Genomic DNA, 109,955 nt, shown 5'->3' with positions numbered 1-109,955 from the left:
TCCCCCTGACCAGGTGATATGTCAGGGGGATGTGGTGGCCAAGGCCGGGATCGAACCGGCGACCTTCCGCTTTTCAGGCGGACGCTCGTACCAACTGAGCTACCTGGCCGGGGCACCCGAACCGAATGCCGTACAACAAAGCGACCCTGACGGGACTCGAACCCGCGACCTCCGCCGTGACAGGGCGGCGCGCTAACCAACTGCGCCACAGGGCCTTGCATGCTCTCAACGGTGTTGCCACCGTACCCCCTACGGGATTCGAACCCGCGCTACCGCCTTGAAAGGGCGGCGTCCTAGGCCGCTAGACGAAGGGGGCCCGCCGGATCTCTCCGGTCCGTACCTCAACGGCTTCCGTTGGGAGCTCGCATAGCTTATGACAGGCTTTGCGCTATTCCCAAATCGGCTGGTCAGAGGCCCAGATTCAGATCTTCCAGGCGTGCCGAGGCCTTCCAGCCGTGCCGGCGGAACTCCTCGAGCCAATCCTGAGTCGCCATCGCCTCGATGATCACCTCCAGCGCCTCGGTGAACCGGGTGCGCAGATCGACCCCGCCGCCGAGCAGATCGATGATGTAGCGCTGTCCGGCCAGCGCGGCCGCCAGGGTGCGGGTGAACCGGTCCGGGTCGGTGTCCAGGCGCAGCTGCTTGCGGTCGACGGCACGCACCGCAAGCAGTCGCGCCGACCGGCTGACGATCCGGCTGCCGCCCGACCGCGCGTCCTGATAGAACTCGGGTTCGATCACGAGCCGGAACTCCGCCTGGGCGATGATGTCGTTCTCCAGGCGCAGCGCGACCTCGTCGATCATCCCGTGCATGATGTCCAGCGGCTCGAGATCCGTTCTGGCCAGCCACCTTTCGGTGGTCGCCCGATATCGTTCGACGGCAGCGTCCAGCACCGCCCGGGCCAGATCCTCCTTGGAATCGAAATGGAAGTACATCGCGCCCTTGGTCGCGCGCGATCCCTCCAATATGCGATTCAGCGATGCCGCGGCGTAGCCGCTCTTCCCGAATTCAACGGCGGCGGACCTGATGATCGCCGCCCGTGTCCGGCGGGCCCGCTCTTGCTGCCGTGCCATGCTCGAAACGCCTCCGAAGCTGCTTGCCGCCGGAGGAACCGATAGGGGACGGTCCTCGACGAGAAGTTATTAGATTTTCAAATACTTAATTCCGGGCTACCGCCCGGCTTTCAGACTTTTGGTACGAAAATTCGCAGGGATACCTGAAACACACCAGCTGGTATAGTTTCGACGTCCGGGTGCGCCGCAGGGGGTGCGCACCCGGGCGTTTTGTTCGTCTCGGATCCGCCTCCTGCGACGTCGTCTCCTCCGACCTCGCGACCGGCCCGGCCGATCGCGACATGTGCCGGCACAACAACCTTCGGCCGAATCCCAACCGCCGGAAGATCTCCCGGTTTCGCCGGAATTCACCAAGCGATCACCGTACCCCGAATCCCGAGACGACGCGCCACGTACCGAGGAGTCACTTCACCGGAAACCGGGACCGCTCGTGGCAAATGCCCGGTTAGCGCCCGCGTATGCGAATTCCGGCGCGCCCCAGCAATGTTCACCACCACGGCCGGCACCGTCGATACCCGGGACTCATCCCGGCCGCTGCGGTCGGCCACCGGGCGGATCCACCGACACGATCACCTCCCGTACCAAATATGTTGTCACGCACTACGTTTGGACAATGTTTCCACACTTCCGCGCTGAAACAAATTGCTGAGCAAGGAGATTGCCCGAGAATCGGCCGGGTATACGGGAACGCCCCGGCGCTGCCGGGCCGGCCGATCCGGGCACAGGTCCACCGGGCCGGGTCGGGCGGACGTCGCCCGGCGTTCAGGAGGCGCCCCGGGTCCCGCCGGCGGCGATCCCGCTCCCGGCAGCCGCCACTTCGCCCCGGAGGGCCGCGCCACCAGGGCAGATGCCCACCGCCACACCGTCACACGGATACCGGTTACCACTTCCGCGCGCGAAACATTAGACTTGCGGACCGCGCCCCTATAGCTCAGTTGGTAGAGCTACGGACTTTTAATCCGCAGGTCCCAGGTTCGAGCCCTGGTGGGGGCACACCGATGGGCCGGAGCGAGAGTTCCGGCCCATCGTCGTCTCGGGCTCTGTTTCGTGCCGCGACCAGCGGCGCGGGCACCCGGGACCCAGAAATCCGATGCTCGGCTAACGTTCACGACTCCCAGGCGATACACCGTTGGCGCACAGGTCTCCCACCTACACTCGCACCGGTTGGGGCATGTGCCGAACACCCTTATGAGTTCCGTCACCGATGCTGTGAACTCATACAGGTGCGCTTCGCATCACACCTACGGTGCCGTAAGGTATGGGCGGCGGCGGCACGGCCAGCAGGGGGGCGACCAGCAATATCGCAGGACAACACCGAAGGGCGTATGTATGGCAAGGGATCTGACTCAACTCGAGCTGCTGACGGAGTTGGAGCCGGTTGCCGAAGAAAACGTCAACCGGCACCTTTCGATGGCCAAGGAATGGCACCCGCACGACTACGTGCCGTGGGACGAGGGGCGCAACTTCGCCGCGCTGGGCGGCGTCGACTGGGATCCGGAGCAGTCGAAGCTCAGTGAAGTGGCGAAGGCCGCGATGATCACCAACCTCCTCACCGAGGACAATCTGCCCTCCTACCACCGCGAAATCGCCGAGAACTTCTCCCAGGACGGCGCCTGGGGAACCTGGGTCGGTCGCTGGACCGCCGAGGAGAACCGCCACGGCATCGTGATGCGCGACTACCTCGTGGTCACCCGCGGCGTGGACCCGGTGGCGCTGGAACAGGCCCGCATGGTCCACATGACCAACGGCTTCGCCTCCCCTGCCGAGGCCGACGCCGGCTTCCTGCACTCGGTCGCCTATGTGACCTTCCAGGAGCTGGCCACCCGCGTCAGCCACCGCAACACCGGCAAGGTGTGCGACGACGCGATCGCCGACCGCATGCTGCAGCGCGTCGCCGCCGACGAGAACCTGCACATGATCTTCTACCGCAACATGTGCGGTGCGGCGCTGGATCTGGCGCCCGACCAGGCCCTCGACGCGATCACCCTGATCCTCGAGAACTTCCAGATGCCCGGCGCCGGAATGCCGAACTTCCGCCGCAACGGTGTGCTGATGGCCAAGCACGGCATCTACGACCTGCGCCAGCACCTCGAAGAGGTCGTCCAGCCGGTGCTGAAGAAGTGGCGCATCTTCGAGCGCGACGACTTCACCGCGCGCGGCGAGGCGACCCGCGAGCGGCTCGGCCTGTTCCTCGACCAGCTGGGCAAGGACGTCCTGAAGTTCGAGGAGCAGCGCGACCGCATGCTGGCCCGCGAGGCCGCCAAGCGCGAACGCGACCTCACCGCGGCGAGCTGAGCTCACCGCACGACTACGACCGGGACCGGTGCCGCACGGCACCGGTCCCGTCGCACGCACAGGGCACCCCTGTGATCTCTCGCACTGTCATTCGGATGGGACACTGGAACTCGTGACCGCGGCACTCGACACCAGAACCGGATTGCGAATCGGCCCCTACCCCGTCGATCCGCCGGTGGTGCTCGCCCCGATGGCCGGGATCACCAATGTCGCGTTCCGCAAGCTGTGCCGCGAATTCGGCAGCCGCACCTCGATCTACGTCTGCGAGATGATCACCGCCCGCGCGGTGGTCGAGCGGCACGAGAAGACGCTGCACATGATGGCCTTCGACGAGGACGAACATCCCCGCTCGATGCAGCTCTACGGCGTGGACCCGAAGACGCTCGGCGAGGCGGTGCGCATCATCGTCGGCGAGGGGTGGGCCGACCACATCGATATGAACCTCGGCTGTCCCGTGAAGAAGGTCACCCGGCTCGGCGGGGGTGCGGCGCTGCCCTACAAGCGGCGGCTGTTCGCCGAGATCGTGCGGGAGATGGTCGCGGCGGCCGAACCCGCCGGTGTCCCGGTGACATTCAAATTCCGCATCGGCATCGACGACGACCATCAGACCTATCTCGACACCGGACGCATCGCCGAGGCCGAGGGCGCCGCCGCGGTGTCGCTGCACGCCCGTACCGCCGCGCAGCTGTATTCCGGCACGGCCGACTGGTCGGCCATCGCGCGGCTCAAGGAAGCCGTCACCACGATCCCGGTACTCGGCAACGGCGATATCTTCAGCGCCGCAGACGCACTCGCGATGATCGCCGAAACCGGTTGTGACGGTGTGGTCGTCGGACGCGGCTGCTTGGGCAGACCGTGGCTGTTCGCCGAGCTGAGCGCCGCGCTGCGCGGGGAGCCGATTCCGGAGGGACCGCGACTGGGCCGGGTCGGCGAGATCCTGTACCGGCACGCGACGCTGCTCGTCGACCACGACGGCGAGGACAAGGCCATGCGCGATATCCGCAAACATATGGCCTGGTACTTCATGGGCTTCCCGCTCGGTTCGCAGCTGCGCCGCAGCTTCGCGACCGTGGGCAGCCTGACCCAGTTGCGCGAGCTGATCGACCAGCTGCCGCCGGATGTGCCGTTCCCCACGGATGCGCAGGGACCGCGCGGGCGACAGGGCTCACCCGCGGCGAAGGTGGTGCTGCCGGAGGGCTGGCTCGACGATCCCGAGGATCCCACCGTGCCCGCGGCCGCCGATGTGATGCACAGCGGAGGCTGACGCGCAGATACTCTCCGACCTGCGCCGACAGTGATGGCTGGTTTAGAAGTGGCCAACTGTGGCGTAATCGTTATCATGGCTGGGGCCGATTCGGCCGGATGTGACTGCGCGTGCCGCCACCGGAGTGATGGAATCGACAGCTCCGGTCGCGACGAAGAGTGAAGTGAGGTTCGTTGGTGGGTGACGACGATCGGCGCGGGCGTTCGTCCCGGCCCGGAGGTCGCGCCCCGTGGGAGCGATACCCTGCGCCGGATTCCGACGACGCCCCTCGCAACCGGCGTGCGGACGAACCGCAGACCTCCAAGCCGATCACCGTCCACGACCTCGTTCAGCGGGTCGACAGTGAACGTATCGAGCGTCGCCGCAAGGACGAGGCCGCGGACAAGCGCCGCAAAGCGGGCGAGAGCGGCTCCGGCCGCGGTCGTAACCCGCAGCCGGAGGACGCCGGCCGTCAGGCCGGAAACCGCGGGCGCACAACGGATAACACCGCCCGGCCCGCCACCGGTGCGAACCGGACGGCCGGTCGCGGCAACCCGCGAGCCGCCCAGCCTCCGAACCCGCCCGGCCGGGGCGGCAGCGAACGCCGGGTCGATCCCCGCGACCTCGCCCCCGGCGCCGCGCCACGTCCCGCAGCACCCGGACCCGCAGCACCCGGGCCCACGGCCCGCGGGCAGGCGCCGACCGGCGCATCGGGCGCCATCCCGAACGCACGCGGGCGGACACCGGCCGATGGCAACGCCCCGGGCGGCAAACCCGGCCCCGACCCGCGCACCCGACGGCCGCGCCCCGAGCAGTCGGCCACGCCTGCGGCACCGGGTCGGCGAGGTCCCGATCCGAAGGCCGCGCCGCCGCAGCCCGGACCGGCCGCCGCGCTGCGTGAACCCGCGGCGGGCCCGCGCCCGTCGGCCGCGGCCGCTCCGGTCGTGCCGGGTACCGCCGCCGACCCGCGTCGCGTCGGCGGCGCATCCGACCTGCGCGCGGCACCCAAACCGGGATCGCGACCGGAAGCCGCCGCAACGCGAAGTGGCGCACCGGTTTCCGCCGATGTCCAGGCCACCACGGTCCACCGCGCCCCAGCCGCCGACAGTCCGGTCGATCGGCCGGTCGCCGGTAAGGCGCCCGTCGCCGAGCAGGTGACCGACCAGCTGCCCATGCCCGACGACGAATCCGGCACGGAGGCACAGGCTTCCGCCGCACCGGAGGCGGTGGGCAAGCCGCCGTTGTCGCGACTGGCGGCGAGCAGGCAGCGCCGGCGGCGGCGCGCTCGGCTCGCTGCCCGGGTGACCACCTCGATGTGTGCGGTACTGGCCCTCGTCATGACCGGTGTCGGCTGGAACTATCTGCGCGCCACCGACAACGGTTTCACCCAGGTGTCGGCGTTGGACGAGAATTCCACCGACATCGTCGACCCCGGCGGCCAGACCGGTGACGAGAACTTCCTCATCGTCGGCACCGACACCCGCGCCGGCGTGGACAGCCAGCTCGGCGCCGGCACCACCGAGGATGCCGAGGGTTCACGGTCGGACACGGTGATGCTGGTACACATTCCGGCGGACCGCTCCCGCGTGGTCGCCGTCTCATTCCCGCGCGACCTCGACGTCAGTCGCCCGGAATGCGAGGGCTGGGACAACGACAAGGCCAAATACACCGACGCGAAATTCCCCTCCGCGATCGGCGACAAGCTCAACGCCACCTATGCCCTGGGTGGTCCGAAATGCCTGACCAAGGTGATCCAGAAGCTGTCCGGTCTGAAGATCAGCCACTTCGTCGGCATCGACTTCAGCGGTTTCCAGTCGATGGTCGACACCATCGGCGGTGTCGAGGTGTGCACCAACCGGCCTCTGGTCGACGAGGAGCTCGGCACGGTGCTGCCGAATCCGGGTCGCCAGATCCTCAACGGCCCGACCGCGCTGGACTACGTCCGCGCTCGCCACGTGCAGGGCGAGGAACGCAGCGACTACGACCGCATCCACCGCCAGCAGCTGTTCCTGTCCTCGCTGCTGCGCAGTGCCCTGTCGTCGAAGGTGCTCTTCGACATCGGCAAACTCAACGGCTTCATCGGCGCGTTCAGCAGCCATGCCTTCATGGACAACGTCAACACCAAGGATCTGCTGATGCTGGGCCGCTCACTGCAGAAGGTGAGCGCGGGCGCGATCACGTTCCTGACGGTGCCGACCGCGGGCACCACCTCCTACGGCAACGAGATCCCCCGCGAATCGGATATCAAGGCGATCTTCCAGGCGATCATCGACGACCAGCCGCTGCCGGGTGAAAAGAAGGCGCCGGAGCCGTCCAAACCCGCTCAGGCCCCGGCCCCGCCGCAGCTGACCGCCGTGGATCCGAGCACGGTGTCGGTGCAGGTCTCCAACGGTTCCGGAGTGACCGGCGTGGCGAATACGGCGGCGACGAAATTCGCGGCCGACGGCTTCCAGATCTACAACGTCGGCAACTATTCCGGCGGCACGATCGACACCACCACCGTCCGCTATTCGGCCGGTCACGAGGCCGAGGCAGCGACGGTCGCCTCGGCGTTGCCCGGCGCGAAGCTGGCCGTGGCCTCGGGTCTGGGCAGCATCGTGGAGGTGGCGCTCGGCGCGGACTTCGCCGGCACCGTCGGCACACCGACCGCGTTCGGATCGCCGGTTCCCGCCCCGGCCGGAGCCACCGATGCCGCCGCGACGCCGGTCACACTCCCCTCCGACCTCGAACACGTCAACGCGGGTGACGACCTCTGCAAGTGAGCCGCGCTCACCTGCGGCGACATCGCCGATCGCACCGGCACCGACGATTCACCCACCGTTCGTGACTTGGTCAGAGCCGGGAACTAGTCTTTGGTTTCATGCGTGTCATCTACAACGAACAAATGGCCGAACTCGCCGATCTTCTGGGCGAGATGGCCGGACTGGCCGGCTCGGCCATGGAGCGGGCGACCCAGTCGCTGCTGCAGGCCGACATCGTGTTGGCCGAACAGGTGATCACCGAGTACGACCGGATCGCCGAGATGATCGCGCAGGCCGAGGAGAAGGCGTTCGCACTGCTGGCGCTGCAGGCGCCGGTGGCCGGTGACCTGCGGCAGGTGGTGAGCGCCATCCAGATCGTCTCCGATGTGAATCGGATGGGTGTGCTGGCGCTGCACGTGGCCAAGGTGGCCCGGCGCCGGCACCCGAACCACGCGCTCCCGGAATCGGTGAACGGCTACTTCGCCGAGATGGGCCGCATCGCGGTGAATATGGGCGCCGCCGCCAAGGAGGTCCTGGAGACGCGCGATCCGGAGCGGGCCGCGCAGCTCAACGAGGACGACGAGGCGATGGACGATCTGCATCGCCACCTGTTCTCCCTGCTGATGGACAGGGAATGGAAGTACGGCGTGGCCGCCGCCGTCGATGTCACGCTGCTGGGCCGCTACTACGAGCGCTTCGCCGACCACGCGGTCGAGATCGGCCGCCGGGTCGTCTTCCTAGTGACAGGTGTGCTGCCGCCCGACCCGGACTCCGAAACCGAGAAGATCTGAACCGGTTCCGCGGAGGTTGCTGCCCGTCCGGAGCACGGACGGGCAGCGAGTTTTCATGTCCGACTGATGGCATCGGCTTTCGCCGGCTCCTCCTCCGAGGTTCGGCCCAGCAGTAGCGACGCGCCGCGCTCGGGCTTCCACGGCAACAGCACCGCGACGAGCACCGCGCAGACCAGCAGGGCCCCGACCGCCGCCCAGGATGCGGCCGTCGAGCCGGCCAGCGCGGCCACCTTCATGGCATGCACCAGATCGGCTTTCGCACCGGCGAAGAACGGGCTGATCGGCGCCTTGACGATTTCCAGCACGCTGATGGGGGTGTCGCGGGCCAGGCTCTTCTGCGTGGGATTCATGATCGCGTCCGGGATCGCGTCGATGCGGGCGCCGACTCGACCGGTGTAGACCGAGGTCATGATCGAGCCGAGGACGGCGACGCCGAGGGTGCCGCCCACCTCGCGGGTGGTGTCGTTGACCGCCGATCCGGCGCCCGCCTCCTCGATCGGCACCGCGCCCATGATGGATTCGGTGGCCGGTCCCTGCACAACGCCGAAGCCGACACCCATCAGGACCATCGAGACCAGAACCGTTCCCAGATAGGGCGTTTCGACGGTCACCCGGCCCGCGAAGAACATGCCGACGGCCAGCAGGAGCAGGCCGCACACGACGGTGGCGGTGGTGCCGATGCGCTGCGCGGCCAGCGTCGCCACAGGCGCGCCGAAGCCGACCGCGGCCGCGAAAGGCAATGAGTGGATGCCGAATTCGAGCGCGCTCAATTCCTTCACACCCTGGAAGTACTGGGTGATCAGGAACAGGAATCCGAAGGCACAGAAGTAGGAGACGGTGATCGCCAAGGCCGGGATCGAGAAGCGCCGGATCCGGAACAGCCGCATGTTCAGCACCGGTGATTCCACCCGCAACTCCCAGATCACATACAGCGCAAGCAGAATCAGCCAAACTGCGTAGCCGCCGACGCTGCGTCCGGACAGCCAGCCGTGCTTCGGCGCCTCGATGATCGTCCACACCAGCGTCGTGACCGCCACCAGCGAGAGGCCGATACCGAGCACGTCGAGCCGCCCGCTGTGATCGGCCCGCGATTCCGGGACGACGACGAGCACTGCCGCGATCGTGATCGCGGCGATCGGCACATTGATCCAGAACACGGCGTGCCAGCTGAAGTATTCGAGCAGCCAGCCGCCGGTGACCGGCCCGATCGCCACCGCGATACCGGCCATGGCGGTCCACAGCGCGATGGCCGCGGCCCGGGCGCGTGTCTCCGGGAACAGGTTGATGATCAGGGCCAGCGTCGCCGGGAACACCGCGGCGGCGAAGACGCCCATGCCGGCCCGCGCGGCGATCACCTGGCCGAGGCCCGAGGACATCGCACCGGCGGCCGACATGACGGCCACACCCGCCAGGCCGATGATCATCAGCCTGCGGCGGCCGTAGCGGTCACCGAGATGGCCGAGCGGCAACAGCAGCCCGGCGAAGGCCAAGGTGAACGCGTCCACGATCCACTGCAGCCCGCTCATCCGGGCCTGCAACTGCACCGCCATCGACGGCAGGGCCACATTGACCAGCGTGTTGTCCAGTACGACCAGCAGTTCGGCCAGACAGATCGCGACCAACGCGAAAACCCGCATACGCGTCGCGATCGGAATCCCCTGCTGGGCTACAGGTCTCGCCGTTGACACCGACATCCCGCTCCTGACTATAACGATCGGTTTAGTTCAGGAGGAAGGTAACTGTTACCACGAGTGTCAGACAACCGACTACGGTATGAGATGAGCGAGCACACAACTCGGACGACGATGTGATACTCGACACACGCACCTCTGTGCGCATGAGAAAACCCCGTCCACCAGGGACGGGGTTTCGAAACGCGGAGGGACTCAGCCCGCGATCAGAAGGTTCGGAGAACTTTATCCGAAGCGGCCGGAGATGTAGTCCTCGGTCGCCTTCTGGGTGGGGTTGGAGAAGATCCGCTCGGTCTCGTCGATTTCGATGAGCTTGCCGGGCTTGCCCTGGGCTTCCAGGTTGAAGAACGCCGTCTGATCACTCACGCGCGCGGCCTGCTGCATGTTGTGGGTGACGATGACGATCGTGTACTCCTTCTTCAGCTCGGAGATCAGGTCCTCGATCGCGAGTGTGGAGATGGGGTCCAGCGCCGAACACGGCTCGTCCATCAGCAGCACGTCGGGCGAGACCGCGATCGCGCGGGCGATGCACAGACGCTGCTGCTGACCGCCGGACAGGCCACCACCGGGCTTGTCGAGGCGATCCTTCACCTCGTTCCACAGGTTGGCCCCACGCAGCGAGCGCTCGGCGACCTCTTCGAGCTCCTTGCGGTTGCGCACCCCCTGCAGCTTCAGCCCGGCCACCACATTGTCGCGAATCGACATGGTGGGGAACGGGTTCGGCCGCTGGAACACCATGCCGATGGTGCGCCGCACGCCGACCGGGTCGACCGCGGAGCCGTAGATGTCCTCACCGTCGAGCAGCACCGCGCCCTCGACGCGGGCGTTCGGAGTCACCTCGTGCATGCGGTTGAGCGAACGCAGCACCGTCGACTTACCGCAACCGGACGGGCCGATGAAAGCGGTGACGCTGCGCGGCAACACGGTCAGCGACACATCGGATACGGCGTGGAATTTGCCGTAGAAGATGTTGAGATCTTTGACGTCGATCCGCTTGGCCATTGTCGTATTCCGTTCGCTTCTATCGATTCCGCGTGAGCAGTTTGTTGACCACGGCCGCGCCGATGTACAGCAGGGCGATGATCAGGATCAGCGTCAGCGACGCGCCCCACACTCGCATCCGGCCGGCCGCTTCCGGGTTGGCCAGTTCCTGGTAGATCATCAGCGGCAGCGACGCCATATTTCCGTTGAAGATGTTGGAGTTGATCGACTTCGAGTAGCCGACGAGGACCAGCACCGGCGCGGTCTCACCCATGACGCGGGCGACCGCCAGCAACATACCGCTGATCATGCCGGGCAGAGCGGTCGGCACGACGATCCGCAGGATCGTCTTCCATTTCGGGATGCCCAGCGCGTAGGAGGCCTCGCGCAATTCGTCGGGCACGAGTTTGAGCATTTCCTCGGTACTGCGCACCACCACCGGCAACATCAGCAGCACCAGTGCCAGCGACACCGCGAAGGCCGACTGCGGGAAACCGAAGGTGGCGATCCACAGCGCGAAGACGAAGAGCGCGGCCACGATCGAGGGCACACCGGCGAGGATGTCGACCATGAAGGTGGTCGTCTTCGCCAGCCAGCCGCGGCCGTATTCGACCAGATACACGGCGGCCATGATGCCCAGCGGCACCGCGATCACCGCGGCCACCGCCGATTGCACGATCGTCCCGTAGATCGCGTGGTACACACCGCCCGCGAACTGGTCGGGCAGCACGCCCTTCTGCGACTTGGACCACCAGCCACTGCTGACGATCGCGTGGAAACCCTTGCTCAGCACCAGGATCAGCACCCAGCCCAGCGGGACCAGCGCGATGCCGAAGCACAGCCACATGACCGAGGTGGCGAGGTTGTTGCGGACCTTGCGGCCCATGCTCACGTGGCGGAACGTGGGCGCCTTGATCGGCTTGTCCAATGTGGTGGTCATCACCCGTTCACCTTCCCGCCGGCGGCGATCCGAGCCAGGGCATTGACGACGAAGGTCAACGCGAACAGTACGAAGCCCGCCGCGATATAGGCGCCGGTCGGCAACGCCTGGCTGAATTCCGAAGCGGCCGAGGCGATCTTGGAGGCGAAGGTGTAGCCACCGTCGAACAGCGACCAGTGGCCGGCCGAGGCGGCGGTGCGCAGCACGATCAGCACCGCGATGGTTTCACCCAGCGCGCGGCCGAGCCCCAGCATGGAACCGGCGATCACACCGCTGCGGCCGTACGGCAGCACGGTCATCCGCACGACCTCCCACTTGGTGGCGCCCAGGGCCTGTGCGGCCTCGATGTGCGCGCGGGGAGTCAGGTGGAAGACCTCGCGGCTGACCGAGGTGATGATCGGCAGGATCATCACCGCGAGCACGACACCGGCGGTGAAGATCGTGCCACCGCCGCTGATGGAGACGTTGCCTTCCTTGAACAGGAAGAACCAGCCCAATTTGTCGTTGAGGAATTGTTCGAAGGGCGCCAGCTTCTCGGCCAGCACCAGGAAACCCCACAGACCGAACACGATCGAAGGCACCGCCGCGAGCAGATCGACCAGCATCGCGAACGGACGCGAGAGGACCTTCGGCGCGTACTGCGTCAGGAACAACGCGATACCGACGCCGAGCGGCACGGCGATCAGCAATGCCAGCAGCGAACTCAGCACCGTGACCATGAACAGGTCGCGGATGCCGAAGTGCATGTTGTCGGCATTGGTGACGTTGAACTCGGCACTGGTGAAGAAGTTCGCCTTGTTCGCCGCTACCGACGGCACCGCGCGAATCAGCAGAAACAGCGCGATGAGCGCGATCGCCGCGACGATCGTCGCCCCGGCGGCCGTGGCCAGGGAACGGAAAACGGTCTCCCCCCGGCGGCTGTGGCCGCCGGCGATGCGACCGGCCGGCTTGTTGCTCGACTCACTCGGCATGGAGGAAGTATCTCCCGGCGGGACTTCGTTGCCCGTCCGCGGGCCGGTCGAATCCGACTGGCCCGCGGCGGTGACTTCGTCGTGGACGGTCATCAGGGTTTCGCAATCAGGAGATGGCGTTGATCGCGGTGGTCAGCTTGGTCTTGAACGCATCCGGGATCGGCACGTAGCCGGAGTCCTCGAGTCCGTTCTGACCGTTGGTGATCGCCGAGGTCAGGAACGCCTTGACGGCTTTGCCGGTGTCGGCGTCGGCGTACTTCGAGCACACGATCTCGTAGGTGGCCAGCATGATCGGGTAGGCGCCCGGATCGGTCGGCTTGTAGAACGAGTTGGTGTCGATGATCAGGTCGTTGCCCTGACCGACGATCTTCGCGGCGGCGATGGCCTTACCGGCCGACTCGGTGTTGAGCGCCACCGGCTTCACGGCGGCATCGGTGATGATCTGCGCGGTGGACAGGTTCTGCGACCGCGCGAAGGACCACTCGTTGTACGTGATGGAGCCCTTGGTGCTCTTGATGGCGGCCGAGGTGCCCTCGTTGCCCTTCGCGCCCTCGCCGACACCGCCGGCGAACGCCTTGCCCGCGCCCTTGCCCCACGCGCCGTTGGAGGCGGCGTCCAGGTAGCGCTGGAAGTTGTCGGTGGTGCCCGACTCGTCACTGCGGAAGATCACGTGGATCTCGTCCGACGGCAGGTTCACGCCCTGGTTCAGGCCCTTGATCGCCGGGTCGTCCCACTTGGTGATGGTGCCGTTGAAGATCTTCGCCGCCGTCGGGCCGTCGAGGGTCAGGTTGGTGACACCGTCGAGGTTGTAGGTGATGGCGATCGGACCGAAGACCGTCGGCAGGTTCCAAGCCGGTGCGCCACAACGGTCGGCGGCCTTCTTCGGCTCGTCCTTCTTCGGGTCCAGAGCGGAGTCCGAACCACCGAAATCGGTCTGGCCGCCGACGAACTCGTTCACGCCGGCGCCGGAGCCGCTGGAGGTGTAGTCCAGCTTGGCGCCGTCGCAGTTCTGCTCGTAGGCGGCGATGAAGCGGTCCATCGCGTTCTTCTGAGCGGAGGATCCGCTGGCCTTGAGAGCCTTCTTGCCACCGCAGGCCACATCGACCTTGGTGGTGTTACCGGTCGCGGCCGAGTTGTCGTCGCTACCACAGGCAGTCAGTGTCAGAGTGCCGGCAGCCGCCAGCACACCGAGGAGAGCGCCGCTGCGCTTGAAATTCACCTGTTCCTCCGGGAAACGCTTCGTACACGCCCGATCCCTCAACGACCGGACGGGTCCTGTGGGTGGCCGTTCGCAGAGAACTTGCGCACCGAGCAGCGAATGCCGCCCACGATCAAAGTAGATTCGTCCGGTTGACAGTGGGACCTGGGCAAGTGAACGCAGGGTGAACAACCCGGCGCGATTGCGGTTCGGACCTGTGAGATTTGCCGCAGTGTTACTGCGAGGGTATCAACGCGCGGTGTAGGCGACGTCGATATGGGCCGTCTCGAACCCGAGACGAGTATAGGTGTGCACGGCCGCGGTGTTGTCGGCCTCGGTGTAGAGGATCACCGCGCCGAGTCCCCGATCGCGCAGGTAGTGCAGGCCCGCGAGGGTCAGCACGCGTCCCAGTCCGCGGCCCTGCGCGGCCGGGTCGATGGCCACCACGTAGACCTCGCCGACCGCGTCCGAGGTCTCGTCCGGCTCGTGCACCTTGGTCCAGTGAAAGCCCAGGATATGGCTGGGATCCGCGGGATCGGCGGCGATGAACAGGCCCTTCGGGTCGAACCAGGGCGCCGCCCGCCGGACCGCGATCTCGGCCTCGGTCCAGCCGCCCTGTTCGGGATGCCAGTGGAAGGCGGCGCTGTTGACCCGCAGGATCTCCGCGTCGTCGGCGGGCCCGGCATAGGTCCGCAGCACGATGTCGGCAGGCACCTCCAGCTCGGGTAGCTCGACGGTTGCCTGATCGCCCTCCGGAGCCTGTGTCAGGGGCCGCCGCATCTGCCACAACTCGCGTGCGATCGTCAGCCCGAGCCGGCCGGCGACCGCCCGCGCCGGCGCCAGATTGCCGTGCGCCCAGATCCGCGCACCCGGACCACCCGCTTGCAGGGCCGCCGCGACGAGCGTCGCGCCGATACCGCGCCCGCGCGCCCGCGGATCCACCACGGCCTCGGCCATCGCCGGGTGATCACCGTGTGCCGGAACGAGATTCGCGTACGCGACGAGTTCGCCGTCACGCTCGACGACCAGATGCCGCGTCCGGCCGGTCGGCGCATCGGCGTCGGCATCGTCGTGCGCGGGCGACGCGGATGCGGTCACCGAGAGCACTGCTTGTTCGGAGATCGGCGCGACCGCGTCGGCGGCACCCGCGCGTTCCACCAGCTCCACGATCTGCGCCGCGGTCGCTGGGGCCAATTCGGTGGTCCAGTCCGGCACCTGCACGCTCACACCCATCCCTCGCTCATTCGTTCACGTCCGCCGGCAACCGGCACATGCGGCAATCGGCCCCTCCCAGAACGTGCTCGGCTACCGCCCTGATTCCCGCCCGCGGCGGCCGGCTACCCCAGCGGCCGGTTTCGTTTCGGCGCAACCGTTTTCGCGGGCCGATCGTCCGTGCCGCGGCCAACCGCAGCGGCATCCCGCTCGTCCATCGCACCCCGGCCCGCTCAGGCCCGTCACCGATCTCAGGACGAGCTGCCGTTGACCTGCGTCAACTGCGAGTCGTCGGCGCCGTCGTCGCCCTCGTCCGGGAGGCCGGCCGGCTGCTCGCTGCCCTTGTTGTTGGCCGAGCGCGCCGGGCGAACCGCCTTGTAACCGACGTTGCGGACGGTGCCGATCAGGGATTCGTACTCACTGCCGAGTTTGGCTCGCAGCCGCCGCACGTGCACGTCGACCGTGCGGGTGCCGCCGAAGAAGTCGTAACCCCAGACCTCCTGCAGCAACTGGGCGCGGGTGAAGACCCGGCCGGCGTGCTGGGCGAGATATTTCAGCAGCTCGAATTCCTTGTAGGTCAGATCGAGTGGGCGGCCGCGCAACCGCGCGGTGTAGGTGCCCTCGTCGATGACCAGTTCGCCGAGTGTGATCTTGCCGGTGTTCTCCGGGCTGGCCGCGCCGCCGTTGCGGGCGACCAGCAGGCGCAGCCGGGCATCGAGTTCGGCCGGACCGGTTCCCGGCAGCAGGATGTCGTCCAGTCCCCAATCGGCATTGACCGCGACCAGACCGCCCTCGGTCAGCACCGCCACCACCGGCACCGAGGAGCCGGTGCTGCCGAGCAGTCTGCACAGTCCGCGCGCGGCGGCCAGATCGGTGCGGGCATCGACCAGAGCCACATCCGCGGTACCCGCCTCGAGCAGTGATGCCACCTCGGTGGGCGCGGGCCGCACATTGTGCGGGAGCAGCGCCAGGGACGGCAGCACGGCTTCCGGGTTCGGATCGGAGGTCAGCAGGAGCAGCTCCACCGGCTCTCCTCCCAATCTGGCATGTCCGCGGGCAACCTCGACGTCAATCGCGAATCCATGCGCGTCGGCACAGGTAATTCGTGCCTACATTAGCGCGTGCGCGGCGCCGATCATGTATTGCGCACTCCGCCGCACCCGCGCGGAGACCAGCGGTGATGGCCGCCGCCGCGCCCACGCCCGCGCGCCCGCGTGGTCCGGGCAGATATCTTCGTACCGGGTAGCCTCTCCTCGAGACGCCCACGCCTCGTACCCCTCCGCGCGCGACCGCAGTGTTCCGCGCGCACGGACGGCCTGAACTCGGAGCATGTGGATGAGAAAACTGATCGTCGGACTGCTGCTGGTGGTCGCGATCGCCGTAGTGGTCGATTTCACTGCGGCGGCCTACTCGGAGTACCGGGTATCGCGGTCGCTGCGGGCCGGCGGTGAACTCAGCGCCGATCCCGAAGTGACCATTCACGGCTTCCCGTTCCTGGCCCAGACCGCGCGCGGCGACTACCGCAACCTCGAGATCCGGGCGCGCGCCAACCGTCCCGACATTCCCGGCGAGATCCTCGTCGAAGCCACCCTGAACGGTGTCCACCTGTCGATGCACGATCTGGTGGACAACGACATGCGCTCGGTGATGGTCGACCAGGTGGCAGGCCGGATGCGGATCGAACCGGTCGAGCTGGGGCGCCTGTTCAACATTCCGGACCTCGAGGTGGTCACCCGCCCGGCCGACAAATCCGACGGCACCGGGGGTTCCGGCGGGTCGGGCATGACCACCCAGGGCGCCCTGGTCCTCACCGGCACCATCCAGCTCGGCCCGGAGACCCGCAGTACCGACCGGGTGAGCGTGAAGGCCGATCTGTTCCTCGACGGAGATCAGATCAAACTGGTCGCCACCGACCTTTATCACGGCGGCGTCGATACCACCGCGCCCACCACCACCGCCGCGGAACTGGGTCCCGACCTGGACAAGGCCGCGGTACTGGCCCGCTTCACCCGCACCATCGACACCAAGGATCTGCCGTTCGGGGTGCCCCCGAAGAAGGTGCAGGCCATCGGCGGCAATATCGTGGTAGAGGGGGAAGGGGAGAATATTCGCATTGATATGGACAGGTTTGCCCGACCATGATTGAACTCACGATTCTGGCCGTCGTCCTGCTGGCCGGGGTGGCCGCGGGTATTGCCCTGCGCTACCGCGAGGGCCGCGTCCGGACGGCCAAGACCACCGAGATCGCGGGTTCGCGTACCGAACTGCTCAGCGCCGTCGGTGTCACCGAGGCGGTGCCGACCGTCCTGCACTTCTCCGCCGAATGGTGCGGTCCGTGCGCAGCGGTCCGGCGGGTGGTGGCCGGGGTCGTCGCCGATCTGGCCGATACCGTGCAGCCGCCCCGCGACGTCGAGGTCGATATCGACGCCGAGGCGGACCTGGCGCGCGAGCTCAATGTCCTGTCGCTGCCCACCACGTTCGTCTTCGACGCCCACGGGCGCGAGCGGTTCCGGATCTCGGGTGTGCCCAAGGCCACCGACCTGCGTAGCGCACTGGCTCCGCTGACGGTTCCCGAGGCGGCCTGAACTTCCTGCTCACAAGGGCTTTTCGGCCGTTGCTCGAACTGTCCCCCACGCCGTCTACGCGCCCGGCGCCCGCCCGTGTTTCGTACCCCGGGTCCAATTCCCTCCCGAAACCGGGTAAACTGCTTGGCGTGCAAACCCGCCGAGAGCTGATGCTCACCCGACGCCGCACAGTTGATCTGTGCCGCCTCGGCGGTTGTTGCTGCCTGTGCATGTAGCCGGTCGGCCTTTCGTATCCCCTGCCGCCGACCGGTTTCTCCACCGCGTGTGAGATCTCGTCGATCCCCCGGTGATCCGACCTATCTGACGGATAACCCGCAACCGGATAAGCCAGATAAGCCTTCTTCAGCGCAGGAGTTCCCGTGCCCCAGAACACCAACTCACCCACCGGTCAGGTGGACGTCCGCGGACCGCGGTTCGCGGCGTGGATCACCACCGGTGTCCTCGTGCTGGTCCTGATCGTCTCCGCCTTCTCGACCGCCGCCGCCGCGGTGCTGATCGCCCTGCAAGCGATCGTGTTCGCCCTCGGCGCGCTGTACGGTCCGCGGCGCAGCCCCTACGGCTGGGTCTTCGCCACCTTCGCCGCGCCGCGCATCGGCCCGGCGACCGAAACCGAGCCGGTGCCGCCGCTGCGGTTCGCACAGCTGGTCGGTTTCGTCTTCGCGATCGTCGGTTTCATCGGCTTCGCGGCCGGGGCCGGCGTGGTGGGCGCGATCTTCACCGCCTTCGCACTGTTCGCGGCGTTCCTCAACGCGGCGTTCGGAATCTGCTTGGGCTGCAAGATCTATCCGCTCACCCAGCGGCTCGGCGCGCGCACCCCGGTCACGACGAGCAACTCGGCGAACTGACCGCCCCCACGAACCACAACTCATCTCTCCACATACCCCGGCAAGTCACATCGAAAGGAACAACATGGCTCGCTCCGATGTCCTGGTCTCCGCAGACTGGGTCGAAGAGAACCTCAACACCCCCGGCGTCGTGATCGTCGAGGTCGACGAGGACACCTCCGCCTACGACACGGGCCACATCGAGGGTGCCGTCAAGATCGACTGGAAGAAGGATCTGCAGGATCCGGTTCGGCGTGACTTCGTCAACCGGGAGCAGTTCTCGGATCTGCTGTCGGCCCGCGGTATCGGCAACGACGACACCGTCGTTCTCTACGGTGGCAACAACAATTGGTTCGCGGCCTACGCGTACTGGTACTTCAAGCTCTACGGCCACCAGAACGTGAAGCTGCTCGACGGCGGCCGCAAGAAGTGGGAGCTCGACGCCCGCCCGCTGTCGACCGATGCGGTGACCCGTCCGGCGACGACCTACAAGGCCTCCGAGCAGGACCTGTCGATCCGCGCCTTCCGCGACGACGCCATCCAGGCGATCGGCGTCAAGAACCTCGTCGACGTGCGTTCGCCCGACGAGTTCTCCGGCAAGATTCTCGCTCCCGCGCACCTGCCGCAGGAGCAGAGCCAGCGTCCCGGCCACATCCCCGGCGCCATCAACGTGCCGTGGAGCAAGGCCGCGAACGAGGACGGCACCTTCAAGTCCGACGAGGAACTGGCTTCCATCTACAAGGAAGCGGGCCTCGACGGCGAGAAGGAGACCATCGCCTACTGCCGCATCGGTGAGCGCTCGTCGCACACCTGGTTCGTGCTGCAGGAGCTGCTGGGCCACAAGAACGTCAAGAACTACGACGGGAGCTGGACCGAATACGGCTCCCTCGTCGGTGCACCGATCGAGTTGGGAGCGTAAATAGATATGTGTGCAGCACCTACCCAGGGTCAGGCCCTTCCGGCCAACGTCGACACCGAGAAGGAGACCGTCCTCACCGGACGCGTCCTCGATGCGGACGGTAACCCGGTAGGCGGCGCCTTCGTCCGCCTGCTGGACTCGAGCGACGAGTTCACCGCCGAGGTCGTGGCCTCCGGCACCGGTGATTTCCGCTTCTTCGCCGCGCCCGGCACCTGGACCATCCGGGCCCTGTCGTCGGCCGGCAACGGATCGGCCAAGGTCAGCCCCGAAGGGGCGGGCGTCCACAACATCGACGTGAGCGTCGCCAAGTAACACCGACGCCGAGCGTCGACGGCACGCGCCGAAAACTGCGCTCATCGCACGCGAACGGCCCCGGGATTCGTTTTCCCGGGGCCGTTTTCGTCTTCGCCGAGCGGGTCGTTAAACTCCGATATGTGGTCTTAACCTTCGAGATTCTGCTGGTCATCTGCTCCGTGCTGATCGCCTGGTTCGGGCTGTACGTCCTCTACCGGCTCTTCACCGAGTCGTGACCGATTCGGCGAGCGAGAACGTCGAAAACGCAGCGACCAACGGACACGCCTCACAGGCGCATGCCGAGGGGCGCGAGAGCGATGACGCGGCTCGCCGCAGTGACAATGACGCGGCTCGCCGCAGTGGCGACGAGGCGGTAGCCGAGGCTGCCGAGCGCGCCAAATCCACCGGCGGCCGCAACATTCCGCAGCTGCCGGGTCTGCCGCTGCCCGAGGACACCGCGAATCTGCGACTGGGTCCCGATCTGAGTGCCTCCATGCTCGCGCTGCTGCCCCTGGTGGGCGTCTGGCGCGGTGAGGGCGAGGGCAACGATCCCGAGCGCGGCGGCGACTACCACTTCGGCCAGCAGATCATCGTCTCCCACGACGGTGGCGACTATCTGTCCTGGGATTCTCGTTCCTGGACCATCGACGCCGAAGGCAACTACTCCGGCCCCGATCTGCGCGAGAGCGGCTTCTGGCGGGTCGGCATCGACGGCGACGACGAGGTCATCGAACTCCTGCTGACCCACAGCTCCGGCATCGTCGAACTCTTCTACGGCCAGGCCCTCACCCAGTCGTCCTGGGAACTGGCCACCGACGTCGTGATCCGCAGCCAGTCCGGCGCGGTGGTCGGCGGCGCCAAACGCCTCTACGGCATCGTCGAAGGCGGCGACCTCGGCTACGTCGAGGAACGAGTGGAAGCCGACGGCGCCCTTAAACCCCGCCTCTCCGCTCGCCTCCAGCGCTACATCGGCTGAGCCGAGCCCGGGCAACGTCGGCCCTGATCTCAGGCGGAAAGAGCACGGCCCCCGAGCCGTACCGCGGAGATCTGATCTCTCGCGGTCCCGGTCGGACAAACCGGGGGCTCGGGGGCCGGGTGACTGCCTTGGATTAGTTCAGCGCTCGCGCGGGGACCGAATCCACTGCAGCGGGCCGCGGTACGGGGACCGCGGCTGTGGCGCTCAACCGGCAGCCACCTCACGCGTCCTCTGAATATCCATTCTTCGAACCACCTCCTTTCCCGTGTACAGACGAAACTACCGGCCGCGGCCGAGGAGCTGCAACGGATTTTTCGCAGAGCCGAATTCCGGTGCCGACCTGGGTTTTCGCCGGGTCAGGCGGCGACGCGGCGAGTGATCGATATCTCGCCGCCGGGTGCGACCGCGACCACGGTGTCGGCGCGGTGATCGGGGGGCAGCTGGTGGGTCACGACGACCACCGTGCGATCCGGGTCGACGAGACCGCTGGTTTCGTCGAGCAGTGCGCGCAGCAGGTCGGCGCCCGCCGCCGCCTCCATATGTTCGGTGGGTTCGTCCAGGAGCAGGGTGTCGGCGGGGGCGACGAGAGCGCGCGCCAGCAGCAGACGCCGGCGCTGCCCGCCCGAGAGTGCGGCCGCGCCTCCGACCAGATCCGTTTCCAGTCCCTCCGGCAGAGTATCGAGCCACGGCCCGGAACCGACCGCGCGCAGGGCGCTTTCGGCCACCGCGTCGGTCACGTCGCCGCGGGCCACCCGGAGGTTCTCCACGACCGAGGTGCCGAATACGTGGGCGTCCTCGGCGAAGAAGGTGCGCCCGGGGCGCGGGGTGTCGAACAGTCCGGCCCAGCTCATCAGCATCGTGGTCTTGCCCGCCCCGCTCGGGCCCACCACGGCGATCCGGCGGCCCGGCGGAAGGTCGGGCAAGGCGTGGATCAGGCGGGCACGCAGGTCGCCGCTGTCGGCCGGCACGACACGGTCGCCCGGATCGCCGGCCCCCGACGGCGGCTCGACCGGGTCGAGGGCACGGATGCGGCGCAGGGCGGCGCGGCCCTTGGTGAGGGCCTGCGCCGCGGCGGGCAGCCCCCCCACGGCCTCGAATGCCGACAACGGCAGCAGCACCAGGATCGCGAAGGCCATCGGGCTGATCCCACCGGCCGGCGCGGGCTGCAACGGCTCGGCCGGCGCGCCGAAGCCGTTGCCGTACAACACGATTCCGATCAGCAGGGCGCCCAGAACGCTGGCGCCGATCGACAGCGGAGTCGCCGCGGCCGCCCACGCGCTGCGCGAGGCCGCCCGGTCCTCGGCACGCACCGCGCGCTCGGCGGCCGTCGCGGCGGCCGTCATCGCCGTGTCGAGCCGACCGGCGACCCGCAGTTCGGGAGCGTGATCGAGCACCGTCACGGCCGCGGCCCGGAATTCGGCACGATCGGATTGCACCGCCAGTTCGGCGTCGCGCGCCGCGCGCGCGGACAGCCAGGGCGCGAACCCGCCGGAGACCAGCAGAGCCACGGCCAGAATCACCCCGGCAGGCACGGAAATGGTGGCGAGCAGGGCTACCGCGGCGAGCGAGAGCAGGATCGCGACCGCGATGGGGACGACCGCGCGCACGATCACGGCGCCCAGGTCATCGATATCCGCGCCGATCCGGGTGAGCAGATCACCCCGGCGCAGCAGCGCGGTCTCCCGCCCGGCGCCGCGTTCCGTCGAACCGGTGACGTCGCCCTCGGACCGGCCGTAGCGTCGCAGAGACCGGATGTCGGTGCGCGCCAACGCCGTATACACCGCCGTGCGGGCCGTCGTCATGGCGCGCAGCGCGACGTCGTGAGTCGCCAACCGCTCGATATAGCGGAACAGTCCGCGCGAGATGCCCAGTGCCCGGACGGCGACTACCGCGACGCTCAGGTCCAGCACCGGCGGCATCTGCCATGCCCGTGCGATCAACCACGCCGCCAGCGCCGCCAACCCCAGCCCACTGCCGAGAGCGACGGTTCCCCAGCAGATCGATACGACCACGCGCCACGGCGAGATCTCCGAAACCCGCCGCAGCTCCCGCAGTTCGGCCCACAGGGATTTCACGGCGTCCACCCCCTGGTCATCGCCCGGCCGACTCCGATCGGCGCCACGGACGTGCCCGCTGCCCGCGCATCGCCACGCCGCACCTCGTTCGCACCCTCCACCTCCGCAGGAGCGGCGTGCTCCGACCCATCCGATTCGGGGCCGGCCGACTCTCGTTGCGCGGCATGATCTTCCGCCGGGTCCGAGTCCGCCCGCGCGTGTACCTCGATGATGTGATCCGCGATGGCGAGCACGGTGGGGCGGTGCGCCACCACGACGACCGTCGCGCCCGCGCGGGCCCGTTCGGTCAGGGCGGCGAGGACCGTCGCCTCACTGTGTTCGTCGAGATGGGCGGTGGGTTCGTCGAAGAGCAGAATCGGGCGGTCGGCGGCCAGCACGCGAACCAATGCCAGGCGTTGGCGCTGGCCGAGGGACAGACCGACGCCGCCGGGACCCACCACGGTGTCCCAACCGTCCGGAAGTTCGTCGAGTACGGTGTCGAAACCCGTTGCCGCACAAGCATTGTCGACGGCCTCGACGCGGCCGGTCGTACCGCGACGCCCGCCGTCACCAGCTTGCGCGCCGAAGAGTTCGAGGTTCTCTCGCAAGGTGCCGGGCAGCAGCACCGGGCGCTGCGGCAGCCAAGCGATATGCGACCACCACCCGTCCGGATCGAGCTCGCCGACCGGGCGCCCACCCGCCAGAACCGTACCCCGCTCCGGCGCCATCAGACCCAATATCACTTGCAGCGCAGTCGATTTCCCGCTTCCATTGGGACCGATGAGGGCGGTCACCGCTCCCGGTCGCAGCACACCCGACAATCCGGCGGGTGCGCACCCGTCCCGCGCGCGCACCCACACGTCACGCAGCTCGATGTCTCCGGTCCCCGGTTCGACCGTCACCGGGACTCGCGCCGCGCGCGGCTCGCCGGATCGCCGGACGCTGCGGGCATCTGCTCGCCGAGGTTCGGTGGGCGCGTCGGCCTCCACCGAGACTTCCCGCGCACCGGTGACGCCCGCGGACAGGTCCCGCTCGGTCCGGTCCGGCTCCAGTATCGCGAAAGCCCGTTCGGCAGCGGCCATTCCGTCCTGCGCCGCGTGGAATCTCTCCCCCACCGCACGCAGCGGCAGATAGACCTCGGGGGCGAGGATCAGGCCCAGCAGACCGGCGTACAGGCCCATATGCCCGAAGACCAGCCGCATGCCGATCGACACGGCGACCAGTGCCACGCACAGGGTCGCCAGCATCTCCAGCACCATCGACGACAGGAACGCCATCCGCAGCGTCGCCATGGTCCGCTTGTGCAGCGCCTCGCCGAGCTCGCGCACCCGATGCCGCATGGTCGGCGCACCGTCCTCGGCCGCACCGGTTTCCCGGCCGAGCGCCCGCAGCGTCGGCATGCCGGCGAACAGGTCGAGCATCTGATCCGACAGCCGGGTGGTGGCGGCCAGGGCGTCGGCGGCACGGCCCTGGGTCATCAGCCCGATCAGGATCATGAAGATCGGGATCAGCGGCAGCGTCACCAGGATGATGATCGCCGCGGTGAGATCGTGCACCGCGATCACGGCCAGCACGACGGGCGGCACCAGGACCGCGAGCAGCAACGCGGGCAGATATCCGGTGAGATAGGCGCGCAATCCGCCCAGCCCGTCGCCGACCACCACCGCCAGTTCGGTTCGCCGCCGATCCAGCTCCCGCGGCGGCAGTGCGGCTCCGGCGGCCAGGACGGAATTCTCCAACTCCGCGACGACCTGTGCGCCGGCTCGATGCGCCAGCCGCGACTGCCACCAGCTCGCCACCGTCCGCACCGCGATCGCCGCCGCCAGAATCGCCAGCTCGGTGGTCCACGCGCCGATCGTGCGCTGCCCGGGATCGGTGATCACGCCCGCCGCGATCCGGGCCAGCATCAGCGCCGCGACCACGATGCCCGCCGTGATCACCAGCGACAGTCCCACGCTGATGATCAGATATCGGCGGGCCGAGCGGGCATGGCGCCACAGCCGGGGATCGACGGGACGGGCCATCGTGGACCTACCGCGCGCCGCTGCGCATCGACAGGCCGATCGGCGCCGGGATCTGCTCGACGGTGATGCGCTTGCGGAAGACCCAGTACGTCCAGCCCTGGTAGATCAGCACGACCGGAGTCAGCACCACCGCGACCCAGCTCATCACCACCAGCGTGTAATGCGTGGAGGAGGCGCTGACGGTGGGATGCCCGTCGACCATCCGGCCGTCGACGGTCAGCCCGTAGGCGGCGTCGATGGTGGACGGCAGCACGTACGGGAACAGCGCACCGAACAGCAGCACGATCGCGGCGACCACGGTGACGGCGGTGCCGGTGAACGCCCAGCCGTCGCGATGCCGCAGCACCGCACCACCGGCGAGCAGGAGGCCGAATACCGCCACGCCCAACGGGATCCAGGTCCAGCCCTGGCCGTGCGCGAGCTGGGTCCACAGCGCGAACGCGGCGGCGACCACGGTGGCCGGCAACCAGATCACCCGGGCGGTCCGCTCGGCGCTGTCGCGAATATCGCCGCCGGTCTTCAAGGCGATGAACACCGCACCGTGCAGGATGAACAACAGCAGCAGCGTCAGGGCGCCGAGCAGCCCGTAGGGGTTGATCAGGCCGAGCAGACCGCCCTCGATCCGCCGCTGCGCGTTGAGCTGCGTTCCGTGCACGATATTCGCGAAGGCCAGTCCCCAGGCCAGCGCGGGCACCCAGGAACCGAAGACGATCGCGGCGTCGCACCATTTGTACCAGCGCGGATCGTGGATCTTGCCGCGCCATTCGATCGCCACCGCGCGCACGATCAACGCCACCAGGATCAGCAGCAGTGCCACGTAGAACCCGGAGAACAGGCTGGCATACCACTCCGGGAAGGCCGCGAACATCGCGCCGCCCGCGGTGATCAGCCACACTTCGTTGCCGTCCCAGACCGGTCCGATCGTGTTGAGTACGGCGCGCTTTCGCGTTTCGTCGCCGCGGCCGATGATCGGCATCAGTATCCCGACGCCGAAATCGAAGCCCTCGAGCACGAAGTAGCCGGTGAACAGGACACCGATCAGCAAGAACCAGAATTCGGGCAGACTCATCCTCGGCTCCTCAGTACGCGAACGAAAGCTTCTCGACCGCAGACGTTTCCGTCTCCGCGGGTGGCTGTTCGGGCCCCTCGATCACATAGCGCCGCATGAGGAAGAACCACACGACGGCAAGTGCGCCGTACACGAGCGTGAAGACGATCAGCGAGGCCAGCACGGTGCCTGCGGTATGCCCGGAGACAGCTTGCTGCACGGTCATCCGGATGGCCGGGTTCCCGGTCGGATTCGGTGCGACCACCCAGGGCTGGCGGCCCATCTCGGTGAAGACCCAGCCCGCGCTGTTGGCCAGGAACGGCGTCGGAATGCAGATCAGGCTCAGCCATTTGAACCACGGCTGATCCGGGATCCGTCCGCGCCGGGTCATCCAGAAGCCCAGCAGCGCGATGGCCGCCGAACCCACTGCCCAGCCGATCATGGCGCGGAAGGTCCAGTAGGTGACGAACAGATTCGGCCGATAGTCACCCGGGCCGAATTTTTCGTTGTAGCTCGCCTGCAGGTCCTTGACGCCCTGCAGCGTCACGCCGCTGAACCTGCCTTCGGCGAGGTAAGGCAGCACGCCGGGCACCTCGAGGACGCGGGTGATGCTGTCACAGTTGTTGTGGGTGCCGACGGTGAGTATCGAGAAGTCGGGATCGGTTTCGGTGTGGCACAACGATTCCGCCGAGGCCATCTTCATCGGCTGCTGTTTGAACATCAGCTTGCCCTGGATGTCACCGGTGAATACCAGTGCGATGCCGGCGATCACGATCACCCACATCCCGGCGCGGGCGGCGGGCCGCCACATACCGCGCGCCTCTTCCAGCAGCTCCGGATGGCCCGAGCGGGCGTTGCGAACCATCCACCAGCCGCCGATACCGGCTACGAAGGTGCCGGCGGTGAGGAACGCACCCGCCACGACGTGCGGGAAGGCCGCCAGCGCGGTGTTGTTGGTCAGCAGTGCGCCGATGCTCTGCAGTTCGGCGCGGCCGGATTCGGGGTTGTAGCGGGCGCCGACCGGATGCTGCATGAACGAGTTGGCGGCGATGATGAAGAAGGCCGAGGCGTTCACGCCGATCGCGACCAGCCAGATGGTGGCCAGGTGCACCAGTTTGGGCAGCCGCGACCAGCCGAAGATCCACAGACCCAGGAAGGTCGATTCCAGGAAGAACGCGGCCAGGCCCTCCATGGCCAGCGGGGCGCCGAATACGTCGCCGACGAAGCGGGAGTATTCGCTCCAGTTCATGCCGAACTGGAACTCCTGCACGATGCCGGTGGCGACACCGAGCGCGAAGTTGATCATGAACAATTTGCCGAAAAACTTCGTCAGCCGGTACCAGTGATCCTTACCCGTGATCACCCATGCGGTCTGCATCCCGGCGACCATGGGCGCGAGGCCGATGGTGAGCGGTACGAAGATGAAGTGATAGACGGTCGTGATCCCGAACTGCCAACGTGAGACGTCGACGACATCCATCCGGCGGCCTCCTGTGTCATGCGGGACATCCACACGTACTACGACATGTCGTAGTAGAGCCTACGCCGGTACAGCCGTGGATCAACGAGTCCTACGTCACGACATTCCAACAATTATTGCTGCGCGGTAACGGGTTCCGCTTTCGACGCTCCGACACCGCGGTCGAATCAGGTCCAGTCGGCGATATTCCAGGCTCGTTCGATCCCGCGATTCACCAGATCCGTGATTTCTTCGGCACAGTCCGGTGCCGACATCCGCAGCCCGTCCAGTGTCGCCACCCGCGCGGCCAGCGTGATGCTCGACAGTAGCCAAACACTGTCGGCGGTAACGAGATCCGCCGTGAACAGCGACTTGTAGCTGCAGTCCCAGCCGGCCTTGCCCGCCTCGGCGAACAAGGCGCGCTCGGTGATGCCGGGCAGCACGCCGTCGCGCGCGGGCGGGGTGAGCAACTGCTTGTCGCGCTGGATCACGACCGTCGAGCGCGGCCCCTCCAGCACGCGGTGCTCGGTGCTGGTGAAGATCACGTCGTCGGCGTCCTGGCGGGCCGCGAACCGCAGCGCCGCCATATTCGTCGCATAGGAGAGCGTCTTGGCACCCAGCAGGAGCCACGGGGCGGTGGTCGCGAGTTCGGTGGAGATGCCCCGAGTGAGAGTGATCACCGAGATGCCTTCGGCGCGAGCCTTACTCACCCGCTCGGCGACCGGGCTCACGAGCACGTAGCCGGTGAGATCCGGTGCCGGGCCGGACAGTTCGCCCGAACCGACGCGCTGGGACTCGGCGCCGTCGCGGCCCCGCGTCACGATCATGCGCAGCACGCCCTCGCGGTCGGATCCCCATTCCTTGACCGCCGACTCCACGGCGCTGCGCCACTGGGCGACATCCGGGTCGGGCAGGTCGAGTGCCTGGGCCGAACGGCGTAGCCGAGCCAGATGTAATTCCAGTGCACTCGCTTTACCGTCTCGCACCAGCACCGTCTCGAAGACGCCGTCGCCGCGCAACGTGCCGATATCGTCCGCGTAGAGCAACGGCTCGTCCGGATTCCGGACGGTACCGTCGAGTGTCACCAGAACTCGATCCACCATGCGTGGCAGCCTAGGCGAATCGAGCGCTCCAGGCGTGGGTACGCAATCGTCGGGCAACGCCCGGGCGAGCCCCGCGCCCACAGGCATATCCACGGCACACTCACCGCATACCTGCGGCAACCTGTGGCGCGGCGCGGGTCGGCGCGACCGCCTATTGTGGAAAACGTGTCCGTGGTTGCCGCCCCCAGTCCACTGCTCGGTCTCCCAGGGGCCGTGCCCGGCCCGCCCGAAAGTCCCGATGCCGCGGTCGCCTGGCATTACGGCGATCCCTTCGGGGAACAGCGTGCCGCGGCCCAGCGCGTGGCCCTCGTGGACCGTTCCCACCGTTTCGTGGCGAGGATCACCGGCGCCGAACGGCTGAGCTGGCTGCACACGATTTCCAGCCAGCACATCGCCGAGTTGAGCGACGGCCGGTCCGCCGAGAACCTGGATCTGGACCTCAACGGCCGCGTCCAGCACCACTTCGTGCTGACCGAACTCGACGGCACGGTGTGGATCGACACCGAAGGCGATCGTGGCCCCGCACTGCTCGACTTCCTGCAGAAGATGGTCTTCTGGGCCGCCGCGAAACCCGAGGCCGCACCGGACCACGCGGTCCTGAGCCTGCTCGGGCCGCGGGTGCGCGAGCTGACCGAGACGCTGGGCGTCGCCGCGCTGCCGGAGGTGTACGGCGCGGTCGCCCTGCCCGGCGGCGGATTCCTGCGTCGCATGCCGTGGCCCACCGAGGATTCCTACGACCTGGTCGTGCCGCGCGACCGGCTGAGCGAACTGTGGTCGGCGCTGACCGCGGCCGGCGCCGAACCGGCCGGGCTGTGGGCCTTCGAGGCGCTGCGGGTGGCGGCGTTGCGGCCGCGCATCGGCCTCGACACCGACGATCGGACCATTCCGCACGAGGCCCACTGGATCGGCGGCCCGGACGAATTCGGCGCGGTCCATCTGAACAAGGGTTGCTACCGCGGACAGGAAACCGTCGCCCGCGTCCACAATCTCGGTAAACCGCCGCGGCATCTGGTGCTGTTGCATCTGGACGGCTCCGCCGATGCCCGGCCCGCGGCCGGCGACGCGGTGACCGCCGGGGGCCGCGCGGTCGGCCGCCTCGGCACGGTGATCGACCATTACGAACTCGGGCCGATCGCACTCGCGCTGGTCAAACGCGCCATCCCCGCCGACACCCGGCTGGAGGCCGGTCCGATGGCCGCCGCCATCGATCCGGATTCGATCCCGTCCGATGACGAGCCGCAGGCCGGCCGGCTCGCCGTGGACAAGTTGCGCGGCCGGTGAGCGCGCCCGCAGCGCCCCGGGAAATCGGCGCGATCGGCCACGTACTCGCGGTCTGTGTGCTCCATGCCGAACTCGCGGTGCCCGCGAAGGTGAGCCGGGTCGGCCGGACCGCGATCGACAAACGCCCGGTCGCCGACAGGGTGGCGGTCCGGGCGCTGGGACTGGCCGGTGACCGCGTCTGCGATACGAAACATCACGGCGGCGTCCACCAGGCCGTCTACGCCTACGCCGACGAGGACGCGCGGCAGTGGGGCGAGCAGCTGGGCCGCACGCTTGCGCCCGGCTGGTTCGGCGAGAATCTGCGGGTGTCCGGGCTGCCCGTCAGCGATGCCGTGATCGGTGAACGCTGGCGCGTCGGCGACACGCTGCTCGAGGTCAGCGCACCGCGCGTGCCCTGCGCGACCTTCGGGCACTGGTCGGGCGAGAAGCAGTGGGTCAAGCGCTTCACGCTGCAGGCCGATACCGGCGCCTATCTGCGAGTGCTGACCGAGGGCACGATCGGCGCGGGCGACCGGGTGCACGTGGACCACATCCCCGAGCACGGCATCACGGTGCGCGACCTGTTCACCGGACACGATCCGGCACGGCTGGAACATCTGCTGGCCGCCGAACCGACGATCTCCGAAGACGTGCGCATGCAGATCGCCCGGCATGCGCGGCGGGCCGCCAACCGGACGCGCAACACCGAACTCCACGAGGAGATTCGCGCCGCGGCAGTGCCGGACAGGGCGGCGGGCGCGGAAGCATCCACCGTTGCATCGAACGGGGCGCTGCCGGACCCCGCGCCGGCCGGCGGGGCGCAGCCGATACCGGCCGCGACGGCGTGCGGAACCGCCGGACGAGGAGATCGGCCGTGAGCGTAGAGCTGGTGGAAGTGGTCCGCTCCGGATTCCGCGAATGCGTGCACCGCGGGTCGGTGGTGATCATCGAACCCGACGGGGAACCGTCGCTGGCCCGGGGCGAGGTGCATCTGCCGATCTTCCCGCGGTCGACCAATAAGCCCATGCAAGCGATCACCTTGCTGCGCAACGGTTTCGAGCCGGTGGACGAGGCCGAACTCGCCATCGCCACCGCCTCGCATTTCGGCGAACCCGACCATCTGGCGCTGGTGCGGCGGCTGCTGGACCGCTTCGGTTTCGACGAGAACGGTCTGGAATGCCCGCCGGATCTGCCGATGGGCGAACAGGCCCGCGCCGAGGCACTGGCGCGCGACCGGCACTCGGCCCCTCGCAAGATCTACATGAACTGCTCGGGCAAACATGCCGCGATGCTGGCGACCTGTGTGATCAACGGCTGGCCGACCATCGGATATCTCGACCCCTCCCATCCGCTGCAGCAGGCGGTCACGGCGACGATCGCCGAGATCACCGGCGAACCCGAGACCGACCTCGGCATCGACGGCTGCGGCCTGCCGATCGTCCCGGTCTCGCTGATCAATCTCGCCCGTGCCTACGCCGGCCTCGCCACCGCGGCCCCCGGATCGCCGGAACGCCGGGTCGCGGATGCGATTCGCCACCACCCGCGAGTGATTTCGGGCACGGGCGCCCCCGATCTCGAGACCATGCGGGCGACCCCCGGACTGGTCTGCAAGATCGGAGCGGACGGTGTGCACGCGGGCGCGCTGCCGGACGGCCGCGCCTTCGCCTATAAGATCGATGACGGCCACGACCGGGCCCGGATGCCGCTGACGCAGGCGATTCTCCAGCGTATGGGGGTCGAGTGGACCGAGGCCCACGCCGCGCTCGCCGGGCCGCCGGTCCTGGGCGGCGGGGCCCGGGTCGGCATCATCCGGGCAATCCCGGGGGCGGTGTAGAAGCTCACCATTTCGGCGAACCCCCGCTCGACGGCCCCGCGAACGGTGGATGTTCCGGAGTCTTCACCGACTCCTGGAAGCGCGACCGCCTGACACACGCTAAAGTGTCTGTCAGGAAGATTATTAATTCGAACGGGGCCGCCAACCACCCCAGGCCGCCCCGCAGTGACGCGAGGGGGTCAGCCATGGGCCGTGGCCGGGCTAAGGCAAAGCAGACCAAGGTTGCACGCGAGCTGAAGTACAGCTCGCCGTCGACCGACTTCGCGAGCCTTCAGCGCGAGCTGTCGGGGCACTCCCCCCGGCGGAGCGGTGTGCTGTCCGAAGAGCACGATTCGGACGAATCGCTCAAGCGCTGGGAGGAAGATGAGGACTACGACGACTGGCGCCGCTGACTCGGATCGACGTATGCAGGGGGAGGCCTGAGGGGCCTCCCCCTTCGCACGTCGGCAGCGTTTCGGCCGATAGATCGACCGATCCCCACCTCGATGAGGGCTCGTAGTACGGGTTGCCGCCGCAGGTATCACCGATACCCAGGGCGGCATTACCCAAGTTCGGATTGCTCCGATTTCCACCGTCGCGCACGGTAGACGCTTCGCCGTCCGAGCGCCCCGGAGTGGTGCCGTGGGCAACCCGTGAGCGCGTCGTTAGCGACCCCCGACACGACGCCTCCCGAGACGACAACGCCTCCCCGCCCGAACCGTGCGAGGAGGCGTCGATGTGTCCGCTCAGAACCTCGGATGTTCCCCGACCAGCGCCACGCGCGCGGCATCGGCATCCTTGGCCTTCTTGACCGATCCCAAGGTCCAGCATTCGATATGCCGCGCGGTCAGCACCGCGAGCGCACGATCGGCATCCTCGGGGGCGACGACGGCGACCATGCCGACGCCCATGTTGAAGGTCTTCTCCATCTCCGCCCGCTCGACCCGGCCGCGCTGCGCGATCAGTTTGAAGATCGGCGCGGGATTCCAGGTGCCACGGTCGATTTCGGCGACCAGCCCGGCCGGCAGCACGCGGGCCAGATTGTTCGCCAGCCCGCCGCCGGTGACGTGGGCGAAGGTGCGCACATCGGTCTCCGCGATCAGCGCCAGACAATCCTTGGCATAGATCTTGGTAGGTTCCAGCAACTCTTCGCCCAGGGTGCGGCCGAATTCCTCGACGTGCCCGGTGAGCGCCATCCGATCGATGTCGAGCAGCACCCGGCGCGCCAGGCTGTAGCCGTTGGAATGCAGGCCCGAGGAGCCCATCGCGATGACGACGTCGCCGGGCCGGACCCGATCCGGGCCCAGCACCTCGTCCGCTTCCACGACGCCGACGCCGGTCGCGGAGATGTCGTAGTCGTCGGCGCCCATCATGCCCGGATGCTCGGCCGTCTCGCCGCCCAGCAGCGCACATCCGGCCTGGATGCAGCCCTCGGCGATACCGGAGACGATCTGCGCGACCCGCTCCGGGACCACCTTGCCGACCGCGATGTAGTCCTGCAGGAACAGCGGTTCCGCGCCACAGACGACCAGATCGTCGACGACCATGGCGACCAGGTCCAGGCCGACCGTGTCGTGCTTGTCCAGCGCCTGCGCGACCGCGATCTTGGTGCCCACACCGTCGGTGGAGGCGGCCAGCAGCGGTTCCCGGTAGCCGCCCTTGAGCGCGAACAATCCGGCGAAACCGCCCAGACCGCCCTGCACCTCGGGCCGGCTGGCCTTCTTGGCCAGCGGCGCGAACAACTCGACTGCGCGGTCGCCGGCCTCGATGTCGACACCGGCGGCGGCATAGGACGCGCCTCCGGATTGGGCCTCGTCGGCGCCGGTGTCGTTCACACCGGCACCACTCGGGGTCTGCTCAGTCATTGTTCGGGAAAGCTCCAAACCGAATCGGCGGACAGATGCCTGATCACGCTACCGGAGCCGGATAACGAGACTGCACCGGTATTGGGCTGCACGTACGGATTCGAGGCTACCGTCACATCCACCATTGACATACATACGGTATGTAGGTAACTCTGGAACACATCACACCCACTCCGGAAGGCATGTCATGGGAATCAGCACCAGCCTCGGCCCGATTCGACACGTCGCCGTGCCGGGCGGCCGCATCCGCTATCACGACACCGGTTCCGGCTCGCCGGTCGTCTTCGTCCACGGCCTGCTCGTCAACGCCGATCTGTGGCGCAAGGTGGTACCGGACGTCGCCGCCGCCGGGCATCGCTGCCTCACCCCGGACTGGCCGTTCGGCTCGCACTCGGAGCCGATGCCGGCCGCCGACCTCACCCCGACCGGCGCGGCCGATCTGATCGCCGCGTTCCTGCGGGAACTCGACCTCACCGACGTCACCCTGGTGGCCAACGACACCGGCGGGGCGATCACGCAGATCATGCTCTCGCGCGATCGCAGCCGGGTCGGGCGCGTGGTGTTCACCAACTGCGACGCCTACGAGAAGTTCTTCCCGCAACCGTTCACTCCGCTGCCGCGGCTCTCGCGCGTACCCGGCCTGCTCACCGCGATTCTGCAGAGCCTGCGCTTCCGGCCGGCGCAGCGGCTGCCCCTCGCCTACGGGTTGGTCACCAAAGAGCCGCTGCCGCACGAGATCGCGGATTCCTACCTGCTGCCGAGCCGCAATTCCGCAGCCATCCGCGCCGATCTGCGCCGGTTCCTGCGCGATATCCACAAGCGCCATACCCTCGCGGCCGCACGCACTTTCGGCGAGTGGGATCTGCCGGTGCTGCTGGCCTGGGCCCCCGAGGACAAGGTGTTCCGGCTCGATTTCGCGCAGCGGCTGGCACACGATCTGCCTGATGCCACGTTGCACACGATCGAGGATTCACTCACCTTCATCTCGGAGGACCAGCCCGAGTTGCTCAGCCAGTTGATCGTGGAGTTCACTCGGCTGCATGCCACGCCGTAGCCAGGAGGACAGATCACGCGCGACGCGGGCGAGTCTCGAGTCGGTCGGGCGGCGGCTGTTCGCCGAACGCGGATATTCCGCGGTGTCGGCGGAGGAGATCGTCGCCGCGGCCGGTGTCACCCGCGGCGCGCTGCATCATCACTACGGCGACAAGCGCGGCCTGTTCATCGCGGTACTGGAACAGCTCGAGGCGGACAACACCGAGGAGGTCCGGCATGCGATCGACACCCTGCCCGACCCGACCGATCTGCTGGCCGCGATGGCGACCGGCCTGCACACCTTCCTCATGATCAGCCGCCGCCCGGAAACGGTCCGGATCGCCATGTCCGACGGCCCTGCGGTACTCGGCTGGCAGGGCTGGCGTGAGATGGAAGCGCGCCACGGCCTCGGGCTGATCACCAATCAGCTGGAATTGGCCGTCGAGTCCGGCCTCGCGCCCGCGGTCCCGGTCCGGACCCTGGCCCAATTGATTCTGGCCGCGATCACCGAGGCGGGCATGATCGTCGCGCACGCCGACGATCCGGATGCGGCCGGCGCCGAGGCCGAGCAGTGCATTCTGATGATGCTCGGCGGATTGCTCACACCGCCCAGCACGTCACCGAGCCTGTAGGTTCTCGAACCTGTTCGGCACCGAATGTGCGTGCGCCCCAAGTCGACTCGATCTTCGATGACACATGCCGGACCGCCACGACGAGCGGCCCGGCCACGACGTCACGCGTGACGCTCAGGGGCGGCTCAGCGCGCTCGCGTTGGCATTCTCGCCCAGGAGTTCAGATTCCGGCTTACCGGAGAGAATTCCTTCGAGGACGTTCTTGCCGACGGCAGCTTCATCGGGCAGCGGGATCGGGTACTTGCCGTCGAAGCAGGCACAGCACAGGCGGGTGCGCGGCTGCTCGGTGGCCGCGATCATGCCCTCGAGCGAGATATAGCCGAGGCTGTCGGCGCCGATGGAACGTCGCACGCTTTCGACCATCGCCGCTTCCGAATCCTGTGACCCCTCGGCCATTTCCGGCCCCGCGCCGTTGGCGATCAACTCGGCCGGCGAGGCGAAGTCGATGCCGTAGAAGCACGGCCACTTCACCGGCGGGGAGGCGATGCGCACGTGGATCTCCAGCGCCCCGGCCTCGCGCAGCATCCGGATCAGCGCGCGCTGGGTGTTGCCGCGCACGATCGAGTCGTCGACCACGATCAACCGCTTCCCGCGAATCACCTCGCGCAGTGGGTTGAGCTTGAGCCGGATACCGAGCTGGCGGATGGTCTGGCTGGGCTGGATGAAGGTGCGGCCCACGTAGGCGTTCTTCATCAGGCCCTGGCCGTACGGCACGCCGGAGCCCTGGGCGTAACCGACCGCGGCCGGCGTTCCGGACTCCGGGACCGGAATCACCAGATCGGCCTCGACGGGATGTTCGGCGGCCAGCCGGCGGCCGATGTCGACCCGGGTGGCGTGCACCGAGCGACCGGCGATCGTCGAATCCGGCCGAGCCAGATAGACGTATTCGAAGACACAACCCTTGGGTTCGGGGTTGGCGAACCGCAGCGAACGAACTCCGTCGGCGTCGATCGCCAGCAGTTCGCCGGGCTCGATCTCCCGGACGAACGAGGCGCCCACGATGTCGAGCGCGGCGGTCTCGCTGGCAACCACCCAGCCGCGGTCGAGGCGGCCCAGGCACAGCGGCCGCACACCCTGCGGATCCCGCGCCGCGTAGAGGGTGTGCTCGTCCATGAAGGTCAGGCAGAAGGCGCCGCGCAGCGTGGGCAGCAACTCCATGGCCGCCTGCTCGATGCTCTTGTCGGCCGCGGCATGGGCCAGCAGCGCGGTCATCACATCCGAATCCGACGTGGCGGTGATCGCACTGCCCGGCAGGCGGCCGTTGATCAGGCCCAATTCCCGGGCCCGCGTCGCCAGCTCGGCGGTGTTGACCAGATTTCCGTTGTGTCCCAACGCAAGTCCGGTGCCGACGGCCGTGGTGCGGAAGATCGGCTGAGCGTTCTCCCAGATGGTGGAACCGGTGGTGGAGTACCGGCAGTGCCCGATGGCGATATGCCCCGGCATCGCCGCCAGCGTCTGTTCGTCGAAGACCTGCGAGACGAGGCCCAGATCCTTGAACACCAGTACCTGCGAGCCGTCCGCGACCGCGATACCGGCGGCCTCCTGGCCGCGGTGCTGCAGTGCGTACAAGCCGTAGTACGTGAGCTTGGCCACATCCTCGCCCGGAGCCCAGACGCCGAAGACGCCACACTCCTCGCGGGGTTCGTTCTCAGGCTCGTCGACTGCGGAGGAGTTTAGGCCTGCGGCGGTCTTCGGGATCGACAGATCGGCGTGGGTCACCGTTTGCTCCCTGTTAGTCGGGCGGGGGGCACTCATCATTCTACGGGTCATCCGCGCGAAACCCACGTCCGGATCCTCCGGGTGGCGAGCTGTTTGCTGCTACGGTTCGTCCGTGGCGAGTATCGACACCGCAGTACAAAGTCGAAATCTACGGCGGCTTATTCCGTTTCGATGGATGTTCCCTGTGGCGGTCGTCTCAGTGGTGGCGGCGTTGTTGGGCCTGCTGTATCTCGACTATGTCGTCGACCCCCAGCGGAATCTGCACGACTTCCCGATCGCCCTGGTCAACCAGGATGTGGGTGAGACGCTCGGCGCGCCCGGCCAGCAGAAACACGTGAACTTCGGCGATCAGGTCGCCGACGGGCTGCGTGCGGCTGTGCCCGCCGACCAGATCGATCTGCGCGTACTGGGGCTGCCGGAGGCCCAGCAGCAGATGCAGAACGGCCAGGTCTACGGCACCGTCGTCATCCCCAGCGATTTCAGTAAGCGACTCGGGATCCTGGGTGTGGGCAGTGTCATACCGGGCGATATCGAGCGGCCGATCATCACCTTGCTGACCAATCCGCGGTCGGGCACCTACGCCACGCAGATCGTGGTGCGTTTCGGGGATCAGGCGCTGCCCCAGATCAACGAGAAGGTGGGACAGCAGCTCACCGAGCAGGTGCGGACTCAGCTCACCCCGGCGCCGGGCGGCCCACCGGCCCCCGAATTGTCCGGTGCGACCCGCCTCACCCTCGCGCAACCGCTGCAGATCCTGGTGCAGGAGTTCCATCCCCTGCCCGGCGGTTCCGGCCAGGGGCTGACGGCGTTCTTCTACGCACTGCTGTTGCTGATGGCGGGCATGCTCGGCGCGATGATCGTGCACACCATGATCGACTCGGCCCTCGGCTTCATACCGACCGAATACGGGCCGTGGTACGTGCACTATCCCGCCACACCCGTCTCGAGACTTCGCACGCTCCTGATCAAATGGGCGGTCATGGCGGTGGCCGCGGTCGTGGTCTCCGCGATCCTGCTCGGCATCGGCGCGGCATTGGGAATGCCGCTGGACAATCCGCTGGGGCTGTACCTCTACGGGGTGCTCGCGATCATCGCGGTCGGCTTCACCGGTATCTCCATCCTCGCCGCGATCGGTTCGGCCGGACTGCTGGTGAACATGATCCTGTTCATCGTGCTGGGCCTGCCGTCCTCGGGCGGCACGGTTCCGATCGAGGCGACACCGAAGTACCTCGGCTGGCTGGCCACCTTCGAACCCATGCACCAGGTGTTCCTGGCGGTGCGTTCGCTGCTGTATTTCGACGGCAACGGCGCGGCCGGTTTCACCCGCGGCTTCTGGATGACCGTGCTCGGCCTCACGATCGGTGTGGTGCTCGGCGTGGTCGTAACGCGCTTCTACGACCGAAAAGGGTTGGAGCGCAAGCCGATCAATCGTACCGAGCCCGCCCCGGCCTAGGTCACAGCGCGACCAGCGGCAGCCAGCGGGCCAACTCCCCCGCCCGGATTCCGGAGGCGCTCAACGCCCCCGAATCCACCGCGGCGCCGAAATCCAGCAGTCCGGTCGCGAGCAGCAACCACGTCCGCGGGTCGGTCTCCACCACATTCGGCGGCGTCCCCCGGGTGTGCCGCGGCCCCTCGATACATTGCACCGCCACGAAGGGCGGCACCCGCACCTCCACCGAGGCGCCCGGCGCCGCGGCGGCCAGACTCCGCGCGGTCCCGCGCACGGCCGCCGCGAGCTCGGACCGTGCCGGCTGGGCCGCCGACTCGTCGCGCAGCCACGCGCCGAGCGCCGCCACCGAATCACGCACCTGAGCGGGGTCCACAGCCGAACGTCGCGCCATTCCACCGAGCGTAGCGAGCCGAACGGACTCAGCGGTGCGATACACCCCGGCCGATGCGCCGGTCACGCAGCGCCACCGCCACTCGCGGCGCCAGCGCGCCACCGGCATTCAGGCCGAGGTGAACGAGCGCCGGTGCCGTCGCACTGCCCGTGCGGCGACGCAGCCAGGAGAAGAGCAGCCCGCCCGCGGCGGTGAAGGCGACAGTGGCTGGGATGCTGTCACCCGCGGACCGTGCCGGATGAATGTGCCACAGGCCGAAAACCACTGCGCCGCCATACGTCCGCAAGTACCCCGCGTCGTCGAAGAGCCGGTCCAGCGTCCCCCGGAAGATCAGCTCCTCGCTGTAGACGGTGCCCACCGGAATGTGGATGCCGACCCATTCGGCCGTACTCACCTCCGGCTCGCGCTCGGCGAACTCCGCCATTCGATCCCGGATCCCCGGTACGGCGAGCCCGACACCGTAAGCAGTACCGATCGCACCGAATGCCGCTGCGCCCCAAGCCCAACCGCGTCGAGAAAGCCACTCCGGCCGGCCGTCGAATACCGCGGCATACCCGGTCGCGAACGCGGCGTCGGCGACCGTGCGACCCCGTATGCCCGACCCCAGCCTCGGCAGCACGCGATTGCTCCACATCAGGGCGATGCACGACGCCGATAGGGTGCGCGCCACGCTTCGGATGTTCACCGACCCGCACCTCGCGAGTGCGCGTTCCGGCCGTAGCGCGAGGTTTTCGTCACTGTGCTCATTTCACCGCGCGTTCGAACGCTTCCGACAGTTCCAGCTGCGTCCGGATGTTCTCCTGCAGTTGCGGATTCCAGTCCGGAGGCGGCAGTACCGCGGCCCAGCCGTCGAGGACGAGGGTGCCGTAGTTGTGGCCGTGCCCGTCGCTGACCCCTTGGGCATTGGTCAGATCGGCGGCGACCTGCCAGAAGGTGACCAGCGGCCACCAGCGCATCTGCGTGGACACGTCGGAGCCACGCGGCTCGGAGAGCCAATCCGGTTGGGAGAAGATCAGATCCGGTGACCACCAGACGATGGGGTCGGAGGGATGCTGCAGGTAGGCGATGCGCGGACGCCGCCATTCCGGTGACGGTTTCGTCAGATCCGCTGCGGTGGAAGCGAATCGGACCACGAGACCGTCGGCGTAGATCGGTTCCACCTCGCGGGTGCCGGGGTCGCGACGCTCGACGAACTGTTTCCACAGCCGATTGGAATTCGGCGGGCCCACCCAGAGCGCGCCGTCGACCTCGGCGCGCAGATCGGCCAGGCCGTCGAACGCCGCCTCCGAGCCCTGCGAACCCAGGCTTTCCCCGTACACCAGCAGCTTCGGCCTCGACTGCGCCGGTCGCGCCGACCAGGCGGCGTAGACCGCGTCGAACATCTTCTTCCCCGCCACCGCGACCTTCTGCCGGTCCGCGAGGAACGACAGCACACTCGGCAGATACGAGTACTGCGAGGCGAGGATCGCGGTGTCACCGCCGTACATGTATTCGAGCGCGCCCGCGGTCGTGGAATTCACCCATCCGGTTCCGGTGGTGGTGACGATCACCAGCACCTTGCGGTCGAAGGCGTGCGTGCGTTCGAGTTCGGCGACCGCGAGCTGTTCCTGGGTCTGTCCCTCGGCCGCCGATCCGAGACCGACGTAGACCCGAACCGGTTCGCGCGCGGGCTTTCCCGTCACCGCGGCGATGCGGAAGGCATCGGGTCCGTGCGAGACGAACCACCGGCCCTCCGACCCGAGCGTGTCCCATTTGGCCAGGGACGCGGGGCTGCCGGAGCGCTCGGGTTCGGTCGGCTGCACGGCGTACGGCGTCATCTTGTCGTTGCGCACGCTGAACGCCGAGTTGGCGACGGTGAAGAAGGCCTCCGACAACACACCGTTGAACAGCAGCACCGCCACCACGGCCAGCACGATCGCGCCGACGCTCGGGGCCAGTTGCGGCGGCACCCGCACCCAGCGGCTGAGCAGACGGGCGAAGAACCGCACGATCCATCGCACCGTCCGGTAGATCGCCACCACCAGCGCGGCCACCGCGACGCTGAGCCCACCGGTGCGCAGATAGGCGGCGCGCGTGGTGCCTTCCATATCCATCAGGCCGTAGATCTGCCGTTGCCAGTCGGCGGAGAGGACGAGCATGTAGATCGCGGTCAGCAGGCAGATCGTCAGGATCGTCACCTTCACCGCATAGCGAATCCGCAGCGACGGTGCGCGAAAACGCAAACGCGGCCGGATCAGTCTGCGAAAGCCCCACTCCAGCAGACAGCCCACGCCGTAACCGATGGCGGCATTCAGACCACTGATCAGACCTTGGAACAACCAGTCGCGCGGCAGCAGTGACGGCGTCACCGACCAGGCGAAAAACACTGTCGCGGTGACCAGGCCGACGTAGTTGAGGGCGATGATGTCGTCCTCGAGCCGGCGCAGCAGCCGCAGGCCCCGCCGATAGACCACAACGCCGCGCGTACGCAGCGTTGTGAGAGTCTCGGCGGTATCGAGCACCCGTCAAGTATGGCGGTCGGCGTGCCGAAATCGGGGACCTCGCCACGTGAGGCAAACAACGCCTACAGCGGGAATTACCCGGGGTACTCGAGTAGTTCTACGCACGTTCCCCGCGGCCCGGGACCGCAGACTCGACGATATGAGCACTCCCACCCAGCCGAAGAGCAGCCCCGCCTTCCTGGCCCAGGCCGCGATCGCCTTCGGCGTCAGTTTCGTCGCCGCCACCGTGGGCATCGTCTATCTGCCGCTGGATATCTGGCAGCGCGGATTCCTGTTGCTGACAACGCTGTTCATGGTCTCGAGCGCCTTCACCCTTGCCAAGGTGATCCGCGACCAGTTCGAGTCCGCGCGCGTCCATCAGCGCATCGACGAGGCCCGCGTGGAAAAGCTGATGGCCGAACACGATCCGTTCCGGGTGTGAGCGGACCGCGGCGCTCCGGGTGCGGCCGCGGTCCGCCTCGGCTCACTCCGCGGTGGCGCCGAACAGCGCGGGCAGCGTGCCCTCGTGGGCGGTGCGCAGTTCGTCCATCGTGATCGAGAACTGGCCCTGCACCTCGACCGAGTCCGAGCCCTGATCCACCACGCCGATGCGCACCCACGGCAGTTCGCGCGCGGTGCACATCTTGGTGAAACGCGTTTCCTCCGACCGCGGGACCGCGACCAGGACGCGCCCGGCCGATTCCGAGAACAGCGTGACGAACGGATCGTCCCCCTCGGGCAGCAGGATGCGCACACCGGTTTCACCGGCCAGCGCTCCTTCGACCACCGCCTGGGCCAGGCCGCCCTCGCTGAGATCGTGTGCGGCGCTGATCATTCCGTCGCGCGAGCCGGCGGTCAGCACCTCGGCGAGCAACTGCTCGCGGGCGAAGTCCACCCGCGGCGGCACACCGCCCAGGTGATCGTGCTCGACCTGCGACCAGATGGATCCGTCGAATTCGTCACGGGTCTCGCCGAGCAGGATCAGCGTCTCTCCGGGCTCGGTACCGAATCCGGTCGGGATGCGCCGGTGCACATCGTCGATGACGCCGAGCACGCCGACCACCGGGGTCGGCAGGATCGCGGTCTGCCCGGTCTGGTTGTAGAAGCTGACGTTACCGCCGGTGACCGGAATGCCCAGGGCCACACAGCCGTCCGCGAGGCCGCGCACGGCCTGCTGGAACTGCCACATCACGCCCGGATCCTCGGGGGAACCGAAGTTGAGGCAGTTGGTGACGGCCTTGGGCGTCGCGCCGGTGCTGGCGACGTTGCGGTAGGCCTCGGCCAGCGCCAGCTGCGCGCCGGTGTAGGGGTCGAGTTTGGTGTAGCGGCCCGAGGCGTCGGTGGCCAGGGCGATGCCGCGGCCGGACTCCTCGTCGATGCGGATCACGCCCGCGTCGGCATGTTCGGCCAGCACCGTGTTGCCGCGCACGTAGCGGTCGTACTGCTCGACGATCCACTTGCGGCTGCACAGCTGTGGGCTGGAGATCATCTTCAGCAGCGTGGCCCGCAGCTCGTCACCGGACTTCGGCCGGGCCAGCCCGGCGGCGGTGTCGGCGACCAGCGCGTCCTGCTCCTCGGGACGCCGCACGGGCCGCTCGTAGACGGGGCCTTCGTGCGCGACGGTGCGCGGCGGCACGTCCACCACGGTTTCGCCGTGCCACTTCACCACCAGGCGGTCGCCGTCGGTGACCTCGCCGATCACGGTGGCCAGCACATCCCACTTGTGGCAGACGGCCATGAACGCCTCGACGTTGTCGGGCGTCACCACCGCGCACATGCGTTCCTGCGATTCGCTCGAAAGCACTTCCGCCGGTGTCATATTCGCCGCGCGCAGCGGCACCTTGTCCAGGTCGATGCGCATTCCGCCGTCGCCGGCCGCCGCCAATTCCGATGTCGCACAGGACAGTCCGGCACCGCCGAGGTCCTGGATGCCGACCACCAGTCCGGCGTGGTACAGCTCGAGACAGCACTCGATGAGCACCTTCTCGGCGAACGGGTCGCCCACCTGCACGCTGGGCAGTTTCTTACGGCCGGAACCGGATTCGTCACCCGAGAAGGTGTCCGAGGCCAGCACCGACACGCCGCCGATACCGTCCAGCCCGGTCCGCGCGCCGAACAGCACGATCTTGTTGCCGGTTCCGGAGGCGAAGGCCAGGTGCAGGTCCTCCACCCGCATCACGCCCGCGCACAGCGCGTTAACCAGCGGATTGCCCTGATAGGAGGCGTCGAAGACGGTTTCGCCGCCGACGTTGGGCAGGCCGAGGGAGTTGCCGTAGCCGCCGACACCGCGCACCACGCCGTCGACCACTCGCCGGGTGTCGGGATGGTCGGCCGCGCCGAAGCGCAACTGGTCCATCACCGCGATCGGCCGCGCGCCCATCGCCATGATGTCGCGCACGATGCCGCCGACGCCGGTGGCCGCGCCCTGGTACGGCTCGACGTAGGAGGGATGGTTGTGGCTTTCCACCTTGAAGGTGACCGCCCAGCCGTCGCCGATGTCCACCACGCCCGCGTTCTCGCCGATACCGGCCAGCATGGATGCGCGCATCTCGTCGGTGGTGGTCTGGCCGAAGTAGCGCAGGTGCACCTTCGAGGATTTGTAGGAGCAGTGTTCGCTCCACATCACCGAGTACATCGCCAGCTCGGCATCGGTGGGGCGGCGGCCCAGAATGTCGCGGATGCGCGCGTATTCGTCGTCCTTGAGACCCAGCTCCTTGTACGGCTGCGGGGTATCCGGGGTGGCTGCGGCGGCGCTGACGGTGTCGACGTGGACAGTCACGGTGGGCTACCTAGGTCCTTTCGGCCGGGCAAACGTGCAGCTACGAGCTCCGACGCTGGAGTGAGAGACGGAATGCACGCGGATGGGGAATCCAGGCCAGTCTAATGGAGGGCAAACCCAGCCCGACCAGGCAGCACCTGTTCACCGGTACGCTGAGCCGGTGAACGATCGATCCAGGGTCGCAGATCCGGACGAACTGCCCGCGACCACGTCGTCCGCGCGGTCCACCGGGGGGCTGACGACTCGGCAGCGACGGCTACTCCTGATCGCGATCGCCCTGTTCGTCGTCTCGGCGATCGTCTCCTGGGCCGCCCACATCTGGACCGGCTACATCGATCTCCAGGTCTACCGCAACGGCGCCCGCACGTGGCTCGACGGCGGCGACCTGTACGGGCCGATGCCCAAGGTCTACGGCATCGGGCTGCCGTTCACCTATCCGCCGCTGGCCGCACTGTTCTTCGCGCCGCTCGCGCTGATGCCGCTCGCCGTCGCCCAATGGCTGGTGCTGCTCACCTCGATGGCGAGTCTCGCGGTCACGTTGTGGCTGGTGCTGGTCCGGATCCGGCCGGAGATGGACCGGTCCACCCGGGTGATCCTGCTGATCGGGGCGCTGGCCGTGCTCGGCCTGTCCGAGCCGGTGCGCCAGACCTACAACTTCGGCCAGATCAATCTGATCCTGATGGCGGCCGTCGCGCTGGACGCACTGGTCCGCAAGCCGTTCTGGCCCCGCGGCATGCTGATCGGAATCACGGTGGCGGTGAAGCTGATTCCGGCCGGCTACCTGCTCTACTTCCTGCTGCGCCGGGACTGGCGCGCGTGCCTCACCCTCATCGGCTCGGCGATCGGCGCGATCGCGCTGGCATACCTGCTGTTCCCGCACGATTCCACCGAATACTGGTTCCACACGCTGATCGATACCGGTCGCATCGGGCCGCCGCAGTACGCGGGCAACCAGTCGCTCAAGGGGTTCGCATTCCGCCTGGGCGTCTCCGACGGCGCCGCGACGGCTGTCTGGATCGGGCTGTCGCTCATCGCGATCGGACTCGCCGCCCTGTGGATGAAACGGCTGCTCGACGCCGGTCACCAGGTGTCGGCGCTGCTGGTGAACTCGGCGGCGGTCCTGCTGGTCTCGCCGGTCTCGTGGTCGCACCACTGGGTGTGGGTCGCCCCCGCCCTGCTGGTCGCGGGCGACCTGATCGCCCGGATGCCGGCCGCGGACGCCCCGGATACGCCGGGACGCGCGGCTCGGCGGCGGCGGATGTGGATCGCGATCACCGCCGCGATCACCGTGCTGTTCATGGTCGGGCCGCAGTGGGTGCTGCCACACAACGCCGACCGCGAACTCCGCTGGGCGTGGTGGCAGCAGATCATCGGCAGCAGCTATGTGCTGGTGACCTTCGCCGCTCTGGTGATCGCGGCGATCGCCTACCGCCCGAGCGGTGTGAGGAACGCCGCGAGCGCCGCCGAATAGGAGGCCACGTCCGCGGCGCCCATCAGTTCGCGCGCCGAATGCATCGCCAGCTGTGGTGCGCCCACGTCGACGGTCGGCATGCCGGTGCGCGCCGCGGTCATCGGGCCGATGGTGGAACCGCACGGCAGATCCGCGCGATGCACGTACCGCTGCAGTGGCACCCCGGCCTGCGAACATGCCAAGGCGAAGGCTCCGGCACCGACCGCATCGGTGGCGTAGCGCAGATTCTGATTCACCTTCAGCACCGGGCCGCCGCCGACCTCGATGCGATGCGAGGGCTCGTGCCGGTCCGGATAGTTGGGGTGGGTGGCATGGGCCATATCACCGGAGGCACAGATCGAACCTGCCAGTGCTGCAAGGTAATCCGCGCGGCCACCGCCGCGGGCGAGCACGATTCGCTCCAGGATCGCGGGCAGCAGATCCGATTGGGCGCCGCGGTCGGATTGGCTGCCGACCTCCTCGTGATCGAACATCGCCAGCACCGGGGTGATGCCGCCGGCCCGGTCCGCGGCGGTCAGGAACGCCTGCAATCCGGCATAGCAGGTGGCCTGGTTGTCCAGCCGCGGCGCACTCACCAGATCCTGGTCGCGGCCGACCACCCGGCTCGGTTCCAGGTCGTGGGTCATCAGTTCCCACCCGAGCACGTCGTCGGCGCGGACGCCGGCCTGCGCGGCGACGTAGGCGATGAACGAGCGCGGCCGCTCCCCCAATCCCCAGATGCCGTTGACGTGGCGTTGCGGATCCAGCGTCACCCCGCGCCGATCCTCGGACAGGTGGATGGCCAGTTGCGGCACCCGGACCAGCGGATCGTCGATGCGGACCAGCCGCTGGCCCAGTGCGTCGCCCTCGCGCACGGTGAGCCGGCCCGAGATGCCGAGATCACGGTCCAGCCAGGAATTGAGCCAGGCGCCGCCGTAGGGTTCCAGGCCGATCAACTGCCAGCCCGCGACGGCCAGATCGGGATGCTGTTTGACACGCAGATTCGGGCTGTCGGTGTGCGCGCCGACCACCCGGAACGCACCCGCCGGATCGGTGGTCGTCGCGGCCCAGGCGACCAGCGATCCGCCGCGGATCACGAAGTAGCGGCCCACGCCCCCGTTCGTCTCCGCCGCCTCGGCCCACGGCCGGGCCTCGGGCAGTTCGGTGAATCCGTGGGCCGTCAATTCGGCTGCCACCGTGCGGCATACGTGAAACGGGGACGGCGAGGCATCGACGAAGGCGCACAGCCCGGAGGCCGTCGCGGTGGTGGAGACCGACATACCGGCGATCCTATCGGCTGCCGGAATTGCCGGATTATCGCCGAGTCGGCGGCCGCGTTCCGAACCGGATCAATCCGACTGGGTCTCGACCATCAACTCGAGCAGCCGCAGCAATTCCGCGTGATTTCGCGCGCCGAGTCGTTTACGCAATTCCTCTTCGGCGAGCGACTCCTGCTCGCGCACCGAATCCACGAGATCCTTGCCGCGATGGGTCAAACCGATGAGAATGCGGCGGCGGTCGTCCTCGGCCGCAATTCGAAAGATCAGGCCACGTTCGGCCAGGGCGTCGGCGTGGCGGGTGGCCGACGAGGGCGGTAGCTGGGCACGAACCGCCAGCTCGCTCATGGTGATGCCGGAGCGGTCGGACAGATTCGACAGCATGGCCCACTGGTCGGCGGTCAGCTGCCTGGCACACAGTGCCGCGTCGAGGTGGCGGAGCCAACCGCGTTCCGCAGCTCGCAGCGCCCCGTGCAGCGTGGCGACGCCACTTACAATGGTCGACATATTTTCCGCCCCATCATTTCGCTCGGATACGAAGAAGGGTACCGAATGTTCTCCTTCGGCGAGAGCCCGGACGAAGTGGTCGAGGTCCTGAATATCGTCCCCCTGCAGGGCCCCGTCGGAATTGTCGCGCCGTCCTGTGAAGCGGCGATTTCCTTGGCTGCGAAAGAAATCAACAGCGGCACAGGAATTCTGGGCCGGCAGGTACGGGTGACGACCATCGACGGCGGCCGCAGTCCGGCCGAAGTGGCCGACGAGGTCTCGGCGCTGCTGGCCACCGGAATGGTCGACGCCATCACCGGCTGGCACATCTCGGCGGTCCGCCAGGCGGTTGCCCGGGTCACGGGCGGGCGGGTTCCGTACCTGTTCGCCAACGTCTACGAGGAGCTGCCGAACGAACCGGCCGAGGTGGTGATGATCGGCGAGGCGCCCAGCGGCCACATCCTGCCGGCCATGCGGTGGTTGTCCCGGGAATTCGGCACCCGCCGCTGGGCGATCATCGGCAACGACTACATCTGGCCGGTGGCCACCGGCCGCGACGTCCGTGCCGCGTACCGCGACGCCGTCCACTACGAGCGCTATGTGCCGCTGGGGACCCGGGACTTCGGCTCGATCCTCACCGATCCGTGCCTGGACCGGGTCGACGGCATCGTGATGTTGCTGGTCGGGATGGACGCGGTCCGGTTCAACCAGCAGTTCACCGCGATAGGCCGGGCCGGGAGGCAACTGCGGGTCAGCCCGGTCGTCGACGAACAACTCCTGCTCGCCGCCGGCCCCGGCGCCAACACCGATCTCTATGTCGCCTCCAGTCTGTTCCCCGATGTGAACGCCGATCCCGACCGGCAGGCGCGCTATCACCGCATGCACGGCCGCTTCGCGCCGAAGCTCACCTATTTCGGCAACACTGCCTACGAGGCGCTGCATACGCTGCGGGCGATGGCCCATGCGGTCGGCTCCCTCGAGGTGCCGCGGATGCGGGCCGCGCTCGAGGACGGCGTGGTGCTGGAGACGCCGTCGGGAGCGCGGATGTACCGCGACAATCACGTGGTCCGCCCGCCCAGCCTGATCGCCCGGGCAGAGGGCGTGGACCTGCGGATACTGGACACCTTGTACTGACGCCGCGGTACCGGCACCTCGCGCGGCTCAGTCTAGCCCGAGCCCCTTGTGCGTGACTTCGGCCGAATCATTCGGTGGCGCAACGGTTTCCGGTCCCGGCGCGGCGAGCAACGGTCGCTCCGGACCGAGCCCCTTGTCGACGGCGGCGGCCCGGACCGCGTTCACGACGAACAGCAGCGCCGCCCGGCGTGCCGTATTGGTGCGATAAGCCAGCGAGACGGTCCGGGTGAGCCCCTCGCCGAGCCCGACGATATCCACGCCCGGCGGCCGCAGCGCCAGCCCCAGATCCGAGACCAGCGTGACACCCAGTCCGGCCGCGACCAGCGCCATCGCGGTCGACTGCTCCTCCACTTCGTGGTCGATGCGTGGTTCGACCCCGCCGGACTGGAAGGCCAGCCGGACCGCGTGACCGAAATGGGAGCGAGCGGGCGCGAGGATCCACGGATGTTCCGTCAGATCGGCCAGCGTCACCGTCGGCGCCGGCACCGCTCCGGCCGGCACCGCCGCGTAGAGCCGTTCGACCGCGATCACGGCACGTTCCAGACCGCGGTCCCAGGTCATCGGGTAATTCGAGTAGTCGAGGACGAACGACAGGTCGAGGGTCCCGTCGCGAACCGCGGCAGCCGTCGCCTCCGGTGCGAGTTCCCTGGTCCGCACCAGAATGCCCGGATGGGCGCGGGCGAGCGCGGTGAGCGCGTCGGGCAGCAGCCCCGAGGCGACCGAGGCCCACACTCCGGCGGTGAGCGTCGCCGACACCGACTCACCGGACTCCTCGAGCGCCTGGGTCGCCCGCTCCACCGAGGCGAGGATCTCCTCGGCGTGCTCGGCGAGCAGAACTCCGCGATCGGTGAGTTGCAGCCGGCGCCCGCGCCGCTCGAACAGCCGCAGCCCCACGTCGCGCTCCAACTGAGCCAGCTGTTGCGACACCGCCGAGGCGGTGTAGTGCAGCGCACCCGCGGCCGCGGTGATCGTGCCGCGCCGATGCAGCTCGCGCAGCATGCGCAGGCGAGGCAGCGACAGGTCCATGGCATCGAGCGTAAGCGCTGCGCGGAAACCGTACGCGCGGCCGGCAACGCTGTGCGGACCGCTGTGCAGAAACACTGAACACAGCCGTGAACGAACCGTAAATAGACGTGTGACCGGGCAGGACGCAGGCTGGTGACAGCGAATCACCAGCCGGGACGACGAGGTCCGGACGCCGATCGTCGTGCGACTCGTCGTTCCCCCGCGGATGGTGGTCGGCCATCCGAACGCGAAGGAGAGTTCGCCGTGACGACGATCCACAACCCGGCCGAAGACACCGCACCGACCGTCCCGCCGGTGCCCGCGACCGTTCCGGTCACCCCCGCGATCCGCCGCCCCGAGCCGTATATGCGGCTGCAGTGGACCGATTCGGATACCGGCGCCGTCGGCTATCTCGTCGTCCACACGCTGCGCGGCGGCCTGGCCACCGGCGGCACCCGCATGCGGGCCGGCTGCACGCTGAGCGAGGTGGAGGATCTGGCGCGCGGAATGGCCGCCAAGACCGCCACCTTCGACCTGCCGATCGGCGGCGCGAAGGGCGGCATCGACTTCGATCCGAAGGATCCGCGTGCCATCGAGGTGCTGGAGCGATTCTGCGAGGCCATGCGCCCGTGGATCGACGCGCACTGGGTGACCGCGGAGGACCTGGGGGTCCCGCAGCATCTGATCGACGAGGTCTTCGAGAAGCTGGGCCTGGGGCAGAGTTATCACGCCGCGATCCGCCGCGCCGCGGATCCGGCCGCCACCCTGGAACGGGTCCGCGACGGACTGAACGCGGCGGTCGAGGGCGGTTTCCTGCTGGGCGATGTGATCGGCGGTTACGGCGTCGCGCACGCGTGCCTCGCCACGGCCGTCTCGTGGGGCCGGATGCCGGCCGAGACCACGGTCGCGATTCAGGGAGTCGGCACGATGGGCGGCGCGGCGGCCTACTACCTGCACGAGGCGGGCATGCGCGTAACCATGGTGGCCGATGCCGCCGGCGCCCTGTACCGGGCGGGCGGACTCGATATCCCGGCTTTGCTGGAATTGCGCGACGACTACGGCGAGATCGACCGCTCCCGGTTGCCGGCGGATGTCGAGCAGCTGCCGCGCACCGCGGTGCTGTCCGCCGATGTCGACATCCTGGTACCGGCGGCCATTTCGTACGCGATCACGCCGGACAATTCCTTCGACGTGCGCGCCCGCGTCGTCGTCGAGGCGGCCAACGCCGCCACCACACCGGAGGCGGAGGCCATGCTCGCCGCCCGCGGTGTTCCGGTGCTGCCTGACTTCGTCGCCAATGCCGGTGCGGTCGCCTGGGCGTGGTGGCTGCTGCTCGGGGAGGTCGACGACGTGCCGGACAACTCCTTCGATCGCCTGCGCACCACCATGCACACCAAGGTCGCGCAGTTGCTGTCCGCCTGGACCGACCACGGCATCACACCGCGTGACACCGGCCGACGCTGGGCCGATGCCCCGGCGCCGATCATCGCCGCGGTCGTGATCCCCTGAGCGACAGGCCGATCAGGCCGTGATGACGGCCGATCAGGCGGTGGTGACGAGGCTGTCGAGTACCGACAGGAAGATCCCCAGCCCGTCGTCACTCGGACCGGTCAGCGGTTCGGTGGCGTGTTCGGGGTGCGGCATGAGACCGACGACGCGGCCGTTCGGGGAGGCGATGCCGGCGATATCGCGCTGCGAACCGTTGGGATTGCCGCCCACGTAGCGGAAGACCACCCGGCCCTCACCCTCGAGTTCGTCGAGCACAGCCTGTGAGGCCTGGTAGCGGCCCTCGGCGTTCTTCACCGGGACCAGGATCTGCGCACCCGCTTCGTAGCGCGAGGACCACGCGGTCGCGGTGGACTCCACCCGCAGCCACTGATCGCGGCAGACGAAGTGCAGGCCCTCGTTGCGGGTCAGCGCACCCGGCAGCAGTCCGGCCTCGCACAGCACCTGGAAGCCGTTGCAGATGCCAAGCACCGGCATACCCTTACCGGCGGCCTCGACGACCTTGCCCATCACGGGCGCGAACCGGGCGATGGCACCGGCGCGCAGATAGTCGCCGTAGGAGAATCCACCCGGCACCACCACCGCGTCGACACCCTTGAGGTCCGCGTCGGCGTGCCACAGGCTCACCGCTTCGGCGCCGGCCAACCGGACCGCGCGCGCCGCGTCGACGTCGTCGAGCGTGCCGGGGAAGGTGATGACACCGATTCGCGCAGAGCTGGTCACGGCAGCCGCACCACTTTCCAGTCCTCGATCACCGTGTTGGCGAGCAGGGCCTCGGCGATCTTCTCGAGCTCCGCATCGCTGACGCTGTCGTCGATGTCGAGTTCGAACCGCTTGCCCTGCCGCACATCCGACACACCCGGGAAACCCAGGCGTCCGAGCGCGCCGGCGATGGCCTGACCCTGCGGATCCAGGATCTCGGCCTTCGGCATCACCTCGACCACAACTCGTGCCACGCGTTGCTCCTCAAGCTGGTGGGGGATTACCACAACAGCTTAATCGGGGCTGCTCGCGGGCGCCCCGCCGGGCCGCGGCACCTGCGAGAGACGTCACAGCGCCTGTCGGCCGGCCTCCGCGTGGCCCTCCGTGGTTACGCAGGCTGCCGCGTCCGGGTCCCCGCTGCGGCCGGAGGCGATAGCGTGATCTCATGCGCATCGCCCACTTCGGTCATTCCTGCGTCCTCGTCGAATTGAACGGCGCGAAGATCCTGTTCGATCCGGGCACTTTCTCGCACGGATTCGAAGGCATCACGGGACTCGACGCGATCGCGATCACCCATCAGCACCCCGACCACATCGATCCGAACCGGATCGAGGCCCTGGTCGACTCGAATCCGAGCGCCCGCCTGCTCAGCGATCCGCAGACCGCACAGCAGCGCGGTGAACCGTGGCAGGCCGTGCACGCGGGCAATATCGTCACCATCGGCGATCTGCAGATCACCGGTGGCGGCGGCAAGCACGCGGTGATCCATCCGGAGCTGCCGGTCGTCGACAACACCGTCTTCCAGCTCGGCAGCGCCGACGATCCGGCGCAGTTCGTCCACCCGGGCGATTCGCTGTGGGTGCCGCCGGTATCGGTCGGGGTGCTGGCGGTGCCCGCGGTCGCGCCGTGGATGAAGATCAGCGAAGCGGTGGACTATCTGCGCGCCGTGGCGCCGCGCACCGCCGTCCCGATCCACTACGGCATCATCGCGCCGGAGGCGCAGGGCATCTACTTCGGCCGCCTGTCCGAAATGCGCCCGGCCGATACCGAATTCGCGCTCATCGAGCCGGAGGACAACAAGACCTTCTAGCGGGCGCGCACCGCGAAGCCACGCCCTCACCGAGGAGCGCGCCCCTCACCGCGAATACGAGGACAGGAACAACGCCTCCGCCAGCGCCACGTGCTCGATCTCGCTGGGGTCGACACTTTCGTTCGGGGCGTGGATCAGGCATTTCGGCTCCTCGACGCCGAGCAGCATGATCTCGGCGTCGGGATAGGCCTCGGCGAAGACATTGCACAGCGGAATCGAGCCGCCCTGTCCCTGCATGGTGGCGGTGCGTCCGTACGCGGCGGCGAAGGCGTCCTCCATCGCCAACCGCGCCGGGCCGCCGGTGCCGGATCGGAACGGCGCCCCGGTGCCCTCCGTCTCGACCCGGACGCGCGCACCCCACGGCGTATGCGATTCGATATGTGCGGTAAGGGCTTTCAGGGCCGGAGCCGGATCGACCCCGGGCGGGATCCGCAGATTCAACCGGGCCCGCGCGCTGGGCTGGACGGCCGCCGCCGACCCCACCACCGGCGGGACATCGATACCCAGCACGGTCAACGCCGGCCGAGCCCAGAGCATGTCCGAGATGGTGCCGCTGCCCAGCACCTGCACGCCGTCGAGGATGCCGGCATCGACCCGGAACTGCTCGACCGGATATTGCGCGCCGTCCCAGACCTGATCGGCCGGCAACCCGGCGACCGTCGTGTTCCCGTGTTCGTCCCGCAGCGTCGCGAGCAGCCGGATCAGCGCGGCGACGGCATCCGGGGCCGCCCCGCCGAACATGCCGGAATGCAATGGGCCGGACAGGGTTTCGACCGTGACGAGCACATTCACGTTTCCGCGCAGGGTCTGGGTGAAGGTCGGCAGGCCCGCCGCGAAGTTGCCGCAGTCACCGATCAGCAGCGCGTCGGCGCGCAGCAGGTCCGCGTGCTGCGGAACGAACTCCTCCAGACCGCCGGTGCCCTGTTCCTCCGAGCCCTCGCAGACCAGCGTGATGCCGACCGGATAACCCTTGTCTCCCAGCGTGTTCCGCAGTGCCCGCAGAGCGGTCAGGTGGACGACGATATTGCCCTTGCAGTCGGCCGCGCCGCGCCCGTACCACCGGCCGTCGCGTTCGGTGAGCTCCCACACCGGAGTCTCCCAGGTCGCCTCGTCCACCGGCGGCTGCACGTCGTAATGGCTGTACAGCAGCACCGTGGGGGCTCCGGCCGGAGCCGGGTACCGGGCCACGACCGCCTCGCTGCCGTCGGGCGTCTCGTGCAGGCCGACTTCGGTGAGACCGAGGTCGGCGAAGGCGTCGGCGACCCATCGCGCCGCCCGATGACATTCTTCCGGCGGAAACTGCCGCGCATCGGCCACGGACCGATACGAAACCAACTGGGCCAGATCGGCTTTCGCCTGCGGCATCAGCGCCCGCACCTGTTCGCGCAGGGCCGCCGTCCGAGAATCGTCGGTCATTCACCCAACCTAACCCTCTTTCCGGGACCGGCCGCATCGGCGTCGGGCGCGGCGCGGGACGGAATTCGCCCGATTTCTCCCTGCGGTTCATGGCCGACCCGCCACCGCAGCGGGCATGATGAAGGAGAGCTCGACCGCGATCCGACCACCGGAGAGGACGAGATGTCTGCATCATCGGAATCCGACGACCTGTTCGCGATGCCCGATCTGGATCGCGGCGCACCCAAGACCCACTTCCCACATCGCGAGATGCCGGCCCCGGAGGCCTATCAGATCGTGCACGACGAGCTGATGCTCGACGGTGTGTCGCGGATGAATCTGGCCACCTTCTGCACCACCTGGATCGACGATCACGCTCGCCGGCTGATGGCGCAGAGCCTGGCCAAGAACATCGTCGACAAGGACGAGTATCCGCAGACCGCCGAGCTCGAGCGCCGGTGCGTACGCATGGTCGCGGACCTGTGGCACTGTCCCGATCCCGGCTCGACGCGCGGCACCTCCACCATCGGGTCCAGTGAGGCGGCGATGCTCGGCGGGCTGGCCGCGAAGACGCGCTGGCGCAAGAACGGCGGGCAGGGCGTCCCCAATTTCGTCTGCGGTCCGGTGCAGGTGTGCTGGGAGAAGTTCGCGCGCTATTTCGACGTCGAGATCCGGCAGGTGCCGCTGCGGGGGGACCGCTATACGCTCGAGCCGGACGATATTGCCGCACACTGCGATTCGAATACGATCATGGTCGTCGCGACGATGGGTCAGACCTTCACCGGACTGTTCGAGGACGTCGCCGCGATGAGCGCGGCCCTCGACGACCTGCAGGCCGGCACCGGCCTGGACATCCCCCTGCACGTCGACGCCGCCAGCGGCGGATTCCTCGCCCCGTTCACGGCGCCGGACCTGGTCTGGGACTTCCGGCTCGAGCGGGTGAAGTCGATCAACGCCTCCGGGCACAAAACCGGCCTGGCTCCGCTCGGCGCCGGCTGGGCGCTCTGGCGCACGGCCGCCGACCTCCCGGACGAGCTGGTGTTCAACGTCGACTACCTCGGCGGCAGTATGGCCACCTTCAACCTGAATTTCTCCCGCCCCGGCGGCCAGGCCATCACCCAGTACTACGACTTCATCCGGCTCGGCCGCACCGGCTATACCCGGCTGCAATCGGCCATCTACCGGGTCGCCGAACATCTGGCCCACGGCCTCACCGAGACCGGATTGTTCGAGATGATCCACGACGGCACGCCCACGCGGGGAATCAGCGCGGTGTCGTGGCGGCTGCGCGAAGATCCCGGCTTCAATCTGTACGACCTGTCCGAACGCCTGCGCTCGCGCGGCTGGCTGATCGCCGCCTATCCGCTACCGGCCGACCGGCAGGACGAGACGATCATGCGGGCGGTCGTCCGGCACGGCTTCACCCACGATATGGCCGATCTGCTGCTGGCCGATATCGACCGCTGCGTCGATCAGCTGAAGAAGCATCCGCTGTCCACCTCGCTGACCCGCAAGGAGGCGGGCGGCTTCACCCACGACGCCACGGCCGCGGTATCGGACCGGACTATCGTCACCGAGGTGCGGGACATGCTGCGCGCGGCCGGAGAGGACCCGGCGCAGATTCGCTGATGTCGAGCGCGCTCATGCCGCATGCGGCATGGCGTACGGTTCCCACCGGTAGACGTCCGGAACCGCCTCGTGGAACAGCGCCAGATCGACCGCGTCGAGCATGGCCTGATGGGGACCGGGCCGGGACAGTTGCGCCGCCGAGACGGCCAGTCGCAGCGTTCCCCCGCGTCGCGCGATGCGGGCCGCGCTCATGATCAGTGCGTGGCACCACCACGGTTCGGCCCGGAAACCCTCACCGACGCCGTGCACCCAGCAGCGCTGTGCCGTGTCCCGTTCCAGGTCGTGGATGGCGGTCAATCCCAGCGCCAGGCGGAAGCCGACCTCGGGCAGGGCGGCGACGGCGCCCTCGGAGGCCGTCCAGCGCGGGGCGGCGAACAGCCGGGTGCGCAGGCCGATCTGCTCCATCACCCGGTCGGCGGCGGTGAGGCGCAGGCGCGCCTCGTGCTTGGGCAGCGCGGCGAATTCTGCGCGGCGGCGTTTGGTCGCGGCCTGGTCGTAGCCGTGCAGCACGATCGCGTCACCCGCGGCGCGGCGGTCCCGCAGCCACTGCTGGGTGCGCCGATCCTCGGTGAGCCGGTATTTCCCCTTCAACCGCGGCGCCACCAGCAGCGACAGCCGTACCCCGCGGCCGTCCATCTCCGCGGCGAAGGCGCGCGCCTGTTCCAGTGTGGTGTCGCGAATACCCGACACCGAGACGATCAGCTGCCCGAACCCCCGGTCGTTGCCGCTCATGCCTCCACTGTGCGCGCGGCAGGTGTCGGCCCCGTGCAGCCGAAGTGACGCCCCGACGAATTCCCGGAGCGACCACCCGGCCGCACGATCCGGCAACCGGCAACCGTCAGCCGACCTCGCCGAGCCCGACCCGATCGAGCACCCAGGCGTATTCGAAGGCGACTTCCTTCCACTTCTCGTAGCGGCCGCTGACGCCACCGTGCCCGGCGCTCATCTCGGTCTTCAGCAGGAGCTGGGAATCACCGGTCTTCGTGGCCCGCAGCGCGGCGACCCACTTCGCGGGCTCGACGTAGAGCACGCGGGTGTCGTTGAGGCTGGTGATCGCCAGGATCGCCGGATAGTCCACGGCCGCCACGTTCTCGTACGGCGAATAGGACTTCATATAGGCGTAGACCTCCGGATCCTCCAGCGGATTACCCCACTCGTCCCATTCGATGACCGTCAGCGGCAGCGACGGGTCCAGAATCGAGGTGAGCGGATCCACGAACGGCACATTGGCGAGGATGCCCGCGAACAGGTCGGGCGCCAGATTGGCCACCGCACCCATCAGCAGCCCGCCCGCACTGCCACCGTCGGCCACCAGCACCTGCGGCGTGGTGACGCCGGTATCGACGAGATGCCGTGCGCAGGAGACGAAGTCGGTGAAGGTGTTCTGCTTGGTGAGCGTCTTGCCGTTCTCGTACCACAGCCGCCCCATCTCGCCACCGCCGCGCACATGCGCGACCGCGAACGCCATGCCGCGGTCGAGCAACGACAGCCGCGACACCGAGAAACCCGGATCGATACTGGCCTCGTAGGAGCCGTACCCGTAGAGCAGCAACGGCTTCGGGTCCGCACCCTCGCTGTCGCGGCGGCGCACCACCGAGATCGGAATCCGGGTGCCGTCGGCCGCGGTCGCCCAATCCCGGTGCTGCACATAGTCGTCCGGGTCATAGCCGCCGAGCACCTGCTGCTGTTTGCGCAGCATCAGTTCCCCGGTGACGGGCACGTAGTCGAAGACCTGCATCGGGGTGATGAACGAGGTCACGCCCAGCCGCAGCGTCGGCTGCGCCCATTCCGGGTTGGAGCCCACGCCGGCGGAGAACAGTTCCAGGCCGAATTCCAATTCGCGCAGCTCGCCGTAGCCGTCGGAAGTCAACGGCCACACCGCGACTCGCGGCAGGGCCTCGCGCCGATACGAGAGGACGAGATGGTCGCGGAAGCAGTCGACGTCCTCGAGCCGCACATCGTCGCGATGACCGATCAGCATGGTCATCGCGGCCGGATCGTCCACCGGCGCCTCGGTGAGCACGAAATTCTCGGCCTTCACACCGTCGACCACGTCGTTGTGCAGGATCAGCAGCCGGTCCTGCCCGCCGATCACCGCATGTTCGGCCGAATACTCCACACCCTCGCGGCGCGGCAGCAGCACCCGGAATTCGCCCTCGGGATCGTCGGATTCGAGGATCCAGCCCTCGGTGGTGATCTTCGACCCGACCCAGATCATCAGGTACTTCTCGGAGCGGGTGGCGCCGATGCTGACCCAGTAGCGCTCGTCGGGCTCGTGGAACACCTTGACGTCGTCGGACTGCGCGGTGCCGAGGCGGTGGCGCCATACGGTGTCGGGCCGCCACGATTCGTCGACGGTCTGATAGAACACGTGGGTTCCGTCCAGCGACCAGGTCGCCCCCGGCGCGGTGCCCGGAATTTCGTCGCCGAGCAGCTCGCCGCTGCGTAAATCCTTGAACCGCAGCACATATCGCTCGTCACCGACGGTATCGGTGGAGTACGCCAGCAGCGTGCCGTCGTGACTGATCGAATAGGCGCCGAGGGCGAAGAAATCGTGCCCCTCGGCCAGCACGTTGCTGTCGAGCAGAATCTCCTCACCGGGAATCTCGATATCGACGTCGAGTTGCGGCGGGGTCCAGTCGTCGACATCGGTGATCGGGCAGCGGCAGTGCACGCCGTACTGCTTGCCTTCGAAACTGCGCGAGTAGTACCAGTACTCGCCCAGCCGCGCCGGGACCGACATATCGGTCTCCTGGGTGCGCGATTTGATCTCGTCGAAGATGCGCGCGCGCAGCGGGGCCAAGTGCGCGGTCTGGGCGTCGGTATAGGCGTTCTCGGCCTCGAGATGGGCTATGACCTCGGGATCGTCCTTGTCCCGCAGCCATTCGTAGGGATCGACGAAGGTGTCACCGTGATGGACGCGTTCGGCCGGGACCTGTTTGGCCACCGGCGGGGTCACCGCCACCGCGGCGTCGCCGGCGTTCTGGATGGTTCCGGTACCACTGTCGAGAGCCATGGTGACCACCGTAATCGCGGCAGGCCGTTCCGGGCGCGCACCCCCACACCCGCCGACAGAATGCATCGGCGAGGACGGGAGTGCGAGCTCGGCCCGCGTTACCCCAGGCCGGTGGTCCGCGGTGCGGACCGGCGCAGGTCACGCCCGTTGCCGCGGGCCGAACGACGAGATTCCATCAGGAAGAACAGTGCGGCTTTGCGGCGCGGGCATTGGTCGGTGGGACAGCTGCTGTGACTGTGCAGGATGTTGTGCGCCTGCTCGACGGTGAGGTGCCGGGGCACCACCGCGCAACTGTCGAAGACGGGTGCCATGCGGTGCTCCATCCTTGTCGTCCGTTCAGTGCGGCAGGGCACGCCCTCTCGGTCTCTTGACCAGTCGACGCCCTCCAACTGCCACAGTGAATGGGGTTTCCGATCAGGTTGCGGCGTAAACCAGCGGTGTTGCCGAGACGAGTAGACGAATGCCACATTTCGCAGGTCGGCATATCGGTGTGATCCCGGCCATGCCGGTATGCGCGGATTCGGAAACGACGCCGGTGCGGCGGCTTCCGACCGCCTACTCTCGGGGACGGCAGCGCCCGCACGGATCCAACGGGCGATCACTTCGATGCAGGAGCACAGGTTGGAAGCGAAGAATCGCGAGATCGAACCCGGGGCGGTCTGGCAGCGCAGCGGCGACGGGGAGGGCGGTGTCGAGGTGGCCTTCCTGGCCAGCGGCAATATCGGGCTGCGTGACGCCAAGAATCCGGACGGGCCGGCGCTGATCTTCACTCCCGGCGAATGGCGGGCGTTCGTCGCCGGCGCGAAGGACGGCGAATTCAACCGGCCGGGCGCGCAACCGCACTGAACGCAGCGCACCTGATCTCCGGGGCCTCGCCCGGTCGCGCGGGGTGTCCCGCGCCGATCGGACGTCGGGCCCCGGCGATCAGGCCCCGATCGCCGCGCCGATTGTCGGCCAGGACGCGTGCAGATAGTCCTGCCAATACGACCAGGAATGCGTCCCCACCGGACTGTGATCGACCCGGGCCGGGATTCGCATGCCACGCAGCCGCTGCTCGAAGGCGGTGACGCAGACGTCCACGCCTGCCTCGATCGGCCCGCCCAGGACGATGTTCTCCGGCAGCTGCGGTTTGATCTCGGTCTCGTGCGGACCCGGGATTCCGGTGCCGGTGGACAGGTAGAGGGTCTTGCCGCGCAGCCGATTCGCCAGCAGCGCCGGATCGTGGGCGCCCCATTCCGGGCTTCCGGGCGCACCCCACATATCGAACGGATTGCCGCCGCGATTGGCGATCGAGAACATGATCGCCCCCTGCGCGATGCCCAGGTCCGGGCACGCGCTGTATCCCGCCACCGCCTCGTACAACTCCGGATGGCGAACGGCCAGGACGAACGCCGCGATGCCGCCCATCGACAGGCCACCGACCGCGTTCACGCCGTTGCCGGAAAAGGTGGCGTCGATGATGGGCGGAAGTTCGCGCGTCAGGAAGGTTTCCCACTGGTAGCGGCCGAAGTGCGGATCGTCGCGCTGCCAGTCGGTGTAGTAACTCGCCTGCCCGCCGATCGGCAGCACCACGTTGACGTTCTTACCGTGGAAGAAGGGTTCGGCATCGGTGGCATTGGTCCAGGTGCTCTGCTGCACACCGGGATCGAGCCCGTCGAGCAGATAGTAGGAGGGCCGTGAACCCCCACCGGCCGGATGCAGCACCTGAACCTGGATGGTGCGTCCCACGGCTGGGGAGTCGATGAACAGCGCCGTCCGGGTCGGGCTCATATCGTTTTCCCCGACCACCCGCGCCGCCGATGCGCGTGGCTGTGGGCCCATCCAGGGACCGAAGACGCCCAGTCCGACTGCCAGCACAACCGCAGCAACGAATGAACGTCGCATGTCCCCACCTCCGTCAACCCACCACAACTGCTACTTAAAGTAACGCATACTGTGGTGCCGCGCGGAGCTTTCGGCCTTCCGGCGCTTCCTCAGCAAATCACCCGGTCCGCAGCAGGACTCAGGTGAGCCACCACTTTCCGTCCTGTCCGCCTGCGGCATTCGGTTGTGCCCGCCCGACCGCGCCCCGGATCGATGCGGCCAGATAGTCCAGGTCCGCACGCGGCGGGGTCGTCGCGCGATTGCGCAGACCGAAGCCGTCGCCGGGCGTGCGCGGAATGACGTGCAGATGGACGTGGAAGACCTCCTGCCCGGCCGTAACACCGTCTGCCAGAAAGAGATTCACCCCGTCACAACGCACCTCGGACTGCCGCAGCGCGGCCGCCAGACGCTGCGCGACCTGAAAGAGCTTGCCGCCGATCGCCGGATCGAGTTCGGCCAGGCTGCGCGCCGGAATCTTCGGAATCACCAGCAGATGACCGGGTGTCATGGGACGGATATCCATGAAGGCGAGAACGTCGTCGTCCTCGTAGACCTTGGACGAGGGCGCCCGCCCGGCGACGATATCGGCGAAGATCGTATAGGGGTCCATATCCGGCAACCCTAGTCGCCGATTTCGCCTGCGCCGCCGCACCATTCGCACGGCGCCGAGCACGCGCGAGACCACCGCGCGAACGGCGGCGCCGGGCGGTTGCGGTGCCGCGACCATCGGTCCGGCGGCGGTTACAGAATCGGCGAGGGGGTGTAGCGGGCGGCCTCGGGATTCGCGTCGATCAGCTTCTGCACCTGCGCCACCACATCGCCCACCTGTGCCTCGGCGGCCCCGATGAACGCCGTCCGATCCGCCAGGGCAGCCTCGAGTCCGGCCCGGTCCAGCGGCATCCGGTCGTCGGCCGCCAGGCGGTCCAGCAGATCCGGTTCGCGCCCCTGCTCCCGCATGGCCAGCGCCACCGCGACCGCGTGCTCCTTGATGACCTCGTGCGCACTCTCGCGCCCGACCCCGGCCCGCACGGCCGCCATCAGAATGCGGGTGGTGGCCAGGAAGGGCAGGTAGCGGTTGAGCTCACGCTCGATCACGGCCGGGTAGGCGCCGAATTCGCCGAGGACGGTCAGGAAGGTTTCCATCATGCCGTCGATGGCGAAGAACGCGTCGGGCAGCGCGACCCGGCGCACCACGGAACAGAACACATCGCCCTCGTTCCACTGCGCGCCCGCCAGTTCGGCCGCCATCGAGCCGTAACCGCGCAGCACCACCTGCAGACCGTTGACGCGCTCGCAGGAGCGGGTGTTCATCTTGTGCGGCATCGCCGAACTGCCGACCTGCCCGGGCTGGAAACCCTCGGTGACCAGTTCGTGCCCCGCCATCAGCCGCACCGTGTGCGCGAACGACGAAGGGCCCGCGCCCAATTGGACCAGCGCGGAGATCACGTCGTGGTCCAGGGAGCGGGGGTAGACCTGGCCGACACTGGTCAGCACGGTCGCGAAGCCCAGATGCCCGGCGACCTTCTGCTCCAGCTGGGCGAGTTTGGCGGCGTCGCCGTCGAACAGATCGAGCATGTCCTGCGCGGTGCCCATCGGGCCCTTGATCCCGCGAAGCGGATACCGGTCGATCAGCTCGCGCACCCGGTGCAGGGCGATCAGCACCTCGTCGGCCGCACCGGCGAAGCGCTTGCCCAGGGTGGTCGCCTGTGCCGCCACGTTGTGCGAGCGACCGGCCATCACCAGCGACTGGTACTCGGCGGCCCGCTCCGCCAGCCGCGCGGCGACCGCGACGCCGTGTTCGTAGACGTGTTCCAGCGAGAGCCGGATCTGCAACTGCTCCACGTTCTCGGTCAGATCCCGGCTGGTCATGCCCTTGTGGATCTGCTCGTGCCCGGCGAGGGCGTTGAACTCCTCGATGCGCGCCTTCACATCGTGGCGGGTGATCCGCTCGCGTTCGGCGATCGAGGCCAGGTCGACCTCGCCCAGCACCCGCTCGTAATCCTCGAGGACCTCGGGGGTGACCGCCTCGGTACCGGCGGCGCCGAGTTCGGTCTGGGCCCGCAGCACCTCGAGCCACAGCCGGCGCTCCAGCACGATCTTGTTCTCGGGCGACCACAACTGCACCAGCTGCGGGCTCGCGTACCGGGTGGCGAGGACGTTCGGGACAAGACTCACGAACAGTCAGTCTAATGTTCGATGCCTGCTCGGTTGCTGGGGCATGGCCGCGGGCAGGTGCTGCGCCGCGGCCGGTGGCACGGTCTGCGGCGCCATCAGCGGTTGCGGCACCGGCGGAGCGATCACATCGATCAATTCCAGCAGCGCGCCGCGGGCGGTCCGGCGCGGTTGCGGATCGGATTCGGCCAGCGCGGCGACCACCGCACCGTCGACCACCGCCACCAGCCGGCGCAACTGATCGGTGCGCACCATCCGATCGGATCGGCGCAGCACATCGGCCAATAGGTCCTCGAGCTGGGCGCGTAACCGCAGCTGCACCTCGCGTAGTTCCGGATGCCGGGCCGAGGCCACCGACCGCTCGTAGCGGGCGATCAGCCGCCCGCGGGCGAATTCGTCGGGGCCGTCGGTGCCGACCATCAGATCCACGATCAGGTCGACGGTCGCCTCGGCGCCGCGTTTGCGGTGGGTGACCTCGCCGATCCGGCGGCGCATCGACTCGAGTTCGGCATTGCCGCTGAACTCGACCGCGCGCGCGATCAGATCCTCGAGGGATTCGAAATAGTAGGTCGTGGATGCCAGGGGCAGATCCGCGCGCGTCGCCACCGAACGGTGGCGCACGGCATCGAAGCCGCCTTCGAGTAGCAACTCCGCGGCAGCCGCAACCAACGCTTGGCGACGCCTTTCGCCTTTCGGGGTCGTCGCGGTGATCACCGTGTCATCGTGCCAGTCATCATCGGTTCATCCGTGCCAAATCGGTGCGATCTGTGCAAATCTGTGCGTCTGTGCAATCCCGGCCGAATCGTTGCTGTGCAATCGACCATGGGACCGCGCAAATTTCCGGGATCCGATCCGAGCGGACAGCCGGGATCGGTTCGAAATAGCAAGGGTTGAAATCACAACCCGAATCATTTGTACCGCATCCACGCGCTCCGGTGGGCCGGTACGGAAAGTCTGTGCGTCAGCTCAGATATCGGCCGAGTCGCACCAGCGCCTCCTCGATATCCGCGGTGGCGCCGGCGAAGGAGAATCGGACCGTGCGGTGTCCGTTACGGGTGTCGAAATCGATACCGGGCGCGAGGGCGACACCCGTGTGCGCCAACAGACCCGCGCACCAGCGCGTCGAATCCTGGCTCAGATGACCGATATCGGCGTACGCGTAGAAGGCGCCGTCGGCAGGCGCCAGATCGCTGATGCCGAGGGCGGGCAGCCCCTCGAGCAGTAACGACCGGTTGCGGGCATAGCGGCGGACGTGCCCGTCCAGTTCGGATTTGGCCTCCGGGCCGAACGCGTGCGCCGCCGCGAATTGCGAAATGGCCGGCGGGCAGACGGTCATATTGGACGCCAGCCGCTGCAGCGCCGGGCGCAGCCGCGCGGGTGCCAGCATCCAGCCCAGCCGCCAGCCCGTCATCGAGAAATACTTCGACACCGAACCGATCACCACCGACTCGCGCGAGGTCTCCCACGCCGAGCTCACCGGTTCGGTGTCGCCGTCGACGCCCGAATAGGCGATGCCGTGATAGATCTCGTCGGAGATCAGCAGCGTGCCGTGCTCGTCGCACCAGCGGGCCAGGGCCGCCAGCTCGTCCGGGGCGATCATGGTGCCGGTCGGGTTCGCCGGGCTGGCCACGATCAGGCCGGCGGGCGGTTCGGGCAGCTCCTCCAGCATCGCCACCGTCGGCTGGAACCGGGTGTGGGAGCCGCAGTCGAGTTCGATCACCCGGCAGCCCAGGGCCGTGAGGGTGTTGCGGTAGGCCGGGTAACCCGGGCGAGCGACCACGACGGTGTCGCCGATGTCGAATGCGGCCAGGAAGATCAGCGTGAACGCGCCCGAGGAGCCGGTCGTGATCACCACGTCGTCGGACTCGACCTCGACGCCGTAGGTGTCACGATGATGGGCCGCGATGGCCGAGCGCAATTCGGGGATGCCGAAAGTCTCGGTGTAGCCGAGTAATTCGGCGTCGAGGGCCGCCTGGGTGGCGCGGCGCACCGGCACCGGGGCGGGCGTGGAGGGCTGGCCCGCCGCCAGGACCAGCACGTCGCCGTGGGTGCGGGCGCGTTCGGCCGCGGCCTTCCAGACGTCCATGACGTAGAAGGTCGGAACGGTGGACCGCCGGGATTCACTGCGCACCAGACGACGGTAGAACACCGCCTCGGCAGGCCGGCGCGCAGTCCGTTCCCGGGCACCGGGCGCCTGAGACGTTGCTGTGCGCCGCCGCGCCTGCCTGCGTGTCCGGGCGGGCCCCTGTTATCGTCGGCAGAATGCCTGACCAGGCACGCCGCGCGAAGTCGTACCAGGGGGGCTGGACCGTGATCCGCCCCGACTGGCGAACGACGCTGCGCCGCGACCGTCCCTCGATCGCGCGTCGCCTGCGTTCCTCGGCCCGCCGATCGCGTGAATTCGGGCAGGTCGCGGCGGTCGAATGGCGCACGCGGGTGGGGCGCTGGTGGCAGATGATGCGGGATCGACACTGGCGCGAGGAATTCGAGACCCTGTGGCCGCGGCTGCGCGGCTGGGTCGGCGAGCATCGGGTGCTGGTGATCGGCATGGTCGTGGTCGGACTGTTCGCCGCCGCCGACACCGTGGCGCCGCAACCGGTCGATTCGACGCCGAAACCCGGTGCGGCACAGCGGATCGCGGTGGCCTATCCGCTACAGGTGCAGGCCGAACCCGAAACCAGCAAGCGCTATCTGACCGCCATCGACAACGGCGAGCGCATGCGCGAGGCGCAGGTGGTCGCCGCGGCGTCGCGGGCCACCCTGGAACGCGCGAAGGCCGAAGCCGCCGCGGCGGTCGCCGGGACGCCGCAACCCTGGCTGTCCGGGCCGGCCACCACGATTCCCGGCGGCATCCTCCCGGGCGGAATCGCCCCGGGCATCGGCGGTTTCGCCCTGCCCGCGCGCGGCGTGTTCACCTCCGGGTACGGGGGCCGGTGGGGCACCTTCCACTACGGAATCGATATCGCGGCGCCCATCGGTTCGCCGATCTACGCCGTCGCCGACGGCACCGTCATCGACGCCGGGCCGGCGCAGGGCTTCGGACTGTGGGTGCGCATCCGCCACGACGACGGCACCATCTCGGTGTACGGCCACATGTACGACTTCTCGGTGTCGGTCGGCGAGCGGGTGCGCGCCGGTCAGCAGATCGCCCGCATCGGCAACCGCGGCGATTCCACCGGCCCGCACCTGCACTTCGAGATCCTCATCGGCGGACAGCATGTGGACCCGCAGCCGTGGCTCGCCATGCACGGCATTCAGGTCGGCTGAACCCGGCGGGCTCGCTTCGGCCTTTGTGCGCCTCGAAACCGGTGGGGCCGAAGCCGATTCGGCTACACGCGGGTGGGAAGCGAGATGCGGTCCTCGACGGCGGCGAGACCGATATCGGTGCGGAAGTGGCTGCCGGGCAGTTTGATTCCCGCGATGCGTGCGTAGGCGTTCGTGCGAGCCTCGGTCAGATCCCCGCCTGTGGCAACGACATTCAGCACACGCCCGCCGGCCGACAGCAGTGCGCCGTCCGCGCGCAGCGCCGTACCGGCGTGCAGCACTTCGGCATTCGCGCTTCCCTCCGAGGCCGGGGCGCTCTCCGTGCCGGAGATGACGTCACCGGTGCGGGGGCGGCCCGGATAGTTCTCCGCGGCCAGCACCACCGTGATCGCCGCGCCGTCCTTCCAGACCGGCGGCTGCGCCTGCGCCAGCGTGCCGGTCGCGGTGGCGTGCAGCAGGGCGCCGAGCGGACTGTCGAGCAACGCGAGCACGGCCTGGGTCTCGGGATCGCCGAAGCGGCAGTTGAATTCGACGACCGCTGGTCCGGCCTGGCCGATCGCCAGACCCGCGTAGAGCAGCCCGGAGAACGGGACGCCACGCCGAACCATTTCGGCGGCAACGGGTTTCACCACATCGTCGACGACTTCGGTGACGGTCTCCGGCGGCAGCCACGGCAGCGGGGTGTAGGCGCCCATACCGCCGGTGTTGGGGCCGGTGTCGCCGTCGCCCACGCGCTTGTGGTCCTGCGCGGGCAGCAGCGGCACCACGGTCTCGCCGTCGACCAGGCAGAACAGGGATACCTCGGGACCGTCGAGGAACGATTCCAGCAGCACCGGATGGCCCTGCTCGAGCAGTTCGGCCCCGTGGTCGCGGGCCGCGGACCGATCGGCGGTGACCACCACACCCTTACCCGCGGCCAGCCCGTCGTCCTTGACGACCCAGGTCGGCCCGAAGCGATCCAGTGCGGCGTCGAGCTCGCCCGGATGATCGACGACCTCGCTGTGCGCGGTGCGCACCCCGGCCGCGGCCATCACGTCCTTGGCGAACGCCTTCGATCCCTCGATCCGCGCGGCGGCGGCCGACGGTCCGAAGCAGGCGATCCCCGCCGCCCGGACCGCGTCGGCGATGCCGAGCACGAGCGGCACCTCGGGACCGATCACCACCAGATCGGCGGCGAAATCCCGGGCCAGGCCCACGACGGCCTCCGCGCTGGCCGGATCGACCGCCCGCACCTCGGCGACCTGGCCGATCCCCGGATTGCCGGGCGCGGCCGCGATCGCGGTGACCCCGGGATCCCGACGCAGGGCTTCCACCAGGGCGTGTTCACGGGCTCCGGATCCGATGACGAGTACGCGCACGCGTGACAGCTTAGGGGACGCAGGTGAACAGCAGATGCGGGTACCGGGAGGACAGCCCGCCGCCCCGGCCACCGCCTCCCGGCCGGGCGGGGCAGTATGAAACCCATGCCATCTGTATTCAGCGCGATCATTGCCGGACAGCTGCCGGGGCGGTTCGTGTGGGAGGACGAGGAATTCGTCGCCTTCCTGACCATCGCTCCGGTCACCCAGGGTCATACGCTCGTGGTTCCTCGCAAGGAGATCGACCAGTGGCAGGATCTGGATCCCGCCACGTTCGCGCGGATCAACGAGGTCGCTCAGAAGGTCGGCCAGGCGGTGCGCAAGGCGTGGGACGCGCCGCGCGCGGGCCTGCTGATCGCCGGGCTGGAGGTGCCGCACCTGCACGTGCACGTCTTCCCGGCGTTCGAGCTGGGCGATTTCAACATCTCGGGCGCGGACACCGATCCGAGCCCGGAATCGCTGGACGAGGCGCAGGACAAGATCAAGCAGGCGCTGCGCGATCTCGGCTACGGTGCGAACGTCCCGGCCTGACGCACCGAGCCTGAATCACTCCTGCGAACGGGGCAGGCGCACCGCGAAGGTGGTGCCCTGCCCCACCGCGCTGTGCACCGAGACCGTGCCGCCGTGCGCGGCGACCAGCGCCTGCACGATCGACAGACCCAGTCCGGTGCCACCGCTGTCGCGGCTGCGTGAGGTGTCGGTGCGGTAGAAGCGTTCGAAGATGCGCTCGGCGTCCTCGGTGGGCAGGCCCGGCCCGGTGTCGGCGACCTCGATGACCACCTCGTCCGGAGCGGGTGTCAGCGCGACGGTGACCGCCGCGTCGGGCGGGGTGTGAATCAGCGCGTTGTTGACCAGATTGCCCAGCACCTGACGCAACCGCGCTTCGTCGCCACGCACCTCCAATGTCCCCGTCCCCGGGCGTATTTCGAGGTCGATGGGCCGGCGCGGCTCCTCGGGACGCTGGGCCGCGTCGACGGCGCGGGCACTGTGCACCGCATCGCTGGCCAGTGCCAGCAGATCCACCGGCCGGCGTTCCACCGGGCGCTGCGCGTCGAGGCGAGCCAGCATCAGCAGGTCCTCCACCAGCAGGCTCATCCGCTTGGACTCGCGTTCGATCCGGTCCATGAACAGGGCCGGATCCGCCAGCGCCCCTTGCCGATACAACTCCGCGAAACCCTTGATCGTGGTCAGCGGGGTCCGCAGCTCATGGCTGGCATCGGCGACGAACCGCCGCATCCGGGCCTCCGAACGCCGCGCGGATTCCTCGGATGCCTCGGTGGCGGCGAAGGCGCTCTGAATCTGGGACAGCATGCCGTTGAGCGATTGCGAGAGCCGATCGACCTCGGTGTTGGTGCCTTGCACCGGAACTCGCCGATGCAGATCCCCGCTCGCGATGGCCGCGGCGGTCTTCTCCACCTCACCGAGCGGGCGCAGGCTCCGGCGAATCACGAACTGCGCCACCACCGCGAGTACGGCGAGCACGATGAGGCCCACCGCGACCTGCAACCCGATCAGACGGTCGATGATGTTCTCGGTTTCGGTGAGGCGCAGCGCGACCACACTGGATCCCTGCGGAGTCACCACCTCGAGCGCGCGCCAGTGTTCGTCGGGGTCGCCGACCGATCCCACGGTCTGGGGATGTCTCGACAGATTCGACGGAGTGTCCGGAACGGTGGGTCCGGAACTCAGCAGCAGACGCTGATTTCCGGTGGGTCCGGTCACCTGCACGTAGAACAGCGCGGGCGGGCGTTCCCGCCCCGGAGGTTGCGGAAGGTGCTGGGGCGGTGGCGCATCGGGGCTGGCCCAGCTGTGGGCGGCGTCGAACAACTGCCGATCGACCTTGTCGATCAGCACATTTCGCATCGCGGAGGTCACCGCGACACCCGAGACCAGCAGTCCGAGACCCGCCAGGCACACCAGCGCGAGCACCAGGGTGACCCGCAGCGGCACCGCGGCCAGGCGACGCGAGATCCGGCGCCGCAGTCCGCGCCGCGGCGGGGCGACGCCCTCGGCGCGTGCGCCGGTTTCGGCGATGCCACCGGGTTCGGTGCCCGGCTCGGCCGGACCGGCCGTCGCGAGCACCGCCTCGGGGCCGGCCGCGTCGCTGTCGGCGCGCTCGCGCACCGAGCGCGGATCGCTCATTTCGCCGACGACCGGCTGCGGCTGGGCGCGCGCATCACGTAGCCGACACCGCGCAGGGTGTGGATCAGCCGGTCGGGACCGGTGTCGACCTTCTTGCGCAGGTAGGAGACATAGGTTTCCACCACGCCCACCTCGCCGCCGAAGTCGTAGCGCCAGACGTGATCGAGGATGCGCGGCTTGCTCAGCACCGTTCCGGCATTGACCATGAAGTATCGGAGCAGGGTGAACTCCGTCGGCGAGAGCGCGACCGGTTCCCCGGCCTTCCACACCTCGTGCGTGTCGTCGTCGAGTTCGATGTCCTCGAAGCGGATACGCGAGGATTTCGTCTCCTCCACCACGTGACCGGAGCGCCGCAGAATCACCCGCAGCCGCGCCACCACCTCCTCGAGCGAGAAGGGTTTGGTCACGTAGTCGTCGGCGCCGAGGGTGAGGCCGGTGATCTTGTCCTCGACCTCGTCCCGCGCGGTGAGGAACAGGACCGGGGCATCGATGCCGTCGGCGCGCAGCCGGCGCAGCAGGCCGAAGCCGTCCATACCGGGCATCATGACGTCGACGATGAGGGCGTCGGGCCGGAACTGCTTGGCCCGGTCCAGCCCTTCGGCGCCGTTGGCGGCCGTGGCCACCTCGAACCCCTGATAGCGCAGACTCACCGACAGCAGTTCGACGATCATCGGTTCGTCGTCGACCACCAGCACCCGAGCCTCGGGGGTCCGATCGCCAGCCACTCCACTCATGCTGGATATCGTCTCTCCTACAGCCCGGAATGCGCTGAACGTTGTCTGGGAGTTTCCTGCGAGCCGGCTGCGCGACAGGTCGGAGAACAGGCGACCCGCCGACCCGGGCGGCGCCTCCCGGATCGGCGGGTCGTCGATGGTGCTGCGCTCTTATGCGGCGGCCTTCAGATCGGCGCCGAGCGTCTTCGCGTCACCCTTGATCGTCTTCAGGGTGTCGGCGGCGGAGCTGCCGTCCAGGCTGTCCTTGGTCTTGGCCTGCTGCAGTTCCTGACGGAACTTGTTGAACTCCTCCTTCACCTTGGCGGGCACGGCGGCCTCGTTGTGGGTGAGGGTGTCGATGTCCTTGTCGAGCGACTTCTCGAGGTCCTCCGGCTTGTCGGTGTCCTGAATCTTGGTGAGGACCTTCTGGATCGCGTCCACTGAGGGCGCGGCCGGCTGGTCGTCACCGTCGTCGTCCTTGTGCTTGTCGGCGCCGAACGCCGAGCCCGTGGACAGCTTGGGAGCCGACGGCGCGCTGCTGGTCGTCGGCGTGGCGGAGGGGGTATCAGCCGAGGCGACGGAGGCGGTAGCGCCGGCGATCGAGACCGAGAGGGCGGCGAAGGCGGTCGTTGCCAGGATCCGGCGGGTGGCTGTTGTCATATCGACAGTCATCTCCTTACTTCGGTGGGTTTCATCAGGTGCGTTGCCACGAATCTGCTCGGGCAGGAAGTCCTGTCCGGACAGCGGCCGCGGCAACGGGGCCCGACGCTAGGGGGACGCTTCGGAGCGGCGCAATGGCCCGAAATGGAAACCGCCAGGTCGGCATGCGAGGTTTAGCGACGGTTTTGCTGACGACTTCTCGCCCGTTCATCGCGGGGTGGCAGGCGCTTAACTTTCATCACGGCGGCGCGGATCGGAGCACACCACGCCCGAAAAGAGCAGAATGGACATCGGAAAGGTCGTCATGGCAGCGATACGGGGCCTGCTCGACGTGGTGTTGGGCATCCTGACGGCCGTGCTGGGCACGGTGGTCGGCCTATTGGCGCTCGTCGTCTGGATCCTCGGCGCGGTGTTGTGCGTGACGATCCTGTTGATTCCGCTGGGAATCCCCGTCATCAAACTCGGCAGCCGCCTGTTCGGGCTGGCCCGGCAGCTGATGCATCTCCCCTGACGCAAAAAGGGCTCCGACCTGCTTTCGCAGGCCGGAGCCCGAGTGGAGCCCCCTGTCAGGATTGAACTGACGACCTTCGCTTTACAAGAGCGGTGCTCTACCACTGAGCTAAGGAGGCGGGTGAAGCGGTGCCATCATAACCGGGGCGCGGGCCGTCCGGAAAAATCGTTCACCACTGTAGGAGGGAGCGGCGGATCGCAGCGGCTGCGTGTGCCCCTCAGGGCAGCACGCAGCCGCCGATCACCGTCGCTCCGCGCAGTTTCGTCCGGCGCGGAATCAGGACTGGGCGCCCTGGCGAGCCGCGTCGTCGGCCGCCATCGCGTCACGCAGGCTCTTGGGCCGCATATCCGTCCAGTTCTTCTCCACGTATTCGACGCAGGCAGCGCGGCTGTCCTCGCCGAACACCACTCGCCACCCGGCCGGGACCTCGGCGAAAGCAGGCCACAGGGAATGCTGCTCCTCGTCGTTGACCAGAACGAAGAAGCGGCCGTCCTCGTCGTCGAAGGGGTTGGTGCTCATTTCACCTCACTGGATGCTGGCGCTGTGTACGGGAACGCGCTGGATACGGAACTCGCGGGGCGCGGGCACGAGCCGAAACCGACCTGAGCCGACCGACCAGAGCCGTAGCCCCCGAGCGATGTGTCGACACTAGCAAGACCGACGTTACGCGTTGGTGGTTACCTCGAGCCCGCGAAGAAATCGAGCAGGATCTTATTGACCGCCTCGGGACGTTCCAGATACCCGTAATGCCCGGCGTCGGGGATCTCCTGGTATCGGGCGGCGGGAATGGCTTCGGCCAGCTCACGGGTCAGATACGCGGGAATCATCCGGTCGTCGGCGAATCCGATCGACAGGCACGGCACCTTGATCGCGCGATAGGCCTGCAACCGATCGAAATCGTGGTCCATCCGGCGCTGCGCCCGGATTCCCGGGGATGCCGGTCCGCCGGTGAATTCGAACAGATCCAGCCAATCGCGCGCGGAATTCGGATCGGCCATCGTGGCGGGCGAAAGATTCATCACCGCGGTCAGGGCGGCCTCGTATTTGGCGGGCAGTCGCACGCCGGAGGCGTCGAGTTCGTGTTCGCCGAGCGAGAGCGTCTTCTGGAATTGGTCGAGCCGCGCGTGTCCGGCCATGAATACGGCTTTGCGCACGAGGTCGGGCCGCGCCAGGGCCAATTCCTGCGCGACCCGCGCACCCATCGAGGTGCCGGCGACCAGGACCGGGCCCTCGTCGAGAAATTCGATCAGCGCCGCGGTGTCGGCGACCAATTCGTCGATGGTCATCCCGTCGGGCGCCTCGTAGGACGGAGCGATGCCGCGATTGTCGAACGTGCACACTCGGTAGCCGGCCGCGACCAGCGCCGGAACCTGGTGCAGCTCCCACACCCGGCCGGGGCTCCCGGTGCCCATGATCAGCACGACCATCGGGGCAGCCCCCTTGGTGTCGGTGCCTTTGGCCTTGTCTCCCTTCACCTGGTAGTTCAGCGAGATTCCATTCACCGTGGCCAACGGCATAGTGCTGCGACCCTTTCCACTCGATTCGTGCGGTGCTCGATACACGCAGTGGGCGAAATTCGCCTCCCTACCAACGTTATAGGTTCCCGAGGCTCCAGCGTTTCGCCGGTGTGGCGGGTGTCGCCCCGCGCTGTTGCGGTTCGGCAGCGGTCGGTACCGAGTCGACGGGCCCCTGTGCGGCGACCGATACCATTGACAGCGCACGGCGCCGACACCACGACGGTCGAACCCCACCGCCGTGCCACGACCCCGAGCCGAGAGGACACGATGATGGCCGCGAAGAGCGCCAACGACATCGCGGACGACGACCTGGAACCGCTCGCCGACGAGACCGCACGGCAGGCACAGCGCGTCGTGGCCGCCTACGCCAACGATGCCGACGAATGCCGGATGCTGCTGTCGATGCTCGGAATCGGTCCCAGCGCGCGCAGCGAATAGGACGAGCCCCGCGCAGCGCAATGCGCAGCGCTCATCACAACTGAAATCCCACGCCTAGTTCCGCCATTTCGGCGACCGGAGGATCCAGCAGTGGACCAGATGCGCGACATACGCAGCGATCGATCTCGAGACGCTTCGCCGGAAACCGAATCCGCACCAGCGGACCGTCCCGGCGGCGCCGGGTCCGGTTTCGTCGTGGTCGCCAACCGGCTCCCGGTCGACCTGGAACGTCTCCCGAACGGGACCAAGCGGTGGAAGCGCAGTCCGGGCGGCCTGGTCACGGCCCTGGAGCCGGTGCTGCGCAACAACAACGGCGCCTGGGTGGGCTGGGCCGGCGTTCCCGATGTGGATGTCGATCCGATCATCGAGGACGGCCTGGAGTTGTATCCGGTGCCGTTGACCGCCGAGGAGGTCGCCGCCTACTACGAGGGATTCTCCAACGGCACGCTGTGGCCGCTCTATCACGACGTGATCGTGCGGCCGGAGTACCACCGCGACTGGTGGACCGCCTACGTGGACGTGAACCGGCGCTTCGCCGAGTACACCGCGAAGGTGGCCGCCGAGGGCGCGACGGTGTGGGTACAGGACTATCAGCTGCAGCTGGTGCCGAAGATGCTGCGCATGCTGCGGCCCGATCTGACCATCGGATTCTTCCTGCACATCCCGTTCCCCCCGGTCGAGCTGTTCATGCAGCTGCCGTGGCGCACCGAGATCGTGGAGGGGCTGCTCGGCGCCGACCTGATCGGCTTCCACCTGCCCGGCGGCGCGCAGAACTTCCTGTACCTGGCGAGAAGGCTTGCCGGACAACCCACCTCGCGCGGCACGGTCGGTGTGCGGTCGAAACTCGGTGTGGTGCAGGTCGGTTTCCGCACGGTGCGGGTCGGCGCCTTCCCGATCTCGATCGCCTCCGCCGAACTCGACGAGCTGTCGCGAAGACGCTCGGTACGGGAGCGCGCCGCTCAGATCCGCAGGGAGCTGGGCAACCCCAAGCACATCCTGCTCGGTGTGGACCGCCTGGACTACACCAAGGGCATCGATATCCGCCTGGCGGCGCTGCAGGAACTCCTGCACGAGGGCCGGCTGGACCCGGCCGAGACGGTGATGGTGCAGCTGGCCACGCCGAGTCGCGAACGGGTGGAGAGCTACATCCAGATGCGCGGCGACATCGAACGTCAGGTGGGCCGCATCAACGGCGAATTCTCCCGCGTCGGTTACCCTTTCGTGCACTATCTGCACCGGCCGATCCCCCGCGACGAACTGGTCGCCTTCTTCGTGGCCGCCGACGTCATGCTGGTGACCCCGCTGCGCGACGGGATGAATCTGGTCGCCAAGGAGTACGTGGCCTCGCACAGCGGCCTCAACGGCGCCCTCGTGCTCAGCGAATTCACCGGCGCCGCAGCGGAATTGCGTCAGGCCTACCTGTGTAATCCACACGATCTGGACAGCGTCGAGAACGCGATCATGTCCGCGATCGAGGACGACCCCGAAACCAAGCGGCGCCGCATGCGTTCGCTGCGCCGCCAGGTACTCGCCCACGACGTGGACCGCTGGGCGCGCTCGTTCCTCGACGCACTTGCCCAGGATCGGGTGGCCGGCAGCGCCCTGCTCACCGATGCGGATGTGGATCCGGGCGGCGCCGAGCGCTAGGCCCGCGGCGAACGCTCCCCGGCGGGGCCGGGCGAACGTTCCGGCGACTGCACAGCGACCCGAGGCGGGTACACCCTTCGAACCGACCGTCCGACAGCCGGAGAGCGCCGCCCACACCGAATCTCGGTCCTGGCCTCCGCCGGGGCAGGCGGTCGCCGCGTACCCGCCACCCCGGATTCCGCCGCACCCGCCGGATCACCACACGGTCGGTCCGTGCGGCACAGGCGCGCTTCACCGGCGGGAGATCTGCGCCGCGACCGGAGCCGGTATCGACCACCGATCCCGCCTCGGAATCGCTGTGCCGTCGACGGTAGGGACGAACCCTTAACGGGGATAACGGGATTCGCTTAACGCGGGATCAGATCGGGGTGATGGCGTCGACCAGCCAGTGGCCGCCGTCCTTGTCCAGAGCCACGCGGACCCGGCTCGGCGTCACCGTGCCCTGCGGGGAGTCCTTGCTGGTGGTCACCTGGTTCAGGTACAGCAGGACCACCGCGTGCGAGCGCTCCGCGGACACCACACCGGCCGCCGTGGTGGTGGCCTGCACGGTGAGCTGCTTCTCCTTGGCGCCGGGTGCGATCGCCTGCTGGATCAGCTTCAGGTAGTCCTTGCGGAACGACGGGGTGAGGTTGTCGGCCGATTTCGGCAACTCGGCGTCGACGGTCTTGAAGTCGTAGGTGAATACCGACTCCACCGCGTGGCGGGCCGCGGGTACCGAGTCGGTACGGGCCTGCTCGACCTGTTTGTCGGACCAGTACTTGTAGCCGGTGACCGAGGCCATCGCGACCGCGGCCACGAACAGCACCGCCGCACCGATGAACAGGATGGGACGCAGCTTGCCGGAACCTTGTCTGCTCATGCCACGAACTCCACTTGCGAGGCGGTGATACCACCGTTGTCGTCGCGGTCGACCGTGACCCGGAAGCGGTAGTAGCGCTCCTGCGGATCCTTGGCACCGGCGTTGGTCAGGGTCTGCTTGGCCGCGACCAGCACCTTCGCGGTGTGGTCGTCCTGGCTTTCGACCGCGGTCTCGATGATCTCGCCGCTGGCCTTCACCTTGGCCTGCTGCACGACCTGCGCGTAGGCGTCCTTGCGCTCGGAGTACTCCTGCTTGAGCTGTCCCGAGGCGACCGAGAGCACCCGGTCGATGTCCTGCTTCGCGGTGTCGTCCTTGATGTTGGTCAGATTGAGAATCGCCTGCTTGGCGGTCTGCACATATTCCGCGCGCTGGTCGGCCTGGGCGCCGACCTGATGCTGGTGGTAGGCGAAGAAGCCGCCCGAGCCGACCAGCAGGATCAACGACAGCACCGCCACCACCGCGGCCGCCCAGCCCAGCGGTCCGAGTGAGCGCTTCGATGGCTCGGAGGTGTCCGCCGCTGCCGTCTCCGCCGCGGAGTCGGTGAGCCGCACGGTCGTGTCGTCATCGGCCGCCGTCGAAAGCTTTACGGTGGTCGCGGACTTCGCGTCGGCGCCGGACACAACCTTCGATGCCGCCTCGGAGGAGGACTCGGTCGCCTTCGCCGGCGATGGGCTCGACGATTGCACCGTCTCGTCGGCAGCGCCCGCGGCGCCGAGCTTCACCGTCGCTTCGTCGGAGGGCGAACTCTCGGTCCGCTCGACCGCTATCGCGTCGGTCGGCGCTCCGGCCTGCCGGCTGGCCCGGCGCCGGACGCGACCGGTGGGTGTGGAATTCGATTCGCTCATTTCTGTTGCTCCTCGAGCATCGCCTGCCAACTGGACGGTACAGTGCCCGATCCGTCGGCGCCCACATCCCCCTGTCGGTAGGTCCGGCCGTCGGGTCCGGTGAAGGTGTGGTTCTTCAGGTCGTAGGTGCGCAGCGCCGCCGCCGGTTGGCTCTGCGCGGCCGGAGCGTCGCCGGGGTTGGCCGCCGGCTCGCCGGACGGGGTGACCGGGTGCGGTTCGCCGAAGGGCGGGTTGTCGCCCTCGGGCACATAACCCTGCGGGTCGTGGCAGAGCTCCGGACTCGGGGCCCGCTTGCCCGGCACGTCCGCACAGGGCGTGTTGCGGATACCGCGGACCGCTTCCTTGGCGTTCTGCGCCACCTTGCAGTAGAGGTTCGGCGGGGTGTCCGGAGTGTCCTTCAATGTCGGCGAGCGGCGTTGATCCGGCGGGAGGAAGCCTGTGGTGCAGCCGGGCGGATCGCTGATCGGGAGCATGAAGTCGACCAGGGCGCCGTATTGCGTGGGCCCGCGCATGGATGTCAGCAGTGCCGCCACCATTTGCGGGTAGATCACCAGAATCTGTTCAATACCGGCGTGATAGGTCACCCCGACCTGGCCGACACTGGTCAGGTTCGAAATCAGCAGTGGCAGCGTCGGTTTCAGATCACGAAACGTCTGCGATACCTTCTGCGCGGCCGCGGGCGTGCGATCGAGCAACTGGCCCAGCGAGGGGTCGTGCTGCCGCAGCTGATCGGTGACGATCGCTAAATCCTTTGTCCACGAACGGATCGCGGCGTCGGACTGATTCTGGGTATCAAGCAGCGGACCGATCTTGTCGAGCAGATCCTTCGTCTCGTTGGTGCTCTTCTTCGCCTCCTGCACCAGCAGCGAGGCCGAGTCGATGAACTTCTGCAGATCCGGACCGGCTCCGTTGAACGCGATGAAGGCATCGTCGATGACCTGGCGCAATTTGGTGTCGGCGACACTGCTGAGCAGCCGGTCGGCCTGGTCGAGCATGGCGCCGACGTCCTGCGGAAGTTTGGTGCGCTGCACCGGAATCACCGAACCGTCGTGCAGATTTCCCCCGTGCGGATTCTCGGCCGGGACCAGATCCACGTATTGTTCGCCGATCGCCGACACGCTCTTGACATACGCATCGACATCACTGGGGATCTTGTAATCGCTGCTTATCGACAGCTTGGCGTCGACGCCGTCCGAAGTGAGCTTCATATCCTCGACCTTGCCGACGTTGGTACCGCGATAGGCGACGTTGGCAGTCGGATACAGCCCGCCGGTCGCCTCCAGCTTCACCGTCACACCGTAGCGGCCGATGCCGAACATCGCAGGCAGGTGGACGTACGCACCCGCCATCACAACCAGTCCGATCACGGTGAGGATCGAGAAGATCACCAACTGGATCCGGACGAATTTGCTGAGTTTCATCGACCCGCACCCCCTTGTTGCGGCGCGGGCACCGTCAGCCCGGGTATGGCGGGCAGATTCGGAATCGGCGGCAGCCCGGGAATACTCGGCGTCGGCGTGGCCGTATCGGGAGCCGGGGGCGGCGGCTGCATCGGCCCGGTGACGGGGTCGCCCTTCCCCATCGCGGTATCGGGTGCGATCGTGCCGAGCGCGCCCTCGACGCCGCCGAACCGACCACCCAGCGGCGTACCGGTGAGGAAGTTCGAATCCAGCCGTGCGCCGGTGATATCGACGGTCATCAGCAGGTTGAGATAGTCGCCCTTGAGCGCCTTGTTCAGATTCCGCATCGGGAACGGGAAGGTGAGCAGGATCTGCAGGGCGTCGGCCAGCTTCGTTCCGGTGTTGGCCAGCGATTCCAGGGCCGGGTGCAGATTGGCCAGATCGGCCTTCAGGTTGTCGCCGCTCTCGGCGATCACCCGGCTCACCACATCACCGAGATCGCCCAGTGCGGTGATGGTTTTGGTGATGTTCTCGCGGCGGTCGGCCAGCACGGTCAGGGCCGGATGCAGTTGCGTGACCGCCCGGGTCAGCTGATCCTTCTGGCGGGACAGCTGTCCGGCGAACCGGTCGAGCCCACCCATCGCGTCGATGATGTCCTTGGTCTGGCCGTCGAGGGTGCTGGTCAGCTGGGTCACCTGCGGCAGCAGATCGCGGATCGCGTCGGACCGTCCGGAGAAGGTCGCGTTCAGCTCATGGGTGATGGTCTCGAGCTGCGAGATACCACCGCCGTTGAGCACCACCGACAACGACGACAATGTGTGCTCGGTGGTGGGATAGAGGCCCGCGCGCGCCAGCGGGATCACATCGCCGGGCCGCAATTGCCCTTCCGGTGGCACGTCTTTCGGTGCCGACAACTCGACGTGATTACTGCCGAGCAGGCTGGTTTGCCCGATCTCGGCCACCGCGTTGGCCGGCAGGCGCACACCCTTTTCGAGGCTGACCGTGACCAGCGCGTGCCAATCCTCGACCTGGATGTTCTTAACCGTGCCGACCGTGACGTCGTCTATCTGCACCGGCGAATTGCGAGTCAGGGTAGTGACATTCGGCATCTGAATCTTGATCTGCCAGGCGCCCTCACCCGTACCGGCCGCACCGGGCATCGGCAGGGTGTTCAAGCCGTCCCATTCACATCCGGTGGCACCCAACAGGATCACCAGACCGACGGCGGAGCCGGCGAGCCGGACTCGTCCGCGGCGCATCATCGTCCTCCTCCCGGAATCGCCAGGCCGGCAAGGCCGCTCGGTACCTCCGACGGCGCCTGGCCGGGCGCCGGATATTGCACGCGGTCGGCCAGATCCGGAGTCGAGAAGGTGAGCTGGTTCGGGAAGGCCTGCTGTCCGGACGCCGGATTCACCAGCAGCGGCGGATAATTCATCATCAGCGAGTTGATCACCGGCGCAACCTGTTGTTTACACAGGTCCGCGGTCCGCTGCGAACCATTGTCCTCGAGCGCCTCGACGGCGCCACAGAGGAACGCGAACGGGTTCCGGAAGTTCGGCAGCGCCACGGAGCCGGTCAGCGTGCCCTGCGCGGGCTTGTAGATCTGATAGAAGTTCGACAGCGCGACCGGGCCCGAATGCAGCACCTGCTCGAGCTGCGGACGCTTGTCGGCCAGGATCTGGGTCACCTGCGCCAGATTCTGCACACTCTCGGTGAGTCGGCCGCCGCGTTCGTCCAGGAAGCGCTTGACGTCGGCCACCGCCGAATCGAGATTGTCCAATCCGGCGCCGAGGTCGTCGGAGACGCCCGACAGCACCGAGGACACCGAGGCCAGCCGGCCGCCGAACTGCACGATCTGATCGTTGCTCTTGGAGAGCACGTCGACGAACTGCTGCAGGTTGCGGACGGTGCCGAACAGGTCGGTGCGACCGTCGGACAACGTATTCAGCGTGCTCGACAGCTCGTGGAGCGTATCCCGCAGCGCCTGGGCATTGCCGTTTGCGAGATTGTCGGACGCGGTGTTGACGAACCGTCCGAACGAGCCCTGCTGATCCTCACCGATCGGCCCCAGGGCCTTGGACAGTTTGGTCAGCTCGGCCTTGATGTCGTCCCATTCCACCGGCACGGCGGTGTGCTCGATCGGAATCACGCCGTCGTCGTGCATCTTCGGGCCGCCGGTGTAGACCGGCGCCAACTGCACGAAGCGTGCCGAGACCAGATTCGGCGAGACCGTGACGGCCTTGGCAGCGGCCGGGATGTCGACGCCGCGGTCGACCGTCATCGTCACCTTGGTCTTGTCCCGGCCGGGCTCGATCGAATCGATCCGGCCGACCTTGACGCCCAGCACCCGCACGTCGTCACCGGCGTAGAGCCCGGTGGTGGACGGGAAATAGGCGGTGATGTGCGTCTTGCCGATATTGTTCACCGCGCCGTACACGATCCAGCCCGCCAGCGCCGCCACCAGGACGGCGGCCACGACACGGACCCACTTCGGCACCTTCGTGATCGTGCGTATCGCGTTCATCGCGGCGGCTCCTGGATCGCGGGCCCGATCGAGGGCGGCGGGGTGGTCAGGTACTTCCAGAACGATTCGGGCACATGCTGCGGCCAGACCAGCGCGTCCACCAGCGGCTGCAGCTCCATACTCGTGGCATTGGAGACGTAGGACTGGAAGTACGGGCCGCTGCCGACCTGTTCACCGAGGGCCGCCTCGAACGGTCCGAGTGCGTCCAGGGCCTTGCCCAGATTGTCCTTGTTCCGCTCGAGCAGTTGCAGCACCGAATTCAATTTGTCCAGCGTCGGTTTCAGACTCTGTTCGTTGTCGTTGACGAATCCGGTCAGCTGCTGTGCCAGACCGTTGACGTAGACGATCAGCTGACTCAGGGCGGTGCGGCGGGCATCCAGTTCACCGAGCAGGTTGTTGCCGTCCACGAGCAGGGCGTTGATCTGGTTCGACCGATCCGAGAGCACCTTCGTGACGTTCTGCGCGTGCGACAGCAGTTCGGTCAGCGCCTTGTCCCGGGCGTTCAGGCTGCGCGAGAGCTGGGTGATGCCGTCCAGCGCGGAACGCATCGGCGCGGGCGTGTCGGCGAAGGCGCCCGACAGCGCGTCCAAGGTCTTGTTGACCTGGTCGGTGTCCAGCCCCTTCACGGTATTGGTCAAATCGCCCAGGGCATCGTTGAGCGAATAGGGAGAAGTGGTGCGTTCCAACGGAATCGGCTGATCGCTGCGCAGCGCGCCGGAACCCTGCGGATCGACCTGCAGGGATTTGCGGCCGAGCACCGTATTGGTCTTGATCGCGGCGGTTGTCTTCTTACCCAGGACGATCGACTCGTCGAGGCTGAAGCGCACCTTCACCTTGGGACCGTCGAGACTGACGTCTTCGACCTGCCCGGATCGGACGCCGGCGACCTGTACCTGGTCACCGGTGACCAGACCGCCGGCATCGGCGAAATACGCGGTGAATTCGGCACCGCTGCGAATGAACGGCAGCCGGTCGAACTGCAGGGCGGACAAGGCGATGGCGACCGCCAGCACGACGCCGACGACGCCGTGTTTGATGAGCGGGGAGGTTTCATTCACTTCGTCGAACACCTTCCGGTCGTCTGCAGACCGGGCAGATTCACATGCATCGGCTTACCGTCCGGGCCGTCCACGAGGAAATTCGTTCCGCACACGTACATGTTCAGGAACGATCCGTACGAACCGAGCCGCACCAGCTTCTTGTACGTCGAGGGCAGGTTCTGCAGGATCCATTCGACATCGTCGGACTTCTGGTCGAGGCTGTCGGAAACCCGGCCCAGCTGGTCGAAGGTCGCCTTCAGGTCCGGGCGCGCCTGCTTCAGCAGATCCGTGAGGTCGCCGGTAGCGCCGGCTAGTCGCGGCAGGGCCGCACCGATCGGATCCCGGTCCGCGGCAAGTCCGCTCACCAACCGCTGCAATTCGGTCAGCGTGGTGTCGAATTCCTTGTTGTGATCGTCGATGGTGGCCAGCACCGTCTTCAGGTTCTCGATCACACTGCCGATCAAGGCATCCCGATCGGCCAGCGTCTTGGCGAACGAGCCGGAACTGTTCAGCAGCGCGACCAGTGTGCCGCCCTGTCCCTGGAACACCTGCAGCAGCGCCTCGGTCAGGGAGTTGACCTGTTGCGGGTCCAGGCCGCGCAGCAGCGGCTTGAAACCACCCAGCAGCATGTCCAGATCGAGGGCCGGCTTGGTCTTGTCCAAGCCGATGGTGCCGCCGGAGTGCAGCACCTGAGCGGTACCCGGCGCATCCATCAATTCCAGGTACCGGTCACCGACCAGATTCTCGTAGCGGACCGCGGCATGGGTGCTGACGTAGAGCTTGTACTGCCGGTCGACCTCGAAATCGACATGGGCCAGATGGTCCTTGCCGACCTTGACACTCTTCACCGAACCGACGGGCACACCCGCGATGCGCACCTTGGCCCCGGGCAGCATGCCCGAGGAACTGGTGAACACCGCGTGGTAGCCGCTCTCCCGGGCGAAACGCATCTGCGAGAAGACGACGATCAACAGCGCCAGCACCAGAACCATCACGAGCGTGAAGATTCCGAGTTTGACGCTGGTGGCATGCGGTTTGATGCTCACGGATTACCCACCCCCGGCAGCCCCGCGAACAGCAGTTGGAAGACCCGGGGCCCGTTCAGATGGGTGGACAGTTCCGGCGTGTACACCCGTCCCTCAGTGGTGTCGGTGACCAGATAGTTTGCGTGGCTACCGGGTTTACGGTCGAGGATGCCCTCGCAGTGCGGGCCACCGGTCGCATTCACCTTCGGCAGATCCTTCGGATAGGTGTAGGGCGTGCCGCCCGGCATGAAACTGGCGTTCAACGTCACCCACGGTCCGGTGCCGCCGAAGATCTCGTTTGCTCGTGGAATCGCGCCCGCGACACCTTCGACCAGGCAGTACAGCGCCGGGTTGTATTCGTTGAGCAGTTCGGCCGTCGGGCGCAGCAGATCCAGTGCGGTCGACAGGCCGTTCTCGTTCTCCTTAAGCACCGCGCCCGTGGTGTCGGCCAGGCCGATCAGATTCAGCAGCACCGCGTCGAGGCTGTCCTGGTGGTCGACGATGGTCTTGCTCGTCACGGCCGCGTTGTCGGTGGTGCGCAACAGGTTCGGTGCGGTGTCGGCGTACAGATTGGTGACTCCCACCGACGTCTGCAGATCGCGTTGCAGATCGGGCAGGCTCGGATTGATGTCGCGCAGATATTCGTCACTGTCGACCAGCAGCTGACCGAGTTTGTCGCCGCGGCCCTGCAATGCCGTGCCGAGCGCGGTCAGCGTCGCATTCAATTTCTCCGGCGCGATCTTGCCGAGCACATCGGTCAAATGCTGGAACAGCGTATTGAATTCGACGGTCACCGACTGCGCGGTCAGCGTGGCGCCGGCCTGCAGATGCTGCGCGGACGGAACCTCCGGCTCGACGAAGTTCACGTATTTGGCGCCGAAGACGGTGGTGGACCGAATATCCACGGTCGCGTTCGCCGGCACCATCTTCAGCTGATCGGGTTCGATCGCCAGGGTGAGCCGAGCCTGGTCGCCGGTATACGCGATATCGGAGACGTGGCCGATCTGCACACCGCGGATCTTGACCTTCGCGTCCTTGTCCATCACCAGGCCGGCCCGCGGGGCGTCGAGATAGACCGGTTTCGACGTGCTGAATCCGCCCACGAACATCGTCAAAGCGACGGCGACGATCGCGGCCAGAAACAGAATCAGCGCCACCCCCGAAAGCTTGACACCCCATCCGGCGCCGAAAAACTTGCCGGCGCCGTCCTTTTCGATGAGTTTATTTGCCGCCATACCGCCTACCCGGAGAGATGGAAGTTGCCGGAGGTGCCGTAGATCGCCAGCGACATCAGCAGGGTCACCGAGACCACTGCCACCAGCGAGGCGCGCACCGCGTTACCGACCGCGATTCCGACACCGACCGGTCCACCGGTCGCGTTGTAGCCGTAGTAGGTGTGAATCATCATGACCGCCAAAGCCATGAGGATCGCCTGTACGAACGACCACAGAATGTCGCTGGGAATCAGGAATGTCGAGAAGTAGTGGTCGTACACGCCGGCCGATTGTCCGTAGATGACGACCGTGGCGAAGCGGCTGGCGACGAACGACGCGATAACCGCCAGCGCGTAGAGCGGGACGATCGCGATCATGCCCGCCAGCACCCGCGTGCCGACCAGGAAGGGCATCGGCCGGATCGCCATGGATTCCAGGGCGTCGATCTCCTCGGCCACCCGCATGGCGCCCAGCTGGGCCGTCGCGCCGGCGCCGATGGTCGCCGCCAGGCCGATGCCCGAGATCACCGGAGCCGCGATGCGCACGTTGAGGAATGCGGCGAAGAAGCCGGTCAGCGCCTCGACACCGATATTGCCCAGCGAGCTGTAACCCTGCACCGCGATGGTGCCGCCCGTGAACAGGGTGAGGAAGCCGACGATCACCACCGTGCCGCCGATCACCGCCAAAGCTCCTGTGCCCATGCTGATTTCGGCGATCAGGCGAATGGTTTCGGTGCGATAGTGCGAGAACGCCTTCGGTACCGAGGCCAGTGACTTCGCGTAGAACTGGGCGTGATGCCCGATTCCATCCATCGAACTCGAAACCTGGCGCACGCGTCGAACAGTACGGGGGAAGCGGGACTGGATTACGAACGCCATCGGATCACCGCACCGTGAACTTGATGCCGACGGCGGTGACCACGACGTTCACCACGAACAGAGCCATGAAGGAGAAAACCACCGTCTGGTTGACCGCGTCACCCACACTCTTGGGACCGCCCTTGACGTTGAGACCGAGGTAGCAGGCCATCAGTCCGGCGATCAGACCGAACAGCGCGGCCTTGACCTCCGAGATCACCAACTCCGGCGTATGCGTGAGCAGGGTGAGCCCGTTGACGAAGGCGCCGGGGTTGACTCCCTGCAGAAGTACCGAGAACAAGAAGCCGCCGGCGATACCGATAGTCGAGACCAGGCCGTTGAGCAGCGCCGCGACGAACATCGAGGCGAGTACGCGGGGCACCACCAGGCGATGGATCGGATCGATACCGAGCACCTTCATGGCGTCGATTTCTTCCCGGATCGTGCGCGCGCCCAGGTCCGCGCAGATCGCGGTGGCGCCGGCGCCGGCGACGATCAGCACCGTCACGATCGGACCGACCTGGGTGACCGTTCCGAATGCGGCGCCCGCGCCCGAGAGATCGGCCGCGCCGATTTCGCGCAGCAGAATGTTCAGCGTGAAGCTCACCAGAACCGTGAACGGGATCGCGACCAGGATGGTCGGGACGATCGACACCCGCGCGACGAACCACGACTGGTCGACGAATTCCCGTCGCTGAAATGGCGGACGTATCAAGGCCCGCGCCACAGCGGCCACGAGTTCGAAGAACCCGCCGACCGCACGCAACGGCACGGCAAGAACCTCGTTCATTCCGCGATTCCTCCTTGCCGGACCCGTGCGCGCAACGTTGCGCTTGCGAGCCTCCACACCTCTTCCGCTCCGAAGATTAGAACACGTTCACATCGAATCGGAAGAGAATTTGACATTTTCGACCTGCTCTTTTCATCCGAGCTTCATCTCGGAAGCTAGAACAGGTTCATACGGTGTACAGAACGCCTTTGTGAGGCACCCCACAACCTTCGACCCCCATGTCTACCAAGTGCGAGACCGCCGATCAACCGGAGTTGGTCGGATGACCTGCACCTGATAATCAGCCGAGATCGTGCAGCGAACTCGCAGAAAACGTACGCCCGGCGGGGCGCTCGGCGAAGTAGGTTCCGAGTGTGTCGGCCAGCGCGTCCGCACTCCATTCCGCGCCGGCGGCATCGAAGCGAGCCTCGACTTCGGGCGCGGCCATCAGCGCGACCATCGGGCCGTATACGACGAACACCTGACCGTTGATCGCATCGGCGCCGGGAGAGGCCAGGTAGGCGACCAGACGGGCGACGTGATCCGGCGACAGCGGGTCCACATCCCCTTCGGGAGCGGCGGAGAAGACCGATTCCGTCATGGCGGTCCGGGCCCGCGGGCAGATGGCGTTGGCACGCACGCCGTATCGCGACAAACCGCGCGAGGCGGACAGCGTCAGCGCGGTGATTCCGGCTTTCGCGGCCGCGTAATTCGGCTGCCCTTCCGGACCCAGCAAACCGGCTTCCGACGATGTGTTGATCAGGCGCCCGTAAATTGGAGCACCGGATTCCTTCGATTTACCGCGCCAGTAGGCGGCGGCATTCCGCGACAACAGGAAATGGCCGCGCAGATGGACCGCGAGGACCGCGTCCCAGTCCTCGTCGGAGAGATTGAAAAGCATGCGGTCACGGACGATTCCCGCATTGTTCACGACGATGTCCACACCGCCGAAGGTCTCGTCCGCGGTGCGAATCAGGGCATCGGCGGTGGCGCGCTCGGCCACACTGCCACCCACGAATTCCGCTTTCGCGCCCAGCGCGCGGATATCGGCGAGGGTGGCGGCCACCGCATCGTTCTCGGCCAGATCGTTGACCACCACCGAGGCGCCGGCCCCGGCCAGCGCCAGCGCTTCGGCCCGCCCGAGGCCCGCGCCGGCTCCGGTCACGATCGCTACCTTGCCGGACAGATCCGTCCCCGACTGATTCGACGATTCACTCACGCCGTGACTCTAGAACGTGTTCCAGTTATCGGCAAGCATCCATTTCACTGCAACCGCAGGGCAGCCTTGGGGCATTGCGCGACGGCGGTCTCGACATCGGAGAGCCGGTCCTCGGGCACGTCGGCGGTGAGGATGTGCAGCTGATCCTCATCGTCGAGTTCGAAGACGTCGGGGGCGATTCCGACGCAAATACCGTTGGCCTCGCACTGGTCGAAATCCACACTGACCTTCATTGATAACTCCTTCACCACCAGGTAGTGCCGAGCCTACAAGCCCGGCCGGGCCGCTGCGGCCGAAGCGGCCGGATTCGGTTTCCATACTGGAACATGTTTCAGTAGATATGCAATGATCGACGTCAGGGCAGATCGGCCCCGGCGCTGATCGTCACAGGGGCGATGTCGTCACATCCGCCATCACCATCACCGAGTACGAGGTAACCGCCATGCGGATTGCTTATACCGAGCAACAGGAGCAGCTGCGCGCCGAGCTCCGCGAATATTTCGCCAAGCTGATCACGCCGGAGCGCCGCGAGGCCTTGTCGTCGCAGACCGGTGAGTACGGGCACGGCAACGTCTACCGCGAGGTCGTTCAGCAGATGGGCCACGACGGCTGGCTCACCCTCGGCTGGCCCAAGGAGTACGGCGGCCAGGATCGCTCGACGATGGATCAGCTGATCTTCACCGACGAGGCGGCCGTCGCGGGCGCGCCGGTGCCGTTCCTGACCATCAACTCGGTGGCGCCGACGATCATGCACTACGGCACCGAGGAGCAGAAGAAGTTCTTCCTGCCCAAGATCTCCGCGGGCGAATTGCACTTCTCCATCGGATATTCCGAGCCCGGCGCGGGCACCGACCTGGCGTCACTGCGCACCACCGCGGTCCGCGACGGTGACGACTGGGTGATCAACGGCCAGAAGATGTGGACCAGCCTCATCCAGTACGCCGACTACATCTGGCTGGCCGCCCGCACCGACCCGACCGCCAAGAAGCACAAGGGCATCAGCATGTTCATCGTGCCGACCTCGGCCGAGGGCTTCTCCTGGACGCCCGTGCACACGATGGCCGGGCCCGACACCAGCGCCACCTACTACCAGGACGTGCGGGTTCCGCATTCGGCGATGGTCGGCCCGGAGAACGGCGGCTGGGCGCTGGTCACCAACCAGCTCAACCACGAGCGGGTGGCGCTGACCTCGGCGGCGCCGCTGGCGCTGGCGGTCGCGCAGACCACCGAGTGGGCGCGCGACACCAAGGATTCCACCGGTGCGCGGGTGATCGACAACGAGTGGGTGCGGCTGAATCTGGCGCGCGTGCACGCCAAGGTCGAATTCCTGAAGCTGCTGAACTGGGAGATCGCCTCGGGCGCCGATGCCGGCGGAGATGCCGCGCCGCGGCCGTGGGATGCCTCCACCTGCAAGGTGCTCGGCACCGAATTGGCCACCGAGGCCTACCGACTGCTGATGGAGATCCTCGGCCCGCAGGCCTATCTGCGGCAGGACTCCCCCGGCGCGCAACTGCGCGGACGGCTCGAGCGGATGCATCGCGCCTGCCTGATCCTGACCTTCGGCGGCGGCACCAACGAAGTGCAGCGCGACATCATCGCGATGACCGCCCTGAAACAGCCCGCTGCCGCCCGCTGAGCCGCAGACCGGTCGGAACATCGGAAACGCCGAAGAACTAGGAACAACGATGGATTTCACACTTACCGAGGGGCAGCAGGATCTCGCGCGGTTGACCGGCGAGGTCTGCACTAAACTGGTCACCGCCGACCGGCTGCGGGAACTGGACAAGGCCGAGGTCCGCTTCGACGAACAGCTCTGGCGGTCACTGGCCGAGACCGGAGTGCTCGCGGCGGCGCTGCCGGAATCGGTGGGCGGCAGCGGCCTGGGCGCGCTGGAGCAGACCGCGATCCTTCGGGAGATCGGCAAATCCGCCGCCCCCGTCCCCTATCTGTGGTCGGTCGTGCTCGGCGCCGGCGCCCTGGCCCGCTGGGGCGACGAGGCGCAGCGCGAACTGGCGGCGAAAGCCGGTGCGGGCGAGACGATTCTGACCGCGGCGCTGTCGGAGGAACGCAACTGGGAGCCGGCGAAGCCCACCACGACCGCGACCGAGGACGGCGGCTGGAAGCTGGTCGGCGCCAAGACGGTTGTTCCCTTCGCCGCGCAGGCCGGGCGGATCCTGGTGCCCGCCACGGTCTCCGGCACGGCAGCGGTATTCCTGGTCGACCCGGCGGACGCGCGCATCACGCCGCAGCAGGTGGTCGACCGCAGCCCGCAGGCCGAGATCGAATTCGATTCCACCCCTGCCGAATTGATCGGCACCGTGGACGACGGCGCGAAAATCCTCGCGTGGCTGCTGAATCACGGCTGGCTCGGTCTGGCCGCGCAGCAGCTGGGCACCTTGGAGCGCGCGGTCGAACTCGTCGCCGAATACGGCCGCGAGCGTGAGCAGTTCAATCGTAAGATCGGCAGCTTCCAGGCCGTCGCGCAGCGGCTGGCCGACGGCTACATCGATCTGCAGGGGCTGCGGCTGGCGGTCACCCAGGCCGCGTGGCGGGTCGACGAGGGGCTGCCGGCGGACGCGGAGATTCACACCGCCAAGTTCTGGGCCGCCGAGGCCGGTCACCGCATCGCACACACCGCCGTGCACGTGCACGGTGGCGTCGGCATCGACCGCGACCACATCGTGCAGTGCTACTTCACCGCCGCCAAACACAACGAATTCGCGCTCGGCGGTGCCACCGACCACCTGCGTGCGCTGGGCACCCTCCTGGCCGAGGCCCACTAACGCAGGCGCTCGCCCGGGCCGATCCGCCGCTCCACCGGTTCGGCCCGGGCGAGAATCTCTTCGACGGTCTCCTCGACCGTGAGATCCGTTGTGTCCAACCACAATCCGACGCGTGGCGTTTCCGCGTGCAGGACGGTGTCGAGCTGTTCCACGGTGAAGACCCCGTAGGCCTTCTTGTCCCGTCCGGCCTCGCGCCGAGCCACCGCCGCCGGACGCGGAGTCAGCACGACCACGTACAGCGGGTCGGTGCGGATCTGCTCGATCATCCACGGCAGCAGTTCACCCAGGACGACGTCCTGGACCACCGCCGTGAATCCCGCGGCGGCGTATTCGTCGGCCGTCGCGGCCGCCAGGCGGTGGCGTAACCGCAACTGCCGCATGGCTTCTCCGCTCGGTTCGCCGGACATCTCGGCGCGGCCGCACGAAGCGGCGGAACACGTCACCGCGAACGTGGGCGGAACGGGGCAGTCGTTCGGCGAGGGCCTGCGCGACCGTCGACTTTCCGGCCGCCTGGATGCCGGTGATGAGATAGACGGCACTCGTCATGGCCGGACGGTATCGCGCAGGACATTCGACCGCGAGCGATTTTCCCGGTCGATGCGGTATCGGTGCAGCTCAGAGGGGGTACGCCGAGACGTCCGATGAGTTTGCCGCGCCCACCGCGTCTCTACAGACGACACGTACCGATGCCGCGAGAGGACCGAGCATGGCCAGCAAGATGATCTTCATCAATCTCCCCGTCGAGGATCTGGAGCGGTCCACATCGTTCTACGAGGCGCTGGGCTGGAAGGTGAATCCGGATTTCACCGACGAGAACGCCGCGTGCGTGGTGGTCGACGACAACATCTGCGTGATGCTGCTGGTCCGGCGGTACTTCGACACCTTCACCAACCGACCGATCGCCGACACCCGGGCGGCCACCGGTTCCATCTACGCGCTGTCGCTGGGCAGTCGGGCGGAGGTCGAGTCGCTGATCGCGGCCGCGGTGGGCGCCGGGGCCACGGAGGAGGTCAGCGAGGACAAGCGCGCCCAGGAGGAGGCGGTAGGCATGTTCAGCCGCGCCTTCGTCGACCCCGACGGTCACCACTGGGAGGGTTTCTGGATGGACCATCCCGGCAGCAACTGACCGGGCGTTCACGCCGTTTGCGCGTCCAGGAAATTGATGATCTTGGCGTGGAAGCCGGCCGGATCCTCGCCCGGAGCGCCGTGACCGGCGTCGATCTCGGCGTAGCGAGCATCGGGTATCGCGGCGAGCAGCCGCTGTTGCTGCGCCGCCGGAACCACCCGGTCGTGCGCACTGGCGAGGATCAGCGTCGGCGCGGTGATGCGGCCGAGCAGATCGGTGAGATCCACGGTGCGATCCACCTCGGTCTGGCGGGCGGCACCGCGCGCGATCACCTTCGCCAGCTGCTCGACCAGGGTCGCGTTCTCCTCCGCGCTCGTTCGCTCCCAGTAGCGCGGACCGAATGCCATCAGCGGCAGCATGTGCGCGAAGAGGCTGGTGCCGTAGGCGGCGTCGGCGCGCAGCACCTGGATCCAGTAACGGAATTCGGCATCCATCCGAGCATCGGTGCGAACCCAGCCCGCATGCATCAGCAGGGAACGAACCCGGTCGGGTGCGGTCGCGGCGACATGCGCGGCCACCACCGCGCCCAGGGAATGCCCGACCAAGTGGAACCGGTTCAGCCCGGCGTGATCGGCGACGGCGCGCACCTCGGCGGCCAGATCGGCGACGGTGAGTAGGCCGCCGTGGTCGACGGTGTCGCCCGAACCGGAATAGTCCAGTGCCACAACGGTATAGCGGTCGGCGAGATCGGCGGTCAGCGGCGCCCACTGGTCGCGTGCGGCCGCCGTGCCGTGGACCAGCACGACCGCGGGACCCGTTCCGGTCATGTGGTAGGCGACCTCGGCGGTACCCCCGGTGATTGCGGCCGTTGCGAATTTCATCGAATTTCCTTGTGTCGTGGGTGTTTCGGTCATCAGGCCGCGGCCTGCAGAGTGAAGTCGGCGATCGCCGCGCGCAGCGCGGCCGTGAATTCGGCCGCTCGTTCCTGTTGCGGCATATGGCCCGCGCCGTCGATCACGCCGACTCGCGCGCCCGGGGTGAGGGCCGCGCACGTCCGCGCCACCGCCACCGGAATTTCGGCGTCCAACTCGCCGTGCAGGTAGTAGATCGGCGTACGCAGGTGCGGCAGTCGCGGGCGGGGATCGTAGGTCGCGAAGAGGTGGAACAGTTCGTCGATGTACACACCCGAATCGAGGATCTGTCGTACGGTCCAGCCCACCAGCGCCGGCGAGGTTCCCGGGGCATACCAGTTCGGCACCCACCGCGCGACGAATTCGGCTCGGTGATCCCGCATTTCGCCGATGATCTCGGCCAGCGGCATGCCCTGCCCGGGCCAGTAGGCCGGACCGTCCACCGCGACGACACCGCCGAGCAGATCCGGATGAGCCAGCGCCAGTTCGGTCGCGAAGGTCGCGCCGACCGAGGATCCGACGACGATGGGGCGATGCAACCCGAGCCGCCGGATGAGCTCGACGAGGTCGGCGATCACACCGGTCAGGTTGTTGCCGGCGACGGGCCGGTCCGATCGCCCGCAGCCGCGCCAATCGACGGTGACCACCCGGAACTCGGTGACCAGCGCCGCCTGCTGAGCGCCCCAGACCCGGCCGCTGGTACCCCAGCCGTGCAGGAACAACAGCGGCTGCCCGGTTCCCTGATCCTCGTAGTACAGCTGGACGTCGTCGACGGCGAGATACGGCATGGTCATCACTCCCGGTGCGGTTTCCGATGTGCTGTGACCAGGAAATCGCGTTCGGCCGCGCCGAAAAACGGTTGAACCGCGCTGGCACTGTTCACCGAAACTGATTAATCTCGCGCCGTGGAGCTCCGCCAATTGCAGTACTTCCTGACCGTGGCCGAGGAACTGCACTTCGGACGCGCGGCCGTGCGGCTGCACATCGTGCAGTCGGCCGTGAGCCAGCAGATCACCCGCCTGGAGCGGGAATTGGGCGTCGCGCTGTTCGAGCGGACCACCCGCACCGTGCGCCTCACCGAGGGCGGGCGGCGACTGCTTCCGCACGCCGAACAGGTCCTCGCCGCGGTGGCGCAGGCCCGTGCCGCCATCGACGACCTGCGCATCGAACGCACCGGCACGATCCGGCTGGGCACCAGCACCGGCCTCGGCACCCGCCTGGAGAACATTCTCGTGGCCTTCGCTCGCCGTGCCCCGCACGCCCACCTCGAACTGGTCGGCGCGGACACCGAGGTTCGGGTGAAGGGGGTGCGCTCGGGGGAACTGGATGCGGCGATCGTGCGCGGTCCGCGGGACGAACCCGGCCTGGAACTGCTGCCGCTGTGGTCCGACCGCCTGGTGGCCGCGATCCCCGCTCGGCACGACCTCGCGGTATTGCGCGAGATCGATCTCGCGCGGCTCGCGCAGTTGCCGCTGCGGTTGGTCGGCCGCATCCGCAATCCCACCCTCTACGACCTGGTCGTCGATTCGTGCCGGGAGGCCGGTTTCGCACCGGCCTTCGGACCGGAGTTCACCACCGAACAGGACACGCTGGCCGCGATCGGCTTCGGCACGCCGAGTTGGACGGTGTACTACGCCGCCCAGGCGGTGAATTTGTCGTTCCCGGGCGTGGTCTGGCGTCCTCTGCGCAACCCGGAGCCGAGGATGCCGAGCTATCTCGCGGTGCGGCCCGATCCGCCACGTGCCGAATTACGGGCACTCATCGAGGCCTGCCACACCGTCACCGACTGATCACCTGATCGTTGCGTCCGTCTCATTCGAAGACGTTCCGCGCCGGCCCAATTCGTCTCACCACCGCGACATCCGCCGACGCGCCGGGCGCGGCTGCTTCGGCCTTGCCGAGCTATCCGCGCACCACGCGAGCCCGGGGTCACCGGCGAACATCGTGCAATACCGATACCACGTGATCGCGGTATTCTCCTGTGGCGCAACCACTTCCGCCTCTCGTATGCTTGAACTCCGAGCGGTGGGGGGTACCCGGTGAAACGTCTGCTGATGTTCGTCCTGGCGGCCGTCGCGGCACTCTCGAGCTACGACTACGCGCGCTCCCCCGGCCACATCGGCATGGCGGTGGCGGCCGGGGTCGTCATCACGATCTGGCTGACCGCCAAGGCGATCGACTGACAGCCGTGTGGCCCCCGACCTGGTCGAGGGCCACACGCGGTCGCGCTGTCACGCACCCGCCGGCACTCGCTCACGCCGAGCCGGCGACCGGAAGGTCGCCCAGCCGAGCGCCGCCGCCAGCACCGCGATTCCCGCCGCGGCGCCGAATGCGGCGGAGAACCCGTCGGTGAGGGCATCGGCGTCACCGATGCGGTCGGCTCCGGCGGCCGAGGCGATCGCGGTCACCACCGCCAGCCCCAGCGCCGATCCGATCTGATAGCCGGTGTTCACCAGACCGGACGCCAGGCCGCCCTGCTCCGGCCGCGCCGCGGAGATGGCGGTCTGCAGCGACGGGACGAAGGCCAGCGACATCCCGAACGCGGCCAGCAGCGATCCGGGCAGCACGTCGATCCAGAAGTTGCCGTCGGCCCGGATGAAGGTCAGCCAGACCAGACCGGCCCCCAGGACCAGCAGCCCGGTGACGATCACGGCGCGAGCGCCGAAGCGCGCGAACAACTTCGGCGACACCGCGATCATGCCGACCATGATCAGGGCGGTCATCGGCAGCAGAGCCGCACCCGACGGGAACGCCGAGTAGCCGAGAACCTGCTGCAGATACAGGTTCAGGAAGAACCACATCGGCACCCAAGCCGCGCCCAGCAGGACCTGAGCCATGTTGGCCGCACCGAGATTCGGCGCACGGAAGATCGACAGCGGCATCAGCGGTTCCCGGCGACGGGCCTGCAGCACCAGGAAGGCCGCCAACAAGATGGCCGCGAGCGCCAGGACACCCCACGTCGATCCGGAACCCCAGCCGACCTCTGGCGCACGGACGACTGCGAAGACGGCCGCACCCAGACCCAGCGTCGCGGTCAGGGCACCGAGCACGTCGACCGAACCGCCGGACGCGGCCGCTCCGCCGGGAACCAGGACCGCGGCCGCGACGACGGCCAGCGCGGCGATCGGGATGTTGATGTAGAAGACCCACGGCCACGACGCGTACTCGGTGATGAGCCCGCCGAGGAATACGCCGGCGGTACCGCCCGCCGGCGCGGCGGCGCCGTAGAAGGCGAATGCGGTGGTCAGCTCCTTGGGATTCGACCCGAACACCATCATCAGCAGTGTCAGCGCCGAGGGGGCGATCAATGCGGCGCCCGCTCCCTGCACACCCCGGCCGATCAGCTCGATTGCGGGCGATCCGGCGAGTCCGGCCGCCAGCGACCCGGCGCCGAGCACCACCCAGCCCATCTGGAAGACGCGGCGAGCACCCCAGATGTCGGACAGGCGTCCGCCGAGCAGCAGCAGCCCGCCGAAGACGATGACGTAGGCGTTGAAGACCCAGGACAGCCCCTCCTGCGAAAAGCCCAGGGACTCCTGCATTTTCGGCAGCGCCACCCCGATGATCGAGGTGTCCATGATGACCATGAACTGCGCCAGCGCGATCAGCGCCAATGCGAACCAGCGCCGCGACGGCGGCGCGGATACCCGAGTGGACATAGAAATCCTCACTCCTCGGTTGCGGGCGCATCCGCTGCGCCCGTGTAATTTCCGACTCGTTCTGTATACCCCCTAGGGGTATATGCCCGATATGAAACGCCGCTGTGATTCCCGTCATACCGCCCCTGGGTATGACGTCTCCGAGGCGGACATCTCCGCGACCGCGAAAGGAGAAGGGCCCGTCGGTCATTCGACCGGCGGGCCCTGCACGATCCCGAACGGATCAGTCGCGCAACTCCGGCGGCAATCCGAACAGCGGGAACAACCGGTCGGTGTCGAGGAAGAAGTTCAGTCCGCTGATCGCGGAACCGTCGAATTCCAGCACCGTTATCGACCAGGGCGAGAAGACCCCGGGTTCCCCGGTGGGTTTGTAGTGACCGAAGGCCGGAAGTCCGTTGGCGCCTTCCAGGGGAACGAGCCGCGAACCCCGGCAGGCCGAGGGTCCCGGCGAGAGCATGAACCGAGCGACGTTCTCCGGACCGGAGACCCACAGCTCGATGGGCGGCATCGACAGCGCCACATCCTCTTTCAGCAGCGAGGTGAGCGCGTCCATGTCGTAGGCCTCGAAGGCGCGCACGAAGCCGTCGACGAGTTTGCGCTGACTGTCGTCGGATTCGTCGTAGCCGCCCGACTCCGAGGGCTGCACCTTCGACATCGTCGCGCGGGCCCGCTGCAGCGCGCTGTTCACCGAGGCCGGCGACATCATCAACATCTCGGCCGTCTCGTTGGCCGAGAACCGCAGCACCTCACGCATGATGAGGATCGCCCGCTGGGTGGCCGGCAGATGCTGACAGGCTGCCACGAACGCCAGCCGCAGCGAATCCTTGGTGCTGGCGTGCTCGGCCGGGTCGGCGCCGAAGGCCAGTGCGTTCGGAATCGGCTCGACCCAGACGTAATCGGGCTGCGGCGGCGGCAGCGGGCTGTCCGGGCTCGACGGTCCGGACAGGTCCATCGGCCGGGCCCGGCGCTGGGGGCCGTCCAGCATGTCCAGGCAGATGTTCGTGGTGATCTTGTACAGCCACGACCGCAGGCTGGACCGCCCCTCGAACGAGTCGTAGGCCTTCCAGGCCCGAGTGAAAGTCTCCTGAACCGCGTCCTCTGCCTCGAACGAGGAACCCAACATCCGATAGGCGTAAGCACACAGCTCCCGCCGGTAACTCTCGAATTGCTGCAGCACGTCGTCGACCGTGCCGGCGGAAGCTTGTTCGCTCATGCGGATCACTGTGGCACAGGCCACCGACAGAAAACACCCCGGAAGTAGGGGCATCGACACGAACGCCGTGCTCAGCAGGCCGCGGCCATGCAATGGCACTCGACGGACCGGCGATGCACAGAACTCACCGCGTTTCGGCGACACGAAATCGCCGCGCCCGGCGTGCTATGCCGGGCGCGGCGATATCGATTGCCGGTTATTTACTTCGGCGAGCTATCTATTTCAGCGGGGCCATCGCTGCGTGGCTATTTCGACGCGGCCTGGGATTCCTCGTCGGCCGGACGCGACCCGGCGTGTTCGTTGGCCCAGCGGTAGTCGGGCTTACCGGCCGGCGAACGCTTGATCTCGTCCACGAACCACAGGCTGCGCGGCAGCTTGTAGGAGGAGATCTCCCTGGTCAGCACCGGACGCAATTCCTCGAGCGTCGGACGGTCGGCGCCGCGACACTGCACGACCGCGGCCACCCGCTGCCCCCAGCGCTCGTCCGGCACACCGATCACCAGCGCGTCGAAGATCTCAGGATGGCACTTGAGCGCGCCCTCGACCTCCTCCGGGTAGATCTTCTCGCCGCCGCTGTTGATGCTGACCGAACCGCGGCCCAGCATCGTGACGGTGCCGTCCTCCTCGACCCGGGCGAAGTCGCCGGGGATCGAGTAGCGAACGCCGTTGAACTCCTTGAACGTCGCGGCGGTCTTCACCGGGTCGTTGTAGTAGCCGAGCGGGATGTTGCCGGTCCGAGCCAGCACGCCCACCTGACCGGAGCCGGGCGCGACGGGGTTGCCCTCCTCGTCGATGACCGCGGTGGAGGCGTCGATCTTGACCCGGGGACCACCGGTATGGGTGGCACCCTTGGCCGCCACCGACAGCCCGCCGAAACCGGTCTCCGAGGAGCCGATGGAATCGGTGATGACCGTATTCGGCAGCAGCTCGATGAACTCGTCCTTCAGCGCCGGGGAGAACAGCGCCGCACTGCTGGCCATCGCCCACAGATTCGCATGCTGGTACGGCTCACCGGTTTCCGGATGGCCTTCCTTGAGCGCGTCCAGCATCGGCCGCGCCATGGCGTCACCGGTGATAAAGATGAGGTTCACGCCGTGGCGGTCGATCGCCTGCCACACGGTGTGGGCGCCGAACTCCGGCAACATGATCGTCTTGCCACCGTCGAACAGGCCGTGGAAGGTCGCCGACTGCGAACCGCCGTGGATCATCGGCGGGATCGGGTAGCGCACCATCTGGCCGCCGGCGGCGCCGGCCTTGGCCTGCTGCCACTCGTCCTCGATCGCTTCGCCGGTGATGAAGTTGATGCCACCGCCGAGCACCCGCCACCAGTCCTCGTGGCGCCACATGACGCCCTTGGGCATGCCGGTCGTGCCGCCGGTGTAGATCATGAAGATGTCGTCGTTGGAGCGGTCACCGAAGTCGCGCTCACCGTGCGAAGCCGCCAGCGCCGCTTCGTATTCCACCGAATCCGCGGGCAGCGACACCTCGGCTTCGGTACCGTCGTTCACGGTGATGACCGTCTTCAACTTCGGCGTGTTCGGTCGCACGGCCGACACCTTGTCGCTGTAGCGACGTTCGTGAATCAGCGCGACCATATCGGAATTGTCGAAAATGTATTGCAACTCGTTCTCGACGTACCGGAAGTTCACGTTGATCATTACTGCCCGCGCCTTGAAGATCGCGACCATGGCCTCCACGGCCTCGATCGTGTTGCGCGAGTAGATGCCGACCTTGTCACCCGGCTGCACACCCTGTTCTTGCAGGTAGTGCGCCAATCGGTTGGCCCGATCCTCCAGCTCGGCATAGGTCACCGAGCGGACGTCGTCGGCCAGCGCGACACGGTCCGGCACGAGGTCGATGGTGTGTTCGACAAGGTCCGCTATGTTGTAGCTCACAGGACCAAAATAGAACGTGTTCTTACGCCTGACAAGACTTGATTTACACAGTTTACTAATTCGGCCGAATCGGCAGTGGGTTTCGCCGAAACGCGTATTCTGCAACGCCGACGAGCCCGCCGGTCACAACCGGGCGGGCTCGAGGGCAGTGTCGCATCCGCCCAACGGGGAGGCCCTGCGTGGTGACGCTTCGCTGCCTCCTACGGGCCTCGACCCCGTTGGGCGCTCGCGACCGAGGACGCCCCACACAGGGCAGGACGGAAAGGGCGTCCGGACTCGATCGGCGAGACTGCCGCTACGCGGGCACGTAACGCTCGCGCAGCTTGCGCTTGTACAACTTGCCGTTCGGATCGCGCGGCAGTTCGGGCAGGTAGTCGATGCTCTTGGGCAGCTTGTACTTCGCCAGGCGAGCCGCGGCGAACTCCATCAGCTCCCGGGTCAGCTCGTCGTCGGCCGCGACTCCTTCGGCCGGCTGCACGACGGCCTTCACCTCCTGACCCCAATCCGGATGCGGGATACCGAAGACCGCGACATCGGCGACCTTGGGGTGGGTGATCAACTCACCCTCGATCTCGGCCGGATAGATGTTCACACCCCCGGACAGGATCAGATCCGAACGCCGGTCGTGCAGGAACAGATAGCCGTCGGCATCCATGTGCCCGATGTCGCCGACGGTGAACAGATCGCCCACCCGCGCATCCTCGGTCTTCGACTTGTCCTTGTGGTACTCGAAGTTGGAGCCGCCCATCTTCATGTACACCTGGCCGACCTCGCCGGGCGCGACCTCGTTGCCTTGCTCGTCGAGCACCTTCACCACCGCGTACGGCCAGGCCTTGCCGACCGAACCCGGCTTGCGCAACCACTCCTCGCCCGAGATCGACGTGCCGCCGCCCTCGGTGGCCGCGTAGTACTCGGTGACGACCGGGCCCCACCACTCCAGCATCCTGCGCTTGGTCTCCTGCGGGCACGGCGCGGCGCCGTGGATCATGCACCGCAGCGAGGAGACGTCGTAGCGCGCCCGCACCTCCTCCGGGAGCGCGAGCAGGCGGTGGAACTGAGTGGGGACCATATGGCTGTGCGTCACCCGATGGGTGTCGATCAGCCGCAGCATCTCCTCCGGATCCCACTTGTCCATCAGAACCACCTTGTGCCCCAGCTGAATCGAGATGGAGGCGAAGTTCAGCACGGCGGTGTGATAGAGCGGCGAACCGCAGATGTGCACGTGGTCGTCGAAGGGCTGGATGCCGAAGAGTCCGAAGAAGCCGGTCGCCTGCGGGCCCACCACATCCGGATCGGCGCCGGTCAGCGGGCGGCGAACGCCCTTGGGACGACCGGTGGTTCCCGAGGTGTAGAGCATCGGCGCACCGGTGGTCCGGACGTCGGGGCGTCCGGACTCCCCCGCGCCGAGCTCGGCCAGGGGCTGGAACCCGGCGATGTCGCCCACCGAATAGCGCGCGCTCGCAGGCACATTCGCCTCGTCGGCGGCGATCGTCGCGGCTTCGGCGAAACGCTCGTCGGCGATGAAGACCTTCGCCTCGCTGTCACCGAGGATGTAGGCGATCTCCGGACCGGTCAGATGCCAGTTCACCGCGACGATGTACAGCCCGGCCTGATAGGCCGCGAAGTACACGCCGAGCGCATCGGTGGTGTTGTGCACCATCGACACCAGCACATCGCCGGGCTGTAACCCCTTGGCCTGCAAGCCTCTTGCGATGCGGTCGGCCTGGTCGGACAACTCCCGGTAGCTGACCTCCCGCCCCGACGGATCGACGACCGCGATCCGATCGGGGTCGGTGGCAGCGATATTCCACAGTCCCAGCTTCTGCGCCGGCTCCATCGAAGTCACTCCTCGAATCTAGAACGTGTTCTACATCTGAACAAGGGGGGCGAGACGGTCCAGCTGCGCCACGTCGCGAACGGTCACCAGGAGCATTCCGACACCCGCCACCTCCCAGACCTTCAGCTGGGAGCGCACATGGTCCTCGTCGCCGATGATGGCGGTGTCGAGGATCAACTGGTCCGGGATCACGGCGGCGGCCTCGTCCTTACGGCCGGAGCGGAACAATCTGGTGATCTCGTCGACCTCGGCGCCGTAACCCATCCGCCGGTAGACCTGGGCGTGGAAGTTCAGCTCCTCGGCGCCCATGCCGCCGATGTAGAGCGCCATCACCGGCTTGATCCGATCGATTTCGGCGCGGGCGTCGTCGGTGATGATCACCTGGCAGCTCGCCGCGATCTCGAAGTCCTCCCGAGAACGCCGGGCACCGGGCCGGGCAAACCCCTCGTCGAGCCATTCGTCGTACATTCCGGCGAGTCGCGGGGTGTAGTAGATCGCCAGCCAGCCGTCGGCGATCTCGGCCGTGAGCGCCACGTTCTTGGGCCCCTCGGCGCCGAGCCAGATCGGCAGATCCGCACGTAGCGGGTGGGTTATCGGCTTGAGCGGTTTACCCAGGCCGGTCGAACCCGGCCCGTCGTAGGGCAGCCGGTACTGCGCGCCCTGACTCACCACCGGCGCCTCCCGGGCCAGCACCTGGCGGATGATCCCGACGTACTCGCGGGTGCGCTGCAACGGTTTGGCGAAGGGCTGGCCGTACCAGCCCTCCACCACCTGCGGGCCGGAGACGCCCAGCCCCAGGATGTGGCGGCCACCGCTGAGGTGATCGAGGGTCAGCGCGGCCATCGCGGTCGCGGTGGGGGTGCGAGCGGACAGCTGCACCACCGACGTCCCGAGCCGGACCCGATGCGTGGACGAACCCCACCAGGCCAGTGGCGTGAAGGCATCCGAACCCCAGGACTCGGCGGCGAACACCGCGTCGAATCCGGCCTCCTCGGCGGCCACCACCAACTCCCCGGCGTTGGGCGGCGGCCCCGCACCCCAATATCCGAGCTGCAATCCGAACCGCATCGTCGACTCCTTCCGCCCAGCCCGTTTCACCGAGCCCGTTGCCGGACACCTTTCCAGGTAGCCCTTGCCACCAGAATAAGAACCTGTTCTACTCGATATCGTGACCAATGGGAACACCATGACCGGCGTAATCGCGAAAGGCAGCGGTCCGGAAGCGGAACCCGCACCCGAGGTACTCAGCGCCGAACTACGAATGAAGTTCGACTACACCCGATCGGTCGGACCGACCATCGGCCGGTTCCTGACCGGGCTGCGCGAGGGCCGGATCGTCGGCGTCCGCGGCAGCGACGGCCGGGTGATCGTGCCGCCGGCGGAATTCGATCCGGTGACCGCGGAGCGGCTGACCGACTTCGTCGACGTCTCCGATGTCGGCACGGTGCAGAGCTGGAGCTGGGTCGCCGATCCGCTGCCCGGCCAGCCGTTCGACCGCCCCTTCGCCTGGGCGCTGGTGAAATTCGACGGCGCCGACACGGCGGTGCTGCACGCTCTCGACGTGTCGTCTCCCGACGAGGTGCACAGCGGATTGCGCGTGCGGGTGCGCTGGGCCGCCGAACGCACCGGCAGCATCCACGACATAGCCTGTGTCGAACCGGGCGAGACCTCCTCGGCCCCAGCCGGTTCCACCTCGTCGGATGCCGATGCTGCCGAGCCGGTCACCGGCATCGTCACTCCCATCGACCTGCGGTACAAGCACACTGCCTCGCCTACCGAGACGCGGTATCTGAAGGCGCTGGCCGAGGGACGCCTGATCGGCGGTCGCGCCGACGCCGAGAGCAAGGTGTACTTCCCGCCCCGCGGCGCCGACCCGATCGACGGCCGTCCGACCGACGAGATGGTCGACCTGCCCGACACCGGCACCATCACCACGTTCTGCATCGTGAACGTGCCGTTCATGGGACAGAAGATCAAGCCGCCGTACGTCACCGCGTACGTACTGCTCGACGGCGCCGATATTCCGGTGCTGCACCGGGTGCTGGGCTGTGATCCCAGCGAAGTCCGCATGGGTATGCGCGTGAAGGCGGTGTGGAAGCCGCGCGAGGAGTGGGGTTACACGCTGGAGAACGTGGACCACTTCGAGCCCAACGGCGAGCCGGACGCGGACTACGACAGCTACCGGCACCACCTCTAGGAGCGAAACACCTTGAGCGACAACGCTACAGATATCGCGGTGGTGGGCTTCGCCCACGCCCCGCATGTCCGTGAAACCTACGGCACCACCAACGGTGTCGAAATGCTGGTCCCGTGCTTCCGGCAGCTGTACGACAAGCTCGGCATCGGCGTGTCCGATATCGACTTCTGGTGCTCGGGTTCCTCCGATTACCTTGCCGGACGGGCCTTCTCGTTCATCTCCGCGATCGACTCGATCGGCGCCGTGCCGCCGATCAACGAATCGCACGTCGAAATGGACGCCGCCTGGGCGCTGTACGAGGCGTGGGTGAAGCTGCGCTCCGGACAGGCCGAGACCGCCCTGGTCTACGGCTTCGGCAAGCCTTCGGCCGGCACGCTGCGGCAGGTGCTGACGATGCAGATGGATCCCTACCTGGTCGCCCCGCTGTGGCCGGATGCGGTCTCGGTGGCCGGACTGCAGGCTCGGGCCGGACTCGACGCCGGGAACTGGACCGAACGCGATATGGCCGCGGTCTCGGCCGCCGACGACGCCGAGATCGAGAAGCGCCTCGCCGCACCCTATGTCGCGAATCCGCTGCGCGAGCACGACATCGCGCCGATCACCGACGGCGCCGCCGCGATCGTGCTGGCCCGCGGCGACAAGGCTCGCGAGCTGTGCGAGCGGCCGGCGTGGCTGACCGGCATGGCGCATCGCATCGACACCCCGATGATCGGCGCCCGCGATCTGACCACCTCCCCCTCCACCACGGCCGCGGCCAAGGCGGTGCTCGGCGGGGATGCGAGCGGATTCGATGTCGCCGAACTGCATGCGACCTACAGCCACGAACAGCTGATCCTGAAGCAGGCCATCGGGCTGAGCGAGTCTACCCGCATCAACCCCTCGGGTGGTGCGCTGGCGGGCAACCCGATGTTCGCCGCAGGTCTGGAACGAATCGGCTACGCGGCCAACGAAATCATGAACGGCACCGCCGAGCGAGCCCTCGCACACGCCACCAGTGGTCCGGCGTTGCAGCAGAACTTGGTGGCGATCCTGGAGGCAGGACGATGACGCAGCAAGCCGCCGTACTCGGCACGGGACAAACCCATCACGTGACGAAACGGACCGATGTCTCGATGGCCGGTATGTGCCGCGAGGCAATCGATCGCGCACTCGAAGATGCCGATCTGACGATGGCCGATATCGACGCGGTGATCGTCGGTAAGGCGCCGGATCTGTTCGAGGGCTCGATGATGCCCGAGCTGTTCATGGCGGATGCCTTGGGCGCCACCGGAAAACCGCTGCTGCGAGTGCACACGGCGGGTTCGGTCGGCGGTTCGACCGGCGTCGTGGCCGCCAACCACGTGCAGGCCGGTGTGTACCGCCGGGTGCTGGCGATCTGCTGGGAGAAACAGTCCGAATCCAATGCGATGTGGGCGCTGTCGAATCCGGTGCCGTTCACGATGCCGGTCGGCGCCGGTGCGGGCGGATACTTCGCGCCGCACGTGCGCGCGTACATCCGCCGGGCCAACGCTCCCCTGCACATCGGCGCGATGGTCGCGGTGAAGGATCGCCGCAACGGCGCGAAGAATCCGTTCGCCCACCTGCGCCAGCCCGATATCACCATGGAATCGGTACTCGCGTCCCAAATGCTTTGGGATCCGGTGCGTTTCGACGAGACGTGCCCGTCCTCCGACGGCGCGTGCGCGATCGTGATCGGCGACGAGGAGTCGGCGAAGGCTGCCGAGGCGTCGGGTAAGAAGGTCGCGTGGGTGCACGGCACGGCCATGCGCACCGAACCGCTGGCCTACTCCGGCCGCGACCAGGTCAATCCGCAGGCCGGACGCGACGCCGCGGCCGCACTGTGGAAGCAGGCCGGGATCACCAATCCGCTCGAGGAGATCGATGCGGCCGAGATCTACGTCCCGTTCTCCTGGTTCGAGCCGATGTGGCTGGAGAACCTGGGCTTCACCCCCGAGGGCGAGGGCTGGAAGCTGGTCGACGCGCGTGAGACCGAGATCGGCGGGAAGCTGCCGGTCAACCCCTCGGGCGGCGTGTTGAGTTCCAATCCGATCGGCGCGTCCGGCATGATCCGCTTCGCCGAGGCGGCCAAGCAGGTAATGGGCCGGGCCGGCGATTACCAAGTCGAGGGTGCCCGAAAAGCCTTCGGCCATGCCTATGGTGGCGGATCACAGTACTTCTCGATGTGGGTAGTGGGCTCGGAACCACGGTGACGCGCAATTCCGCCGGCATTTCCGGGTGACCGGATTGCCGGCGGAAAGCACATTTGCAATTCCATCAGCAAATTCGCCGATACCGCCGAGCCGGGAGTTCGACATGACCGCTACCACCACCACCGAACATCCGGCACGCCTCGCCGGACGGGCCTCACAGGCCGCGGTTCGCGCCCGGGACAAGGACGCGTGGCTGGCACTGTTCGCCACCGACGGCATCGTGGAGGACCCGATCGGCCCCTCGGTCTTCGACCCCGAGGGCGTGGGCCACCGCGGCCACGAGGCCATCGCGGCGTTCTGGGACAAGGCCATCGCCCCCACCGAATCCATCGACTTCCTCTTCGGGGACTCCTTCGCCTGCGGCAGCGAGGTGGCCTTCACCGGGCTGATCCGCACGCAGTTGGGCGGACACGTCATCGACGCCGAGGGCGTCTTCACCTACAAGGTCGACGACGCCGGGAAGATCGTGGCACTGCGCGCGTTCTGGGAGACCGATCGCGCGATGGGGACCATGCGCAAGCAGTGAGGCAGTGCGGCACGAAACGAGGGCCGCACGAAACAACAGGGCGGGCACCCATCGGGTGCCCGCCCTGTCCGTGTTCAGGGTGCGAATCAGGCCTTGGTCTTGTAGTCGACCTGGAATTCCTTGATGCCGTTGAGCCAGCCCGAGGTCAGACGCTTGGGGTCGCCGAGCTTGGTGATATCGGGCAGATGGTCGGCGATGGCATTGAAGATCAGGTCGATCTCCAGGCGGGCCAGGTTGGCGCCGATGCAGAAGTGCGCGCCGGTACCACCGAAGGACAGGTGCGGATTCGGATCGCGAGTGATGTCGAAGGTGTACGGATTCTCGAACACCTCCTCGTCGAAATTGGCCGAGCGGTACATCAGCAGGACACGCTGGCCCTTCTTGATCTGCACCCCGGACAGTTCGGTGTCGACCAGCGCGGTCCGCTGGAACGAGCTCACCGGCGTGGCCCAGCGGATGATCTCGTCGGCGGCGGTGGCCGGCCGCTCGCGCTTGTAGAGCTCCCACTGCTCCGGGTTCTCCAGGAACGCGATCATGCCGTGGGTGATGGCGTTGCGGGTGGTCTCGTTTCCGGCGACCGCCAGCAGGATGACGAAGAAGCCGAACTCCTCGGAGGTCAGCGCCTCACCGTCGATATCGGCGTTGACCAGAGCGGTGACGATGTCGTTGGCCGGTTCCGCCTTGCGGGCCTCCGCCATCTGCCAGGCGTAGCCGAGGATCTCCATCGACGAGGCGGCCGGGTCGGCATCGGTGTCCGGATCGTCGTAGCCGGTCATCTCGTTGGACCACTGGAAGACCTTCATCCGGTCTTCCTGCGGGACGCCGATCAGTTCGGCGATCGCCTGCAGCGGCAGCTCACAGGCCACCTGGGTGACGAAGTCGCCGGCGCCGCTGGCCGCGGCCGCGTCGACGATCGATTTGGCGCGGGCGGACAGCTCCGCGCGCAGACCGTTGATCGCGCGCGGGGTGAAGCCCTTGGAAATCAGCTTGCGCAGTTTGGTGTGTTCGGGCGCATCCTTGTTGATCAGGATGTGGCGCTGCAGCTCGATGGCCTCGCGCGGGATGTCGTCGTTGAAGCGGGGAATCGCGGTGTTCTCGTAGGTGGAGAAATCGTCGCGCCGCGAGACCTCCTTGACATCGGCGTGCTTGGACACAACCCAGAAGCCGTCGTCGTGGAACCCTCCGACCTCCGGAGACTGCGGGTTCCACCAGATCGGCGCGGCCCGGCGCAGCTCCGCGAACTCTTCGACGGGAATGCCGCGGGCCCACATATCGGGATCTGTGGCGTCGAACCCCTCGGGGAGGTTCGGAGCTACATGGGTGTCAACCACCAGTTGTCTCCTTCGACTAACTGAAACACGTTCTACCTTCATTGCAGCATAGGTGGTATCAGTAGTAAAGAAGCCATAGTCCGCCCTCAGTACATCCACAGAACTTGTTCCAGTTTCTGTGCTGATACGGATCCTGTTCGAAAGGTTGAAGTTATGGGCACCCCCGTCATCGTCGAGGCCGCGCGCACCCCGATCGGCAAACGCAACGGCTGGCTGGCCGGCCTGCACGCCGCCGAGGTGCTCGGCGCCGCGCAGCGCGGCGTCCTCGAGCGCGCACAGCTCGATCCGGCATTGGTCGAACAGGTCATCGGCGGCTGCGTCATGCAGGTCGGCGAGCAGGGCAACAACGTCACCCGCACCGCATGGCTGCACGCCGGACTCCCCTGGCAGGTGGGCGCGACCACGGTCGACTGCCAGTGCGGGTCCGCCCAGCAGGCCAACCACCTGATCGCCGGGCAGATCGCCCAGGGCGCGATCGACATCGGCGTCGCCTGCGGCGTCGAATCCATGAGCCACGTCCCGCTGGGCGCGAACGTGGGCGAGAACGCCGGGCCCCGCCGCCCGGCGAGCTGGGACATCGATATGCCCAACCAGTTCGAGGCGGCCGAGCGAATCGCCAAGCGGCGCGGCATCACCCGCGACGATATCGACGAATTCGGCGTGCGCTCACAGCGTTTGGCCGCGCAGGCCTGGGCGGAGGGGCGCTTCGACCGCGAGGTGCTGACCATCGCCGGCGCGCCGCAGGTCGACAAGGAGGGCACCCTCACCGGCGAGACGCTCGACGTCAACCGCGACCAGGGACTGCGCGAGACCACCCGGGAGAGCCTGGCGAAGCTGAAGCCGGTGCTGGAGGGCGGAATTCACACCGCCGGCACCTCGTCGCAGATCTCCGACGGTGCCGCCGCGGTGCTGCTCATGGACGAACAGGCCGCCGCGCGTGCGGGACTGAAGCCGCGGGCGCGCATCGTCACCCAGTGCCTCGTCGGCGCCGAGCCGGAGTTCCACCTGGACGGCCCGGTACAGGCGACGACGCGGCTGCTGGAGAAGTCGGGCATGAGCATCGCCGATATTGACCTCTTCGAAATCAACGAGGCCTTCGCCTCGGTCCCGCTGTCGTGGGCGTCGGTGCACAAGCCGGATATGGACCGGGTCAACGTCAACGGCGGCGCGATCGCGATCGGACATCCGGTCGGCAGCACCGGCTCGCGGTTGATCACCACCGCCCTGCACGAGCTGGAACGCTCCGACAAGTCGATCGCAATGGTCCTCATGTGCGCCGGTGGCGCACTTGCGACCGGAACAATCATCGAGCGGTTGTAATACCGAACAGATTTCATCCGTAGTTGAACGTTCATCCTCACAGGTCCGAGACGTGTCGTACGCCACACAAACTGCGATACAGACAAAAGGATGAGATGTCAGCTATCTTCCGGTTATCAATGGCCCGTTGAGCGAGACTCGTTCGACGGGCCAGAACCGGAGCGTACTGCCCCTCGACCAGTGAGGGTGCGGTGCCCCGCAAACGCGCCGACGCTGAACGGTTCCCGGACGGCCGACCTGGAAGCTTCAAGGAAATCCTGAATCAGGCGTAGGTTTTCAGTTACTCAGCCGCTAATATCAATGATACGTATCCGAGATAACGACTGTTAGTACAGCGAAGGGAATTGGGCGGCTCACAATGGCTGATTTCGCGGCGCGGCTGAACAAGCTGTTCGAAACCGTGCATCCCCCGGGGCGTAAGCCGCACACCAATGCCGAGGTGGCGGCAGCGCTCACCGCCTCCGGGCATCCGATCTCGAAACCGTATCTCTCGCAGTTGCGGTCGGGTCAGCGGACGAACCCCTCAGATGAAACGGTTGCCGCACTGGCAAAGTTCTTCAAGGTCAAACCGGACTACTTCTTCAACGACATCTACGCCGCCAAGATCGACCATGATCTGGAGTTGCTGTCCCAGCTGCAGGGCTATGGACTGCGTCGGCTGTCGAGCAGGGCGTTCGATCTCTCCGAAGAATCGCAGAACCTCCTGACCTCGATGGCCGAAAAGCTCCGGGCGAGTGAAGGTCTGCCCGAGGTTCCACCGGACGGCACGGAATAGCAAGTCGGACAAGGCAACACAGTGCGGCACTCGGAACCGCACTGTGTAGTCTTGTGACCTGAGACCGAAGCGGTGACGCTTCGGTCTTCGCTGTGCATTTCACGCTGCGCTGTGCGATTCACGCTGCGCTGCGCAATACGACCCTGCGCTGCGCGATAGGACCGCCCGCCCAATCGGTCCGGCCGCATCGATGGTCAATCCGCCTGTGCGACAGCTGATTTCCGGTCGACTGCGGTGCGCTCGAAGGCGCGGGCGATCGCCTGCACCCAGCCGCGCGGGCTCAATCCCTCCGGCGGTGCGATCCAGCGGGCGTCGACGATCTCGTCACCGAGCGGATTGCGGGCCCAACGGGCCACCCGTTCCGCGCGTTCGGTGACCGAACGCGCGGGCACCCCGGCCGCCGCCAGTTCCATACCGCCGCCGGTCTGCAGATATAGTGCGTCCATGATCTGAGCGACTTGGTCGGACGCCTTGAGTTCGGTGACCGACACCGTCTGCTCGTGCGCCACCACCTCGGGAAAACGTTTGATCATGGTCCGGTGCAGGGCTCGGATCTGTCGCAGCAGCAGCCGCGCCCGCATCCACCGCTCGATCACGATCCATACCGCGCCGCCCGCGATCAGCAGACTCGCGAGCTGCCAGCCCGGCCAGAACCACCCCGGCTCGCCGGGAGGAACCGGTTGTGCACCGACCGTCAGCCGCCGGATCGATAGTGCGGCAAGCACTCCCGTGGCCATGGTGCCCGCGGTGTAGAGCGCGATACCGCGCCCCAACGCCGTCCAGTCCAGATTGCGCAGACCCGTCACCGCGATGAAGACACATCCGAGCAGCGTCATGGCCCAGCCGAACAGGATCGACCAACCGATGGTGGCGGCGATGAGGAAGGCGCCGAAACCGTATACCGCCCAAGCGATTTGACGCAGATTTCGACGCGAGACCACCGGCCAGGCGGCAGCCGCCACCACCGAGGTGGCCACAGCGAACAGCATCCAGGTCGCCGCCACCAGCCGGTCGGCCAGAGCCTGACCGTTGATTCCTTGCGGCCGTGAGTGGTCCACCGCGACCGCGGTTTCCGGAACGCCGAGTGTGGCCGCGGCGCCCACCGCCGCGACCGCGATCACGATCGCCATCCGGGCCGTGGTCGGGGGCTTCACCAGGACGCGGCCGATACGGGCACTGGCCGCCATCCACACCAACAGGGCCGTCAACGAGAACATCATCACCAACCCTTCCCTTTCGTCGGATGACCGGCATGCACCGTCATCCGAGCCTTTTGCGGATGACCGAGCAGTCCTACATGTTTAAGCAAGCTGCCGCCTCCGGGCCACTCGGTCATCCGAGTGCCTCGTCGAATCGGAGCACCGAGACGCCGGAACCACGGTTGTCGAATACGCGTAGGCGGGTCGTCAACATGCCGGCGAAGGTCTCGGCCTCCCACTCGTACTGCTGGTTTCGACCGTCGTCGACGATCCGCTGATGCGCACGCTGGGACAACATGTAGGCGATCAGATCGTCGCCGGCCTCGAGCATGACCTCGGCGGTCGGTTCACCGGGATGGTCGAAGACCACATGTCCCAGTTCGTGTGCGAGGGTGTGGTCGCGACTGGGCAGGGCCGTGGCCAGCACGATCACATCCTTGTCCGGATAGCTGCGGCGCTGACC

The 109,955-nt window shown here is 67.5% G+C and carries 102 protein-coding genes, 5 tRNA genes and 1 pseudogene; 41 read left to right on the top strand and 67 right to left on the bottom strand.

What is annotated here, in order from left to right; genetic code table 11:
- Positions 1-32: 32 nt before the first annotated feature.
- The 4 genes from A5789_RS23575 to A5789_RS23560 form a co-directional block, all read right to left on the bottom strand.
- Positions 33-109 (bottom strand) — tRNA-Phe (locus A5789_RS23575).
- A 32-nt stretch (positions 110-141) separates the two neighbouring features.
- Positions 142-215, bottom strand: a tRNA-Asp gene (locus A5789_RS23570).
- 28 nt (positions 216-243) lie between these two features.
- Positions 244-316: transfer RNA gene (locus A5789_RS23565), tRNA-Glu, on the bottom strand.
- Positions 317-407: 91 nt separating this feature from the next.
- Positions 408-1,073 carry a TetR/AcrR family transcriptional regulator gene (locus A5789_RS23560; protein ID WP_063017027.1) on the bottom strand — a complete coding sequence of 222 codons (666 nt, stop codon included), beginning with the start codon at positions 1,071-1,073 and terminating at the stop codon, positions 408-410.
- A gap of 920 nt (positions 1,074-1,993) precedes the next feature.
- On the opposite strand from A5789_RS23560, the gene A5789_RS23555 reads away from it, so the two are divergent.
- From A5789_RS23555 to phoU, 5 genes are all read left to right on the top strand, one after another.
- A tRNA-Lys gene (locus A5789_RS23555) sits at positions 1,994-2,066 on the top strand.
- A 336-nt stretch (positions 2,067-2,402) separates the two neighbouring features.
- The gene (locus A5789_RS23550; protein ID WP_063017025.1) at positions 2,403-3,368 is read left to right on the top strand and encodes an acyl-ACP desaturase; all 966 of its coding nucleotides are present in this window, start codon (positions 2,403-2,405) and stop codon (positions 3,366-3,368) included.
- A gap of 142 nt (positions 3,369-3,510) precedes the next feature.
- The gene (gene dusB / locus A5789_RS23545; RefSeq protein WP_197516698.1) at positions 3,511-4,632 is read left to right on the top strand and encodes a tRNA dihydrouridine synthase DusB; all 1,122 of its coding nucleotides are present in this window, start codon (positions 3,511-3,513) and stop codon (positions 4,630-4,632) included.
- A 176-nt stretch (positions 4,633-4,808) separates the two neighbouring features.
- Positions 4,809-7,373 (top strand): LCP family protein, encoded by a 2,565-nt coding sequence (locus tag A5789_RS38035; RefSeq protein WP_064902313.1) that lies wholly within the window; start codon positions 4,809-4,811, stop codon positions 7,371-7,373.
- A 98-nt stretch (positions 7,374-7,471) separates the two neighbouring features.
- Entirely contained in the window at positions 7,472-8,143 is a 672-nt protein-coding gene (gene phoU / locus A5789_RS23535; protein WP_063018103.1) for a phosphate signaling complex protein PhoU, read from the top strand.
- 53 nt (positions 8,144-8,196) lie between these two features.
- Here phoU and A5789_RS23530 read toward each other — a convergent pair whose 3' ends face one another.
- The 7 genes from A5789_RS23530 to A5789_RS23500 all read right to left on the bottom strand — a co-directional run bounded on the left by A5789_RS23530 (position 8,197) and on the right by A5789_RS23500 (position 16,161).
- Positions 8,197-9,837: an MFS transporter gene (locus A5789_RS23530; RefSeq protein ID WP_064902312.1), complete on the bottom strand. Its 1,641-nt coding sequence runs from the start codon at positions 9,835-9,837 to the stop codon at positions 8,197-8,199.
- Between the two features lie 222 nt (positions 9,838-10,059).
- Positions 10,060-10,836: a phosphate ABC transporter ATP-binding protein PstB gene (gene pstB, locus A5789_RS23525; RefSeq protein WP_063018102.1), complete on the bottom strand. Its 777-nt coding sequence runs from the start codon at positions 10,834-10,836 to the stop codon at positions 10,060-10,062.
- A 19-nt stretch (positions 10,837-10,855) separates the two neighbouring features.
- Complete coding sequence (gene pstA / locus A5789_RS23520; RefSeq protein WP_063018100.1) at positions 10,856-11,755, bottom strand: phosphate ABC transporter permease PstA; 900 nt, start codon at positions 11,753-11,755, stop codon at positions 10,856-10,858.
- Positions 11,755-12,726, bottom strand: coding sequence for a phosphate ABC transporter permease subunit PstC (gene pstC / locus A5789_RS23515; protein ID WP_030517450.1), 972 nt, complete (start codon positions 12,724-12,726; stop codon positions 11,755-11,757). Before pstC ends, pstA begins: the two co-directional genes overlap by 1 nt.
- A gap of 106 nt (positions 12,727-12,832) precedes the next feature.
- A complete protein-coding gene (gene pstS, locus A5789_RS23510) occupies positions 12,833-13,945 on the bottom strand; it encodes a phosphate ABC transporter substrate-binding protein PstS (protein WP_063018098.1) in 1,113 nt (370 codons plus the stop codon).
- Between the two features lie 228 nt (positions 13,946-14,173).
- Positions 14,174-15,151: a mycothiol synthase gene (mshD, locus tag A5789_RS23505; RefSeq protein WP_369817488.1), complete on the bottom strand. Its 978-nt coding sequence runs from the start codon at positions 15,149-15,151 to the stop codon at positions 14,174-14,176.
- Between the two features lie 236 nt (positions 15,152-15,387).
- Entirely contained in the window at positions 15,388-16,161 is a 774-nt protein-coding gene (locus A5789_RS23500; RefSeq protein ID WP_063018093.1) for a response regulator transcription factor, read from the bottom strand.
- Positions 16,162-16,471: 310 nt separating this feature from the next.
- On the opposite strand from A5789_RS23500, the gene A5789_RS23495 reads away from it, so the two are divergent.
- The 6 genes from A5789_RS23495 to A5789_RS23470 all read left to right on the top strand — a co-directional run bounded on the left by A5789_RS23495 (position 16,472) and on the right by A5789_RS23470 (position 20,734).
- Positions 16,472-17,278 (top strand): LmeA family phospholipid-binding protein, encoded by an 807-nt coding sequence (locus tag A5789_RS23495; RefSeq protein ID WP_030517446.1) that lies wholly within the window; start codon positions 16,472-16,474, stop codon positions 17,276-17,278.
- On the top strand, positions 17,275-17,721 hold the full coding sequence (locus A5789_RS23490) for a thioredoxin family protein (protein WP_063018091.1): 447 nt from the start codon (positions 17,275-17,277) through the stop codon (positions 17,719-17,721). The genes A5789_RS23495 and A5789_RS23490 overlap by 4 nt, the downstream gene beginning before the upstream one ends.
- A gap of 359 nt (positions 17,722-18,080) precedes the next feature.
- Positions 18,081-18,566 (top strand): DUF4395 domain-containing protein, encoded by a 486-nt coding sequence (locus A5789_RS23485; protein ID WP_063018089.1) that lies wholly within the window; start codon positions 18,081-18,083, stop codon positions 18,564-18,566.
- A 64-nt stretch (positions 18,567-18,630) separates the two neighbouring features.
- Positions 18,631-19,464 (top strand): sulfurtransferase, encoded by an 834-nt coding sequence (locus tag A5789_RS23480; protein WP_063018087.1) that lies wholly within the window; start codon positions 18,631-18,633, stop codon positions 19,462-19,464.
- 6 nt (positions 19,465-19,470) lie between these two features.
- Entirely contained in the window at positions 19,471-19,776 is a 306-nt protein-coding gene (locus A5789_RS23475; RefSeq protein WP_063018085.1) for a DUF1416 domain-containing protein, read from the top strand.
- Positions 19,777-19,990: 214 nt separating this feature from the next.
- Positions 19,991-20,734, top strand: a complete 744-nt coding sequence (locus tag A5789_RS23470) for an FABP family protein (RefSeq protein WP_064902311.1) — start codon at positions 19,991-19,993, stop codon at positions 20,732-20,734.
- Positions 20,735-21,090: 356 nt separating this feature from the next.
- Here the strand turns inward: A5789_RS23470 and cydC are convergent, their stop codons facing one another.
- The 5 genes from cydC to A5789_RS23445 form a co-directional block, all read right to left on the bottom strand.
- Positions 21,091-22,809, bottom strand: coding sequence for a thiol reductant ABC exporter subunit CydC (cydC, locus tag A5789_RS23465; protein ID WP_227463202.1), 1,719 nt, complete (start codon positions 22,807-22,809; stop codon positions 21,091-21,093).
- A complete protein-coding gene (gene cydD / locus A5789_RS35900) occupies positions 22,806-24,812 on the bottom strand; it encodes a thiol reductant ABC exporter subunit CydD (protein WP_082940900.1) in 2,007 nt (668 codons plus the stop codon). The genes cydC and cydD overlap by 4 nt, the downstream gene beginning before the upstream one ends.
- Before the next feature lie 7 nt (positions 24,813-24,819).
- On the bottom strand, positions 24,820-25,881 hold the full coding sequence (cydB, locus tag A5789_RS23455) for a cytochrome d ubiquinol oxidase subunit II (protein WP_063018083.1): 1,062 nt from the start codon (positions 25,879-25,881) through the stop codon (positions 24,820-24,822).
- Between the two features lie 10 nt (positions 25,882-25,891).
- Positions 25,892-27,340 (bottom strand): cytochrome ubiquinol oxidase subunit I, encoded by a 1,449-nt coding sequence (locus tag A5789_RS23450; RefSeq protein ID WP_063018081.1) that lies wholly within the window; start codon positions 27,338-27,340, stop codon positions 25,892-25,894.
- A gap of 167 nt (positions 27,341-27,507) precedes the next feature.
- Positions 27,508-28,422 (bottom strand): aminodeoxychorismate lyase, encoded by a 915-nt coding sequence (locus tag A5789_RS23445; RefSeq protein WP_064902310.1) that lies wholly within the window; start codon positions 28,420-28,422, stop codon positions 27,508-27,510.
- Positions 28,423-28,587: 165 nt separating this feature from the next.
- Between A5789_RS23445 and A5789_RS23440 the strand changes: the two genes are divergently transcribed.
- The 4 genes and pseudogenes from A5789_RS23440 to A5789_RS23425 all read left to right on the top strand — a co-directional run bounded on the left by A5789_RS23440 (position 28,588) and on the right by A5789_RS23425 (position 31,908).
- A complete protein-coding gene (locus tag A5789_RS23440; RefSeq protein ID WP_369817487.1) occupies positions 28,588-29,703 on the top strand; it encodes a folate-binding protein YgfZ in 1,116 nt (371 codons plus the stop codon).
- Positions 29,704-29,726: 23 nt separating this feature from the next.
- Positions 29,727-30,350 (top strand): annotated as a pseudogene (locus A5789_RS23435) (MOSC domain-containing protein); the annotation flags it as partial.
- A 206-nt stretch (positions 30,351-30,556) separates the two neighbouring features.
- On the top strand, positions 30,557-31,516 hold the full coding sequence (locus tag A5789_RS23430) for an asparaginase (protein ID WP_063018077.1): 960 nt from the start codon (positions 30,557-30,559) through the stop codon (positions 31,514-31,516).
- A gap of 185 nt (positions 31,517-31,701) precedes the next feature.
- Complete coding sequence (locus A5789_RS23425) at positions 31,702-31,908, top strand: DUF3073 domain-containing protein (RefSeq protein ID WP_063018105.1); 207 nt, start codon at positions 31,702-31,704, stop codon at positions 31,906-31,908.
- A gap of 333 nt (positions 31,909-32,241) precedes the next feature.
- Here the strand turns inward: A5789_RS23425 and purM are convergent, their stop codons facing one another.
- Positions 32,242-33,360 (bottom strand): phosphoribosylformylglycinamidine cyclo-ligase, encoded by a 1,119-nt coding sequence (gene purM, locus A5789_RS23420; RefSeq protein WP_051756841.1) that lies wholly within the window; start codon positions 33,358-33,360, stop codon positions 32,242-32,244.
- A 187-nt stretch (positions 33,361-33,547) separates the two neighbouring features.
- Between purM and A5789_RS23415 the strand changes: the two genes are divergently transcribed.
- Both A5789_RS23415 and A5789_RS23410 read left to right on the top strand, forming a co-directional pair.
- Positions 33,548-34,414 (top strand): alpha/beta fold hydrolase, encoded by an 867-nt coding sequence (locus A5789_RS23415; protein WP_063018076.1) that lies wholly within the window; start codon positions 33,548-33,550, stop codon positions 34,412-34,414.
- Complete coding sequence (locus A5789_RS23410) at positions 34,401-35,024, top strand: TetR/AcrR family transcriptional regulator (protein WP_030517429.1); 624 nt, start codon at positions 34,401-34,403, stop codon at positions 35,022-35,024. The genes A5789_RS23415 and A5789_RS23410 overlap by 14 nt, the downstream gene beginning before the upstream one ends.
- Before the next feature lie 114 nt (positions 35,025-35,138).
- Here the strand turns inward: A5789_RS23410 and purF are convergent, their stop codons facing one another.
- Entirely contained in the window at positions 35,139-36,743 is a 1,605-nt protein-coding gene (gene purF, locus A5789_RS23405; protein WP_064902309.1) for an amidophosphoribosyltransferase, read from the bottom strand.
- A 175-nt stretch (positions 36,744-36,918) separates the two neighbouring features.
- On the opposite strand from purF, the gene A5789_RS23400 reads away from it, so the two are divergent.
- Positions 36,919-38,196 carry a YhgE/Pip domain-containing protein gene (locus A5789_RS23400; protein WP_064902308.1) on the top strand — a complete coding sequence of 426 codons (1,278 nt, stop codon included), beginning with the start codon at positions 36,919-36,921 and terminating at the stop codon, positions 38,194-38,196.
- 1 nt (position 38,197) lies between these two features.
- Here the strand turns inward: A5789_RS23400 and A5789_RS23395 are convergent, their stop codons facing one another.
- From A5789_RS23395 to A5789_RS23385, 3 genes are read right to left on the bottom strand one after another with little or no spacing between them, the layout of a single operon-like run.
- Positions 38,198-38,584, bottom strand: coding sequence for a sterol carrier family protein (locus tag A5789_RS23395; RefSeq protein WP_064902307.1), 387 nt, complete (start codon positions 38,582-38,584; stop codon positions 38,198-38,200).
- Between the two features lie 28 nt (positions 38,585-38,612).
- Positions 38,613-39,269: a CPBP family intramembrane glutamic endopeptidase gene (locus A5789_RS23390; RefSeq protein WP_227463203.1), complete on the bottom strand. Its 657-nt coding sequence runs from the start codon at positions 39,267-39,269 to the stop codon at positions 38,613-38,615.
- Positions 39,270-39,327: 58 nt separating this feature from the next.
- The gene (locus A5789_RS23385; RefSeq protein ID WP_064902305.1) at positions 39,328-41,085 is read right to left on the bottom strand and encodes an alpha/beta-hydrolase family protein; all 1,758 of its coding nucleotides are present in this window, start codon (positions 41,083-41,085) and stop codon (positions 39,328-39,330) included.
- 139 nt (positions 41,086-41,224) lie between these two features.
- Between A5789_RS23385 and A5789_RS23380 the strand changes: the two genes are divergently transcribed.
- Complete coding sequence (locus A5789_RS23380; RefSeq protein ID WP_064902304.1) at positions 41,225-41,506, top strand: YiaA/YiaB family inner membrane protein; 282 nt, start codon at positions 41,225-41,227, stop codon at positions 41,504-41,506.
- Between the two features lie 42 nt (positions 41,507-41,548).
- On the opposite strand, the gene purL is transcribed toward A5789_RS23380, so the two are convergent.
- The gene (purL, locus tag A5789_RS23375; RefSeq protein WP_063009923.1) at positions 41,549-43,843 is read right to left on the bottom strand and encodes a phosphoribosylformylglycinamidine synthase subunit PurL; all 2,295 of its coding nucleotides are present in this window, start codon (positions 43,841-43,843) and stop codon (positions 41,549-41,551) included.
- A 160-nt stretch (positions 43,844-44,003) separates the two neighbouring features.
- On the opposite strand from purL, the gene A5789_RS23370 reads away from it, so the two are divergent.
- A complete protein-coding gene (locus A5789_RS23370; RefSeq protein ID WP_227463204.1) occupies positions 44,004-45,314 on the top strand; it encodes a glycosyltransferase 87 family protein in 1,311 nt (436 codons plus the stop codon).
- On the opposite strand, the gene A5789_RS23365 is transcribed toward A5789_RS23370, so the two are convergent.
- A complete protein-coding gene (locus tag A5789_RS23365) occupies positions 45,269-46,573 on the bottom strand; it encodes a M18 family aminopeptidase (protein WP_064902303.1) in 1,305 nt (434 codons plus the stop codon). The two genes, A5789_RS23370 and A5789_RS23365, sit on opposite strands and share 46 nt — an antisense overlap.
- A gap of 69 nt (positions 46,574-46,642) precedes the next feature.
- A complete protein-coding gene (locus A5789_RS23360) occupies positions 46,643-47,077 on the bottom strand; it encodes a MarR family winged helix-turn-helix transcriptional regulator (RefSeq protein WP_064902302.1) in 435 nt (144 codons plus the stop codon).
- A gap of 45 nt (positions 47,078-47,122) precedes the next feature.
- Between A5789_RS23360 and A5789_RS23355 the strand changes: the two genes are divergently transcribed.
- Entirely contained in the window at positions 47,123-48,190 is a 1,068-nt protein-coding gene (locus A5789_RS23355; RefSeq protein ID WP_064902301.1) for a substrate-binding domain-containing protein, read from the top strand.
- A 27-nt stretch (positions 48,191-48,217) separates the two neighbouring features.
- Here the strand turns inward: A5789_RS23355 and A5789_RS23350 are convergent, their stop codons facing one another.
- Positions 48,218-49,216 carry a LysR family transcriptional regulator gene (locus A5789_RS23350; protein ID WP_063009929.1) on the bottom strand — a complete coding sequence of 333 codons (999 nt, stop codon included), beginning with the start codon at positions 49,214-49,216 and terminating at the stop codon, positions 48,218-48,220.
- Between the two features lie 243 nt (positions 49,217-49,459).
- Here A5789_RS23350 and A5789_RS23345 point away from each other — a divergent pair, with 243 nt between their 5' ends.
- The gene (locus A5789_RS23345) at positions 49,460-50,704 is read left to right on the top strand and encodes a Glu/Leu/Phe/Val dehydrogenase dimerization domain-containing protein (RefSeq protein WP_369817486.1); all 1,245 of its coding nucleotides are present in this window, start codon (positions 49,460-49,462) and stop codon (positions 50,702-50,704) included.
- A gap of 33 nt (positions 50,705-50,737) precedes the next feature.
- On the opposite strand, the gene purQ is transcribed toward A5789_RS23345, so the two are convergent.
- Positions 50,738-51,424, bottom strand: coding sequence for a phosphoribosylformylglycinamidine synthase subunit PurQ (purQ, locus tag A5789_RS23340; protein WP_062961978.1), 687 nt, complete (start codon positions 51,422-51,424; stop codon positions 50,738-50,740).
- Positions 51,421-51,657, bottom strand: a complete 237-nt coding sequence (purS, locus tag A5789_RS23335) for a phosphoribosylformylglycinamidine synthase subunit PurS (RefSeq protein ID WP_030517414.1) — start codon at positions 51,655-51,657, stop codon at positions 51,421-51,423. Before purS ends, purQ begins: the two co-directional genes overlap by 4 nt.
- 191 nt (positions 51,658-51,848) lie before the next feature.
- On the opposite strand from purS, the gene A5789_RS23330 reads away from it, so the two are divergent.
- Complete coding sequence (locus A5789_RS23330; protein ID WP_064902300.1) at positions 51,849-52,493, top strand: MBL fold metallo-hydrolase; 645 nt, start codon at positions 51,849-51,851, stop codon at positions 52,491-52,493.
- A 45-nt stretch (positions 52,494-52,538) separates the two neighbouring features.
- Here the strand turns inward: A5789_RS23330 and A5789_RS23325 are convergent, their stop codons facing one another.
- Positions 52,539-53,909, bottom strand: coding sequence for a dipeptidase (locus A5789_RS23325; RefSeq protein ID WP_064902299.1), 1,371 nt, complete (start codon positions 53,907-53,909; stop codon positions 52,539-52,541).
- Between the two features lie 162 nt (positions 53,910-54,071).
- On the opposite strand from A5789_RS23325, the gene A5789_RS23320 reads away from it, so the two are divergent.
- Positions 54,072-55,517 carry a glutamate decarboxylase gene (locus A5789_RS23320; RefSeq protein WP_082856651.1) on the top strand — a complete coding sequence of 482 codons (1,446 nt, stop codon included), beginning with the start codon at positions 54,072-54,074 and terminating at the stop codon, positions 55,515-55,517.
- Between the two features lie 12 nt (positions 55,518-55,529).
- On the opposite strand, the gene A5789_RS23315 is transcribed toward A5789_RS23320, so the two are convergent.
- From A5789_RS23315 to A5789_RS23305, 3 genes are all read right to left on the bottom strand, one after another.
- Entirely contained in the window at positions 55,530-56,249 is a 720-nt protein-coding gene (locus tag A5789_RS23315) for a DUF2334 domain-containing protein (protein WP_063009935.1), read from the bottom strand.
- Between the two features lie 106 nt (positions 56,250-56,355).
- A complete protein-coding gene (locus A5789_RS23310) occupies positions 56,356-58,533 on the bottom strand; it encodes a S9 family peptidase (RefSeq protein WP_064902333.1) in 2,178 nt (725 codons plus the stop codon).
- Between the two features lie 98 nt (positions 58,534-58,631).
- Complete coding sequence (locus tag A5789_RS23305) at positions 58,632-58,844, bottom strand: hypothetical protein (RefSeq protein ID WP_155525964.1); 213 nt, start codon at positions 58,842-58,844, stop codon at positions 58,632-58,634.
- A 310-nt stretch (positions 58,845-59,154) separates the two neighbouring features.
- Here A5789_RS23305 and A5789_RS23300 point away from each other — a divergent pair, with 310 nt between their 5' ends.
- Positions 59,155-59,379, top strand: coding sequence for a DUF397 domain-containing protein (locus A5789_RS23300; RefSeq protein ID WP_223273481.1), 225 nt, complete (start codon positions 59,155-59,157; stop codon positions 59,377-59,379).
- A gap of 78 nt (positions 59,380-59,457) precedes the next feature.
- On the opposite strand, the gene A5789_RS23295 is transcribed toward A5789_RS23300, so the two are convergent.
- The 5 genes from A5789_RS23295 to A5789_RS23275 form a co-directional block, all read right to left on the bottom strand.
- Complete coding sequence (locus A5789_RS23295; protein ID WP_064902297.1) at positions 59,458-60,417, bottom strand: alpha/beta hydrolase family protein; 960 nt, start codon at positions 60,415-60,417, stop codon at positions 59,458-59,460.
- Between the two features lie 118 nt (positions 60,418-60,535).
- Positions 60,536-61,006 (bottom strand): HIT family protein, encoded by a 471-nt coding sequence (locus tag A5789_RS23290; protein ID WP_063009967.1) that lies wholly within the window; start codon positions 61,004-61,006, stop codon positions 60,536-60,538.
- Between the two features lie 131 nt (positions 61,007-61,137).
- Positions 61,138-62,571, bottom strand: coding sequence for an adenylosuccinate lyase (gene purB / locus A5789_RS23285; RefSeq protein WP_063009939.1), 1,434 nt, complete (start codon positions 62,569-62,571; stop codon positions 61,138-61,140).
- 6 nt (positions 62,572-62,577) lie between these two features.
- Positions 62,578-63,282, bottom strand: coding sequence for a TetR/AcrR family transcriptional regulator (locus A5789_RS23280; RefSeq protein WP_081879751.1), 705 nt, complete (start codon positions 63,280-63,282; stop codon positions 62,578-62,580).
- 247 nt (positions 63,283-63,529) lie between these two features.
- Positions 63,530-64,699, bottom strand: a complete 1,170-nt coding sequence (locus A5789_RS23275; protein ID WP_082940903.1) for a pyridoxal phosphate-dependent aminotransferase — start codon at positions 64,697-64,699, stop codon at positions 63,530-63,532.
- Between the two features lie 131 nt (positions 64,700-64,830).
- On the opposite strand from A5789_RS23275, the gene A5789_RS23270 reads away from it, so the two are divergent.
- The gene (locus A5789_RS23270) at positions 64,831-65,835 is read left to right on the top strand and encodes a M23 family metallopeptidase (RefSeq protein ID WP_063009941.1); all 1,005 of its coding nucleotides are present in this window, start codon (positions 64,831-64,833) and stop codon (positions 65,833-65,835) included.
- Between the two features lie 62 nt (positions 65,836-65,897).
- On the opposite strand, the gene purD is transcribed toward A5789_RS23270, so the two are convergent.
- The gene (gene purD / locus A5789_RS23265; RefSeq protein ID WP_064902296.1) at positions 65,898-67,190 is read right to left on the bottom strand and encodes a phosphoribosylamine--glycine ligase; all 1,293 of its coding nucleotides are present in this window, start codon (positions 67,188-67,190) and stop codon (positions 65,898-65,900) included.
- 105 nt (positions 67,191-67,295) lie between these two features.
- Here purD and A5789_RS23260 point away from each other — a divergent pair, with 105 nt between their 5' ends.
- Positions 67,296-67,721, top strand: a complete 426-nt coding sequence (locus A5789_RS23260; protein ID WP_063009945.1) for an HIT family protein — start codon at positions 67,296-67,298, stop codon at positions 67,719-67,721.
- Positions 67,722-67,736: 15 nt separating this feature from the next.
- On the opposite strand, the gene A5789_RS23255 is transcribed toward A5789_RS23260, so the two are convergent.
- The 3 genes from A5789_RS23255 to A5789_RS23245 all read right to left on the bottom strand — a co-directional run bounded on the left by A5789_RS23255 (position 67,737) and on the right by A5789_RS23245 (position 70,705).
- Positions 67,737-69,140, bottom strand: coding sequence for a cell wall metabolism sensor histidine kinase WalK (locus tag A5789_RS23255; RefSeq protein ID WP_063009971.1), 1,404 nt, complete (start codon positions 69,138-69,140; stop codon positions 67,737-67,739).
- Between the two features lie 188 nt (positions 69,141-69,328).
- Positions 69,329-70,066, bottom strand: coding sequence for a response regulator transcription factor (locus tag A5789_RS23250; RefSeq protein WP_030517397.1), 738 nt, complete (start codon positions 70,064-70,066; stop codon positions 69,329-69,331).
- Between the two features lie 150 nt (positions 70,067-70,216).
- A complete protein-coding gene (locus A5789_RS23245) occupies positions 70,217-70,705 on the bottom strand; it encodes a hypothetical protein (protein ID WP_146100904.1) in 489 nt (162 codons plus the stop codon).
- 304 nt (positions 70,706-71,009) lie between these two features.
- Here A5789_RS23245 and A5789_RS23240 point away from each other — a divergent pair, with 304 nt between their 5' ends.
- Positions 71,010-71,216 (top strand): hypothetical protein, encoded by a 207-nt coding sequence (locus A5789_RS23240; protein ID WP_030517395.1) that lies wholly within the window; start codon positions 71,010-71,012, stop codon positions 71,214-71,216.
- Between the two features lie 43 nt (positions 71,217-71,259).
- Here A5789_RS23240 and A5789_RS23235 read toward each other — a convergent pair.
- The 3 genes from A5789_RS23235 to A5789_RS23225 form a co-directional block, all read right to left on the bottom strand.
- Positions 71,260-71,334: transfer RNA gene (locus A5789_RS23235), tRNA-Thr, on the bottom strand.
- A gap of 158 nt (positions 71,335-71,492) precedes the next feature.
- Positions 71,493-71,735, bottom strand: coding sequence for an MbtH family protein (locus A5789_RS23230; RefSeq protein WP_011207082.1), 243 nt, complete (start codon positions 71,733-71,735; stop codon positions 71,493-71,495).
- 158 nt (positions 71,736-71,893) lie between these two features.
- Positions 71,894-72,733, bottom strand: coding sequence for an alpha/beta fold hydrolase (locus A5789_RS23225; RefSeq protein WP_064902294.1), 840 nt, complete (start codon positions 72,731-72,733; stop codon positions 71,894-71,896).
- 267 nt (positions 72,734-73,000) lie between these two features.
- Here A5789_RS23225 and A5789_RS37410 point away from each other — a divergent pair, with 267 nt between their 5' ends.
- On the top strand, positions 73,001-73,171 hold the full coding sequence (locus A5789_RS37410; RefSeq protein WP_157110959.1) for a hypothetical protein: 171 nt from the start codon (positions 73,001-73,003) through the stop codon (positions 73,169-73,171).
- Between the two features lie 99 nt (positions 73,172-73,270).
- On the top strand, positions 73,271-74,818 hold the full coding sequence (locus A5789_RS23215) for a trehalose-6-phosphate synthase (RefSeq protein ID WP_030517393.1): 1,548 nt from the start codon (positions 73,271-73,273) through the stop codon (positions 74,816-74,818).
- Between the two features lie 358 nt (positions 74,819-75,176).
- Here A5789_RS23215 and A5789_RS23210 read toward each other — a convergent pair whose 3' ends face one another.
- From A5789_RS23210 to A5789_RS23155, 12 genes are all read right to left on the bottom strand, one after another.
- A complete protein-coding gene (locus tag A5789_RS23210; protein WP_030517392.1) occupies positions 75,177-75,677 on the bottom strand; it encodes a h domain protein in 501 nt (166 codons plus the stop codon).
- Positions 75,674-76,522: a hypothetical protein gene (locus tag A5789_RS23205; protein WP_064902293.1), complete on the bottom strand. Its 849-nt coding sequence runs from the start codon at positions 76,520-76,522 to the stop codon at positions 75,674-75,676. Before A5789_RS23205 ends, A5789_RS23210 begins: the two co-directional genes overlap by 4 nt.
- Complete coding sequence (locus A5789_RS23200) at positions 76,519-77,943, bottom strand: MCE family protein (RefSeq protein ID WP_064902292.1); 1,425 nt, start codon at positions 77,941-77,943, stop codon at positions 76,519-76,521. Before A5789_RS23200 ends, A5789_RS23205 begins: the two co-directional genes overlap by 4 nt.
- Positions 77,940-79,184: an MCE family protein gene (locus A5789_RS23195; protein WP_064902291.1), complete on the bottom strand. Its 1,245-nt coding sequence runs from the start codon at positions 79,182-79,184 to the stop codon at positions 77,940-77,942. The genes A5789_RS23200 and A5789_RS23195 overlap by 4 nt, the downstream gene beginning before the upstream one ends.
- Positions 79,181-80,446, bottom strand: coding sequence for an MCE family protein (locus tag A5789_RS23190; RefSeq protein WP_064902290.1), 1,266 nt, complete (start codon positions 80,444-80,446; stop codon positions 79,181-79,183). Before A5789_RS23190 ends, A5789_RS23195 begins: the two co-directional genes overlap by 4 nt.
- On the bottom strand, positions 80,443-81,504 hold the full coding sequence (locus tag A5789_RS23185) for an MCE family protein (protein WP_064902331.1): 1,062 nt from the start codon (positions 81,502-81,504) through the stop codon (positions 80,443-80,445). The genes A5789_RS23190 and A5789_RS23185 overlap by 4 nt, the downstream gene beginning before the upstream one ends.
- Complete coding sequence (locus A5789_RS23180; RefSeq protein WP_082940902.1) at positions 81,501-82,526, bottom strand: MCE family protein; 1,026 nt, start codon at positions 82,524-82,526, stop codon at positions 81,501-81,503. The genes A5789_RS23185 and A5789_RS23180 overlap by 4 nt, the downstream gene beginning before the upstream one ends.
- Before the next feature lie 2 nt (positions 82,527-82,528).
- Entirely contained in the window at positions 82,529-83,746 is a 1,218-nt protein-coding gene (locus tag A5789_RS23175) for an MCE family protein (protein ID WP_064902289.1), read from the bottom strand.
- A gap of 5 nt (positions 83,747-83,751) precedes the next feature.
- Positions 83,752-84,603, bottom strand: coding sequence for an ABC transporter permease (locus tag A5789_RS23170; RefSeq protein WP_064902288.1), 852 nt, complete (start codon positions 84,601-84,603; stop codon positions 83,752-83,754).
- A 4-nt stretch (positions 84,604-84,607) separates the two neighbouring features.
- Positions 84,608-85,372: an ABC transporter permease gene (locus tag A5789_RS23165; RefSeq protein WP_064902287.1), complete on the bottom strand. Its 765-nt coding sequence runs from the start codon at positions 85,370-85,372 to the stop codon at positions 84,608-84,610.
- A 280-nt stretch (positions 85,373-85,652) separates the two neighbouring features.
- On the bottom strand, positions 85,653-86,570 hold the full coding sequence (locus A5789_RS23160; protein ID WP_030518641.1) for a 3-oxoacyl-ACP reductase: 918 nt from the start codon (positions 86,568-86,570) through the stop codon (positions 85,653-85,655).
- Between the two features lie 44 nt (positions 86,571-86,614).
- Positions 86,615-86,803, bottom strand: coding sequence for a ferredoxin (locus A5789_RS23155; protein ID WP_030518642.1), 189 nt, complete (start codon positions 86,801-86,803; stop codon positions 86,615-86,617).
- A 209-nt stretch (positions 86,804-87,012) separates the two neighbouring features.
- On the opposite strand from A5789_RS23155, the gene A5789_RS23150 reads away from it, so the two are divergent.
- Together A5789_RS23150 and A5789_RS23145 are read left to right on the top strand one after the other, a co-directional pair.
- The gene (locus A5789_RS23150; protein ID WP_030518643.1) at positions 87,013-88,206 is read left to right on the top strand and encodes an acyl-CoA dehydrogenase family protein; all 1,194 of its coding nucleotides are present in this window, start codon (positions 87,013-87,015) and stop codon (positions 88,204-88,206) included.
- A gap of 49 nt (positions 88,207-88,255) precedes the next feature.
- On the top strand, positions 88,256-89,353 hold the full coding sequence (locus tag A5789_RS23145; protein WP_064902286.1) for an acyl-CoA dehydrogenase family protein: 1,098 nt from the start codon (positions 88,256-88,258) through the stop codon (positions 89,351-89,353).
- Here A5789_RS23145 and A5789_RS23140 read toward each other — a convergent pair.
- Entirely contained in the window at positions 89,350-89,733 is a 384-nt protein-coding gene (locus A5789_RS23140; protein ID WP_227463205.1) for a hypothetical protein, read from the bottom strand. The two genes, A5789_RS23145 and A5789_RS23140, sit on opposite strands and share 4 nt — an antisense overlap.
- Complete coding sequence (locus tag A5789_RS38650) at positions 89,633-89,899, bottom strand: zeta toxin family protein (RefSeq protein WP_324193143.1); 267 nt, start codon at positions 89,897-89,899, stop codon at positions 89,633-89,635. The genes A5789_RS23140 and A5789_RS38650 overlap by 101 nt, the downstream gene beginning before the upstream one ends.
- 160 nt (positions 89,900-90,059) lie before the next feature.
- Between A5789_RS38650 and A5789_RS23135 the strand changes: the two genes are divergently transcribed.
- Complete coding sequence (locus tag A5789_RS23135; protein ID WP_063009983.1) at positions 90,060-90,479, top strand: VOC family protein; 420 nt, start codon at positions 90,060-90,062, stop codon at positions 90,477-90,479.
- A gap of 8 nt (positions 90,480-90,487) precedes the next feature.
- Here A5789_RS23135 and A5789_RS23130 read toward each other — a convergent pair whose 3' ends face one another.
- Both A5789_RS23130 and A5789_RS23125 read right to left on the bottom strand, forming a co-directional pair.
- On the bottom strand, positions 90,488-91,300 hold the full coding sequence (locus tag A5789_RS23130; RefSeq protein WP_064902329.1) for an alpha/beta fold hydrolase: 813 nt from the start codon (positions 91,298-91,300) through the stop codon (positions 90,488-90,490).
- A 32-nt stretch (positions 91,301-91,332) separates the two neighbouring features.
- Positions 91,333-92,124, bottom strand: a complete 792-nt coding sequence (locus A5789_RS23125) for an alpha/beta fold hydrolase (RefSeq protein ID WP_197516696.1) — start codon at positions 92,122-92,124, stop codon at positions 91,333-91,335.
- 111 nt (positions 92,125-92,235) lie between these two features.
- Between A5789_RS23125 and A5789_RS23120 the strand changes: the two genes are divergently transcribed.
- Positions 92,236-93,120, top strand: coding sequence for a LysR family transcriptional regulator (locus A5789_RS23120; RefSeq protein WP_064902285.1), 885 nt, complete (start codon positions 92,236-92,238; stop codon positions 93,118-93,120).
- Positions 93,121-93,369: 249 nt separating this feature from the next.
- Complete coding sequence (locus tag A5789_RS36830) at positions 93,370-93,513, top strand: hypothetical protein (protein ID WP_156511190.1); 144 nt, start codon at positions 93,370-93,372, stop codon at positions 93,511-93,513.
- 48 nt (positions 93,514-93,561) lie between these two features.
- Here A5789_RS36830 and A5789_RS23115 read toward each other — a convergent pair whose 3' ends face one another.
- The 5 genes from A5789_RS23115 to A5789_RS23095 all read right to left on the bottom strand — a co-directional run bounded on the left by A5789_RS23115 (position 93,562) and on the right by A5789_RS23095 (position 101,002).
- A complete protein-coding gene (locus tag A5789_RS23115) occupies positions 93,562-94,989 on the bottom strand; it encodes an MFS transporter (RefSeq protein ID WP_064902284.1) in 1,428 nt (475 codons plus the stop codon).
- A gap of 223 nt (positions 94,990-95,212) precedes the next feature.
- Complete coding sequence (locus tag A5789_RS23110; protein ID WP_064902283.1) at positions 95,213-96,202, bottom strand: sigma-70 family RNA polymerase sigma factor; 990 nt, start codon at positions 96,200-96,202, stop codon at positions 95,213-95,215.
- 245 nt (positions 96,203-96,447) lie between these two features.
- A complete protein-coding gene (locus tag A5789_RS23105; protein ID WP_064902282.1) occupies positions 96,448-98,097 on the bottom strand; it encodes an acyl-CoA synthetase in 1,650 nt (549 codons plus the stop codon).
- Between the two features lie 295 nt (positions 98,098-98,392).
- Positions 98,393-99,934, bottom strand: a complete 1,542-nt coding sequence (locus tag A5789_RS23100; RefSeq protein ID WP_030518653.1) for an acyl-CoA synthetase — start codon at positions 99,932-99,934, stop codon at positions 98,393-98,395.
- Between the two features lie 30 nt (positions 99,935-99,964).
- A complete protein-coding gene (locus A5789_RS23095) occupies positions 99,965-101,002 on the bottom strand; it encodes an LLM class F420-dependent oxidoreductase (protein WP_064902281.1) in 1,038 nt (345 codons plus the stop codon).
- Positions 101,003-101,120: 118 nt separating this feature from the next.
- Between A5789_RS23095 and A5789_RS23090 the strand changes: the two genes are divergently transcribed.
- The 4 genes from A5789_RS23090 (at position 101,121) to A5789_RS23075 (ending at position 104,867) form a co-directional block, all read left to right on the top strand.
- Positions 101,121-102,131, top strand: coding sequence for a Zn-ribbon domain-containing OB-fold protein (locus A5789_RS23090; protein WP_063009999.1), 1,011 nt, complete (start codon positions 101,121-101,123; stop codon positions 102,129-102,131).
- A gap of 12 nt (positions 102,132-102,143) precedes the next feature.
- Positions 102,144-103,178: a thiolase domain-containing protein gene (locus A5789_RS23085; RefSeq protein ID WP_063010001.1), complete on the top strand. Its 1,035-nt coding sequence runs from the start codon at positions 102,144-102,146 to the stop codon at positions 103,176-103,178.
- A complete protein-coding gene (locus tag A5789_RS23080) occupies positions 103,175-104,341 on the top strand; it encodes a thiolase domain-containing protein (RefSeq protein WP_062962009.1) in 1,167 nt (388 codons plus the stop codon). Before A5789_RS23085 ends, A5789_RS23080 begins: the two co-directional genes overlap by 4 nt.
- Before the next feature lie 103 nt (positions 104,342-104,444).
- On the top strand, positions 104,445-104,867 hold the full coding sequence (locus tag A5789_RS23075) for a nuclear transport factor 2 family protein (RefSeq protein ID WP_030518658.1): 423 nt from the start codon (positions 104,445-104,447) through the stop codon (positions 104,865-104,867).
- A gap of 86 nt (positions 104,868-104,953) precedes the next feature.
- On the opposite strand, the gene A5789_RS23070 is transcribed toward A5789_RS23075, so the two are convergent.
- Positions 104,954-106,138 carry a cytochrome P450 gene (locus A5789_RS23070; protein WP_051757275.1) on the bottom strand — a complete coding sequence of 395 codons (1,185 nt, stop codon included), beginning with the start codon at positions 106,136-106,138 and terminating at the stop codon, positions 104,954-104,956.
- Positions 106,139-106,351: 213 nt separating this feature from the next.
- On the opposite strand from A5789_RS23070, the gene A5789_RS23065 reads away from it, so the two are divergent.
- Complete coding sequence (locus A5789_RS23065; protein WP_063010005.1) at positions 106,352-107,518, top strand: steroid 3-ketoacyl-CoA thiolase; 1,167 nt, start codon at positions 106,352-106,354, stop codon at positions 107,516-107,518.
- Between the two features lie 358 nt (positions 107,519-107,876).
- Entirely contained in the window at positions 107,877-108,293 is a 417-nt protein-coding gene (locus A5789_RS23060) for a helix-turn-helix domain-containing protein (protein ID WP_014348820.1), read from the top strand.
- Positions 108,294-108,487: 194 nt separating this feature from the next.
- On the opposite strand, the gene A5789_RS23055 is transcribed toward A5789_RS23060, so the two are convergent.
- Both A5789_RS23055 and A5789_RS23050 read right to left on the bottom strand, forming a co-directional pair.
- Positions 108,488-109,513, bottom strand: a complete 1,026-nt coding sequence (locus A5789_RS23055) for a hypothetical protein (RefSeq protein WP_064922940.1) — start codon at positions 109,511-109,513, stop codon at positions 108,488-108,490.
- Positions 109,514-109,625: 112 nt separating this feature from the next.
- Positions 109,626-109,955 (bottom strand): ImmA/IrrE family metallo-endopeptidase (locus A5789_RS23050; RefSeq protein ID WP_156773026.1); only part of this gene is annotated, 330 nt, incomplete at its 5' end.

Source organism: Nocardia sp. 852002-51101_SCH5132738 (genome assembly GCF_001665695.1).
Classification (GTDB): Bacteria; Actinomycetota; Actinomycetes; order Mycobacteriales; family Mycobacteriaceae; genus Nocardia; species Nocardia nova.
The sequence above is the reverse complement of the archived record's forward strand: the minus strand, read 5'-3'. Positions and strand labels throughout refer to the sequence as shown.

Bases quoted from the DNA above. Each gene is read 5' to 3' on its own strand.
- A5789_RS23560 (WP_063017027.1), bottom strand. From the start codon at position 1,073: ATGGCACGGCAGCAAGAGCGGGCCCGCCGGACACGGGCGGCGATCATC.
- A5789_RS23550 (WP_063017025.1), top strand. From the start codon at position 2,403: ATGGCAAGGGATCTGACTCAACTCGAGCTGCTGACGGAGTTGGAGCCG.
- phoU (WP_063018103.1), top strand. From the start codon at position 7,472: ATGCGTGTCATCTACAACGAACAAATGGCCGAACTCGCCGATCTTCTG.
- A5789_RS23530 (WP_064902312.1), bottom strand. From the start codon at position 9,837: ATGTCGGTGTCAACGGCGAGACCTGTAGCCCAGCAGGGGATTCCGATC.
- pstB (WP_063018102.1), bottom strand. From the start codon at position 10,836: ATGGCCAAGCGGATCGACGTCAAAGATCTCAACATCTTCTACGGCAAA.
- pstA (WP_063018100.1), bottom strand. From the start codon at position 11,755: ATGACCACCACATTGGACAAGCCGATCAAGGCGCCCACGTTCCGCCAC.
- pstC (WP_030517450.1), bottom strand. From the start codon at position 12,726: ATGCCGAGTGAGTCGAGCAACAAGCCGGCCGGTCGCATCGCCGGCGGC.
- A5789_RS23495 (WP_030517446.1), top strand. From the start codon at position 16,472: ATGAGAAAACTGATCGTCGGACTGCTGCTGGTGGTCGCGATCGCCGTA.
- A5789_RS23490 (WP_063018091.1), top strand. From the start codon at position 17,275: ATGATTGAACTCACGATTCTGGCCGTCGTCCTGCTGGCCGGGGTGGCC.
- A5789_RS23480 (WP_063018087.1), top strand. From the start codon at position 18,631: ATGGCTCGCTCCGATGTCCTGGTCTCCGCAGACTGGGTCGAAGAGAAC.
- A5789_RS23475 (WP_063018085.1), top strand. From the start codon at position 19,471: ATGTGTGCAGCACCTACCCAGGGTCAGGCCCTTCCGGCCAACGTCGAC.
- cydD (WP_082940900.1), bottom strand. From the start codon at position 24,812: ATGGCCCGTCCCGTCGATCCCCGGCTGTGGCGCCATGCCCGCTCGGCC.
- cydB (WP_063018083.1), bottom strand. From the start codon at position 25,881: ATGAGTCTGCCCGAATTCTGGTTCTTGCTGATCGGTGTCCTGTTCACC.
- A5789_RS23450 (WP_063018081.1), bottom strand. From the start codon at position 27,340: ATGGATGTCGTCGACGTCTCACGTTGGCAGTTCGGGATCACGACCGTC.
- A5789_RS23445 (WP_064902310.1), bottom strand. From the start codon at position 28,422: ATGGTGGATCGAGTTCTGGTGACACTCGACGGTACCGTCCGGAATCCG.
- A5789_RS23425 (WP_063018105.1), top strand. From the start codon at position 31,702: ATGGGCCGTGGCCGGGCTAAGGCAAAGCAGACCAAGGTTGCACGCGAG.
- purM (WP_051756841.1), bottom strand. From the start codon at position 33,360: ATGACTGAGCAGACCCCGAGTGGTGCCGGTGTGAACGACACCGGCGCC.
- A5789_RS23415 (WP_063018076.1), top strand. From the start codon at position 33,548: ATGGGAATCAGCACCAGCCTCGGCCCGATTCGACACGTCGCCGTGCCG.
- A5789_RS23410 (WP_030517429.1), top strand. From the start codon at position 34,401: ATGCCACGCCGTAGCCAGGAGGACAGATCACGCGCGACGCGGGCGAGT.
- A5789_RS23400 (WP_064902308.1), top strand. From the start codon at position 36,919: ATGTTCCCTGTGGCGGTCGTCTCAGTGGTGGCGGCGTTGTTGGGCCTG.
- A5789_RS23395 (WP_064902307.1), bottom strand. From the start codon at position 38,584: ATGGCGCGACGTTCGGCTGTGGACCCCGCTCAGGTGCGTGATTCGGTG.
- A5789_RS23380 (WP_064902304.1), top strand. From the start codon at position 41,225: ATGAGCACTCCCACCCAGCCGAAGAGCAGCCCCGCCTTCCTGGCCCAG.
- A5789_RS23365 (WP_064902303.1), bottom strand. From the start codon at position 46,573: ATGTCGGTCTCCACCACCGCGACGGCCTCCGGGCTGTGCGCCTTCGTC.
- A5789_RS23360 (WP_064902302.1), bottom strand. From the start codon at position 47,077: ATGTCGACCATTGTAAGTGGCGTCGCCACGCTGCACGGGGCGCTGCGA.
- A5789_RS23355 (WP_064902301.1), top strand. From the start codon at position 47,123: ATGTTCTCCTTCGGCGAGAGCCCGGACGAAGTGGTCGAGGTCCTGAAT.
- A5789_RS23350 (WP_063009929.1), bottom strand. From the start codon at position 49,216: ATGGACCTGTCGCTGCCTCGCCTGCGCATGCTGCGCGAGCTGCATCGG.
- A5789_RS23330 (WP_064902300.1), top strand. From the start codon at position 51,849: ATGCGCATCGCCCACTTCGGTCATTCCTGCGTCCTCGTCGAATTGAAC.
- A5789_RS23325 (WP_064902299.1), bottom strand. From the start codon at position 53,909: ATGACCGACGATTCTCGGACGGCGGCCCTGCGCGAACAGGTGCGGGCG.
- A5789_RS23320 (WP_082856651.1), top strand. From the start codon at position 54,072: ATGTCTGCATCATCGGAATCCGACGACCTGTTCGCGATGCCCGATCTG.
- A5789_RS23315 (WP_063009935.1), bottom strand. From the start codon at position 56,249: ATGAGCGGCAACGACCGGGGGTTCGGGCAGCTGATCGTCTCGGTGTCG.
- A5789_RS23310 (WP_064902333.1), bottom strand. From the start codon at position 58,533: ATGGCTCTCGACAGTGGTACCGGAACCATCCAGAACGCCGGCGACGCC.
- A5789_RS23305 (WP_155525964.1), bottom strand. From the start codon at position 58,844: ATGGCACCCGTCTTCGACAGTTGCGCGGTGGTGCCCCGGCACCTCACC.
- A5789_RS23295 (WP_064902297.1), bottom strand. From the start codon at position 60,417: ATGCGACGTTCATTCGTTGCTGCGGTTGTGCTGGCAGTCGGACTGGGC.
- A5789_RS23290 (WP_063009967.1), bottom strand. From the start codon at position 61,006: ATGGACCCCTATACGATCTTCGCCGATATCGTCGCCGGGCGGGCGCCC.
- A5789_RS23270 (WP_063009941.1), top strand. From the start codon at position 64,831: ATGCCTGACCAGGCACGCCGCGCGAAGTCGTACCAGGGGGGCTGGACC.
- A5789_RS23260 (WP_063009945.1), top strand. From the start codon at position 67,296: ATGCCATCTGTATTCAGCGCGATCATTGCCGGACAGCTGCCGGGGCGG.
- A5789_RS23250 (WP_030517397.1), bottom strand. From the start codon at position 70,066: ATGAGTGGAGTGGCTGGCGATCGGACCCCCGAGGCTCGGGTGCTGGTG.
- A5789_RS23245 (WP_146100904.1), bottom strand. From the start codon at position 70,705: ATGACAACAGCCACCCGCCGGATCCTGGCAACGACCGCCTTCGCCGCC.
- A5789_RS23240 (WP_030517395.1), top strand. From the start codon at position 71,010: ATGGCAGCGATACGGGGCCTGCTCGACGTGGTGTTGGGCATCCTGACG.
- A5789_RS23230 (WP_011207082.1), bottom strand. From the start codon at position 71,735: ATGAGCACCAACCCCTTCGACGACGAGGACGGCCGCTTCTTCGTTCTG.
- A5789_RS23225 (WP_064902294.1), bottom strand. From the start codon at position 72,733: ATGCCGTTGGCCACGGTGAATGGAATCTCGCTGAACTACCAGGTGAAG.
- A5789_RS37410 (WP_157110959.1), top strand. From the start codon at position 73,001: ATGATGGCCGCGAAGAGCGCCAACGACATCGCGGACGACGACCTGGAA.
- A5789_RS23215 (WP_030517393.1), top strand. From the start codon at position 73,271: ATGCGCGACATACGCAGCGATCGATCTCGAGACGCTTCGCCGGAAACC.
- A5789_RS23210 (WP_030517392.1), bottom strand. From the start codon at position 75,677: ATGAGCAGACAAGGTTCCGGCAAGCTGCGTCCCATCCTGTTCATCGGT.
- A5789_RS23205 (WP_064902293.1), bottom strand. From the start codon at position 76,522: ATGAGCGAATCGAATTCCACACCCACCGGTCGCGTCCGGCGCCGGGCC.
- A5789_RS23200 (WP_064902292.1), bottom strand. From the start codon at position 77,943: ATGAAACTCAGCAAATTCGTCCGGATCCAGTTGGTGATCTTCTCGATC.
- A5789_RS23195 (WP_064902291.1), bottom strand. From the start codon at position 79,184: ATGATGCGCCGCGGACGAGTCCGGCTCGCCGGCTCCGCCGTCGGTCTG.
- A5789_RS23190 (WP_064902290.1), bottom strand. From the start codon at position 80,446: ATGAACGCGATACGCACGATCACGAAGGTGCCGAAGTGGGTCCGTGTC.
- A5789_RS23175 (WP_064902289.1), bottom strand. From the start codon at position 83,746: ATGGCGGCAAATAAACTCATCGAAAAGGACGGCGCCGGCAAGTTTTTC.
- A5789_RS23170 (WP_064902288.1), bottom strand. From the start codon at position 84,603: ATGGCGTTCGTAATCCAGTCCCGCTTCCCCCGTACTGTTCGACGCGTG.
- A5789_RS23165 (WP_064902287.1), bottom strand. From the start codon at position 85,372: ATGAACGAGGTTCTTGCCGTGCCGTTGCGTGCGGTCGGCGGGTTCTTC.
- A5789_RS23155 (WP_030518642.1), bottom strand. From the start codon at position 86,803: ATGAAGGTCAGTGTGGATTTCGACCAGTGCGAGGCCAACGGTATTTGC.
- A5789_RS23150 (WP_030518643.1), top strand. From the start codon at position 87,013: ATGCGGATTGCTTATACCGAGCAACAGGAGCAGCTGCGCGCCGAGCTC.
- A5789_RS23145 (WP_064902286.1), top strand. From the start codon at position 88,256: ATGGATTTCACACTTACCGAGGGGCAGCAGGATCTCGCGCGGTTGACC.
- A5789_RS23140 (WP_227463205.1), bottom strand. From the start codon at position 89,733: ATGCGGCAGTTGCGGTTACGCCACCGCCTGGCGGCCGCGACGGCCGAC.
- A5789_RS38650 (WP_324193143.1), bottom strand. From the start codon at position 89,899: ATGACGAGTGCCGTCTATCTCATCACCGGCATCCAGGCGGCCGGAAAG.
- A5789_RS23135 (WP_063009983.1), top strand. From the start codon at position 90,060: ATGGCCAGCAAGATGATCTTCATCAATCTCCCCGTCGAGGATCTGGAG.
- A5789_RS23130 (WP_064902329.1), bottom strand. From the start codon at position 91,300: ATGAAATTCGCAACGGCCGCAATCACCGGGGGTACCGCCGAGGTCGCC.
- A5789_RS23125 (WP_197516696.1), bottom strand. From the start codon at position 92,124: ATGACCATGCCGTATCTCGCCGTCGACGACGTCCAGCTGTACTACGAG.
- A5789_RS23115 (WP_064902284.1), bottom strand. From the start codon at position 94,989: ATGTCCACTCGGGTATCCGCGCCGCCGTCGCGGCGCTGGTTCGCATTG.
- A5789_RS23110 (WP_064902283.1), bottom strand. From the start codon at position 96,202: ATGAGCGAACAAGCTTCCGCCGGCACGGTCGACGACGTGCTGCAGCAA.
- A5789_RS23100 (WP_030518653.1), bottom strand. From the start codon at position 99,934: ATGGAGCCGGCGCAGAAGCTGGGACTGTGGAATATCGCTGCCACCGAC.
- A5789_RS23095 (WP_064902281.1), bottom strand. From the start codon at position 101,002: ATGCGGTTCGGATTGCAGCTCGGATATTGGGGTGCGGGGCCGCCGCCC.
- A5789_RS23090 (WP_063009999.1), top strand. From the start codon at position 101,121: ATGACCGGCGTAATCGCGAAAGGCAGCGGTCCGGAAGCGGAACCCGCA.
- A5789_RS23080 (WP_062962009.1), top strand. From the start codon at position 103,175: ATGACGCAGCAAGCCGCCGTACTCGGCACGGGACAAACCCATCACGTG.
- A5789_RS23075 (WP_030518658.1), top strand. From the start codon at position 104,445: ATGACCGCTACCACCACCACCGAACATCCGGCACGCCTCGCCGGACGG.
- A5789_RS23070 (WP_051757275.1), bottom strand. From the start codon at position 106,138: ATGTGGGCCCGCGGCATTCCCGTCGAAGAGTTCGCGGAGCTGCGCCGG.
- A5789_RS23065 (WP_063010005.1), top strand. From the start codon at position 106,352: ATGGGCACCCCCGTCATCGTCGAGGCCGCGCGCACCCCGATCGGCAAA.
- A5789_RS23060 (WP_014348820.1), top strand. From the start codon at position 107,877: ATGGCTGATTTCGCGGCGCGGCTGAACAAGCTGTTCGAAACCGTGCAT.
- A5789_RS23055 (WP_064922940.1), bottom strand. From the start codon at position 109,513: ATGATGTTCTCGTTGACGGCCCTGTTGGTGTGGATGGCGGCCAGTGCC.